Below are 115343 nucleotides of genomic sequence, written 5' to 3' on the forward strand. Positions count from 1 at the left end.
CCACGATTTAACTGTCGCGGGTGCATTCTCTTCAATCAGTTTTTGAGGCACTAACTCATACAAAAGGCCGATAGAGTCCTGGAACAAACAGTCAACTTTATCTTCTGCTGCTGGCTTAACATCCAGTTTGCCACGTTGCCACTGATACCAGATGTCGCCACCAAGATCAGATGTTGAAGTCAAAAGCGTGTTATCGATATCGATAACAATTAAAGGCTTTTCACCTTTCGCTGTTAGTTCACTGATTTTGCTCGCAACATCTGCAAACTTGTCGGTTTCTTTTACCACTACATCAGCAAGTGCATTGCCTGCAAAAGAGAGTGCGCAAAGTGCTGCTATCGCTTTTAACTTCATATCTTTTCCTTAAATTTTTTATTAGCGGATAACGGGTGAGTTACAGCAGTAACTTCGTATCCTTAATTTTTTGTATTGTTATGTTATAACATTTCTAACAACACAATATTTAATCACGAGATCTAATAAGTAAATATGATCTGTTTCACATATGAATGGTTTTTCTCTCTTTTGTCCTTCGATTAATCCAGAGAGTCAGCACGCAAACCATTAATCAACAATATTGGTTACTGCACTTAAAGAGCAGCAGCGCATTGAATTACAACAAATAATCTGAAGGTTTTATGTTTTGTGCCGTTGCCAGAAGATAGAGATGTTCAACGGGTACAGTTCATTTGGTAAAAAGATCATGATGATCCAAATGCTTAATGAGCTGTACGTATAAAGTGTTCATTGATGTGATATTTGGGCAATTGTCCCTATGTATGAGAACAAGAAAGCGCCCAATTTGGCCGTTCTCAATTAAGCAGAAACATCGTTAATAATATTGACCCATCGTTTAGCGTCTAGCGAATCACTCGCCAAGCTAAAGATGCCTCGCAGAGAGCCTTTATGTTGTTCGCTATCTCTTTCTATCTGAACAACAACGTCATCTATCTGCTCAGAGCTGCCGTTTTCTAAACTAAAATTCTTACTGAGTTTGCCGTTTGCTGTCTGTTTAACAAGGCTTTTTATTAGCTTAGTGAATGTCGTTTCGGCTTCTGCCAAGTATTTTTTGTCTACAATGGAGGTAGTGACCAACAGAGCCTTTGCTTGCGTATTTTGACAGTAGATGTAATAAGCGTACTGATTAGAGTTGTTGATGTTATTTGGGTCTACCTGACAGATGTTACTTAAATATACTTTTCCTTTTTGAGTACCAATTCTGCTAAGTGTCGGTTTTAATCCAAACTCTGAAAGGTACTGCGTTGTTCCTTCTATACTCCACGCCATAAACTGTCTTCTCTGTATGTATGATAAAAATGTGATCTCATCATATTCTACGAGTTGTTTATACGGTGAAATTTAAACAATGACATCTCAAATTTGAAAGCTCTCTTCTTTGTACGCCATTCACCACGCTTAAAGATTTTCTATGTGGATGTTCATTGTATGGCATCGCTGATTAACGCGTTGCTATTACTGCTTTGCCCGAAACTTTATTAGCTCATTTTTCAGCCACTGTTCACTGTTTATCGGCGAATCTCCATTGCAGTGTACTTGGTAGTGACGCCCACTCAACATACTTTTGGTGGCGGAATACGCGATGAAGTCTTCCGCAGATTCAATGTCGTCCGCGTAATAATCCGCTTTCTTTTTTATATGTTCAGCTGCTTCAACGCCATTATGCAAAGTGCCATTTCTTTCGTATTGACACTCTGTCGACTCAACAAAGGACAGCAGGTGGTCGATCTCTTCTTGAGGAGAGGAATATGCAATAGGCGCAAATAGTATCAAGCTTGTCATTAACCCATTCAATAACCGTGTTCGCTTCATAACGCCCTCCTCTTTATGACGTAAACTAATTTAATAAAATCCATTTATTAGCGTTTATAAATGGCCTTTTCCAACATAGAAAAAAGCTGGGTAAACTCTTGTTTAATGGTGTCGCTTTTCCACTCAGACGCGTGAAGTGGGTGGTGATAACGAACGGTAGCAAAAAAGAAGCAACGTGCGGTGATTGCACAATCTTCAATATCAAATACACCTTCTTGAACACCTTCACGCAAAATGGATTCTATTTGTTGTAATAAGTGATCGATATGCTTTGATTTTACGTGCTTAGGTGTTTGTTTTGCCAATTCGGAGTAGGACTCAAACAGTTCAGGCTCATCAATAAGGATATTTCGCTTAATTCCGGTCAATGTATCAAACCACTCACGAAGCTTGATTGTTGCGCTCTCTGATTCTTGTGTGACCGCGGTTAATGGGGCGGTTACTCGGTCTAACCACCTAAGAGTGATTGCTTCATGCAGTTCAGATTTTGTCGCAAAATGTCGATAAACCGTACCATGGCTCACATCAAGAGCGCGTGCTACGTCTACAACTGTCGTTTTTCTTGGGCCAAATTTACGTAAAACAATTTCCGCGGCATCCAATATTTTTTCTTTAGTAAGCATTTTTAACTACCAATTAATTTGTATTCAAAATCGTATTTAAGGTTTTGAAAATAAGAATGTTCGATAACGACAATATTAGCCCGATGCTATCGATTACCGCCTGCTCAGTCAAACAAGGTCTCTGTCTCATGCATCGATTCATTGACCTAGAATCAAATTTGTTCGTTGACAATATAACAAATGACATTTATTGTAAATTGTCATTTGTTATATTTGTGTTGTGAGGAGTATTGATATGTCGCTGAGTTTTGTTGCGAGCCGTCCACCTAAAGGCAAACATCGCCGTGTAATGTCCGCCATTATTGGGCAGAAGAAAAAACATCATGCTTGTCCTGAGCTACCAAGGCTAGATGGTAAAAGAGTTCTGGTAACAGGGGGAAATGCGGGTATAGGAGAATTTATTACTCGAAGCTTACTTGCTCAAGGCGCTCATGTAACGTCATTGGCGAGAGGGTTATCGGATGCAACGGATGACATCTTACATGTTGAGTCAGTTTATATGGATCTCGCGGATCCCAATAGTATTGTTACAGCGGTTGGTCAACTAGGAGAGCAACCCTTCGATATTGTTATTTGTAATGCAGGATTGGTGTCTAAAAAGGCGGAAATTACGCCATCAGGTTATGAAAAAACATTTTCAGTCAATGTGTTAGGTCATCACATTCTTTATCGACTTTTAATGCAGAACAACATGCTGGTTAATGATGCTCGGCTCGTTATCACTAGCGGTGATATTTACATTACGGAAAGTAAGTGTGCGGCGAATATACCCTTTGATGGTACCTCCAGCACTTACTCAAGAAGCAAATTAGGCAATTTATGGCAAGTGCGAGAATTAGCACAACGTTATCCTAATATTCACCCGATCGCGGTTCATCCCGGTGTGGTTGCTAGCGGTTTTGCCGGCAGCAAGAAAGGATTATTAGCATGGCTTCGCACTAAACAGCTTATTTCAGAAGAACAAGGGGCTCATTCATCTCTCATTGGTGCAACACAAGATCTTCCTCGCGGTAGCTATTGGCACAATGTATTTGGTTTAGTCGACTTTGCAAAAGATGACCCTGCGTGTGACGCATCAAAGTCAAAAAGACTTTGGCAGCAACTAGAGTCTATCGCATCACCTTACCTTGAAAGCAGCAACGCAGTGTCGCTTGAGGAGTTAATATGAAATTCTTTTGGATATTGAGTGCTGCCCTTTTAATCACAGCCTGCGCAGAGAGTGATATGGATAGAAGACAAACGTCAACAAACTTCAAAAACGGTCAGTTTGAAAATAACACCGACACTAAAACAATGACATTTTGGGAAATCGCTTGGGCTGGCTTAACCTCTGATACTGAACGAGCTGAATGGCCGGAAACGGTTGATGTTAAAGAAGATACAGCGCCAGCAAAACGCGTGGAAGGCGATCAGGTCCGTATTACCTTGGTGAATCACGCTACTTTTTTAATTCAAACGCAAGGGCTAAACATTCTGACAGATCCGGTGTTTTCAGAAAGAGCGAGTCCGCTCTCTTTCGTGGGTCCAAAGCGCGCCCATAAACCTGGAATTGCATTAGAAAACTTGCCTCAAATAGATGTCATTGTGATCAGCCACGATCATTACGACCATTTGGATCTCGATTCACTAACGTTTCTAATAACACGAGATAACCCGAAAATTTATGTGGGACTTGGTGTAGCAAAACGTCTTCCTTCTAGCCTTAACACCTTAGAACTGGACTGGGGAGAGAGTACTCAGATTAATGATGAGTTTACGCTATGGTTTTTAGAAGTTCAGCACAACTCCGGTCGAACGCCTTTTGACAGAAACTCTACCCTATGGGGTGGATTTATGATGCAGATTGGCCAGCAAAAAATTTACTTTGGTGGTGATAGCGGATACGCCAATCACTATAAACATGCTTATGAGCAGTTTGGAGCGGTCGATATCGCCTTCATACCTATTGGCGCTTATGCACCAAGAGAGATTTTTAAACCCGTACACCTTGACCCTTTTGAAGCGGTGCAAGCTCATCTCGATCTCAATGCCAAGCTGTCTATTGGCATGCACTATGGCACCTTTCAGTTAACAGCAGAATCTCGCTTAGAGCCAATTGAGTTACTTGAAGAGGCTAAACAGCAAGCTCAAGTTCCTGCTTCGCAGTTTATTACGTTAGAAGTGGGTCAAGCGACCGACTTTTAATTATCTAAGCTAACGCTTGATCTCTAAAGTCTATTTCAAAGCACTTAAACAGCTGTCTAAGTGCTTAATAGTATAAATATTTTGTAATGCAGGCTTGTTGCTTCAAGCCCGCAATTTGGTGGTTCAATGAAAAGTAAACAACCCATACTCGGTAATACCGGTACCCTACTGTTTTTGGTAATGATTAGCGCATTTCCTCCTCTATCGACAGATCTCTATTTACCCGCTTTGCCCAACATGGTCGCAGCATTACAGACAACACAATCATTGGTTAACTTCACGCTGAGTAGCTACTTTGTTGTTTATGCTTTTGGCTTATTATTTTGGGGGCCTCTCAGCGAAAAATCTGGCAGAAAACCCATTTTATTAATAGGCGCATCTATTTATGTTTCAGCCAGTTTCCTATGTGCAAATTCGGCCAACATAGAGCAGTTGATCGGATTTCGAATTCTGCAAGCATTTGGCGGCAGTGCCGTTACCGTGGTAGCTGTCGCTATCATCAAGGACCTTTATAGCGGAAGAGAACGAGAGAAAATAATGGCAACCATCATGTCATTAGTTGTCATCGCCCCTATGGTTGCTCCTGTAATTGGCGCGTTATTGCTTAAGATCGCAACATGGGAAATGATCTTTGTGGTACTCGGCGTTTTTGGCCTGTTATCGATAGCTCTTTCACTATGCTTAACGGAAACCTTAGAGTCTCGTTATGAGGGGTCAGTGGTGAAGTCTTGGGGACGCTTAGGAGTTGTCCTCAAAAATCCACGATTTATACTATTGCTAGCGGTCTTCTCATTAGTACCCATGTCTATGATGGCATTTTTGGCAGCAGGACCTTACATATATGTAGATCATTTTGGTTTTAGTGAACAGGAGTTTAGCTATATCTTCGCCCTAAACGCATTATTTGCTTCATTTGGGCCTAGGGCTTACATCAAAATTACTCAATACCTTCCTTCAGAACGCATTATTTCCTTTTGCTTTATGCTTCTGATTTTGTGTGGGCTGCTTACTTACAGCGTGGGTGAGATTTCCGCTTGGTTGTTCGCTCCACTAATTGGGCTTGCTACCTTGGCCACCATCACCACACGGGTTCCGGGCACTAATTTAATGCTTGAACAGCAAGATAAAGATACCGGTTCTGCTGTTGCCATTATTCAATTCTCTTCAATGATTTGTGGATCGATGGGCATGATGTTGGTCTCTGTTGAGTCAACGTCTCTGATTGAAAGTCTTGGTGTGATTCAATTAATAATAGGCGTTATCAGTGGGTTACTATGGTTGCTTTGGTCTCGTATATCCAGCAAAAATCCACAAGATGCAACCACACCCTCTGTTTCAAGTTGAACAGGAAAACACGATGTTTTGACTCTATCTTTGGCTATAAGAGACAGCCGTTGTAGTACTTTGATATGAATACTTTGGTGTGTGTCCCGTTATCACTCTTTTATCAGGGAATATTTTGGTGTGTGTCCCGTTATCAAAATAATGGCATCTTAAACTTTACGTCTTATTTATTAAGGCAGGTATAGAGTTAGCTTATCGTACCTAGAAGTGGTTCCAATCTTGCTCGGTCTAGCAGTAAAGATTGGAACCTACACGTCGCTTAAGCTTTAAACTGAGATATTGCAGACTTCAATTCCACTGATTGAGACTTCACCTGAGATGAAGATTCAGCATTACCAGAAGCGCTATGTACGTTTAACTCTGTTAAATCACGGATGGCATTGACGTTTCTGGCAATCTCCGCACAAACGGTATTTTGCTGTTCAACTGCAGAGGCAATTTGGGTACTACTGTCTAAGATCTGTTGCATCTCATCCATTACATACTGTACTTGTTGATAGGCTGAATTAGAGGTTTCAACGCTGTTTTGCCCTTTTTTACTGCACATATCCATAGTTGATACAACTGCCTGTGTCTGCTCTTGAACGGAGTTGATGATATTAGATATCTCCTCAGTGGAGTTTTGTGTCCGACTTGCTAGTGTCCGGACCTCATCCGCAACAACTGCAAAACCTCTACCTTGTTCACCAGCGCGTGCTGCCTCAATTGCAGCATTTAATGCCAGTAAGTTGGTCTGTTCGGCAATTTCTTGTATGACTCCAATAACAGAACTAATCTCTTCAGACAGCGCCGACAACTTAGTTACTTCTGTGCTTGCACCACTGAGATCCAACGAAAGCGCTTCGACTGTATAGCGCGTATTTTCTATCTCCGTCAGGCCTTGATTTGCAATATCAAAGCTTTTTTGCGTGTTACCAGCAGCCAACTCCGTGGTAGAAGCCACTTCCCTAATGGTTTCACCCATTTGAGTTATGGCTGTTGCAACGTTATCAGTTTCCAATTTCTGTTGCGACAAAGATTGCTCAGTTTCGATGCTATTCTCTTGCAACTGCTCTGACGCACTACCAAGTTCGCTGATGCTTCCTTGTACTTGCCCAACTAAAGTTTGAATGCTCGACAGTAGTAGATTGAGTTCACCAGCAATATCCGCAAGCTCATCTTTACCTCGCGTATCGGCTCTTAATGTTAAATCATGATTCGTTGAGATATTGGACATAACGGTATTGAGTTGAGAGATATTTCTTTGAATGTTTACCGTTATATAATAAGCAATGCCCGCAAGTACTAAGGCAACAACCACTAAAGAGATGAATATAAAACTATTGATGCTACTTTGAGCAGCTTCAATCTCAGCTTCCATCTGAGCTTCAACTTTATGAAAAATATTGAAAATATCTTCGAATAGACGATCCATTTCAGCTTTTAGCTCTTGATCCCTCACTTTGTTCTGCCCAAAGTTTTCAGCCAGATCAAGAAAATCACGATTGTATTGGTTTATCTCTTGGCTGAGTTTTGCTAACTCTTTCACCTTTATATCTAAAGAACTAAGATGGGTCTGAAAGAGTTCGAAAAGGCTTTCAAAATGCTTAAACTCTTTAGTAAAAGCAGAACGTTTTGACGAATCTTCTGTCACTAAATACTCTAACTCATGCCTATTCAATTCAAGCAGAGAGATCTCTAATTCTTTAACTTCAATAAGAGTTTTTTCAAGTTTTATGAGTTTAAGGTTACTCACTTCAGTAATAGTAACAATGGCAACAAGGGCAACAAGTGACAAAGCAGCAAGGCCGAATAGTTTATGTTTAATTTTCATATAGCTAACCCAATATAAAGGTGATTGGTTAAAAGCCTAATGATTGTTGTTATTTTTATTATTATTGCGCTCTTATTTTTAACGCTACAGTAAGTATATGTTACTTTTAGACTAAAATTAAACAATTGCTACAGGTCGTACCAGAGAGGCATCCAGATAGACAATGGCCGTTTTCTCGGAGTTATCTGAGCCCATCATTTGTCGTGCAGTAGCAACCTAATCAGGCAACCTGAAACGAAAAGATCATCCCGTTCTCAGTCGGGCTTTTTTTCTTGTAGTGAGTATAGGAACTAAAACGCTTATACAGTGAAAATCCATAACGAGAGTAGAAGCGGTAATTGCAATCTTCGTCTGTCCAGAGAAAAATACTCTTCAGATTATTACGCTTGCAGAACTCCATGTAGCGATCCATAAGCTCTGTTCCTAACCCTTTACCTCTCAGCTCCGGACTGACAATAAACAGGTTAATCTCCCCCCCCAAAAAGGCAAGCGTCTACTTCTCCTAGGGCGTCATTCATTGTAAATCGGCTAAGCTCTTTTTTGGCGACCTCTTTATCGCCAAAATGTCCTTGCTGAATTTTTTTGTTCTTCCATTTGTTCGTTTGAATATCTCTTCTTGCGAACTTAAGTTCATCAAGATAAGAGATCTCTTCTTTACTACCAAACAACAGGCCTTTCACCTGATCTTTGCTGTCTAGGATGAGATCAAAATGTTGATTCCAGTTTAAACAGGTTTTCAAGTAATACTCGTAGATGATTCTGTCACAAGGCACATTCACAAAATTTGAGTGAAAGTCCCAAGTGGACATAATTAGCTCTACACAGCTGTCAAAGTACTTTTCAGCGTAGGTGTCGTATCTTAGTTTTTTCGTTGGCATATACCCTCACAATATTTCGATAAATTAGTATGGAAATAATTACTCTTCTTCTGCTTGTTGTACCGCTTGATAGCCGGACTCAAATGCTGCATCAAAGGTGGGGTAAGCCATATAATCACCGGCGAGGTAGACACCGATTAAGCTTGATTTTAGTTTATGTAAACGGGTGAAATACCCTTTGTTAAACACAGGATAGGCATGGTAAAAACGCTTAATGTCATAACCTGTAACTCTGTTTTTTACATCAGGTACGATGCGGCTTACCTCATCAAAAACAATATTCATTATCTCTGCATCGCTGTTTTGAAGCAGTGTTTTATCAGATACGCCTTTAGGGGCTAGATATGCACTGGCAATGTACTCTTTTACGTTTTTAAGTTCTGGGGTGAAATGTCTTTCCACCCAGGTTGCATCGTACAAGTCTGTGACTTTATCACCATCTAAAATAGCCAGATCAAAAGAGTGATTAAAAATTGGCGTTTTGGAAAAAAGCGCGACCGTGGCGTACTGAGCATACTGCACTTGCTCTAGTATGTTTCGCTGATCTAGGGTTAATACTGCTTTGGCAATGTACGAAGCAACAGGTGCTGGAGTTGCGATAATAACTTTATCAGCCATTAGCGAGTGCTTTTTGCCATCAGAAACAAAATCTACTTGGTATCCATTGCCACTCTTGGTGACCTTGTTTACAGCAGAACCGTAGCGAACGCGCGGATCAAGATACGTTGCCACATTTGTTGCGATGCTCGCAATTCCTGTTGGTACCGCCCAAGACTCGGAATGTTCATCCGCCGTCATCAACTCTGATACTTTCTTAGCGTCACCATAGTCAAAATAGGCTTCAGGAATAAAACTTAACGCCGAGATATCCGTTAAGTTAGCACCAAAAAGGCCACGAGCCATTACTTCATATCGCTGCTGGATAAACGGGTGAACTTGATTCTCTTCTAACCACTGTTTCGCTGTGATGCCATCAAGCTTTTTCAGTTGCTTATAAGACATCCCCTCTGCGCTGTTTAATAGATCAATAAAGTTCTGAAACTCCTGCTCGCCTGATTGATCAACCGTTAAACTCGCCAACTTGCTTTCACCAACATACATTTTGCCCTGATAGAAGCTGGCATCCATGGGAGAAGGGATCTCCACAACAGGAATGTTTAACTGGTCAATCACACGCGCTAAGTACCCATCGGGCTCCCCTAGGTACTCTGTTCCCTTAGCATAGTGAAAACGGCCATGGACACCATTCTCGGCAATTCCACCAGCCCGTTCTTCCTTCTCTAGAACAATATAATCTTTATCTAACTCATCTAATCTGTAGGCCGCAGACAGGCCAGCTGCACCTGCGCCAATAACGACGTACTCATAATGGTTTTCTTCTGCAATGACGCTGCTGGTTAGTAATGTGGCGACCAAAGCTGCGGTGGTGACTATAGTGGGAGTTTTCATAAATACCTTATTACACAAATCACTTTGTTGTGACGCTAGATAAGCAATGAAGGTAATGGTATATGAGGCGCAGTTATCAATCGGTTACCGGGGCTTAAAGCACACACTAGCCACGACTTTTTTGCTTTGGTATTCGTTAGTGAACGTAAACCCTCTTGCTGTGCATATTTTTCTTACCAGATACAAGCCATAACCGTATGACTCTTCATCACTGGTCTGCTCATCGTTTTCAAACGGATTTTCCACGGTTACCATGCCATCTTGTAAACGAATGATTATCTCTCCATCAGCGCTGTATTGCAGAGCGTTGCGAATAAGATTCACCAGCACAAGATAGACTGCACCGTAATTATCAACAATTTCGTACTCAGGTTCGAGAATGCACCTAACCGATAGTGCGGTATCCCTCCCCACAACCAGATAGTCATTGTCTGTTACCACATTATGTATAAGGCGAGATAAGTCCATTTGAGTATTACTGAGAGGCTGGTTGTTCTTGCGTGACAACCACAGCAGTGTCTTCGCGAGGTAATCCATATTCTTGATGGCGTAGGATATTCTTTGATTGATTTTCTCAACCTTATTATTGACACCCAGCCTTTCCAGTAGCTCCACACTGGAGGAGATAATGGCGATAGGCGTTCTTAGCTCATGACTCATGGTACTAAGAAACAGTTCCTCCTTTTCCACTAGCTCTTTCTGCTTCTCCAGACTCTGTTTGTAGTTCTGCACGATGGCAACAAGTTCCCGGTACTTAATTCGTTGATAAGGGATATCTTGTGACGGATCAGATAGCCAGATAGACAGGGCGCGAATCGGGCTCAATAACATGTAATAGATCAGCAAGAAGAGAAAGAGAAAACTGATAATGAGTACTGAACCCGCAACCAACATGGTCATTGAACTCTCATACCAGAGGGACTGTTCATATTGCATCTTTTCTTCTACATCTTGTCGATATTCAGAAACAATATACAAATGGCCTTGAGCCTCTTTTAAGCGGTAAATCAACGCATAAACATAAACTTGTTCGTTTTCTAAATTGGTTAGCTCTTGTTCGTACAACGCCATAGTATCCATCGTATTCCATTGGAATCCTTGACGAATGTAGGACGGCAGTTGGTTTATATCTCGGTAGGCGGCTATCAATCCCCCATCAGCAATGGCAGCCAGATCTTTATTTACCGAATTCTCCTCAATAAATAACCCATGATAAATCATCATGTTTTTGGTATCTGTGTGTACGTTTGTTTTTAGAAGCAGAATACCTAGCAGACAAAGAAAGAACACAAGCCCAAGGAGAGCGATAACTAAGAAAAGAACGATTCTCCTACGAAGGCTAGGCATTTTGTTGCTCTCTCAGGACAAAGCCTACTTTGGGGATACTATGAATTAACGAAGAAGAAAACGGTTTGTCGATGGTTTGTCTTAACTTATGGATCTGAACTTTTAAGTTATTGTTGCTGATCTCTTCGCCCCAAACCTCTTGCTCTAACGTTTCTTTACTCACAATATTTGGGCTGTGCTTTGCAAGGGTTTGCAGCAACTTCCAGCTAAGAGGGGATAAGTTGAGTTCTATAGAACTGCGATGTGCCGTGTGCGACTCAATGTTTATTCTCAGGTCACCAACATCAATCACTTTGCAAGTTTTACTCATACCTCTACTTGCGAGTGCCTTTAACCTTGCACTTAATTCAGCCATCGCAAAAGGCTTGGTTACATAGTCATCTGTCCCCACTCGAAAGCCTTCAAGTTTGTCATCTAATGAGTCCTTGGCTGTCATCATTAACACAGGGGTATCAATCGCTTTTTCTCTCAATTTTTGACATACAGAAAACCCGTTTAACTTAGGGAGCTTTATATCCAGCACTATGATGTCATAGCTATTTTTTGTCGCTAGGTTAAAGCCTGTAAGTCCGTTATAGGCAAAATCGCACTCAATACCATCGAGCATAAGGTAATCACTCAAAGCAGATGCCAGAACTTTGTCATCCTCAATCAATAAAACAAGCATAGAGTCCCATCTCAAACTATCTAGGTTACAAACCTTAGTATATCAAACCGTCAGTTACTAAACGGTTAGTAAGCTGCTCTTGGTTTCTGGTTATACCTTTATATCAACCATTTGAGTATAGAAAACCGGATGGGTATGGCAAAACGATAAATTAGAACACGACTCGTTGATAATTTTCTCTGTGCAGTTTATTTAGACAAAAGATCATGATGATCCAAATGCTAAATGAGCTGTACATAAGAGATATTTTTTGGTGTGTGTCCTTAAAGGTTTAGGACGTTTAGAATTGAAATAATGCGGTGCAAACAAGCTAATGAGGTGAAGTATTAACTTGCTTAAACGACCATATTTCTTCCGCTGCTTTTCGCCTTATAAAGCGCGTCATCAACGCTATTTAAGTAAACACTGTAATCATCACCTAGCTGAGGAATTTGGCTAAATACACCAATAGAGGTGGTTAACTGGTGAGTTAAAGCTTTTTCAGTGTGAGATATAATGATCTTCTCAATACTTTCTCTGATTTGTTCAGCTAGCTTGAATACCTCTGGGGTGCTAGAGCCAGATACAACCACTAAAAACTCCTCTCCTCCGATTCGAAATACAAAATCACCCGCTCTCTTACAAAGACTTGAGACTGTGGCGCTAACTTTCATAATAGCTTCATCACCTTTCGAATGACCCAGCGAATCGTTTATAGATTTAAAGTGGTCTAAGTCTAGAGCAATAAAGCTAAGTAGCCGCTGATCCCGAATAGCTCGTTGCATCTCGGTATCAATCATCATATTAAAATATCGACGATTAAATAATCCTGACAACTCATCAGTAATCGCTATCTGCTCCAGTTTGTCATTTAAAGTCCGTAACTCTTCTTCTACTTTTACGCGCTTATGCCTTTCACGAATCAGTTCAATCGCATGAGAAGAGAGCTCATCATACATACTGAGGACTGTCTCTATTAGTATGCTGGTAGAGCCTTTCATCTGTTTTTCTGCGGAGTTTTTAGCTTCTGAAAAGCTTTGACCACTCATAACGCCTTGTACCACAAAGCTCATTTTTTTATCGTCATCTAATATGTGGAATGCCAACCATCGTATTAGAAACTGAATTATGCTTTCCGTTATATCCTGCCATATCCTATCTGAAGCATCTTCTTTGATCTTCATAACATTGGGTAGAAATGATGAATGGCTTAAACTGTGGGAGTTAATCCATGCGTCTTCTGGGAAGTATTCGTTCCAGATCTTCTCTTCTTCAGTAAAATGATAAGACGCATAGTCAGCTAGTTTTTTGAATACAGCAGAGACTTCCACCGGGTTATCGTAGACAAGAGTATTAGCGAGTTGATTTAGTATTGAAACAAGCTCTTTATGCTGATCGTCAATAGCTTCTATTCCGGTTTCAAAGTTGCGATTCCATGGAAAAACCACAATATCTTTATATGACATTATTGATCCAAATTCGTTGAGCGTTTCTTACAGAAGTTTTGCTTCCACACTATATGCTGGGAGTTTATCCGAACCATAAACTAAATCAAATACATATTAAGTCTATCCTATTGATAATCATATAGTTAAAGAGGCTATAAATTATCTATCGGAAACAACTTTTCCTCCTCCTCGCTCACCATTTAACAAGATCAAATCAAGAAACTTGAAAAAACTTAAAAGGAAACTTAAAAGGAAACTTAAAAGGACAGGCACTTTAAAATATATGTAAATCAAATTGTTATAGATAAAAATCTTCATTTCTTACATGCTGAGTTAGTAAGTTAACGGATAACGCTAATCGATTCCTCTTATCAGCTTTATAAGCCATTAGGTCGTGATCATCCAAGTATCTACTTAACTTTTCACCTTCGTATTCTCACCAAAAAATCCAACTTAAACCTGAAAAACACAGCTAACGTCCAGAATGTGGATTTTAAAGTGTTAAGCACAAACAGAGCTACCAACTCATTTAGATAGAACAAAAAAGTATTATGAAATCGAATTAATAAAGCTTATACTTTATTAGTAAATGCTTATTTAGAAAAATATCAATTAATTTACTATTTATGGAGCCCTGGCCATCCTCTTCTATGTATTGGATGGTTGATTCAAAAGGAACTTGAAAATGACGTTAACAAGAAGAACATTACTAAAATCTGCTGCTGGGATAGGTGTACTAGGAGCGATTGGTCTCTCTTACAATCAACTTAATAAAGTTGATACCAAAGCTAATATTGTCATCGTTGGCGGAGGAGCTGCAGGTATTGGTGTTGCCAATATGCTCTCTCGATACCTCGACGGTGCAAAAATCACCGTTATCGAGCCGAGATCATTTCATTGGTATCAACCGGGTCAAACTCTTTTACTGGCAGGTGCATATACCACTGAAAATGATGTAGTAAGCCCAATAGATAAATACATTGATAAAAATATCATTCTAAAACAGGATAAAGTATCTGAGTTACTTCCTGACTCAAATACGGTAAAAACCGAAAGCGGTGAGTCTATCCAATATGACTATTTGATCGTCTCAACTGGGTTGGAGTTACGCTACGATCTTATTGAAGGCCTAGATACCAATGAGATTGGACGAAATAACATAGCAAGTATTTACTATAGTCCAGAAGCAGGTATCGCAAGCTTTAAGCAAGCACAGCAATTTGTTGAAAACTCAGCAAACGGTAATGCACTATTTACACGGCCTCAAGGTGCGATGAAGTGTGCAGGGGCACCAATGAAAGCAACAAACTTAGTGGAGTTTTTTGCCCAAGAGTCCGGTAACAGATCCAACTTCAATTTCCAGTACTTTACTTCTGAAGCGCAACTATTCTCAGTTAAACCATTTGATCAAAAGCTAAAAGAAGTTTGGAAAAAACGTGATATTTCAGCCAACTATGAACATGTGTTAACCGCAGTTGATAGCAGTGCTAAAACAGCAACATTTAAGACAAAAGATGGCTTAAATAAAACACACGACTGGGATTTCATTCATGTGGTTCCACCGATGACACCACCAAAAGTGGTTCGTGACTCAGCATTAGCGGACTCTTCGTCATACAAAGGCTACATGGAAGTGGATAAGTACACTTTGCAACACAAGCGCTACAGTAATGTGTTTGGCATCGGAGATTGTGTTGGCACGCCTATAGGTAAAACAGCGGCCTCAGTAAAATCGCAAATCCCAGTGGTTACAGAAAATCTTTGTTCGATATTAGAGGGACGAGAGCCAAGTGCTAAATGGGGCGGCTATACATCATGCCCAATGATATTGGATGTAGGCCACGCTATGCTTTGGGAATTTGATTACACCATGCAACCAATGACGGCTCTACCATTCCATGTGGTTGATCCTCTTGCCGAAAGTGAATTGGCTTGGCGAATGGAAGAAACCTTACTACGTCCGGTATACGACGTCATGTTACATGGGTATACACCTATTTAAGACTGTGACCTTCACTCACGTCCATTACTTCCCTTAATTCAGGTAATGGACGTTTTATCTAATTATTAGACGGTTAGAGATGATTATCTCCTCTAACCGTCTAATAATTAACGTTGACAATTTAAAGAGGACATAAAGGACATAAAGAGGACACACACTTAAATATTTGTCCAACGAACAGGCAAGCTATCGACTTGTACATTTTTCCTAAATTAATTGTTAGTCTACAACTCTTAAAGAAGCCATAATTTTATTACCAATACTTACCCACGGATCAGACAGTTCGACTGTTGTATTAAATGAAACGATCAAAAATCGACCACTAACAGACGTGCCATATATAATATTATGAATTTTTGTGTCTATAGCTGGAGTAACCAACTCCAGAACCATGAAGCCATGGCCGTTTTGCTCGATAATTTCGTCCCTAATCCATGTAGCTGACGGATATATATTGTGGAAACTCTTTGATACTTCTTCATAAACTGCTTTCAAATCTGATGGCCGCATAGCAGAACCAGTATGATTAAACACAACAGATACACTACCTGTTTCGTCGCTTAGAGCTTCTGTCGGTCTTCTACTACTAGGGAATTTAAGGTTTAGCATCTCTGTTGACATCGGAGCAAACTTCTTAGGCACTTGAAGAACAACCTTGCCATTTAGTGCTTCAAACTCAACAAGCTCCACCGCAAATGAAGCTGCACTACTCATAAATAGAGCAAAAACAATTAGTACTTTTTTCATCATATTTCCTCTAAGCCATATTGTTCTAATATTTTATTCTGTAAGAAACGCTCCAATGGCGACCTCTCAAGATCTCATATCAATATAATAAAACCTACTGATATTCCAATTCAATGAAACGAATTAAAACCTAATATAACAAAGAGTTAACTAATACGACACTGATTTTTAGATCATACACCTTAGCAATCGTTCAAGAATCGTTCAAGAGAATCGTTCAAGGACACACACTTCAAAAAAACGTAAGGAAATCATTCGAGGACACACACTTCAAGAAACGTAAATGCATATGAAATGTGCTGGCATTGGTATCAATTATATTGCATAGGCTAAATCTATATCATTTGGTTATTGGCGGGTTGTTTTGTCAGGAAATTTGATATGGTGTAGCAGATAAATAGGAATTTCAGTGCACTCCAAAGCACTTTTATAGTAAAAGGAATGGAATGTGTTTTGAGGTTAAGGTGAATGTGAATATTCTCACTTATTCCGGTTGATAAACTTGCATCTTTTTCTTGTTCAAAGCGGTCTTCGCTTTTTCAATGCAGATATAATTCCCAATTGCAGAAGAACGTGTTTTTTCTAGTGCTGAGCATATCGTTATCCAGCGTGTTTGACTGAAGTTCAAACGTGTCAAAATCGGAGGAAAGCTTTTATCTAAATTGGCCTTCCCTTCTCGAATTATGCGAGCGCTCCAGTCAACTAGTTCAATGTAATCCATCAGCCTAAGTGGAATACCTTCTTCATCTTCTCTAGGTGAACTACCCACAAATGGATGCAAGCAAGGAGCAGTAAAAACGTTGTTATTAAGCGCATTAATTCTAGCTTTTATTGAGGTGAACTCTGAGGTTTCGGGTGTTTTAGCGACACCTGCGCGAATAGGATTTAGATCAACATACACCATCGCAGCCGCAAGCGCTTTTTCATCTAGTAACGCCTGACTTTTAAATCGACTTTCCCAAAAATGTCCAGTACAACTGTCTTCTCGGTTAGCTCTGCACGCAATATCGTAATTGAGCTCTTTCATAAACCAGCTCAAACTCCACAGTCTTTCTCTCCACACTTCAATAAGTTCAGCGCATTTAACTTCCTCTACTTGACTCGTTAACTGTTTGTTTAACCAACGCTGGATAATAGCAGGCAATTTATGCTCACGACTCCAATGTTCAACCACTTCATGCGGCGACAGAGTCACGGCTTTATCTTTGTTAATATGCAGAACTAAATGATAGTGACTGCTCATTATGGCGTAGGCACAAACATCAATACAGTAGACTTGGGTAAGAGCATAAATTTTTTGCTCAATCCAGCCTCTACGATGTTCATAACTGATGTTGGTTAACTCATCTTCACCACACAAAAAACTGCGTCTTACGCAACGAGAAACGCAATGGTAGTAAGAGGTAGCGTCAACGGAGATGAGTTGTCTTCTTGCAGTTGTCAAAGTGAAATCCGCTATAATCATTAATTGACGTTAACCTATCAATGATTGCTCAGTTGAACTGCCGCTCAATAGACAATTTCGACAAAATCAAACTTATTTCATACTTATGGTGTGTGTCCTTGATCCTTTCGTGTGTGTCCTTGCTTTTGATGGTGTGTGTCCTTGATCTTTTCACTTAAGATCTTCTTGATAAGCTTTTAAACTTTCATTAATGACACGCTCAATATCCCCTGAATTTTGCATATCTAGTATTATTTGATTGAATTTATTAACAAAATCATTTTTGTATGGATACATATCAAGGTTTTCATTCGTAAACCCTAAGTACCCTCTTTGGTGATTAACAATTGGTCCCATAAATATATTCTCTGCAAGCGTCTTGTATTCTAAAGAGGCTTTGAGATAGTTCAGTTCTACCTCAAGGGCACTAGCTTCATCTACATAACAATCAATACGGCCATTGCCAACCATCAACATCAAGTTGTGATTACTGTCTTGTAGCTCTATAACCTTAATCTTCTTTTGTTCAATAGCTTCCTGAAAACTTTCGCCGCCAATTAGATAACCTAAACTTCTACCAATTGAAGCGCCGTAAAAGTCTTCTGGCCAACGTTCTCTAGATTTGCCAAAAAAGTCTTTATGACAAACTAATCGAGTCTTTTCTTCCAAAATAGGAACGGAGTACGACATATAAGGTCTTGTTTTGGGATGATAATAAGGGGGAAATAGTGCAAATGCCTTACCATACTTAAGAATGTGTAATCCTCTTTTCCACGGGACAGGCACTATCTTTATGTCATAGCCATCCATTCTATCAAAGGCGTTTCTTAAAATGGTGGGATAAATACCAACAAATCTACCATCTTGTTGCCATGAAAAAGGAGGGTAATAACCGTCACCATAAACTGTAACGGAGATATCCTCCTTTGCTTGTAAGCTAAATGAGAGAAAAAGTACCAATACAGCCCGAGTTAACGTTATTTTTATGTTCGTCATCAGCTTCAATAGAAACGTAGTATTAACTCAAGTCTAGTCTCTAAATGGCTTTTCTACACGCTATTAACTAACCAATTTGTTAATTGGATTACTGAAGCTCTTCGCCTTTGCCCACTACACTATCCACTTCGTAAAAATTGCTCTTTCGAGCTGATCTCATTCGGTGTGTGTCCCCGTTAAATTCCGATCTATTCCATCCAATTTGGTGTGTGTCCCCGTTCACATTCCGGTGTGTGTCCCCGTTCAATTAACGGAAACATAAATCAGACCAGCGCGCTAAGCCTGCGGTAACGGATCCAAAGTAATCGCCACTGACGATTGGAATGTCGGGAAACACTGCTTTAATTGATTGTCTTAGCATTGGTGAGCGAGCAGAGCCGCCGGTTAAATAGACAACATCCGGTTTTGTGGCTGCTTGTCGCTGAATATCATTAATAAGCGCTCGTATTTTATTGAAAGGGGCTTCAACTGCTTCGGCCATCTGCTGCTGTGTCACACCAACATTAATCTGTTCTTTCAGTAGATCTAATGTTGCTTCATGGCTAATCTCACTTCCCAAGGCAATCTTTGTTTTTTCAGCTTGTTGAACAATACTATGGCCGAGCGTGCCTTGGTGAACATAAGCTAACCGAGCAAGCTTTTCTGCATTTACCGCGTTTTTCTGTAACTCTTTTATCTGCTTTAGATTATCAAGATTGTAAAAGTCTCTCTGCGCGACAACATCATTGATTGCGATACAGTTCCAAAACGGAGGAATGGGTACAGGTAAGCCTGATAATTGCAAAGTTCCTAATCCAAACTCCGGCATAAACCTCTTAAAAGCGATGGCGATATCCAAGTCGTTGCCACCGGTAGATCGTCCACGGTGAGCCAGTAATGAGTCTGCTCGTTCCGTTCTGTTCCGCCAGCTCGGCCCCATACGAATTAAAGAACAGTCCGACGTACCACCACCAATATCGATGACTAAAACCATTTTGTCTGATGTCAGCGTCGACTCATATTCAAAACCCGCCGCGACAGGCTCATATTGAAACTCAACATGCTTAAACCCTGCCCGCTTAGCCGCTCTCGTCATTATGTTAATTGCCTGCTGGTTAGATTTCTCTCCGCCTCGGCTATGGTAGTTTATTGGTCTGCCAATCATGACATCGGTGGCAGGTGCATCTAAGATATGTTCTGTTTTCTGCTTGATATTAGCCATCATGGCGCAAACAAGATCTTCAAAGAACGAGATTTGCATGTCTCGTAAGCCTAATGTGCCGAGAAACGACTTTGGTGACTTAACAAAGTAGACAAACTTGGGGTCTTCCAGATAGTTCTCAAGGGCTGATTGACCAAAGTGAACATCATCAGCGAGTATCTTTAGCCCCTCTTCACGGTTGGTTTTAATCGCTCTACGAAGAAGAGTTTCACCATTCTCATCTAAAGGGGATATTCCCAAGCTTCGAAATAGATACTCAGAGATCGCTTCTGCACTTGGAGCGCTGAGGGTAGAAGGGACATAGAAATCACTGCCAGACAGCGGAAGCAAGTGCATTTTATTGTCAAAATAACGCGCAACCGAACAGTTTGCAGTACCAAAATCAAAACCAATAGACATATGTAAACCTTATTGCGGTCAGCGACAAAACCGTGCAGTTTAAAGATTTTGTTAGTACTTTTGAAGTCACTCTTTCTTCTCTTGAATATATAGGTCATGTTAATCTGATAGAGCTAGATAGAAACAACCACTTTGCCCCTTGAATGACCGCTTTGAATGTGAGAATGCGCAGCTATTACTTGAGCTTTCTCATACACTTTTTCTATATGAGGGCATAGCTCACCACTGTCGACTAAACTTGCTAAATAACTCAGATCGCTAGATATAGAGCGTACAACCACAAGTCGCGATTTTTTATTTAGTTTCATCCGAGCAAGAAATTCATAAATAAGAGATTGATTGGAAGGAAGCGTGGTTATAAAGATACCATCTTTGCGCAATTGCTTTGCAAAATCTCCGGCCTTAAACCTACCTGCGGCATCAAATATAACATCATACTGCTGATCGATTTTAGAGGGGTGATTAATGGTATAGTCGTGTACGCTATCAGCCCCTAGTGACGACACAAAATCGATATTTCGAGTACTACACAGTCCATGCACTTCTGCTGCAAAATGTTTTGCCAGTTGAATAGCAAAGTGACCCACACCGCCGCTTGCTCCGGTAATGAGCACTTTTTTACCAGAGCTTATTTTAGCGACATCTCGAAGCGCTTGTAGAGCGGTTTGCCCTGCTAATGGAATAGACGAAGCCTCTACAAGTGGTATTGCTACCGGAGCATAGGCAGCTTCTGTTTCTTTAAGTTCGGTATAGCGACTTAACACGCCACCAGAAAAATGATTGGTCATGCCGTAGACAGAGTCGCCTATATTGAAGCGAGTGACATTCTCTCCCACTTGTACAACCGTGCCCGATAGATCCATACCCGTTATTCTAGGTAGCGGTTCACGCGCCAATGTTTTACTAAATTTTCCCTTACGTAATAAAGCATCTTTCGGATTGATGCTGCTGGCGGCAACTTTTATGATCAAAGAATTGGGACCGCAACTCGGTTCGGGCCAATCCTCAACCCACTCTAATACCTCTTCTTTGCCAAATTGTCTGTATATACACGCTTCCAATGACGGCTCCTTCAACGAATGGAAAATTACGAACACTGGTCGAGTATAGCAACAGATTCTGTCTGTCTTTCATTGGTTGCTGAATTTTAAAGATGTACAGCGTAGTTATAACAATGGTTTGCTATAAAGCAACACGATAACCATGAGAGGGAATGCCATTCATTCGATTGTCTTTCTTGAACTGAACCTGTTGATGCCGCTCTGGATCCTGCAGCCTGAGGTCACTTGAGTATATCTGTCCAAATTAGCAGCAGATAGACGTTTATTTCTCACCTTCAGAGCCGACTATGTTTATGCTGATACATAATCTTATCTGCCATATCTATGGCTTCTCTTAAATGACCGGTATGTTCAACGCTTCCCCAGCTCCAATTAAGATACGGGTATTTCTCACCAAACACTTCTGTGAACTTATCTTCCAGCAAGCCAATTCTATGCATAACACTGGTTTTCGACACAAGATCTTCACAGATCACCAAAAACTCGTCCCCTCCCACTCGTGCAATAAAATCACGTTTACGGAATGTGTCGACCAAGATACGAGAAAAACTCTTAAGAGCTCGATCTCCCTTTATGTGGCCATTCTCATCGTTAATTTGCTTAAAACGATCCAGATCAATAGCAATCACCACACCAGAAAACTCAGGGTTACCTTCTAACTTTTCAACCAATGCTCTTTGGTTTCGAAGCCCTGTTAAGCCACAGGTCAAACTCTTCTGTTTGTACAATTTGGCACTAACATGAAGCTTAGTGACATCAAATCCTGTGGTAAAAATAAATTCCCCGTCATCTACCTGTTGCTTAAACTTAATGATCTCAAAAAACTGATCACCTTTGTGACCAGCAAATTTAAGTATTTTAGGTAAACATTCACCCAAAGATAAGAAACGTAAACTTTCATCATGGCAAGAGTTCAACATCTCTGCGACATTATCTGGTACCTCTTTGGCAAATTCAGGGGCAGTTTTACCCAAAGGATTCGCATCCGTATACTCGGCTATCCACTCCATAAAGTTCTCATTAATAAAAACGAAACGATGCTGTTCATCGCGAATACTTAGAAAGCCAGGGAAGGACTCAAAAAAGTGTCTCTGAAGTTGTTCACTAATTTCCATTGAATACTCTGATTTACTCATCTTTTTGATCACTAAACCAATGCACTAATTAATGCATTCTCTACAAAACGGCGTATTAGACACGGGCATTTACAATGTTTCAATGATTATATTTACCAAGTTGTCTCACTTTTGTTATATTTTTCTGTTTATTTTCTTAAAAACCTCGTTCACATATAATATTTAAGTGATTTAAACACAAAAAATAACATTACCTTAAAGATTTACAAACAAAACAGAAGAAATACTAAGCAGCCAACCAACTGCCGCTCGAAAAAAGTCTAATAAAGTGAACACGAGAGCCTGTTAACTCAAAAGAGAAAATAAAAACCAATTGATATGAATAATTTATCTTAATAAACATAATTATAAAATCAAAGAATACAATTTAGCTTTATCCATATTATTAAAACTCTCTAAATAAAATAAAAAACAACTTATAAAACATAGAACTAAGTTACTACACAACTATAGTTATCTATTCTTTCTCATTATTGTATTTTTAATTATTAAATATGCTATTGAGATAGACACCAAGCTATATGAAAGTCTCCACCTATGGGGCGTTCATAAAATCATTTACCCCACCTATTAAATAAAACAATTAAATCAGTATTAGTTAATTAAATAACAATTTACTTAATACTAATTTATATTAATAGAGGAGTATTATACTTGTGTCTATAAAGATAAATAAAATATACCTATCACCACTGTGTTTAATATCGTCATTCTCACTCTACTCTCTCCCTTTATATGCCGCTCAAGACGCTGAAATTGGAGCTAAGCTGGGCTATCACATCTATGACAATCAACTTAGTTCTCCAGATTCGTGGGCCGCTGGAATATATACGCAAATAGGACTCACACCACGATGGGGAGCAGAGCTTAGTTTATATCAATTGGGCAAAACAAAAGAGAGAAATAAAGGTGGCCTAAGCGGTGGCTTTACCGTAGCAGATAGCTCTGTTCGATATAACTGGCTAACCAACAATCAAGATGAGTTTTTCGTGAAAGCAGGTCCCGCCTTTTGGCTCGGAAAAAACAATAATAGTTATGATACTGGCGTTGCCCCTCTGGTTGGTGTGGGGTACGAACATACATTAAATGATTACTGGAAATCTCGAATCGAATACCAGTTTATTGATGGTCTAGGTACAGAAAAAATCCACCACACTGATTCCCACCTTATTTCTCTAGGTCTTAGTTGGCGGGCAACCAATACAAAAGGAGATGCTGTTACCTTACGCCCGGCGACCAACATCATATCCGATCCGGTACCAGCAACCGCTTTATCTCCTTCAGAGCCAGATCCCAGTTCCGTTTCCGAATCAATAATGGCTCAAGAGAATAAAGAGACTCTCATTATTCAAACCACTCACTACTTCGATATCGCGTCTGATCAAGTCGCAACGGATTATCGTTTAGAAAGTTTATTTGAACGCTACCCAAACTGTTTGCCCACTAGTGCGAAATATCAAGGGTTTGCAGACAATACCGGCTCTCGTCAGTTCAATCTGGACTTATCTCATACCCGTGCTGAAAACAAAGCACAATCCATAAGAGAACGCTTTGCATCTGAATTTGCAGAAGAGATTCAGTGGTATGGCAATCAACATTTCGATGAAACAGATCCAATGATTCCAGACATTCAATATCGACGAGTCGATGTGGAGCTAACCATGCAGTGCGAATCAGATCATTCACAAAATGATGCAGCTAAGGACGAACGCTTATGAAAACTCAAATAAACCATTTACCTTTGTTGTTCTTTGTTACCGCCTTTCTCATTGGATGCAACGGAAAAAGTGGATTTTTAAGTGCTGAAAACACAGACTCTTTACCGGTTATAGACATCTCCAATGCCAGTTTAACCAAAGAGGGGGCTTTTTATGGTGTAAACGCCACCGGCTCGCTAAAAGCAAAAGCTCAGTGCGAGGGCTGTATTGATCAAAACTTTCAATATCGTTGGATTATTGATGTAAACGAAGACGGTGTTTATGACGAATCCAACAACCCAAGTAATCCCGATATTGTTCAACCTTCCGCCAATCTCAACTGGGACAAACGCTACTACGCTAAGAACCTTAAGCTGGTTGCACAGCATGCTCAAATTAATGGATCGTTGGTGAAGTATTACTTTCCCGATGTATTACTGAAGGATGCTTACCTTGAAAATGAGATGGTATCTGCGGTTCTCATGTCGAATGGGAAAGTAATCAGTTGGGGTGAAGCAAGTATCAGCCAACAACCCGAATTGACTCAAACCAAGCTAGCTTCAGGTGTAACTGACATTGTCTCAACAATACGCTCTTTTGCGGCTCTAAAAGATGATGGTAGTGTTGTCACTTGGGGAATTCAAACTTGGGGAGTAATTCAAACTGAAGAGCTGAAGGAAAAACTCGCTTCAGGTGTTGTCTCAATACATGGGGGAAATGAGGCTTTTGTCGCGATAAAAGAGGACGGTAGTGCGGTCACTTGGGGGAAGAATACATATAATAGCCAAGATGTAGCTGAAGAGCTAAAGTCCGGTGTGGTTAGTATAACGACAGCGACTTCTATTTACGATGGGGATTTTTTTGTTGCGTTAAAAGATGACGGGAAAGTGATTATTTGGGGAGAAGGAAGAACAGGCAACTCACGAGATGAAACGGGATGGGCTTCTGGCTTACAGTACAAAGCGTTTAATATTGATTTGGACAATGTAAAAGCCAAAAGTGTTCACACTTCTATGGGTAACGGTGACAACATTGATATTGCAGTAATAACAGAGAAGAACGAGCATTACGAAGAAAATGCCGTTGTCACTTGGTCAGGCAGAAGCGGATTAGGAGCCGGTGTGTCTAAAAATCTTCCTCGTCACCCCACAGCGGATGAAAAACTAAGATCGGGGGTAGTAGACATAGTTGGTGGATATAACGCATTTGCTGCTTTAACAAAAGAAGGGAAGGTTGTTACTTGGGGTTTTCCTACAACTGACTTAAGTTATACCATCCCCACCGATGAAGAGCTTTCCAATATAACCAAGGTTTATACAAATACCAGCTCCTTCGCTGCTTTACAAGAAGGAGGGAGCGTTATCACTTGGGGAAAACGTAGTCTTGGTGGAGATTCGAGTAGTGTCGATTTAAGCTCCGACGTAGTAGCCATTTATCCGGCCAGTAAGACTTTTGGTTACACCGCATTAAAAAGTGATGGTAGCGCAGTAACTTGGGGAATGTCTAGCAGCAGCAATGTCATCATGCCAGGAGAGGTGGATTTATCCGGTATTGAACATGTTTATCATAACGAAACAGCCTATGCGGCTATAAAAGAAGATGGCAGTGTGGTTACTTGGGGATATCGTGATAATGGAGGAGATTCAAATAGTGTAAGTCAGGAACTAAGTTCTAACGTTATGAAAATTTTCCCCGCTTATAGTGGGTTTATCGCGATAAAAAATAATGGCCTCATCGTTTATTGGGGAAAATTATCTCCTGTAGGTCCGAGTAGGCCATCATTCGAAGATGAAATGAGATACTACCTAAATAACCCTGTGAATGAGATGGAAGAGAGTGATACCCCTGAATTGATCTCTTCCATTGACACCCAGTAACTAAACTAGAAGCAATACGAAATATTCCATATCAATGAAGCACAAATAAGACATCTTGTTTTAAGATGTCTTATTTGATGTCAAGATTTCTTATATAAGATCAAAACACTCAAAAATGAATATTTTTAATCACTAACGCACAGCCCATTACCAACAAAAAGCAGTGCACAATACGGTGATAATCAATCTTATATTTCTGCATAAAGTGATACGCCACCATTCCACCCGCTAAACCTATGACAAAAGCAGGCATAGCAGACATAACCAGTGACACTACTTGCTCCGTTATTAACCCTTCATTCCAAAAACTGATGTTGGCGCCAATCATCTGCAACATAAAGAAAAATGCCAATGTTGATTTTACTTGGTCGGCACTCCACGGCTGCATCGAGGTGTAAGCAATCACCGGAGGACCCGACTCACCAACACTGGCTCCCAATATACCGGAAGTAAACCCAGCACCAACCGTGACGGGAATAGAGGTTTCGCGGAACAAAGGCTTAGAAGAACGTAGCGAATGTATGCTAGAAACGACCAACACCAATCCCATAGTGAGCAAGATATAATGAGGAGGTAGGCTGGCCAAAAGCTTAGCCCCTACAAAAGAGGCGGGAACAGAACCTGCAAACAGAATTAACCCTGTTTTATGTTGAATATGAGGACGCATTTTCCACACAATAGGTAACGTAACAAGCCAACCAAAAATACCCGCTATAGGTACCGCTGTTTGAGCGCCAACAAGAAGTGAGAGTAGCGGCACCGAAACTAATGCAGAGCCAAACCCCGTTAAGCCTTGGGTGAATCCCGCCAATGCAATAATCATCGACACTAATATAATGGAGGTGTCCATCTTTCGTCCTAAAAAAGGCGATATCTCGCTCTGTGGTTAAAATCACCCAATATGGATATGAAACAAATCCATTATTAAGCCTAAAAAATATAGCGACACTATAAACCTAATCAACAAAATTACCACCAATCATGTCACATTATGTTGATTTTTGTTTATTTGATTTCACTTTGTGACAGCAATCTCAGATGTAATTTAGCGAGTTCGTATAATGACAACATGAAGACTAAGCCCTATAAATTTAGGCTTACAACACCGATTTAAGTTATATAGAGCGCTTGGAAGATTTCCTGTTCTCACCAATACTCACAATGGCCGACTTTAAATTTAAATTTTCGCCGTCCAAGTCCGATATGTCGCTTTATGTACAAAAACACAACTAAGCAAATGGTGTCGAAAAAAGTACGTTAATCAACACTACTAACAAAATAACAATAAAACAGCAGACACCGCCGCTCCTCCCCCGCTTCTAAGGTCTCAGTGCCAGCATTCATTCCGGAGGATATGACAGAAGCGAAAGTCTCTCCTTAACCATTTGATTTAGCAAAGAATTCTATTTTAAAAATTAAGAGGTAAACCATGGATAATTTCCAGCTAGAAAACGAGAGTTTGTTTGAAACAACAGACTGTCATACGTTAGCTTGTGGGGTGGATAAGTTTGATAAAGTCTACGGCTTGGGTTATCAAGTCGGTCACGAAGATTGGTCCCCTTACCCTAGAGTCAACAAGCTACGCCAAGCTTTTCTAGATAGACCTTATAATATTGATGTGGAGAGATTACGCTTAGTCACTCAAGCCTATAAAGATCACGAAACCACACCTCGCATTCTTCAGTGCGCATACGCATTTGAGAACATTCTACTCAACACCACCCTGCACATTTATGATAACGACCTTATTTTGGGGGAGATCGCAGCCCCCGCTAAGGCTTCTCCTATTTATCCTGAATTTTCAGTGGATTGGATCATTGACGAAATTCTCAACTCGCCATTTGAAGAGCGATCTAATGATCAGTTCTACATTCGAAATGAAGAGGAACGAGCAGAGATTCTTCAACTTTGTGAATACTGGAAAGGCAAAAGCGCTAACGAGTTCATAACTGCACACCTAGATGACGACCAAAAGAAAGGCTCGCATATGGGTGAAAAAGTGTTCCAAACCAACAATTACCATTTTGCTGGTATTGGGCATTTTGCCATGGACTTTAACAAACTAATGACGCTTGGCTATGACGGTGTATTACAGCAAGCACAGCAGCATCTCGCAAAGTTATCGAAACAAGATCCCGATTTTGGTGAAAAACGAGACTACTACAACGCCACCATCATCACCTTGCAAGCCGCGAAAAGCTATATTGCCCGCTATGCACAACTCGCCAAAGAGATGGCAGAAAATGAAAAAGACGCCAATAGAAAGAACGAGCTGCTCACCATGTCGGCCAACTGTCAGCAAATTGCAGGTGGTGTACCTCAGAGCTTTTGGCAGGCATTGCAGTTGTTTAACTTTGCCATCACTCTTACTCAAATAGAGGGGAATGGTCACTCTATCTCTTATGGTCGAATGGATCAGTGGCTCTTTCCGTTTTATGACCAAGAGATAAAACAACACGCAACCCCAAAAACCTTTCTACTAGAACTTATTGAAGTTCTGTATGTAAAAATGAACAACCCAACAAAGCTGAAAGACAAAGGCACGGTCAAGGTTCGTAACGGCCGTGGTTTTGGTGGCGAAAGCCTCACTATTGGTGGAGTGGATGAACAAGGTAATGACGCCACCAATGACCTTACAATGCTGATGTTAGAAGCCTCTGTTCATACTCGAATGATGAACCCTTGGGTCTGTTTACGCTTGCATGAAAACAGCCCGTATGAGTTAAAAATTAAAACCATTGAGTGCATTCGCGCCGGTTATGGTCACCCTAAATTGTTTAATGACGGACCAGCTATTAAAGCAATGCAAGGAAAGGGAGTCACCCTAGAAGAAGCCAGAAATTATGCCGTCGTCGGTTGCGTTGAACCCTCCATACCGGGAAAAGAGCATGGCTGGCTTGATGCAGGTTACGTAAATACCGCAAAAATGATGGAAATGGTCATCAACGGCGGTCGGATCTTAGCCGGCCCCAATGCAGGCCAACAGTTAGGCCCGAACACGGGTAGTTTAGAAACCTATAACACTTTTGAAGAGGTGTTAGAAAGCGTTGATAAACAGTTTGCTTACTGGTGCGATCAATTGTGTAGCTGCTTAAATATTACCGATAAAATTCATCGCATGATCAAACCGACGCCCTACATCTCTGCATTTTTTGAAGGCTGTATAGAGTCAGGAAAAGACATGACGTATGGAGGGGCCAAGTACAACGGCACCGCTCCTCAAGCTGCGGGGATAGCAACGTGTGCTGACTCATTAGCTACCATCAAAAAGTTGATGTTTGATGACAAAAAATATAGCGGCAAAGCGCTGTTAGACGCCGTTAAAAACAACTGGGAAGACAACGATAAACTCTACGCACTGGTCAACAGTTCAAAAATCCCTCATTACGGTAACGACATTGATGAAGCAGACCAACTGTTTAGCTTCATGTTTGAGTGTTACTGCCGTCATATAAAGGGACGTAAAAACCCTAGAGGCGGTAAGTTCAGTCCCGGAGTGTATACCGTTAATGCCAATGTAGGCATGGGGCTATATACCAACGCTTCACTGGATGGCAGGAAAAACCAAGAACCCATTTCAGACAATATGGGACCGGTTCATACCGCTGGAGGCTCGCATGATATTTGTGGCCCAACCGCCATCATTAACTCTGTCACCAAAGTCGATCATAGCCTTGCCACTAACGGCACCTTATTAAACTTAAGATTCCCGGAAGATGCGGTTTCTGGTGTTGAAGGACGAGATATCTTAGTCAGCTTTATCGATGAATACATCGCTAAGCAAGGTATGCACGTTCAGTTCAATATTATGAGCTCAGAGAAAATGAAAGCTGCGCAAAAGAACCCTGACATGTACAAAGATATGCTGGTGCGCGTTGCGGGATACAGTGCTTACTTTGTTGAACTAGGTAAACCATTGCAAGATGACCTGATTCAACGAACGGAATTAAGGTTTTAACCGTACTGGTGGGCAGATTTCTGCCCACCGATTCTTCTCAACTCTTCAACATTACAACATTGAGGTTGAACGTGGCAGCCCAAGCAACGGTTCTAAATATTCAACGATTCACTTTACATGATGGGCCCGGCATTCGTACTGAGTTCTTCTTAAAAGGCTGTCCACTACGGTGTGATTGGTGCGGGAACCCTGAAAGCTTTAACAGGCAGATTGAGGTTGGTGTCTATCACAACAAATGCATCACCGCAGATAAATGTGGCTCATGCATCGATGTCTGTCCCGATAACACTATGCTTATTTTCTCAGATTCCAGTTTGCAAAAAATAGATCGAGATACGTGCACACATTGCCTCATCTGTTCCGATGAATGCCCTTCTGAAGCCATTAAACAGTGGGGGCAATCTATGTCAGTGGACGAATGTATGAAGATCATTTTGAAAGACAAAGGATTTTACCAACGATCGGGCGGAGGAGTAACCGTGTCCGGCGGCGAACCCTTGCTTCAAAGTGACTTTGTTTTAGCACTTTTTAAAGCGTGCAAACAAGAAGGTATTCACACTTGCCTAGAATCAAGCTTGTACTCCAACTGGCAACAAATCGATAAGCTACTCCCTTATACGGATCTATTTATTGCTGACATAAAGCTCATGAACAGTGAACAGCATAAACTACACACAGGGGTAGATAACCACAAAATATTGCAAAACCTAATACAGCTTTCTGCTACCGGCAAAGAGCTTATATTAAGAATTCCCGTTATCCCATCGATCAACGATAACTCAGCCAATATGGAAGCAACGGCAAACTTTATTCTCGATGAACTTGATGGAAAGGTGAAAACCTTACAACTGCTGAGCTTTATGCGTCTTGGTGAGGAAAAGTACCAATCGCTGGCTATGCCCTACCCGATGAAAGATCTCGACTTTGATAGAGTGGAGTTTCAACAGCGAGTTAATGGCATCGCAAACTATTTTAATGGCCGAGGTATACACTGTTTAGTGGGCACCAAAGAAAAAACAGCCCCCGAGATATAAGGCAATAAAATAAACAAGTCCAATCGGTTAGGGGCATCAAAACGCTCCTAACCTCTACTAAATATGAGTTAAATCACTCAGCGGCCAAACCCATGACCGCTCAGCGACCGCTTAGCTAGGCGAACATCTCATCAATTACCGCCAAAATAGCCAAGCATCCTCATAATAAAATGACAAACCGGTTTGCCCTGAATGGTAATCCACTCATAGGACTCTATTTCTAACCGGGTGTTTGGTGGAAAGTTGACTTCGAACGTATCAGGGTTCAACGAAAATGCCGTTATATCCGCCCCTCCCGGCCACACATCATATCCTTCAGGTGGTTTACAGGTTACCAGCACTCCTCGTTGCCACACCTTGGCGCCTTCCAGATCATTTGAGAAGCTCCATGGTGTTTTCAAGGTGATGATAGAGCCGGGTTGTAACATGTTCCCCAGCGCATCTTTAAATGGATAGATGAGAGGCTCACTTGTGGGCCCCGCATTCCCAGCAAACTCAACAAGTGAAGGTGCAAAATTATCTAATGTGTTACCCGATATTGCCATCCCGCCGCGATAAAGCTGTGGATACTCACTTGAAGAGACTTTTGGTAACCGAATCAAAGCATTTATCTGCAGAGTGGTTTCCGCCAATGCGTATTGTTGAACTTGGTCAGCAACAGTGCCAAGTTGCTGACGAACATCTTGCTCTGAGGTCGCAGGCTTCATCATAAACATGTTCATAAAATCGGCATCACGAGCAGTACAATCTGTATAACAACATTGCCAAATTGTTTTTGCCATAGAGTCCAGATCCAGAGGAAGGTCAGCAATGCCACTGTAAGCAAACTGATTAAAGGCATCCATACGAATAAAGCTCGGGCTGGTCCAGTCATATAAACACATAGCGTAGTTAAAACCGTTCGCATCACCTGGATAGTACTGCTCTGCCAACTGTTGTAACTGTTCAATCGATTTGGTCGTGCCTGAGGGTGGGTTTTGATAGGGAACGATTTTGTGCTCCATCATCTCATCAAACAATGCCAGCACCTCTGGCGTCACCGCTGGAATAGCATGCAGTTTTCCAGATACGTGATTATCTTGCCCGGTTGCGATAAAAGTACCATCTAGCTCAATCTCAAACTGAATATTTGCTTGCTCATGGTAACGATAACTAAGTCCATTCAACTTAAGAACTAACTCTCCCATCGCATCGGGTTGAGAACTGATATCTTCAATATCTATATAACCCAACCCATTTATCATTAATCGTTGGCCGCTCTCCTGCCCCTCTTGTTTCTCACCGCCTCTTACTTTTTCCAATGGAAAACCATCGCAAACGTAATAGGATACTGCTTGTTTCGAATTAACCTTTACTGACGAAATAGACCACATATTTAATTCCTTTGTTCACCTATACCAAACTAACATTTCATATAAACCATCATTTACTGAACCATCTTCCGCGTACTACTCACATTTTAAGAAATCTCGACGTTGGATCTGGTACTGCTTCATCTTGTTATTAAGGGTTCTGCGTGGAAGTTCAAGCTCTTCGGTTACCGTTTGAATATTGCCTTTATGGCGTTTCAGAGCTTGAACAATTAACTGACGTTCGAACCCTTGCACCCGCTCCGCTAGATTATTGCTTGCGGGTGTCACGTTCTGCTGCTCTTCATGGCCTAAAATGGCACGAATAGAGCTGGAACGACTCATTGCTAACACATAACGTTCAGCTACATTTTTCAATTGCCGCACGTTTCCCGGCCAATCGTGATCAATAAGCAGCGCTAGCTCTTGTTCATCCAGTTCCGAATAGTCCCGCTCAAACTGGATAGAAGCTTTACGTGCAAAGTAATCAAACAACATGGGGATGTCTTCTCGCCTATCTTTCATGTCAGGTAGATGCAACTCCATCACGTTAAATCGATAGTAGAGATCCTCTCTAAACCGCCCTTCAACTGATGCTTTGGCTAAGTCTTCTTTCGTCGCCGCCACCACCCATAAATCTAATGCAATCTCTTTGTTCGAGCCCACCCGCTCCAGTTTTCGCTCTTGCAGTACACGCAGCAGTTTTATCTGAAAATTGATCGGCATACTCTCTATCTCATCCAGAAATAGAGTGCCTTTGTGCGCATGTTCAATCTTGCCTATACGTTGACTTTCCGCTCCGGTAAACGCGCCTTTTTCATGACCAAACAACTCACTTTCAAAAAGATTTTCAGGGATCGCACCACAGTTCACGGCCACAAATGGATGCTCACTTCGCACACTAAAGTCATGAAGACAACGCGCAATAAGTTCTTTTCCTGTGCCTGTCGCGCCATTGATTACTGTATCGACGGGAGTTTGCCCTAACATGAGCACTTGTTGACGCAAAGCTGTCATCACGCCAGATTGACCAATCATCTTACTTTCCAATGATGGCTTTTGACTGAGCAGCCGCTGCAAGTTTCTATTTTCTAGCACCAAACGTCGTTTTTCACTCGCTCGCTGAATTCTGTCCACCAATAGATCTGGCTCGACCGGCTTTTCAATAAAGTCGTAAACTCCCGTGCGCATGGCGTCAACCGCCATACTTACATCACCATGGGCAGTCACGAGCAACACCGGAAGATCAGGATCTATGCGCTGGACTTCTGCCGCAAATGTCATGCCGTCCATCTCTGGCATACGAATATCAGACACCACTATTTGACGACCATTTGCGGTAATTGATGCAAGAGCAGCCTTAGCGTTCGGGTAATCTTCGACCTCTATCCCTGCCAAGTTTAACCACTGCTTAGTGGCTTTACGGATTGCGTCTTCATCATCCACTAAGACAACGTTAATCGGCTGAACATGATTGGTGCTGTTTATACTGTTGTTACTGTTTTTCATACGTTATATCCGCAGATGAGAGTGTAAGAGTAAATGTGGTGCCTTGATCCGAGTTTGGTGTCACTTCTAACCGTCCACCAAACTCTTTAACAATACCGTACGAAACCGATAAACCTAGCCCCATGCCCTCCCCCGGAGGCTTAGTGGTAAAAAATGGGTCAAATAGCCTTGGCAGATGATCCGGGCTTACGCCACAACCATTATCGCGAATAGTCATCTTAACTTGGTCTTCAAACACCACAGTGCCAATATCTATCTGACCTTGCTCTACCGACTCTAATGCCTGAATCGCATCAATTGCATTACGTATTAAATTCACAATGATCTGTTCTAGCTTAATGTCATCAGCATTCACTAAAATCGGTTGCCCTGCAGGAGACCAATTAACCTTTACGGCAGAGTGTTCTATTTTTGAATTGAGTATCAATAGCGCATTGTTTATCACGTGAGTAAGCTCGACTCGACCGAATACCCCGCGAGACTTACTGGCAAAATTTTTAAGGTGAGTCACGATACTGGATACGCGACGGATCAATTTATCCACCTCCCCTAAATTCTCTTTTGCTAGCTGGTACTCTTGGCGCTCGATCAATAGCTTTGTGCTGGCCAAAAAGGTCAATGTCGCTTGCAGTGGTTGGCTAATCTCATGGACCAGTTCTGCAGATAACTGACCTAATGCCCCTATTTTCTCTGCTTGCACTAACTCTTCATGAGTCTGCCTTTGTGCTTTCTCTGCCCGGATTCGCTCATCCACTTCTCTTTTGAGTTGGGCGTTGCTCCTGTTTAACTCTTTGGTACGTTGAGTTACTCGCCACTCCAATAACTGTTGGTGTCTAATCCGACTAAAACCAAACAAACCGATAACCGCGAACAACGCCGCCACCAGCACCGAGATCAACATGGCGTTATTTTTGCTCTCTTTTAATCCCTTTAAATCACTTAAGTAATACAAGCTCCAACCAAGGTTAGCAATTTCTCGATGGTGCAACATGTAAGTACGGCTATTGGGTTGAATACTTTTGGAATGAGCGCTATTAAATAGCTTTATGATTTTATTTCCTTGAGGTGATGGAGAGAGGAACTCAAGATCCAAGGCATCAATCGAATGATGACTGTATTTTTTTGCTGCTTTCAATCGCGCCATCACATCAGCAGGTAGGGTGGACAAACTTCGGTAGCGCCATGCAGGATCACTGGCTAAGAAGATCACCCCATCGCTATCACTGACCCATACCTGCTCACCACCCGCTTTCCAGTTTGCTTCTAGTACCGACATGTTTATTTTCACCACCGCAACTCCGACGACTTTTTCATGAAAATAAACAGGACGAGAGAGAAATAAGCCCGGTTGCCCCGTCGTTACCCCTATGGCGAAGAATCGACTGGTGCTGCCTTTAATGGCTTGTTTGAAGTATGGACGGAAGTGATAATCGTTGCCCATAAAGCTAGTTGATAGGTTCCAGTTACTGCTGGCAACAACGATCCCTTGAGCATTCATTAAATAAAGAGCATCGGCATTCGACTCTTGCTGCCAACTTACCAGTTTGTTATTCACCGCTTTTGTCGCATTGGGGTGACGTGGCTCTTGTAATAGCTGTAGCACCTGATGATCTTGAGCAACAATAAAAGGCAAGTAATCAAAGCGTTTATGTTCTGCTTCTGCCGTAGAGGCATACAGGTTTAACCTCTCCTCACCAACACGGTGTAGCTCTTGATAATGGGATTGTTCTGTCGTTTTTATTAACACAACAGCCAATATTCCCCCCAATAACAGAGCAAAAAGCACAATCCAACTGTAGGTTTTTTTAGTGCTGGTTTTGGACATCCTGTCTCTCCAGATTCAATGCAGCTTAACTCGGGTCTGTTAATCTAATATTAATATACACCAATAATACGATAAAACGGTGAGTGCGCTAGATGTCCTCGTGATGCCATCAAAACAATAAGCCAAAAATGGCTTATTGATCCATGCATCCATCACAGCAATCAGCCAACTTTGGCTTATCATGGGTTTGTTTCACCACTCCTGTAAGCTAGCTACAATCTCAAAAAAACAAATAGCACCTATTAATCAAAGGATTATAAATTTTATTTTGTAAACTGGCCTTGTTGGCAAAGCTTTTGCTCTGTAGTTGACGAATGATAAATGCTCTAGCCCTACATTTTAGAGCAAATAACGATAAACAAGGACGAAAGTATGAAAGCACTACCAACATCATTGATCACGACCATGATGCTCACTGGTTTTATGGTTGCAGAGGCAAACGCAGCCACTGAATGGAATGTTTCTCTATGGGGAAAGCGCCGCGCCTTTACTGAAAATGTGGAAAAGCTGGCTGAACTAGTAGAAGCAAAAACCAATGGTGAGTTTACCCTTAACATCTCGTATGGCGGTTTATCCAAATCTCGAGAAAACCTAGATGGTATCTCATTTGGCGCTTTTGAAATGGCTCAGTTTTGTGCCTTTTATCATCCTGATAAAAACCCAACAATCACGGTAACCGAACTGCCTTTCTCACAAGATGTGTCATTAGCACGAGTCAGTGAGATCTACTCACAGGTATTTAAACATCCTATCGTTAAGAAAGATTTAGCTCGCTGGAACGCCACACTGCTAATGCCTACGCCATTACCGCAATACAATATTGTCAGTAAGGGCGATACCTTAACGTCGTTAGATGACTTTAAAGGTCTTCGAGTACGTGGCCCTGGTGGCATTATGGGAGTACTTGGTAAATTAAACGCCGTGAAAACCGGGGTTCCTTTCTCTGAAGTACGTCAGTCCATGGATTCGGGCGTTATTGATGCCGCCTCATTTGCCCCCCATGCTCACCTCGCAACCAACTCATATAAAGTGGGGAACTGGGCAACAACCAACTTAAACCTTGGCTCAGCTAACTGTCCTGTCGTTGTTAACACTGAAGCACTAGAGATGCTAAAACCTAGCCATCGTGACGCTCTGCTTGGGTCTGTGGACGAAGCTCTGGATTATTACGTTAAGAGCTATGAGAAAAACACCACTGCTAAATACGATGCAGCAGTAAAAGAGCAAGGCTTAACCATGGTCACTTTCAACGCCGAACAAACAGATAAGCTCAACCAGTTATCAGAGTCGGTTCGCCAAGAGTGGGTTGATAAGCATAAAGGCAACTTCGACGCTCAAACGCTATTCGACTATACCGCGAACTTATTCGCGCAAAAATAGTTTCACTACAGATTAGTTGTGCGATTTGCCAAATGGTGAATCGCCTCTATTGCTGGCTATCATGGACTTGGGCTCCTTTAAGTCCAAGCTCGTGTTGCCAATAACCCCTTATATCTTATTCATCACTTAATAAGTAGGAGACTGATATGTCTGCAGCTGCTTCTGTTTTGGAAGATAGTTCGGTCTTAAGCAGAACAGATCGCATGTTCTTTCGCTTTGAATCTTTCCTTAATCTCGCTGGCGGTATGGCCATTTTTTTACTGGTGCTGCTTGCGACCGTAAATGTGCTAGGTCGCTGGCTTTTCTCTGCTCCAATTAGCGGCTATGTTGACTGGGTAGAACAAGCAATGGCCTTTATCGCTTTTCTTGGTATCGCCTACACACAGCGAATGGGCGGTCATATCCGCATGGATATTCTGGTCGGAAAGCTCCGTCGTCGCTGGCTATGGTTTACTGAGTTAATTACTACCTCATTAATGCTTATCGTCACTCTTATCCTTATCTACGGCTCATACCTGCACTTTTGGCGTGCATTTTCGATTGGTGACTCTTCACTGGATATCAATTTGCCTACTTGGCCTGCAAAGTTGGCCGTGCCTGTCGCGCTTACTGTTCTTGCCCTGCGTTTGCTACTGCAAATCTGGGGGTATCTACGTGCTTTCAAACAGGGCACAGAGTATCCGATTGCCGTACCGTTAATTGAGTCGGCTGCAGAAGTTGCCGCCAAAGAAGCTGAAACCGTAAGCAGTCACGACTAGGAGATTAATTTTGTCAGAATTAATACAAGCCATGGCAAGCATGGATAGGGTTGAAATTGGCCTATGGGTGTCCGGTGCTATGTTGCTGTTTGTCCTGTTAGGTGTAAGGGTTGCCTTTGCAGCCGCCATTGCAGGGTTTCTCGGCTTACTATGGATATTTAGTGCCAAACTCGGCTTTGAACGCGGCTTTTTAGTGGCACTCAAAATGGCCGGAACCATTCCCCATTCAAAAGTGTCATCTCTCGCCTTATCACTGATCCCAACATTTATTCTTATCGGTTTTTTGGCCTATCACGCCGGATTAACTCGTTCACTGTTTGAAGCTGCGAAGCGTTGGGTCGGTTGGTTACCGGGCGGAATGGGAGTTGCGACCGTGTTCTCTACCGCGGGGTTTGCTGCGGTATCAGGAGCGTCCGTCGCCACATCCGCCGTATTTGCCCGCATTGCTGTTCCGGAAATGCTTAAACTGGGTTACGACAAGCGCTTTGCGGCTGGCGTCGTCGCCGCAGGTGGCACCTTAGCCTCTCTTATTCCACCTTCAGCAATATTGGTTATTTATGCCATTATCGTTGAGCAAGACGTAGGTGCGCTATTAATGGCCGGTTTTATTCCCGGCTTTGTATCGGCATTAATTTATGGTGGTCTAGTCATATTTTTGGCCATGACCCGTAAGGATTTTGGTCCCCCAGTAAAAGGATATACTTGGAAACAACGTTTTGAATCACTCCCCGCCGCTCTCCCGATCTTTTTTGTGGTTGCCATTATTATGGTCTGTATCTACGGAGGCGTTGGCACACCGACTGAGGCTGGAGCACTCGGCGCTTCACTGATTCTTGTTGTGGCTCTCTACCACGGTAGCCGTTGGAAAGAGCTCAAGAGCTCACTTATGGAAACCGCCAAACTGTCAGCGATGATTTTTGCCATTATTTGGGGGGTATTAATCTATGTTCGTTTTCTTGGCTTTGCCGACTTACCGAGCGCTTTCTCTGACTGGATCGTCAGCTTAGAACAGAGCCCAATGCTAACACTGTTGCTGATCCTTTGTGCTTACGCAGTATTAGGCATGTTCATGGATGCGATTGGTATGCTATTGCTTACCTTACCAGTGGTATATCCCGCAATCATTGCACTTAATGGTGGCGTGGATGTCGCAGCGGTCGATTCTGCTTTTGGGGTTTCAGGGGTAGGCTGCGCTATCTGGTTTGGAATAATCGTGGTGAAAATGGCAGAGCTTTGTCTCATCACTCCACCAATTGGCCTAAACTGCTTTGTTGTGGCAGGAGTTCGTCCTGAATGTTCTGTTCAAGATGTGTTCCGTGGATGTACGCCATTTTTTGTTGCGGATGTTGTGACAATCGCCGTACTTATCTCATTTCCGGGAATTGTACTCTGGTTACCGACATTAATAGGTTACGCCTAACGGCATATCGCTGAGTGGCATCATTTCCATATGCCACCAGCCCACTCTCTAGCAGTATATTAGAACCTAGCAGAGTATAAGCACCAACTCTTATACTCTGCTTATAAAGCTAACATTAACCAAAATTACATTTTCTCTCTCGGCACCAGTTTCATTTGGCTTTATTACTTGATAACACCATATGCATCACGGCGCTCGGATTTATTTTCTACTATTTGCCAAAACCCGTAGTGAAATCAAAATATCTCTCTTCTTTTCACTTATGATTCACCCTGCATATGGATCATGACGGAATTAACTTCGTCTAATGACACTAGAAGAATAAATTTCACTCAAATGGAAAAACAAAAAACGGGTTTATTATCATACTTATCAGGCAGTCTTTGGTGGGTATGTATTCTTGGATCTGTTATAAGCTACGCTCTTTTTACTGGGCTATTACCGACACTTTTTACTCGTGTTTGCAGTCTCTGTAACACTCTCTATACAGATCAAATCGAGCTGGGACTACGCACATTTCTACCTGTTGTATTAATGACGTCTGTAACTATTTTCATTGTCTGGTTCATCGTTTCTGCCATCAGAGTCCAATTACAACAAAATAACGCCAAAGATAATTTAAAAAATCTCAATAAAAGAGAATTTGCATCTGTTCTCGTTAATTATTACCAAAAGCAAGGTTACCTAGTAAAAATGCTGGTTCACTCCAATGTTGAAAGCGAAAGTGAAATGGATATAGAAGTGACGAAATTTGGTCAAAGTCATTTGATCTATTGTCAGCATAGAAAAACACGGAGAGTTGAAACTAAAGTGGTTAAAGAGTATTACAATCGCTCGCTTTCACAGCAAGCAGATCGAATAACGATTGTCAGCTTAGGGGAGTTCACCCTTAATGCCCAACAGCTCGCACTTAGCAAAAATATCGACTTAATTAATGGCACTCAACTAGCAAAGATGCTGCAACCACTAGATACACTGTTACCAAAAAATAAAGAGAAGAAAAATAAAGAGAAGAAAAATCAAAAACAGACACTGGCTTCACCACAAAACTAACGTATCTACTCTGCCAATATTACTCTCTTTTACTGGCATACTTGCTACTCTCTGTATTAATCACATCCTCTCGAACTGTCTCAATACTCTGCCAAATTTTTTCGACTAACTTGGGATTATTAGCAACAAATTTACCACTAAAAGTTAAATAGTAATCCTTGGTTTTTATTGCAGGCTCTACTCTTTCAATATTAGCTACTCCGTTGTCATTTAAGTAAGACTGGGCGGTAGTATCTTGAATGGCAATGCTAGGCAAACGTTTGGTTTCTAGCATATGAAAAAGTTGTTCTGTGGTTTTTACTTCTTCTACATTAATGCTTTTGCGTCTGAGCTCTTTTACGATAGAGAATCCTAAATGGGCACCAACAACTTTCTTTTCTGTACCTTTTACGCTAATACCGTCCCACTCAAAAGGCTGATCTTTTAACTTATAAAAATAATAACCTATTGTTGCCACTCGTTTGCTGCGATCAGGTACACCATTCACCATAGGGTAATTAGCGTACTTCGCTCTTTGAGGGTTATAGGAAAAGATAAATCCGCCGTCGACTTTACTGCTTTTTATATATTGTAAAACGCGTTTACCCGGAAGACGTTGGTATTCGACATTTATATCTAACTCATTGGCGACTTTATTAATAATATCGAGCGATAAGCCGGGAGGAAATGGGGTTCTTCCACCATTTCCCATTTGAAATGGATAAGACTGTATATCTGAATAAGCAAGTTTAAGCGTCGTTGCAGCCGCAAAAGAGACGGGCAATAACACTAAAGAGAGCAGTATGTAGGAACGATATCGAAAAACAGCCACACAAGAACCTTGTTTTTTTGTTTAGCATACAAAGGAATAAACAACATTTCTTCAATAAACGTCGCGCTTTTGACGAAAATCCCATTTACCTTATAGTGGGATAAGATTTTTCTGTCATCTTGCTCAAGCTCAATATACTTCTTGATTAAACAAAATTTGTAACTAAAAGATCAACAGCCCCCAAATTAATTACCATTCGCTTAGATGCTTTTCTATGATCAACTCTATTTCACCACGTTTATGCATCTCTGTTAGCAGAGTATTAAACTGTTCTACAAAATGAGCTTTATATGGGTACAGTTCATTGTTTACATTACTAAACCCAAGAAAACTATCTTCATAAGAAATAATAGGGCCAAACTGAACATTATCTAAATAGGCTCGATAATGTTCATCTTTACTCAGTTCATTTAACTCGGTCTTAATGACCAACTCATCGTTGATATAACAATCAATGCGTCCTGTTGCCACCATGAGTAGATTTTGCCCCGCACGACGAGACTCGGAAAGAAACATCTCATTTCTCGCCACTGCCTCAAAAAAGGCTTCTCCTCCTAACAAATAGCCGCTGCTCTGTCCTATGCTCAATCCGTAATAATCATTTGGCCACTTATTTCGCTCTATATCAAAAACCTTTTTTTGACATATCAATACCGTTTTTTCTCTATATAAAGGTGTGGAATAAGGCGATATATATGGACGTCGGTTGGGGTAGTAATAGGGAGGAAAAAGAGAGAACGCGTCACCTGTTTTAAGCAGAAAGAGCCCTCTCTCCCAAGGGACCGCTTTTAAAGTCACCTGATAATCATCCATCTGCTCAAAAATCGTATTTAATACATCAATATAAATACCTTTGAACACCCCATCCTCTACCCAAGCATAAGGACGATAAGTGGATTCACCATAAATGGTGACATGCTGTTTTTGATTAGCAAAAGAGAAAAAGCTAATAGTGAACAGTAATAAAGAAAAACATACAAACTTGTACACTATTAACATCACACCTCTATATTTATCCGTTATCTCTCATAAATTATAGACGACTAAATTGATGGCTTAGCAGTCAGCACGGGATTATCCTTACTAATTACAGGCTTTTTCCGGTCATTTTCTGACTCTATTAAGGTTACTCTGCTAAGTACAGGGCAGTTACTCATAATTTGAAGCTATCCACACATCCATATTCATTAGAAGAATTTATCGGTTCGAACAAGTAGAATAATGACATTGCAGTGACACGGATAGTTAATGAAAATCTCTGACCAATTTGATGGCTACAAAACCATACTAGAAACCCTGCCAGATCGCGTCTTTATTATCTCTCAATCCGGGATAATATTAGACGTAATGGGTGGTGATGGTTCTAGCATTGTCTTAAATAAACACGCTCTTGTCCGCCAATCTTTAAATAAAGTCTTTGGTAACGACAAAACTGAGCAGTTTGATGCCGTGATTCAGCGCGCAATTAAAGAGAAGACGGTTCAAGTTTATCAATATTCTGTTGAGCCAGACGTTTTTGAGAAACTATCTAGCACCTCAAAAATCGACTCTACCCAGTGGTATGAAGGTCGAATTCAACTGTTGCCATTTAAAGTAAACGACGAAGCTGTTGTGGTATGGATCTCCAGAAATACCACCCAAAATCACCTTTTACAAGAGAAGCTAAAGCAACAAGCCGAGTTAGATTACTTAACCGGTGTTTTAAGCCACCGCTCATTTTTTGATCGAGCCGTTCACTGCTTCAAATGCAAAAAAAGATACTGCAAAGCAACAACTCTACTGCTGCTTGATATCGACCACTTTAAATCCGTCAATGACACTTATGGCCACTTAGCAGGTGATGCCGTATTAAAAAATACCGCGACCACTCTTCAACAAGCACTGCGTGATGTGGATTACCTTGGGCGAGTAGGAGGAGAAGAGTTTGCTGTATTGTTAACGGATACCGATGTGAATGGAGCTTACCCCGTAGCGGAACGTATTCGTGAAAAAATAGAGCAAATGTTAACTCACTATAAAACGACCCCTATCCAAATAACCATTAGTATTGGCATCAGTGACATATTAAGTGATGATTCCGATATTACGGTCGCTTACGAACGTGCAGACAAAGCGTTGTACCAATCTAAGTTGGCGGGACGAAACCGCACCACCGTCTATCGTCCACTATAGAGCTAACTAAAGCAGCATATTGTAAGATTTTACATGGCCAAAACATTAGCGAATGTTTTATTAGAAAATGATGTTTCTCTTTTTGAAACAATTAAATAGATCAATAACTCCAATTGTAATTATTGTAGACTATAATATGAACACGAGCTCAAAGGGAAAGTGGTTATGGTCGAACAGAATACAATTTCTGCTTCTAGTAAAGAAAAAAACAGAATTCGTCGCAAAGGCTTAGCATGGACTTGGCAACTGGCGACGAACGAGTTTCAGATCGACCAAAACGCTCTAAAAATTGCCTGTGAGATTGAAAAAGACATCAAAACGATAGAAGACTTTGTTTTGCTCTTCTCTCAACAAGATAAAGAGACGCTAGTTAACTTATTAAAATCAGCCCATGAAGGAAACTCCCCCTCTCCGGTAAAAGTTAGCTTAGGACACAATGAATTTGCAATGACAGCATGCATTGTCTCAGCCACCATGCTTAACAAAGATGTCGCCGCAGGCTACCTACAGTTTTTAAATGTATTGCCACCTCAAGAAGAGCTATCTTCCATCGCATCGCAATTTTTTGAAAATGCACACCACGGTTTACTCGTCACAGATCAAGACACCAAGATCATTACTTGCAACGCCTATTTTGAAAACTCGTCGGGCTATAAACTGTCGGAGCTAGTCGGGCAAAAGACCAACATTTTTAATGCAAAAAAACACTCTTCGGAATTCTTCGATCAGTTTTGGCATAAATTGAGTAACGAAAATTATTGGTCAGGCCTTATTCTGAGTAGAACGAAAAGCAACAAAATTGTTCCACAAGAGCTTTCAATTCAACGAATCGTTACAAGAAGTAAGAATGTTTATTATGTTGGAATGACAAAAAACCTCTCTAAAAAGCTTTATCGCTTAGCCGGCAAGGAGCACGGTGGTATTGAGCTATTAACGCAGTTGCCCAGTGATAGCGACTACAAAGAGAAAGTGAAACAGATGTTCGATAACCTGCCGCAAAATAACGGCTTAATGGTGCTCTGTTTCTCTCCCGAACTTGATGCAACTATAGAGCATGAAGTAAGAAAAAAAATAGCCAGTGCCCTATCGAGTTTGCCGGATAATTTCACCACGGCTGGTTACCTAGGGGGTAACGCATTCTCTATTTGCATTTACTATAAACGCAGTGCTAGCCGCCCCCACTCTCTATCGATATATGAAACCATCAAGGCGGTCTTTCATTTAATCCGAAGTGAAGTTGATAACGATATTTATGATGTGTTATCACGATCTACCATTGGCACATCCGTGGTAGGACTAGACTCAAATGGTTCTGCAACTCTTGTTTCTCACGCCCTACAAGCCATGTATGAAAAGCATTCTCATAATAATAACAATATCTGTTTTTATAATAGAGCACTGCACGACAAGGTTAAAAAAAGAGAAACACTGGAGCAGATAACTATTGAGTGTATTAAGAGCTCAAATGTAGAAGTGTTCTTTCAACCTATTATTTCCAGTGAAAACTGGCAAATCAAAAAGTTTGAAGCCTTATGCCGGTTTAGAGACACAGAGGGAAATATTCTCGACACTCAAAAAATCATAAAAATAGCAGAAGATCTCAATATGATTTCCGATCTTGATCTTGTGATGGCAGAGAAATCTATCTCATCAAGACAATTACTGGCAGAGATCTTTGGTAAAAGTGTAGAAATAACCATCAATATCTCTTTGGCAAGCAGCAAACCACTGAAGAAGCTGTTTGCTGATTTGTGTTTGATTTTGGACAAATATAGTGAAGAGATTCCCTTTATAACCATAGAGTTGACAGAGTCATCTTACTTTAACAGTGAAGACACCGATGCGGATCTGCTATTCGAGCTAAGAACAAAAGGGGTACAAATCGCTATTGATGACTTTGGTACCGGATACTCATCATTTGCTTATCTAAAAGATGGTAATTTTGATCTACTAAAAATTGACCGTGAATTTGTCAATGGGATTACGGTTGGCTCTCACAACTACTATATAGCCAAAATGATCACCAACTTAGCCCACACTTTAGGCGTTCAAGTCGTTGCCGAAGGTGTAGAGACACTGCAAGAGATCGTAATATTAAAAGAGTTAAAAGTAGACCTTTTACAAGGGTTCTATTTTAGTAAACCAAAACCACTTGAAGAGCTGACCCCATACTCAGGCTATGCTAAAAAACTCAGTGATCTACAAGGTTCATGTTCCAGCGATACCAGTGAACTGTTTATCTACCCACCAACCCTCAGTGCCGAAAATAACTTAGCTGAAGTCAAAGAGATTTTTGATAATACCAACTACATCGCTCTACCTGTTATTAATGATAAAACATGTGTCGGCTTTGTCAGTAAAGAGATATTCAATTTTCATTCATCACCATCAGTAGGCACCGATACCGAAACCGCACAGGACTACCGCCTATTAAGCAAACCTGTCAGCGCCATGATGCACAGTAGAATAACCCGTGTGCATCGCACTATTAATAGCGGTGAAATTCACGAAAAAATCAGAAATAACTATAGCTTTCCATGGATAGTAATTGACGATGATGGACACTATGTCGCCATCATTGATAATAACAGTATCATTAGTTATCTAAATGATCTGTAGTAACGGTTAAACGAGGTAATTTAAGTGAAACCCCACTAATTACTCTCACTTTGCGAAACTTCATGCTACTAATGTGGTTTCGCATCCTTCTACTTTCATATTGTGTCTATCACAAAAAATGCTCTTCATCGCAGATAAACAAAGGCTTCTTCTCTCTGTTCCTTGAAGTTACCCTGCTATGTGATAGCATCAGCCCTATATTTTTTTAAGTCATATGTTCAATTTATGGAACAAGAAGAACTAATTCAGAAACGAGAGTTCTTTCGTTTACGTTATCCTCGTAATGAAAGACCCAGAGCCAAACTATTAGGGCGCGATTTTTGGGTATGCGAAATTTCAGAGCAGGGAACAAGAATTCTATTTACTAACTCTCATCCGGTTACCCGTGGCATCTCTATCACCGGAAGCATCCGCTTTCATGATGGTGAAATGATAGAAATAAAAGGGCAAGTATTACGCTTAGATGATGGTGAACTTGTCGCTCAATTATCTAAAGGTCCCGATCTAAAGCGGATGACCAAAGAACAGATTTACATTAGAAAAAAATACCCCGGTTTTTTTAACAAACAGAAAAGCGTCAATTTTATTAAATAACTGCACAGGTCATTATTTAAACTCAAGAAAATGGGCGCTTAGCCCATTTAAGAGCATATATTCATTAGCAAATTCCCCCTCAACGGCTCTGATTTGTTAAATACCTCCAATTAATTTGTAATATAAATCCAACTTCCTCGGTCTATCTCCTCAAGTGTCTATAATAGAAAGTAATAAAAGTAGAATAGAACGTAATTCTATTTAGCTCGGTGTCATACAAAAGTCACCCTCTGTTCATCAATATCACATGTTTACACGCCAACCTGATGATCAAGCTTTGTAGAGTTCAACATATTTCATGTTTTTAGAGGTAATTTATGCAGCAAACAGCCAGCCCTTTTCGTTTACCAAGAAAAACACCGTTTGGTTTAGGTGAATCCTTTGCAGAATGGGCAACAGGGTTAAGCCAACTTGATAAGCTTTATGCTCAGCGACCTGCCGATTGTGATACCCAACAATTTCTACGTTTTACGTTAGAAGTACTTGGTATTGACTACCAAGTAATGCGAGGCTCACTAAATAATGTTCCAGCGGAAGGTGCCACGGTTATTGTTGCTAATCACCCTTTAGGTGGCGTAGAAGGGGTCATACTGGCAGAAATGTTGCTGACCATTCGCAGTGATATACAGATACTGGCAAACCACTATTTGAAAACCTTACCTGAACTGGATGAGTTATTTATTGGTGTCGATGTGTTTGAAGGTGCTGGTGCTGTAAGAGCAAATATGAAGGCACTTCGAACCGCCAATAAGCATTTGGCGCAAGGAGGGTTACTGTTAATGTTCCCTGCAGGAGAAGTGTCTCAGCTCGTAGACAGTAAACAGGGGCGGCTAGAAGACAAAGAGTGGAGTCGTTCTGTTGGTTCGCTTATCCGTAAAAACCGAGCGGTCACCGTTCCAATGTACATTAATGGTCAAAACTCGAAACGCTTCTATTTAGCAGAAAAAATACACCCTTTACTGCGCACATTAATGCTGGGGCGCGAACTGCTCAATAAAAAAGATGAGGCGATCTCAATTGCCATTGGCGATCAGATTAAATTCAAAGAAGTGAACAAGTTAGATGATAAAAAACTTGTTAACTACTTGAGATTAAACACCTACTTGCTCAACGGCTCTGCTGAACAAAATACCCTGTCATTAAATGATGACACTTATACCACTCCCGTTGCCGCAGCAATGCCTCTTGATACCATCTTACAAGAGATAGATAAGCTACCAGAGAGCGCACAACTACTCATTAGCGGCGAGTTTGAGGTCTACTGTACTGAGTCTGAAAATATTCCTTCAGTGATGCATGAAATTGGCCGTCTACGAGAGTTAAATTTTCGCCAAGTGGGAGAAGGGACTGGAGAAGCGCTCGATGTAGATGAGTTCGACAAATCCTACTTACAGTTATTTGTTTGGGATAGAAAACATCAGAGAATGGTGGGAGCCTACCGACTTGGTTTGGTTGACGTGGTAACCAAAAACCAAGGTATAGATGGGCTTTATTCAACCACTCTATTTCATTACGACCAACGTTTTATCGATAAGATGAACTGTGGTAAAGCGATTGAAATGGGGCGCTCTGTTATTGCAGAAGAGTATCAGCGCAGCATGAGCGCACTGCTGCTGCTGTGGAAAGGGATTGCGAGCTTTGTCTATCGTAATCCACACTACACTCACCTATTTGGCCCTGTAAGCATTAGCAACGAGTACAGCCATGAAGCAAGACAACTATTAGCTGAGACCATGACCCTGCATCATTATGATCTGGACACTGCCAATGTGGTTAAAGCGTCTAACCCTTTAGAAAAGAAAAACACCTCGTGGAATACCAGCCTGCTCACCGCTTTGGGGGATTTACAGCTTCTCTCTCGTGTCATCGCCAGAGTAGACAGTGGTAAAGGAGTTCCGGTACTGCTTCGACAGTATCTAGGGTTAAATGGAAAACTGGTCTGCTTTAATGTTGATCCCGCATTTAATGATGCATTGGATGGACTGATAGTGGTGAACCTTAAAAAAGTACCACAAAAAACACTCGGTCGTTATATGGGGTCAGAACAGGCCGCTGACTACTTACAACTTCACGGTGTGAGCAACGACTAGAATAAATCCGTCGAAAAAAGAGCAGAAATAAAAAGAGCAGTAGACAATGATATCTACTGCTCTTTTTTGTGTTGCTCTATTTCTTATGGGCGGATGTTATTTAACCCACTGTTTCATCAGTAACTGCACAAGATATTTTCTGGCATTAAAGCGTTATGCACAGCCAACTTTAGCAGTTGATTGGCTTTCTCAATATCAGGTGAGAAGTAGCGATCCTTATCGTAAAACGACACCTTCTCTCGCAATATGGCTTTCGCTTGCTCGATCAGTGGAGAGGATAAGTTAGGTTTACGAAAATCTAGCCCTTGGGCAGCGGATAGGTACTCTACAGCCAAAATGCCACGGGTATTTTCCGACATATCTTTAAGCCTGCGCCCTGCAAAAGTGGCCATAGAAACATGATCTTCCTGATTGGCAGAGGTTGGTAAACTGTCTACCGACGCAGGGTGCGCCAATGTTTTGTTCTCGCTGGCTAGCGCTGCGGCAGTGACTTGAGCAATCATAAAGCCAGAGTTAACCCCACCATTGTCCACCAAAAACGGCGGTAATTTACTTAGTGCGCTGTCAATAAGCAGAGCCATTCGCCTTTCCGACAGACTCCCCATCTCAGCGATGGCCAGCGCCAAGTTGTCCGCTGCCATTGCTACCGGTTCAGCGTGGAAGTTGCCTCCTGAAATGATGTCACCATCGTCAGCAAAGACCAACGGATTATCAGATACAGAGTTCGCTTCGACTTGCAATATGTCCGCAGCATTGCGAATTTGCTGTAAACAGGCTCCCATTACTTGCGGCTGACAGCGCAATGAGTACGGGTCCTGAACCTTTTCACAATCACTGTGAGACTGGCAAATGTCACTACTATGCTCCAGCAAATGACGATATGCCATTGCAGCATCGATTTGACCTCTGTGTCCCCGTACTCGATGAATTCTCGGATCAAACGGACGGCGACTACCCAGCGCCGCTTCCACCGACATGGCACCACAAACGGTTGCAGATGCATATAAGTCTTCCGCTTCAAACAGACCTTCTAACGCAAAAGCGGTGGAAGCTTGTGTGCCATTAAGTAACGCCAAACCTTCTTTCGGAGCCAATGTTATCGCTTCAAGACCGGCAATATGCAACGCTTCAAGGCCAGTAATTATCTTGCCATTATGTCTCGCCTCTCCTTCTCCCAACAGTACGGTACTCATATGAGCCAAAGGCGCTAGATCTCCAGATGCACCAACAGAGCCCTTCTTAGGTACACATGGATAAACTTGAGAATTTACCAAGGTGATTAGAGCTTCTATGACTTCAAGGCGGATACCAGAAAAACCACGAGATAAGCTGTTAATTTTGAGTACCATCATCAAACGAACCGTTTCGTCCGACATAAACTCGCCAATTCCTGCGGCGTGAGATAACACGATACTTTTTTGTAGTGTTTCAAGATCCTCTGCGGCAATTCGGGTATTGGCGAGTAAGCCAAATCCTGTATTGATGCCATAAACGGTTCTATCTTCGCTGATCACTTGTTCTACCACTTTGGTACTGGCTTCAATATCAGGTATTGCCGCAGGATCAAGAGATAAATTTACCGGTGCTCGACTGATGTTTCGAAGAGCAGACAGTGAAAGTTGTCCCGGTGTTAACTGCAAATTAATCATAGTGTTCATTTCCTAATACTGTCTTTACTTGTTGATCATCGGAAGGTCTAACTGCTGCTCGGCAGCACACTGCTTGGCGATATCATAACCTGCGTCAGCATGGCGCATCACTCCCGTAGCAGGGTCATTATGCAGTACTCGTCCAACTCGTTCTGCGGCATCATCGCTACCATCACAACACACCACCATTCCAGAGTGTTGAGAGAAGCCCATACCAACACCACCACCATGATGCAAGGAGACCCATGTTGCGCCACCAGATACATTCAGCATCGCATTTAACAGAGGCCAATCAGACACAGCATCAGAACCGTCCATCATGCCTTCTGTTTCCCTGTTAGGGCTAGCAACTGAACCGGAATCAAGATGATCTCGACCAATCACTATTGGTGCTTTTAACTCACCATTTTTGACCATTTCATTGAAGGCCAAACCAAGGCGAGCTCTATCTTTTAGTCCTACCCAACAGATACGTGCAGGGAGTCCTTGAAACTGAATACGTTCACGAGCCATATCCAACCAGTTATGCAGATGAGGGTTGTCCGGAATAAGCTCTTTTACTTTTGCATCTGTTTTATAAATATCTTCTGGATCGCCTGACAGAGCAGCCCAACGGAAAGGACCAATTCCCTCACAGAATAGTGGTCGGATGTAAGCCGGAACAAACCCTGGGAAATCAAAGGCATTCTTAACTCCCTCTTCCAACGCCATCTGTCGAATATTGTTCCCATAGTCTAAAGTTGCCGCTCCTCGCTCTTGCAGCGTTAACATCGCTTGAACCTGAACCGCCATAGATTGTTTCGCCGCTTTCACGACTTTTGACTCATTCTCTAAGCGCTCTTGCTTAGCCTTCTCCATCGTCCAGCCTTGAGGTAGGTAACCGTTTAGTGGATCATGTGCCGATGTCTGATCTGTCACCACATCTGGGGTAATTCCTCGTGCAACTAACTCTGCAAATACATCGGCAGCGTTCCCTAACAAGCCGACAGACACAGGTGTGTCTGATTGAGTGATCATATCCAGCGCTTCATCAAGAGAGGTGGCTTTTTTGTCTACATAGCCAGTACGAAGGCGATAATCAATACGAGACTCATCACACTCGACCGCCAACATCGAAAAGCCGGCCATCGTGCCAGCAAGAGGCTGAGCGCCTCCCATACCACCTAATCCACCCGTTAAGATCCAGCGACCTTTACTGATACCATCGAAGTGTTTTTTGGCAATAGAGACAAAGGTTTCATAAGTACCCTGCACTATCCCTTGCGAGCCAATATAGATCCACGATCCCGCCGTCATCTGACCGTACATCATCAGTCCCTGTTTATCTAACTCATTGAAGTGTTGCCAATTTGCCCAATGAGGTACCAAGTTCGAGTTAGCAATCAGAACTCTTGGAGCATTTTTATGGGTAGGGAAGACACCAACCGGTTTACCAGATTGCACCAATAGGGTTTGATCGTCTTCTAATCTTTCTAACACCTCAACAATTTTATCGAAACAGTGCCAATCTCGAGCAGCGCGACCAATACCACCATACACAACCAAAGCATGAGGATGCTCCGCAACTTCTGGATCTAAGTTGTTCATTAACATACGCAGTGGTGCTTCCGTTAACCAAGATTTCGCACGCAACTGGGTGCCTCTTGGAGCACGAATGGTACGAGAGGTATCATGACGAGGGTCTTGTGTTGGCATAATAGAGATTCCTTTGTATCTGTGAGCGCAACCTTTCTCAGCTAATTGTCAGAGATTGAGGCAGCTTCTGTTATTGGATTAACGATCTATGTTTTTAATTGCATCTGAGTTCGATAGGCTGTTGGCGATATCCCAACATAGTCGAGCGGCCAATCTTGCAGTCTGATTATCTAGATCGTAGTTTGGGTTGTATTCAGCAATGTCTGCCAAAATCAACTTATCTTGTTGTAATAAAATGGTCTGAATAAATGGCTCAATCGCGTGATAGCTAACTCCTCTCCCTGCCGGTGCGCTTACTCCCGGTGCGGTACCCGCCGGGAACACATCCAGATCAATGGTGAGATAGATAAAGTCACACTGAGTGATGAATTTCTTTAGTTGCTGTAGCTGTTTGGCGGCTTTATCTGCGAGAAATTGATGATCTTCGATGTACCACACATTCAACTCATCTGCCCTTTGAAATAGTGCTCGCGTGTTGCTGGCAGGACTAACGCCTAGGCAAGCATAGTGAAATGGCCAGCCCTTATTATGGCAGTAGTCGGCAATTTGATAAAAAGGCGTTCCAGAGCTAGGCATGACTGTATCGTGTTCATCACTGGAAAACGCTCTTAAATCAAAATGAGCATCAAAGTTAATGATGCCAATAACAGGGGGCTGTTCTTGTTGACTTAACCGTTGCGCTAATCCCTGAAAAGACGCCCAAGCCACTTCATGTCCTCCCCCCAATGTAATGACTGGGGCGTGATGCAGCGCTGTCGCTATCACAGTTGCACATTCAAACTGACTCTGTTCCAACTCATCTCTGTGACACGGCACATTACCTAAATCAACCAGTGTTCTATCTTGATGCCACGCCATACTCGCGAGTGCCGTACGGATAGAATCTGGCGCACTTTTTGCGCCAATTCGGCCTTTATTACGCTTTACACCCGCATCACACTCAAACCCGAGTAGACAAACATCCGCGTTGTTATTGGCTAAATTCTCAACTTCACAGTTGGTGATAACGTGATGAACTCGCTCGCCTAACTCACCATCCTCTTTATCCTCTCTTCCTGTCCAATTGAAACCATGTCGACACGGTTTGCCACTACTGTTTTTTTCGTTACCAATAGAACAATCATGGTTAGTCATAGCAAACTTCCCCATTCACCACGCGGCAAACTAATCTATCTATTCCAACTTGGTAACTCAGGTCGGCAGGATGTTCGATATTCCACAGAGCAAAGTCTGCATCAAAACCAGTCTTAATCTGGCCTCGGCTCTGTGAAAAACCCAGAGCTTGTGCAGCATGGCATGTCACTCCGCGAAGAGACTCTTCTGGGGTTAAGCCAAACAGTGTACAAGCCATATTCATCATTAAAGTCACATCAGAGAATGGCGATGTTCCGGGGTTATGATCCGTGGCAATGGCCATCGGCACTTTATATTGACGAAGTAGATCGACAGGCGGTTTTTGTTGTTCCCTTAAAAAATAGAACGCACCGGGTAGCAAAGTAGCGACCGTTTCTGACTCCGCAATGGCTTTCACTCCGGACTCTGTAAGGTATTCAACATGATCAACGGACAACGCACCATATTTAGCCGCTAACGCACTGCCACCTAAAGGACTCAACTGCTCTGTGTGCCCTTTTATTGATAAGCCATGCTCGATGGCACATTGAAAAACACGCTCTGTTTGCTGAAGGTTAAAACCAATCCCTTCACAAAACACATCAACGCTGTCAATTAACCCTTCCCCTGCCGCCAAAGGGATCATCTTCTCGCACACATAATCGATATAGTCATCTGCCCTACCCTGATATTCAGGAGGAATAGCATGAGCACCGAGTAAAGTAGTCGAGATTTTTATATTGTTATTCTGTTGCAGCCGTTTTGCCGCTCTAAGCATTTTAAGTTCATCTACCACCGTTAAGCCGTAGCCAGATTTAATTTCAATACTGGTTACGCCACTAGCCATTAGCGCATCCAGGCGGGGTTGAGCTAAGTCTACAAGCTGTTCAATAGTCGCCTCTCTAGTGGCATTAACCGTAGATAGAATACCGCCACCTTGCTGGGCTATTTGCTCATAAGAGCTTCCATTCAGTCTCTGCTCAAACTCACCAGAGCGATTACCCGCGTAGATAAGGTGCGTATGGCAATCAATTAAACCAGGCGTAACAAGGGTGTCACTGCAATCAAGGTGAACATAAGGCTCATCAGCAAAAAAAGTGTAAAGGCTAGGTTTATCTTGTGATGACTGACGATCAATAGAGTCTATTTTCCCTTCAGAAATCAGCAGTTGCATTGGCTCAGTTACCACATAGCCTCGCGATCCCGACTGCATCGTAACAAGACGGGCATTTTCCAATACTAGATTCATCATGCTCTCCTACTTTTCACACCAACAAGTCACTCATCAATTCAATCTTTATTGTATATACAATTAAATCAAGTATAGCCCAGAGACAATAGTAATGTTATGAAAATGTGATCAAAAGTTGAGAAATAGAGAAAGATTAGCGATTATAAAACCCATTCAATAGCTGAAGAGTGGCAAACTAGCGGTACTAAAATACGGGCTATTTTGACTTTATTATCTTGAGTAGGGGTTACTTAAGCATAATTTTAGAACTGAGTTGATATTTACTGCCCGGATGATAAAGCAGTGCAGTACTCACCAGTTTATCGTCACTCCAAGTACGACGATTTAACAGCAAACAGGGCTCACTGTCAGTCATGGTTAACGCTTCACGAACCATAACCTCTGGTACTATTGCTTCGACAGTATGTTCTATGGCACTTAATGGACAATTTTCTGATAGATAGGAGTTTGGGGTTGAGTGGGAAAAGTCTTGTTCTAGATAGTCTGGAGCATAGATTGGGTTTACCCAGCGTACCTCCAATTGAACGGGCAGAGAATCAGAATAGTGGATAATTTCACTATAGAAAACCTCGGTATTCACCATAACTCCTAGCCTTGTTGCTATCACTTCGTCAGCCACCACTTTTAGCTGTTTGATCACTTTGTTGTGGTAATGCTTACCGCGAGAAACAACCTCTTCGGCAATATTCCGAATATCCAATAATGGTGACTCAGCCTTCTCTTCCTTAGCACAAACAAAGGTTCCTGCTCTCGGTTTTCTTACTAACATTCCTTCAGAGACTAAGTCTCGAATGGCTTTGTTCACCGTCATTCGACTAACATTAAACTGACTAGTCAGTTCCAACTCCGTATTGATACGATGCCCGACAGGCCACTTACCGGAAGCAATATTTTTCGATATATACTGTTTTATCTGAATGTATAGAGGCGAGTCTGACATAAGTTAGGCTCAATTTAATTGAATATACAAATAGATTAATTTATTTGGCTAATATTTCAATAGCCATAACCCATTTATTATTAATTCGTGAAAGTGAGTCATTAAAAAAGCCCAAAGTATTTGTATACTATGGGCGATTTAAAATAACGGACATTTGTCGAGTAACGTTATGGCATAACTAAGCGGTAAGTTTTAACAAGGTATGGCCTAAACCGATATTATCCGTTCTTTCTACCATCTTTAGCCCTGACTCAGCGACTATCTCTAAAAAGTCATCGCTGCGATAAAAACGGCTATTGCCATTTGCTAAGCAGGTAAAATAGAGTGAAGTAGCGTTTAAACTGTAAGAAGCGGCTTCATACTTCTGTGCATCCCAAAACAGTTCTAAAACATAAACCACCGAGCCCGGTGCTAACTGCTGTTTCACTCGTTTTAAGATGTTAAGAATTTCCATCGGTGAAAAACAATCCAGGAACTGGCTCATCCACCAGATATCCGCATGCTCAGGTAAGGTTTGAGCCTTATCCAGCATATTGGCAGGGTACCCTTGGATTCGGTCAGCAAAGCCATTCTCTTTAGCGTTCGCCATTGCCATTTCAAGCTGTTGCGGTAGATCGACAATAGTCACGTTCACATCACTATTGTAATTACAACACTGCATTGCCCATTTACCGGTGTTACCACCTATATCCACGATATGTTTAGGGTTAGACTGAAACACTTTCTCTAGCAATACCGGAAATGATCGGTCTGAATAGAAATGGTCAAAAGCAAACCAGCTCTGTTTTGCTTGCTCTGGAAGTCGAGACAAACCTTGGTAGATCGTTTCCCAATCTCCCAGTTCTTTTAGCCCTGCCGGTTTTCCTTGCTGAATAGACTCCGTCAAATGCATCATAGCGGCATAACAAACGTCCGCAGTAAAATCCATGTTCGCCTTAGTCATACCGTCATGCAGTAAGAAAAAGCCAAGGTTAGCAAGGGAGTAGTTAGGTTTTTCCCACAACACAATATTTGCGCTAATGGCCATATCTAGCAACACCTTAACGCCATACTCTGAAACGTCAGTGGATTGCGAGATCTGCTCTACACTTAGTCCTTCCGTACCCGCTTTATCGAGCGCGGTTAAAATACCAAGATCTCTTAATGTGCGGGCAGTATGAAAAGCAATAGGCGCAAAAGAGAGCTTTTGTGCTTCTGTTTTTGCTTCTAGAGCATTAAATGGATCAATATTTTGATTTATCACTGAAAAACCTAACTTAAACAAATGTTGAATAGGAACTCAAAGGTCTACTTTGAAGCTGCCATTATGGATAATTGTTTTTGAATATCAACATTCAAATTGTTTACCCAACGATTGTAATTACGATGAATATTTCCATCTCTCTCTTTCAGGTTTTCTGAACGAACATAATTGATAGAGTAAAATTTATTGCTGTAAGTGATGCTCACTTCCGCAAAGTGACTACGCACATACAGTTTTGCGTCAAGTTCACCCTCTTTCACTTCTTTTACCAACCAGTCACGAGCAGAGGCAGCTTTGATAATGGCCGCTTTAACATCTTGACTTTGAAGTTCATAAGCAACTGGAGTATCCTCGAAATTCATTATTGGTTGCACACGATTACAACCAACAACGATTAGAGTCAAAAATAGCGCGGCGGCTAGCTTAAAGAATTTCATAGTATTTCCCTAAATATATGTTAAGAAGCTTGCTAGTATTTCGTTACTACAAATTAAAATCAATATGTTATGTCAATTTATTCTCAAGTAATATCACTAAATATAGACCACTGGTCAGCGAACTCGAAAGGACTCGATCAGCCTGAAAAATGGCAACAATGGGCGATAAATAATCAGTGGCCTGATGAAGGGACTATTGCAGTAGACGCTATTCCTGCCATGACGAGAAGAAGAATGAGTGCGTTAAGTAAGCTTGCTGTGCAAACCGCAATACCGCTACTTAACCAGAATAATATTGATTATCTGGTTTTTTCTAGCCGACATGGTGAGCTGCACCGAAGCGCACAATTGATCCAAGATATTGTACAAGGTGAAGAAGCGTCACCCATGGCTTTTTCTCAGTCGGTACACAATACCGCAGCAGGACTTTCCACCATAATAACCAAAAAGCCGATTCCCCTAACCTCTATTTCAGCCGCAGAAAATACTTTTCAGAGCGCAATATTGGAAGCCTGGAGTTACCTTGAACAACACCCCAGTCATAAAGTGCTATTGGTGGACTTTGATGAGCCTTTACCTGCTGTGTATCAACAGTACGAGACCGATAACTTTCAAGGTTTTTCGTTAGGATTGGTATTGTCTAAGGGCGATGATTTCTCCCTAACTGCATTAGAAAACAGAGAAACAGATCTAACCAACACTAGCCAGTTACCACAAGGCTTAGCTTTTCTTAGCCATTTTCTGTCAGAGAAAAAAGAGTGGTCAATCAACGCGGATCGTCAGTATTGGAGATGGAAGCGTTGTTAACCATTAATCAATATTGGCGTGTTTTTGCTACCGGTTTTTGTTTCGTCATATTTGGTATTGGTAGCTTAGTCCTTAGCTTTGTCATTATTCCATTGCTGTTTCTATTCATTTCACAGCCTGATAGTCGACAATATCGGGTACAGCATATCATTCAACTAACCTTCAATACGTTCTGCCGTCTAATGAAATTGTCGGGTGCAATAGACTACAAAATTGAAGGTGCCGAGCAACTTGCACAAGATAGAAACTGCATTATTGTGGCAAATCACCCTAGCTTTATTGACTATGTGATTATCGCCTCACAACTAAAACAGTGTGATTGCTTAGTAAAAAGCGCTATCTGGTCTAACCCTTTTTTGAAACATATTGTTAAGGCTGCAGGTTATATACCGAATCAAGCTTCAGATGATCTATTGCACAGTTGTCAGCAGCGATTCGATAATGGCAATGTGCTGCTAATATTCCCCGAAGGCACCCGGACCACTCCCGGTGTAGAGTCCACTTTGCAACGAGGAGCGGCTCAAATTGCGGTTCGTACTGAGACGGATCTACGAGTTATACATATTTCGGTTTCGCCAAGTTTTCTTACAAAAGAAAAAAAGTGGTATCAAGTTCCGAAGACAAAGCCCTTTTTCCATATTCAAATAAAGGGTAAAATCGATATTCAATCATTTATTGAGCAAACTAATAATCCAACTTTAGCCGCAAGAAAGCTTAATAAATATTTAGCGAAAGCTATTTTTCCAGACAATAAAAACAAAGAGTGACAAGCAGTGGAATTACTACACAACGATATAAAGCAGTTAATTATTGATGCCTTAAATCTTGAAGATATTACCATTCAAGATATTGACACTGACGCACCTCTTTTTGGTGATGGTTTGGGGTTAGATTCAATTGACGCGTTAGAACTTGGTCTTGCTATAAAGAAAAAGTTTAACATTGTTATTGATGCTGACGACTCTAATACTCGACAACATTTTGCATCAGTGGCCAACTTAGCCAGCTATATTTCATCACAAACCAGCCAATAACAGCCAGACCTCATTATGACAGACGTAAATAAAGAACAAATTTTTAACCAAATCAAAGATGCTTTGGTCGAGCTATTTGAGATCGATGAAGCGGATATCACCCTTGATGCCCACCTATATCAAGATTTAGATTTAGACAGTATTGATGCGGTTGACCTTGTGGTTCATCTGCAAAAAGTGACTGGCAAAAAGATCAAACCTGAAGAGTTTAAAGCAGTGCGTACAGTGAGTGATATTGTCGAATCTGTAGACGCTCTTCTCAAGGATAATTAATGCGACAATTGCTGACACTACTGTCTGCAATTGTTCTTATCGGTTACCCATTTGCTATCTACTTTGGGATCGATAAGTTTGGCCTAGAAATTGTCGGTGGATTTTTAATTGCAGCATTTGTTATTAGAATTATCACCGGCAGCAAAGCACAACTTAAAGAATTAAAACAGCTAGCATGGGTAAGTGGTAGCGTTGGCATCATGTTGGCGTTACTTGGCGCTTGGTTTAAACAAAACAGCTGGTTAACCTTTTATCCTGTTGCCGTTAACCTCTGCATGCTTTGTGTTTTTGCCTACAGCTTAAATCAGCCAAAAACAATCATTGAACGTTTGGCAAGGCTACAAGAACCAGACCTACCTCAAAGTGGCATTGATTACACAAGAAAAGTCACCATCGTTTGGTGTCTATTTTTTGTTATTAATGGCTCAATAGCGCTCTATACCTGCTTTCAATCGATGGAGATCTGGACGCTATATAACGGTTTAGTCAGCTACTTATTTGCAGGGTCACTGTTTGCTATTGAGTGGTTGGTTAGGCAAAAGGTTCGAAAACAGTTTTAGCCTAGCAAAAACGGTGTTTTCAGATACGCTCGCTATTTACGTTAAGAACACAATCGAAAAATAAGAACAGATAACAAATAGGCTCTATTGATGACAAGTAATCAGCAAGTGGCATTTCACTCACTCAGTACACTGCTCTGTTCACCTAAACCGCTCTCCTATTTAGTTGCATTTGATGCATCACACTCTTGGTGCTGGCAGTCCCTATTAAGTGATATTGATTACAACAGTAAAAAATTACAGCAAAGCCAAGCGAAAAAAGTGGCCCTTTGCTGTAGCAATAGCTATCAATTCGCGGTGGGATTTTTTGCCATCGCCTGTGCAAGAAAGAGCATTGTTCTGCCGGGTAACCATCAGCCTGAAGCCTTAATAGAATTATCACAACAGTTTGATCTTTTATTCTGCGATGGAGAGTCAGACGTTAGCGAGCATGTAAGGTCGATGAATATTGACATTGCAACTCCGTCCAATTCAATGTTCAGTTATTCACCGCTAGCGCTGGATGAGATTTCGCTGATTCTTTTCACATCAGGCTCCAGCGGAAAACCTAAAGCCATTAATAAAACATTGCACCAACTGGATACCGAAATAGCCATTTTGGAGCAGCTGTGGGGAGAGCAACTGCAACACAGTCGCATTGAGAGTACTGTCTCTCACCAGCACATATATGGTTTGCTGTTTCGAGTTCTCTGGCCTTTATGTGCGGGTAGAGCGTTTGCCTGTCGTAACCTAGAGTACCCAGAGCAGATCGCCTCTCATGCCAGCTCAAATACCACACTAATTAGCAGTCCAGCGCTACTAAAACGTTTATCTTTAGAAGATACACCGTCGACACTTACCGCTATTTTTTCTTCCGGTGGACCTCTATCATTTTCAGCAGCACAACATGCGCTACAGCTCTATTCACAATCTCCTATTGAGGTGTTTGGTAGCACGGAAACAGGAGGAATTGCCTTTCGACAACAGCATACATCAGAACAGCTGTGGCAACTTTTCCCGTCCGTCAAAGCACAGTTAGATGATCACCAGTGCCTGCAACTCTGTTCCCCTCATATCAACGGTACAGATTGGTATCAAACATCTGATCGATGCTATTTTCATGATGCCGTACACTTCCGGTTACTTGGCAGAGCAGATCGAATAATCAAAGTAGAAGAAAAACGCGTATCACTTGTTGAAGTAGAAAATCGATTGGATCACACTAGCTGGGTCAATGAAAGTACCGTTATTCCTCTTGAGGAAAATGGCCGACTCATATTGGTAGCCGCAATCGTGTTAACCGAAGAAGGTACAGATAAACTCCAGCAACTTGGTAAAGGTAAGTTTTGGATACAGCTTAGAAATGAACTTCGTGCCTGGTTAGAGCCTATCGCGATACCGAGAAAATATCGGGTGTTGAATGATATCCCTGTTAACAGCCAAGGGAAAAAACAGTTTTCACAAATAGAAGCCCTATTTAAAGATAAGTGTAGTTAGTAATGATGGTAAAAAGAAAACCGACAATTTTAGCGAAACAGATTTCAGCATCGCAGGCCTTATTAGAGCTCAAAGCAGATGCCGACATTTTAGACTTTACTGGGCACTTTAGTCATTTCCCTCTTTTACCCGGAGTCAGCCAAATAGATTGGGCTATTTATTACGCAAGTAAGTACTTACAAACGCCAACTAGCTTTAAAGGGTTGGAGGTACTTAAGTTTAAAGAGCCAATCCTTCCTGATGGCAAAGTGACATTACAACTTACATGGCATAGTGATAAACATAAACTCTCTTTTCAATATTACTCTGAACAGGATGAAGTCGTGACCATTCACTCTTCAGGAAAGATCAAGTTAGGTGAGAGTGATGAGTGACTTTAGCCCCTGTTTTTTGATCCCCTGTTATAACCATGGTGATACCGTTGCCAAGGTTACTCAGTCATTAAAAGCGTTTTCTTATCCAATAATTTTAGTTAATGATGGCAGCGATCAGTACACCTCATCGGCATTAAATGAACTGGCAAAGCAAGATGACATTCATCTGGTTACCCTAAGAAAAAACCAAGGAAAAGGTGGTGCCGTTATCGCGGGTATTCACCATGCAAATTCCCTTAATTTTACCCACGCTATTCAGATAGATGCTGACGGCCAACACGATGTCAATGCCTTGCCTGAACTGATTTCCGCTGCAAAGTCATCACCTGATTCTCTTGTTTCCGGCCAGCCTATATATGATGAGAGCATTCCTAAGTCCCGCCTTTACGGGCGCTACATTACTCATTTTTGGGTTTGGGTCGAGACTTTATCTTTCTCAATTAAAGATACCATGTGCGGCTTTAGGGCTTACCCTGTTTCTCAAACCGTAAAAGTATTAGATCAATACCGTATTGGTCTACGCATGGATTTTGACACTGAAATAATGGTTCGCATGTACTGGGAGGGCTGTGAGATTGAATTTGTTGATACTCAAGTCGTCTATCCTGAAGGAGGCATCTCCCATTTTGATGCCCTGTGGGACAATATTTATATCAGTAAAATGCATACGAAGCTGTTTTTTGGCATGCTACTCCGAAGCCCAAAATTATTAATGCGCACCATTCGGAGCAATAAAAACTCTTCGTCCGATAGTGCTCATTGGTCTAAACGCAAAGAGCAGGGAACGGTGTTGGGCATTAAAACCTTGCTTGCGGTTTATAGCCTGCTAGGTAGGCGAGTATTTAATCTTTTTCTTTACCCTGTAATTGGTTACTACTTTTTAGTTGGCCGCCAAGCGAAACAAGCCTCGAATCACTATTTGCAGCAACTTGCGCAGCACGCAAGTCAAAACAACATCCAATTGCCCAATAAACTCACCCGTTTTCAGCACCTATTCTCTTTTGGTCAAACCATGCTGGATAAACTGGCCGCTTGGAAAGGTGATTACTCTTTCGATAACTTATCCATTTACGGACAAGATGATGCTCAATCATTAATAGACAACAAGCAAGGGGCGCTATTAATTGGCTCTCATTTAGGCAATATTGAGCTATGTCGAGCATTAAGCCGTCACTACACGGATTTAAAAATTAATGCTTTGGTGTTTACCGAGCATGCGCAGCAGTTCAACTCTGTACTCAACGCCATCAATCCGGACTCGAACTTAAACCTTATCCAAGTAAGTTCTATCGGCCCAGACACCGCGATATTGTTGCAGCAGAAGTTGGAACAGGGAGAGTGGATCGTCATTGTTGGCGACAGAACCTCCACCAGCAAAGAGAGCCGTTCTATCTGGGCAGAGTTTCTTAGCAAACCGGCACCATTCCCCCAAGGGCCTTTTATGCTGGCTTCAGTATTAAAAGCCCCGGTGTATCTTCTGTTTGGATTGCGTGATGAGCAGAGTAAATCGGACCATTTTGAGGTTTACTTTGAGCACTTTTCCGATAGATTGGAGTTTCCGCGACACGAGCGCCAAGAAGCATTAACACAGACAGTACAAAAATACGCAACAAGACTTGAACACTACACATTAAAAGCACCACTACAGTGGTACAATTTTTTCAACTTTTGGACGTTAAGCCAAACGCAACAAGATAATAAAGATGACTAATATAACTTTTGGCGCAGAGCGCTTAACCATTGAAAACGTCGTAGCTATCTCACAAGGAGCAACGGCAAGCTTAAACGATACCGTAGAGTATCGACAGAAAATTGATCGTGGCGTGGCTTTTCTTGAACGTTTATTAAAAGAAGATGGCGTTATTTATGGTGTTACTACAGGATATGGCGACTCCTGTACTGTTGCGATTCCTCCTGAACTTGTCGACGAATTACCACTGCATTTAACCCGCTTTCATGGCTGTGGTTTGGGAGAGATACTAACCAAAGAGCAATCTCGCGCCGTACTGGCGACGCGTTTGTGCTCACTCTCTCAAGGGGTTTCTGGTGTTTCTCATGAGCTGTTAGAACAGATTGTTACTCTTATAAACAGAGACATTGCCCCACGCATTCCACAAGAAGGTTCCGTCGGCGCCAGTGGTGATCTGACGCCATTATCTTACCTTGCCGCAGTACTTATTGGAGAGCGTGACGTTATCTATAACGACACCATTTGCTCAACAGAAGAGGTGTTTAAGCAACTTGATATTGCCCCGATCAAACTCAAGCCTAAAGAAGGTTTAGCCTTGATGAATGGCACATCAGTAATGACGGCTTTAGCTTGTCTTGCTTATAAACGTGCAGAATACCTTTGTCAGTTATGTACAAAAATCACCGCGATGGTCTCTTTAGGCATTCAAGGCAACGACTTCCATTTCGACCAAGGCCTTTTTGCTGTGAAACCTCATCCAGGGCAACAGAAGATTGCACAATGGTTACGAGAAGATCTTCGCTCAGAACGCCCACCAAGTAACAGCGACAGATTACAAGATCGTTACTCTCTTCGCTGTGCTCCTCATGTGATTGGTGTGGTGCAAGACTCACTGCCTTGGTTACGTCAGCTAATAGAAAATGAACTAAATAGCGCCAATGATAATCCTATTATTGATGGCGATAATGAACGAGTTTTACATGGTGGTCACTTCTATGGTGGACATATCGCAATGGCGATGGATACCCTTAAAACCGGTGTCGCGAACCTTGCCGACTTACTTGACCGTCAAATGGCCCAATTAATGGACTACAAGTTTAATAATGGCCTTCCTTTTAATTTGACTGGGGCAACTGGGGAAAGAAAACCCATTAATCATGGTTTTAAAGCGGTTCAAATTGGTATTTCAGCGTGGACAGCTGAGGCATTAAAACAGACCATGCCTGCTAGCGTATTTTCTCGCTCTACCGAATGTCACAATCAAGACAAAGTCAGTATGGGCACTATCGCGGCGCGAGATTGTCTACGAGTATTGGAACTGACAGAGCAGGTCACCGCTGCATCGTTGCTTGCCGCAACTCAAGCGCTAGAGATTAGAAAAGCTCAGCAACAGCTCGATGACGCTCATCTAAGTGACAATATCAAAGCGATTCGTGAGCAAGTGTTGTCTGAATTCTCTTTATTGGTAGAAGACCGTCCATTGGAAGGCGACTTGCGTCACTTTGTTCAACGCATTCAACAGCGCCATTGGTCCCTTTATTCCGACGCCCTATAATTCGTTTAAATGAGTAAGCCAATATGAGTGAAGCAGTATTGTTCCCATTAACATCAGAAGTCAGCATTATTACTTCGTTTCAAGATGCTGATCCAATGGGCGTTATCTATCATGGTAACTATTTTCGTTACTTTGAAGAAGCTCGCCGAGTACTGTTGGATAAAATAGATTACGGTTACATTGCTATGAATGACTCTGGTTACATGTGGCCAATTATCGATACTCGAGTTAAGTATGTAAAAGCGCTTCCTTTTAATCATCAAATTACCGTCACCGCAACATTAACCGAGTGGGAAAATCGCCTACGAATAGATTACGTTATCTATGACGGTCAAAGTGGTCAACGTATGTGTAAAGCCCATACCACTCAAGTTGCCGTTGAAATGGATAACCAAGAGATGTGCTTTGCCTCACCCAAGCTATTTATTGATAAAATAACTCATTGGCATAAACATGGAGAGTGTTTGTAATGCATCGCATATGGCTGTTTATTGTCTTGTTTATTTTGTCACCTTTGGCCTTAGCTAAAGTGACCGACCTCGCCTCTTTGCAACAACAATTAGCATCACAAAGTTTAGTTAGAGGTGACTTTTCGCAGCAGCGCCATATTGCTATGTTTGAGCAGCCATTAGCTTCTTCAGGCCAATTTCTACTGGCAAAAGAGCATGGGCTGTTATGGCATCAAACTTCACCGTTTCCGGTTAGCTTGGTTTTAACTGAAGATAAATTACGTCAAACGTTTGCTAACCAACCGGCGCAAATCGTGACCAAGCAACAGAACCCGATGGCATTTTATTTTAGCCACATTTTCCTTTCGGTTTTTCATGGTGATACAGAGCAGCTAAAACAGCAATTTGAACTGGATTTTTCTTTGCAAGGTGAGCAGTGGCAATTGACACTGGTGCCTTTGTCTGCACCTTTAAACTCAGTATTTAAGCAGATCATGTTGTCGGGGCAGCAAGATATTAACCGCTTAGTTTTAGAAGAACTTCGAGGTGATAAAACGGAGATTATCTTTAGTAACCAACGTCATCAGCCTGAGACATTAACGAATGAAGAGCAACAACAGTTTGCTTTCTAATCTACTGTTTTCACGAGGAAAACATCTCGCCATCATCTGGCTTGGTTTTATCCTTGTTTGCTCTGTTTATCTAGCCAAACTGTGGTTCTTCTCTGCTGGCTCTCCTATCGAGACCAATATAATAAAACTGCTACCTGTGGATCAGCAAAACCCACTGGCTGAACAGGCATTTGAAAAAGTCACCAGTAACATGAGCAACAAGGTTATCTTTGTTGTCACAGGAAAAGAAGAGAGTTCGATATATAGTGCGGCAAAGGCATTAGAGGAAGGGCTAGCAGCAACCCCGTACTTCAGTAAGGTAATCGGAGAGATCCACTCATCTCAACAGCAAGAGTGGAGCAAGTACTATTTTCAGAATAGGTTTCAGCAACTCACCGAAGCACAGCGAATACAGTTAACCACTTCCCCTGATGATCGAATTCAGCAAGTCATTCAATCACTTTACAATCCATTTTCCGGAGTCACCGCACAAGAGTTAGAAGCGGACCCTTTTCTACTTTTTCGAGATTACTTAGCAGAGATAAGTCAACAATCATCCACCTTTACTTTAGACAAGCGTTTTCTTGCTACTCACTATCAAGGAAAGAAATATCTTCTCATTAGTGCCGAGCTAAAAGAGTCGCCATACAGCTTATCTGCCCAGCAAGCAGTCCCTATAATTAACCAACTACAAAATACCCTAGCTCAACAATATAACGTAGAGATACTCCATACAGGGGTTCTGTTTTATGCTGACTTTGGCACCCAAAGCGCTAAATCAGAGATCAGCACTATTGGGCTATTCTCGTTACTGGGTATTGTTGTTTTAATCGCTACCGTGTTTCGGAGTGTCACTCCGCTGCTGCTCTCTTTACTCTCAATCTCTGTCGGTCTGATCGTCGCTCTGAGTGTCACTAGTATGATTTTTGGCAAGGTTCATCTGTTTAGCTTGGTATTTGGTGCAAGTTTAATAGGGGTCTCTATAGACTATGCTTTTCACTACCTTACTGACCGCTTAGCCTCTGGAGATAAATGGCAAAGTATCCAAGGACTGAAGCATATTTTGGCGGCAATCACCTTAGGGCTGATCACCAGTTTAATCGGTTATCTAGGCTTATTGGTTGCACCATTTCCCGGATTACAACAGCTAGCGCTATTTTCAGCTGTTGGTCTTATCTCAGCGTATATAACTGTAGTCGTTTGCTACCCCATCTTAGCCGCTAAACCAAGTCCAACTAGGCCTCTTCCTTGGGGCGCTATTTGGTCTTCTCTACTGCTAACATGGCAGAAGCCTATGTTTAAATTAGGCTTACCGGTAGCAATTTTAATGATCAGTTTGTTGGCGTTAACAGGCGTCGATTACAATGATGATATTAAACAGTTGCAAGCTATGCCAGCCAGTCTTAAGCAGCAAGAAGAGACAATATCTCAGTTAAGCGGCATACACTCCTCGCAAAAAATGTTGCTGCTAACCGCCAGCAACAATGAAGCACTGATGCAGTCTCTAGAACAACTTCAACCTCAGCTTCAACAATGGATCCATGATGGCGTAATTAAGGGGTATCAAGCACTCAATCAATATCTTGCCTCTACACAACTGCAGCAGCAAGATTTTGAGGTAATCTCAAACTATTACCAACAGTATGGCCCCCTATTAGCTAGCCAGTTAAAACTAACCGACGTTCCTAATTTTACGGCTCAGTTCTCCCCAGTATCATTGGATGATTATTTAAGCCAAGCCAGTTCCGAGCCGGTACGTTTTCTTTACTTAGGTCAGGTTGGCGATAGTGTTGCTACTGTCATCTTGTTAAAACAGCCGAGTAATTTAGACACTATCCACAGCTATCTTCAACAACAGTCTGATCTGCTCTATTTGGATAAAGCGGAACAACTCTCCTCACTGTTTGGAGATTACCGAATAAAAGTGATGCAGTTATTGGCTGCTGCTATTGTCGCCATCACACTGGTGCTCAGCGTCCGCTATAACATGATACAGGCGATTAAAATCATATTGCCATCGGTTATCGCATGCGTGGCTGGCTTAGCCATCACAACGCTCACAGGCTCAGCGCTAAACTTATTTAATTTACTGGCACTGATATTAGTGATCGGTATAGGTATTGATTACACGCTATTTTTTGCGGAAAACAGTCGCAATAAGAGCACGTTACTTGCCATTACATTATCTGCCACTACGACTCTGTTATCATTTGGTTTACTGGCGTTAAGTCAAACTCATGCAATACACAGCTTTGGCATCACTGTTTTAAGTGGTATTTTTGTTGCTTGGTTATTATCACCCATGGCTATTCGGTCCCGTGAACATTAGCTTTTTATGCTTAACATCTCCACTAGCCAGAACGAGAAACAACCCGAGTTTAATGATAAGGCAAAATGTAGGATATCTCCCCTCAATGATTAGATATAGATACAGAGCAAAATCGATTATTAACCTTGTAGTTATGCTGTTTATAGTCGCATTTATCTCCTCATGCAGCCTTACTACAAAGCCTTCTTCAGCCAAGGTTGAGATTACAAAAGATCGATTTGTGCAACTGCCACAACCTAGCCAATTGGGTTATCAGGTTACCGCCAGCCAACTTATTTCGGCTCAATGGACAACAGCGCAAGGTGCCCAAACACAACAGTTACCAGTACAACTTGAAGTCTCCAATAGTAAAATAGTGTTAGCAGGATTTTCATCTTGGGGAACTCGACTTTTATCTCTCAGCTATCAAGATAGTCAGATTAAAACCAAAGTAATGAATGGGCTAAACGGTGTATTGCCAGATCCTGAACAGATACTGTTCAATTTAATGATCACCCTATGGCCTAAAAGCGCATGGCATGCTCCATTAGATGATTTAGGTTGGAGTATTATAGAATCCGATAATCAACGCATTATTACGGATGAAACCGGCAAAACGATCATAGAGATAAACTATCAACATAAACAGCCGCTGAAAGGTACTATCCGATTTACTCATAAATCATTAGACTATTTGATTGAAATTCAAACCCTCAATTACCAGATTCAACAGAAACAGCAGTAGAGCATTAATATGGAAAATAGATCAGCAAACCCAGTCTATATACAATGCTGTGGTTTCCACTCCGCCATGGGCAATGAGCATGAGCAGATTCATCACGTTCTCAGTGGTGACAAAGATGCCACTATGATCGCCAATGATGAGATATTGAATACGGGAGACCCTACTGTTATTGGCCGGGTTAAAGAAACACTTCCCACTCTACCTGAGCATATGCAGCGCTACTCTACTCGCAATAACCAGCTGGCCTTATCTGCATTATTGCAAATTGCGCCGACCATTCAGCAAGCGATAGAACAGTACGGTGCCTCGCGAGTGGCTGTGGTCGTTGGGACCAGCACATCGGGTATATCAGATGGTGAAGAGGCATATAAAAGCTTATTAGCCAAAGGGGACTTTCCTGAGCATTATCACTACCAACAACAAGAAATTGCCAACAGTAGCCAGTTTATTGCCGACTATTTTCAGCTCACAGGCCCTTGCTATGCCATCTCTACCGCTTGCTCCTCAAGCGGACGAGTATTTATCACCGCCCAACGAATATTACGATCAGGCTTGGTAGATGCGGTCATTGTTGGTGGTTGCGATACGGTTTGTCGGCTAACTCTGAATGGCTTTCGTGGCTTAGAGGCTTTATCTAAACAGCTGTGCAGACCATTTAGTGAACAACGAGATGGTATTAATATTGGCGAGGCCGCGGCATTCATGCTACTTAGTAATGAGCAGAGTGATATTGCCCTGTTAGGTGCTGGAGAGAGCTCTGATGCTCACCATATCTCTGCCCCACATCCAGAAGGACATGGCGCAGAGGTGGCAATGCGCAACGCTCTTGAGCAGGCCGGTTTATCCATTGATGATATTGGCTATATCAATGCGCATGGTACCGCGACAGAACTTAATGACCGTATGGAGAGCAAAGCCATACAGAGAATTTTTGGTAGAACTACACCAGTAAGCTCTACCAAAATGATGACGGGACATACGCTGGGAGCAGCCAGCGCGACAGAAGCTGCCATTGCTTGGCACATACTTAAGTACCGCTTATCTCTGCCGATACAAAACTGCTCTGACAAAGCAGAGGATATAAACATAAACCTGATTGAACAGCCTACAAAACTCAACGGAAAAGCGATACTCAGTAACTCTTTTGCCTTTGGCGGCAACAACATCAGCCTTATATTTGGTTACAGTAATGAATGATCTTCCCTCTATAGAAAAACTTGTTCCTCATGACAACCCAATGATCTTGGTTGACCGCGCCATTACCATTGAAGAAAAATCGATCCACTGTCAGGTTGATATAGGTGAACATAACCCCTTTTTTGATGTTGAAAAAGAGACAGTTCCAGCTTATGTCGGCATAGAATTTATGGCGCAATCTGTCGCCGCTTGGTCTGGTTACCACGCCCTGTTAGAAAATAACAGCCCGCCGATTGGGTTCTTACTTGGTAGCCGACGTTATACTGCAATGTGTGATAAATTTACTAAAAATCAAACATTAGATATCTATGCAGAACAAGTATTAGCAGATGACAACATGGCAGTATTTATGGCACGGCTAGAAGATAGAGGTGAAGTACTCGCCTCTTGCCAATTAAATGTTTACGTGCCGACTGAACAACAATTGCAACAGATGAAAACTGGAAACTTATCATGACTCGACAAGTACTCGTCACCGGAGCAAGCAAAGGAATAGGCAAAGAGATTGCCATTCAACTCGCTAAAGACGGATTTAGCATTATTGTCCACTATATGGGCGATCAAAAAGGTGCCCAGCAAACAGCAGAAACCATTGAGCAACTTGGTGGTTCTGCTCGTCTGATTCAGTTTGACATTAGTCAGAGAGATGAGTGCCGAGAGAAGCTCGAAGCAGACATTGAACAGCATGGCGCATACTATGGCGTGGTCAATAACGCAGGAATTACCCGGGACACAGCGTTTCCGGCTATGACAGAACAAGAGTGGGATGGCGTTATCCATACCAATTTAGACAGCTTTTATAACGTGCTTCACCCTTGTGTCATGCCTATGGTTCAAAATCGCAAAGGGGGGCGAATTATCACCCTTGCATCAGTATCGGGTTTAATGGGTAACCGGGGGCAAACTAACTACAGCGCCGCAAAAGCAGGGGTTATAGGGGCAACCAAATCTTTAGCGCTCGAACTGGCTAAACGAAAGATAACGGTAAACTGTGTCGCACCAGGACTTATTGATACGGGTATGGTCGATGAGCACGTTAAAGAACACGCACTGCCTCAAGTGCCACTTCGTCGTATGGGTGAACCAGAGGAAGTGGCCGGTTTAGTGAGTTATCTTATGTCAGATATTGCGGCGTATGTTACTCGCCAAGTTATCTCAATCAACGGAGGTTTAATATGAGTCGTCGTGTTGTAATAACAGGAATGTCAGGTGTGACGGCCTTTGGTAACGACTGGCAAGCAATCCAACCTAAATTGAAAGCGTGTGAAAATGCCACCCAATACATGCCATCTTATGAACAATACGATGGTTTAAATACCAAGTTAGCAGCGCCAATTGACCATTTTGAGTTGCCAAAACACTACAAGCGTAAACAAGTACGTAGTATGGGCAGAGTATCGAAGATGGCAACAGTTGCCACTGAAAATGCCTTACTTCAATCGGGGTTAATCGGCCATGATATTCTCACCAATGGTCAAACAGGTGTTGCTTACGGCTCCTCAACAGGCAGTACTGATGCGGTTGGTGCATTTGGCATAATGCTTAGTGAGAAAACCACCCGAGCGATTACTGCTACTACCTATGTACAGATGATGCCTCACACCGCAGCGGTTAATGTCGGTCTGTTTTTTGGTGCTAAAGGTCGAATCATTCCAACCAGCAGTGCTTGTACTTCTGGAAGTCAGGCAATTGGCTACGCTTATGAAGCGATTAAACATGGTTACCAAACGGCAATGATAGCCGGAGGTGGCGAAGAGCTATGCCCAACGGAATCAGCGGTATTTGATACCCTATTTGCTACCAGTCTTAAAAATGACGACCCAAAAAGTACCCCTCGTCCTTACGATTCAAACCGTGATGGCTTGGTGATAGGTGAAGGTGCAGGCACTTTGATCCTTGAAGAGTATGAACACGCAAAATCGCGTGGCGCGACTATTCTCGCTGAAATTATTGGTTTTGCCAGCAATTGCGATGCCGCTCATGTTACTCAACCACAAATGGAAACCATGCAATCTTGCATGGAGATGGCCATACGTGACGCCAATATACTCCCTTCTCAGATCGATTATGTCTCGGCTCATGGCACTGCAACGGATCGTGGTGACATAGCAGAAACAAATGCAACCGAGAAAGCGTTAGGAAACGTCCCTATCAGCTCACTTAAAAGCTATTTTGGCCATACCTTAGGCGCTTGCGGAGCGATTGAAGCTTGGTTAAGCATTGAGATGATGCACTCAGGCTGGTTCCACCCTACACTGAACCTAACGGATTTAGACTCAGACTGTGGCGATTTAGATTACATTACTGGTGAAGGTAGAGAGATAAACGCGCAGTATATTATGAGTAACAACTTTGCCTTTGGTGGCATTAATACTTCCCTTATCTTTAAGAAAGAGATTGATTAAATAACCATTCCAGATTGATAGCTCGATCGAGCTGATGTGAAGGGCAAGGATGCCCTAACTTACAATGTTAACATTGAGTATCGTGCAGGTTAGATTGCCATTTTAGAGGCTTTTGTTCTGTTTCAGCCGACGAGGAATGCATAGCCAAAAAGTCTATACCGTTAATACTAAAATGATTTTCCGTCGCATCAGCATCACAACTAATGGCCACCGCGCTATAATGTTCCGCATATTCGATATCATTAACCCCTAGATTTAATACGGCGAGTAGACACGAAGAGAGGGTCATACCTGTTATAATTTTTATCAGCATTCTTATAAATCGTCAAAAGCGAATATGTACGAAATATAAATGTAATCTATATTTCGCACAAGAATTCATATAGCAAAGTTTATCGCTTATCTCACTTTGCTAAACTTACTTCCACCAATTGACACCAGTAGCTAGCACCAATTTCCAATGCATCATCATTGAAATCATATTTAGGGTTATGCAACATCATTCCATGGCTACCTTCAACACCATTACCAATGAATACATAACACGCCGGAACCTCTTTCGCTAGAAAAGCAAAATCTTCAGAAAAACTCTTCGGTACACAGCCAGTAGTGACATTCTGCTCACCCACAACAGCTTTTGCTGCGCGTTCTGCAATAGCCGTTTGCGCTTCAGCATTATAGGATACAGGGAATTCAGTGACGGTTGAGACCTCTCCTTCCATACCAAATGCGGCACAGCTTCCTTCGACAATCTCTCTCATTCGTTTTTCAACCAGTGCAATATTTTCATTACTAAAGGTTCTTGAATCGCCTTTAATATTGATATTGCTAGGTATCACGTTTCTCGCGCCGTCAGTAATAACTTCGGTAATAGACACAACGGTTGCTTCTAATGGATCAACTGCTCTCGCCACAATAGCCTGAACACTCGACATTACTTGAGCCGCGACTACGATTGGATCATTAATACGGTGCGGTGAGGATGCATGACCACCTTGTCCTTTGATTTTGATATCAAATAGCGTTTCGCTCGCCATCGTACCACCAACACGCATCTCGATTTTGCCCAACTCTAATCCAGGCAAATTATGCATTCCGTAAACTTCATCCGCAGGGAATCGCTCAAAAAGGCCATCCTCTAGCATAGACTTAGCGCCCATGCCATACTCTTCATCCGGCTGAAAGATAAAGTAGACAGTACCTTCGAAGTCACCGAATTTCGCTAAGTGATGCGCCGCACCAAGTAGCATGGCCGTATGGCCATCATGTCCACATGCGTGCATTTTATTTGCATTGAGTGACTTATAGTCAAACTCATTTTCTTCTTCTATGGCAATGGCATCTAAGTCCGCACGAAGCGCAATAGATTTACGTTGAGGGTTGTCTCCACAACGAAGTACGCCCACAACACCAACTTTGCCAATGCCTTCATGAACTTCTATTCCTGCACTCTTTAACGACTCAGAGACAAACGCCGCGGTCTCAACAACATCAAATGCAATTTCCGGACGCTGGTGAATATGATGCCTCCAAGAGACCATATTGCTAATCAACTCGGCTGATAACTGTTTCATGATTACTATTTCCTGATTACTGCTTCATGAGAATGAAGTCGATGAAAATAGCCTCTTGGGGGTTAAAAGAGGCATATTTTATTATTCTACTGACATGCCATAGCCTGTAATGGTTATGGCCGACTATAAGGCTTACTTGATGACTATCAATTCTGGTTCAGCACGCTCGCTTAACCACTCCGCACCGTCTTCTGTGATGACGATGTTTTCTTCATGAACCATAGACTTACCAGGTGCGTACACCATGCCTGGTTCCAGTGTCATTACCATGCCAGGTTTCAGCACAGTGTTGTCTGTTGCGGTGTTAGAAGGACGCTCTGTCAGTTCCATACCTAAACCGTGACCAAGACGACCTACGTCGTTACCTAGTGCACCGTTGGCTTCCAGTACTTTCCACATTGCGTTGTAGATATCTGTTGTTGTTGCACCCGGACGTGCGGCTTCAAAGCCTTTCGTCGTCGCTTCATACGTTGCACGGTAAGCGGCTTTGGTCTGCTCGCTTGCGTCACCAAATGCCCAGTTACGGTCAAAGTCAGAGAAGTAACCATCACGTACTGCGCCCGTATCAATGATAAGCACATCGCCGTGTTCAATAACGCGATCAGTTGGACCCATTATGATGCTGTCATAACCATCTGGGCCTGAGCCTGCAATGATATACGGACATTCATCTGCGCCTTCTAAAAGCATATCAATACGGAACTGCTTACAGATTTCACGCTCAGACATACCCGCTTTGGCGTATTCTGGAATTTTTGCAAAACCCACGTTAGTGATGCGGCAGATTTCGCGTGTTTTTTCGATTTCAGCTTGAGATTTAATTTGACGAAGCTCGTGAACGGCAAGAGAAACATCAACAAACTCTTTTTTCACCATAGTGGTTAACGCAAGGTAGTTGTTCACTGGCATACGTAGGTGAGATTCGATACCAAGTGTGGCACCAACACGACCGTGCTTACATGGTAGTGAGTTCAATACACTTGCAACTAGGCTGATACCGTCATCTTCTGGACGTGGTGATGGCCAAGTGATGATGTTATCAATCCAAGTTCCCGCCATGCCGCTTGCGCCGATTTCAGGAATAATAGCGGTAGGTTTACCTTCAGCTGGAACCACAACAAACCAAGGACGAGTAGGGCTATGCCAGAATTGCGTATGAAAGCCGGTAAAGTAACGAACGTTCGGCTCAGTGGTAAAAATCATCGCATCTAGCTTCTGCTCGTGCATGATTTTTTGAGCTCTTTGTGTTCTGTTTTCAAATTCGGCTTGTTCAAAGCCTCTGTTTAGAAAGTCCATCGTATCCCCTTTTGCATCAATCTTATTTGGATTACTAAATTACAACCAGAGTTAAATTAAGTTAACTATGGTTAATAATATTAATGATAAATCCTATAAAATATTGTGACGGAGCGCTTAAAGTTAACAATTGTGACTCGAAAATAGATATGAAACTCCATTTAACTAATTCACGCTGAGAACCATCTTTGTTATCTAAGCCTTACCACCAAACAACAATGGCCATCTAGGTTATCATTATTCATAGTGACTCAGCTATTGACTTAAAAAGAACACTATTCAATCAATACCAATAAGCCTCAGCTAAATAAAAGCCCAGAAAACGGTTACCATTAGTTAACTAAAGCAGGCGAAACAATAGTTAACTAATATGAACTATTGTTTCATAGGTACATACACAGCGCTCAACGTTTAAAACGCAAAAAAGGGTCATTATAAAATGACCCTTTTTCACTTATTGCTAATCAACTTTTGAGCGATTAAGTTTTGTTTAGTCGCCGTTCGAAATTAACCTTATTACTCTACCGTTACTGCTTTTGCTAGGTTACGAGGCTGGTCAACATCGGTGCCTTTAATTAGGGCAACGTGATAAGAGAGCAACTGCATTGGTACGGTATAGAAAATAGGTGCTGTGATCTCATTAACGTGAGGCATTTTAATTATCTTCATGTTTTCGTCGCCATCAAATCCGGCATCGGCATCGGCAAATACATAAAGTAAACCACCTCTGGCGCGTACTTCTTCAACATTTGATTTGAGTTTCTCAAGAAGATCATTACTTGGGGCGATAACCACAACAGGCATATCCGCATCAATCAAGGCTAGAGGCCCATGCTTTAACTCACCAGCAGCATACGCTTCAGCATGGATATAAGAGATCTCTTTTAGTTTAAGGGATGCTTCCATAGCAATTGGGTAAAACTCACCACGCCCTAAGAATAGCGTGTGCTGTTTGTCAGCAAAATCTTCTGCCAGCGCTTCGATCTCTTTATCAAAAGCTAGAGCACTTTCAATTTGTACTGGTAACTCATGAATCGCTTGAACTATTTCTTTCTCTTTCGCTGCATCTATATTGTTGTTCTGCTTACCTATCGCGGTAACCAGCATTAGCATAGCGGCAAGTTGCGTAGTGAAGGCTTTTGTTGAAGCAACGCCTATTTCTGTTCCTGCTCTGGTCATAAAGGCAAAGTCAGACTCACGAACAAGTGACGAACCTGAAACATTACAGATGGTCATTGCAGCCATGTAACCCTTCTCTTTTGCTAAACGAAGCGCAGCCAATGTATCAGCGGTTTCACCAGACTGAGAAAGCGTAATCAATAAGCTATTTGGTCGAGTAACAAATTTGCGGTAACGGAACTCAGAGGCTATTTCAACATCACAGCTCACTCCGGCTAGCCCTTCGAACCAATATCTTGCGGCCATACCTGAGTTATAAGAGGTCCCACAAGCGATAATCTGTACATGCTCAACCTTGGTCAGAATGTCCAGCGCATTGACACCAATACTCTCAATAATAACGGATTCCTGTGTAATACGACCTTCCATCGTATTGATAAGCGCGGTTGGCTGCTCGAAAATCTCTTTCTGCATAAAGTGACGATATTGACCTTTATCACCGGCATCATGCTCAGCATTAGACTCAATAATCTCACGCTCAACGTCATTACCATTGATATCCATAACGGTCACAGTTCTACGCGTTATTTCTGCCACATCACCTTCTTCTAAGTAACTAAAGCGACGAGTCACGCTTAGCAAAGCAAGCTGATCGGATGCCAAAAAGTTTTCACCCACACCGTAACCGATAACGATCGGGCTACCAGAGCGAGCAACCACCAATTTTTCAGGATCTCTACGATCAAGAATAACCGTACCATAAGCACCATCTAACTGTGCTGCCGCTTTATGAAGCGCTTCTACTAAAGTTGCAGATGTACGACGTTCCCATTCAACTAAGTGAGCAATAACTTCTGTGTCTGTTTGAGATTCAAACTGGTAACCACGTTGCTTCAAAAGTGCGCGTAACTCTTCATGGTTCTCAATTATGCCGTTATGAACAACGGTAATATCGCCAGAGATATGAGGGTGAGCATTAACTTCGGATGGTTCTCCATGTGTTGCCCAACGTGTATGAGCGATCCCAGTACCACCAAGAACCTCTTGCTGATTCACGGCGTCAGCTAACTCTTGCACTTTTCCTAAGCGTCTTACACGAGTAAGGTTGTTGTCACCATCGACAACGGCGACACCCGCAGAGTCATATCCACGATATTCTAAACGGCGTAATCCCTCTACCAGAATTTCTGCTACATCACGTTGTGCTACTGCACCTACTATTCCACACATGTTTACACTCCAATTTCTAATTTTATTTACTCGATGCTAAATACATTATCTAGCATCGAGTGATTTGTTCTTTATAGGGTTCGAATAACTCGTACACCTTTGGATTCAATATTCAGTTTTTGCTGATCGGTTAGTTGAGCGTCACTGACTAATACATCTATGTGTTGCCATGAGAGTTCCAAATTGGGAATTTTTCGACCAATCTTCTCTGACTCAATCATAACAATCACTTCTCGTGACACTTCTGCCATCACTTTACTGAGTCCAAGCATTTCATTAAATGTAGTCGTCCCTCGCGTCAAATCAACACCGTCAGCCCCAATGAAGAGTTGGTCAAAGTCATAAGCACGTAATACTGACTCAGCAACTTGTCCCTGAAACGACTCTGAGCGAATGTCCCAGGTTCCTCCTGTCATTAACAGGGTCGGTTCATTTTCCAACTCACTTAACGCGTTAGCCACATGAAGCGAATTGGTCATAACGATCAACCCTTGTTTTTGATCCAGTTGTTGAATCAACGCACCCGTCGTACTGCCACTATCAATCACAATTCTGTTGTGATCTCGGATGAGCTGAGCAGCAGCAATCGCAATATTTATCTTTTGCTTTGAAACTTTCTCTGAAACTTCATCACTTACTACCTCTTTAGGCAACGCGATTGCCCCGCCATAGCGACGTAGCAGTAAACCATTGCTCTCTAATGAGGCTAAGTCTTTACGAATAGTGACTTCTGAAGTATCAAATTGGACAGATAGCTCTTCAACACTGACTTCACCTAGTTCATTAACCAGTTTATTAATCGTGTGGCGCCTAAGTTGAGTATTTCTTTTTGACATTAACTGAAACTTATAAATTACGAAACGAAACTATTATATTTTAATTGAAACTTTATTGTCTATTTATTTCGATGCAAAAATTAAAAATTTTAAGATGAAAATTTGTTCTAGAACAATTATCAACAGTGATCTTGATCAGATTATTTGTTAGAATTCGCGCCCTAAAGAAATTTTATTACACAAATTACCGTTATTTTTTTGCAACTTTTAGTCTATAGACTGACCAAGAATACAAAAAAATAGCAGTAGCAGTCGCTGCAACGAATCGTTTTGTAGCTTAACTGTTTAATAGATTTCAAGCTGGCTCTGGGCTCAAAGGCATAAGCTGTAAGAAAATAATCAAACAACACAAAATGTTGTCATTTTCTTTCTTATGTTGCTCAATGAACAGCAACACAAACTTAAAATGTAAATATACTTACCGGAGAGTATCTTCCATGAAAAAGACCAAAATCGTATGTACGATTGGCCCGAAAACTGAATCTGTAGAGAAGTTAACTGAACTAGTAGAAGCAGGCATGAACGTTATGCGCCTAAACTTCTCTCACGGCGATTTTGAAGAGCACGGCACTCGTATTGCTAACTTCCGTCAAGTAATGGAAGCAAAAGGCAAACAACTTGCGATTCTGCTTGATACTAAAGGCCCTGAAATTCGTACTATCAAACTAGAGAATGGCGATGACGTTGATCTAGTAGCAGGCCAAGACTTCACTTTCACTACTGACACATCTGTTGTTGGCAACAAGAACGTTGTTGCGGTAACTTACGCTGGCTTCGCTAAAGACCTAACTGTTGGTAACACCATTCTTGTTGATGACGGTCTAATCGAAATGGAAGTAACGGGTCTAACGGATACTGACGTTCAGTGTAAAGTACTTAACAACGGTGCTCTAGGCGAAAACAAAGGCGTTAACCTTCCAGGTGTTTCTGTTCAACTTCCTGCTCTTTCTGAGAAAGATAAAGCTGACCTTAAATTTGGTTGTGAGCAAGGTGTAGACTTTGTTGCTGCTTCATTTATCCGTAAAGCAGAAGATGTGAAAGAGATTCGCTCTCTACTTAATGCAAATGGCGGCGAAAGCATCCACATCATCTCTAAAATTGAAAACCAAGAAGGCGTTGATAACTTTGACGAAATCCTTGAGCTTTCTGACGGTATCATGGTTGCTCGTGGTGACCTAGGTGTTGAAATCCCAGCTGAAGAAGTAATCTTCGCTCAAAAAATGATGATTGAGAAATGTAACCGTGCTCGTAAGATGGTTATCACTGCAACTCAAATGCTTGATTCAATGATCAAAAACCCTCGCCCAACACGTGCAGAAGCGGGTGACGTTGCGAACGCAGTAATGGACGGAACAGATGCAGTAATGCTTTCTGGTGAAACAGCTAAAGGTAAATACCCTGTTGAAGCAGTAACTATTATGGCTCAAATCTGTAACCGTACAGATAAAGCACTTAAAGCTGAACTAGGTGATCGTCTAGATAGCCCACGTCTACGCATTACAGAAGCTGTATGTAAAGGCGCAGTAGACACTGCTGAAAAACTAGCTGCTCCACTTATCGTTGTAGCAACTGAAGGTGGTAAGTCTGCACGTTCAGTACGTAAATACTTCCCAACAGCAAACATTCTTGCTCTAACAACAAACAAAAAAACTGCGGCACAACTTGTACTAACGAAAGGTGTTCGTCCAGTGGTTGTTGATTCAGTAGACAGCACAGATGCTTTCTACGTAAATGGTAAAGAGCTTGCGCTAAACACAGGTCTTGGTAAGAAAGGCGACATCGTTATTATGGTATCTGGTGCACTTGTTGCTTCTGGTACAACTAACACAGCATCTGTACACGTATTATAATTTCTTAAATTATTCTCGCAGAATGTAAAAAGAGGGTTTTAAACCCTCTTTTTTTATGCCTATCGTTTAGTTCTCTACTCACTCGACTCAGTTTGTACTGAACAGAGTTTACCGCATAAGCATCTACTCTCTTTCTCTCCAGCCCCAAAATACTAGACTAAAGTCTTAACTCTAAAATAGACCTTTTTAGCTGATTTTAAATAGAAAAAATCGGGGAAAACCCCGATTTTTTTACCATCCAAAAAACTCTTTATGATGGGTATTTAATAGTAGCACCATTGGTAAAAAATAGATTGCACTAAGCTTGATACCAAGTACCACCAAGCCACCAATGGTAAGCCTCACTAGAGATTGCGTAAACATACTATGCCTCATAAACCCAGACTGTATGATTTCCTTAATAATGCACGGATAGCCGCGTTTCTTCCTAAATGAGTAAACTGGGATTGTTCATAAAACGTACAGTTTACCCATTTATAAGTTTAGCTCAAGTTTTTTATTAAATTATACTTTAGTCGAATATATACTCAGCTAATCTAAAGATGCTCACTTAGCGAAGTTTTGTTGGTGGCTAGCTTCAAAAATACTAACTCTCGTCACTATGACCAATGGAGGTTTGATTTCGTCCTAATGACTTAGAACGGTATAACGCAACATCCGCGGTTTTATAACACTGAGTCGCATTGGAGGTTAACAGGGTAATTCCGATACTAATGGTAGCGCTGTTGCGGCCGTCAGTTGCAACGGAAGTACGGATGCGGTTAAGTACCACCTCTGCTTCAGGCAACTCGGTGTGAGGCATGATGATGGCAAACTCTTCGCCGCCAATACGAGCGATAAAGTCCGTTTGACGGGTATTTTGCTGTAATTGCATAGAGATTTGCCGAATCACTCGGTCACCTTCATCATGACCAAGTTCATCATTAATTTTTTTGAAGTGATCAATATCTAACAGCGCTAAGCAACCAATATGATTTTGTGGATAACGGAGCACCAGCTGTGCTTCATTCTGTAACTCTGCCTCAAACTTACGACGGTTCCATAGTTGAGATAGCTCATCTTTCTCACTTAAATAACGCAAGCGCTCTTCCAGCTCTTTACGCTCAGAAATATCGACCAGAGATATGATGTAGTTAGTTACATTTTGTCTAGAATCTAGTACCGCCTGAATTCGAGTAATGGTAATTAATTCAGCACCAGATCGCCCAAGTATTTTTAGCTCCCCTTCCCAACTATGATCAGCTTTCACACTATCCCAAATGGCTGACCAGCCAAAAGGAAAACGCATATCAAATAACATCTTTCGCAAATTACCATAACGAATCTGGCTGTCTCGATAGCCTGTGATTTTTTCAAATTCTCTATTTATTTTTAAAATTCGATACTGAGCATCGCAAACCATAACCGCAGACATTCCATTTAACGCAGCCATAGCGAGTTTGCTTTCAAGATTTCGTTTTTGCGACAGGTAAACAATATAAGCAGCCGGAATACCCGCGAACATGATAACCAGCATAACCAAGCTGGCCATTTGAATGATGGCATAATACTCTTCTCTGACTTGCTCAAATAACTGCTGCTGAGTGAACTCAATAATGATATAGAAGCTATTACCAGAGTGAATATTAACTTGCTCATATATATAAATAGCCCCATCGTTTTCAAATACGCCGATTGGGGTGTTCTTCATTTCATGCCATAGTTTGGGATGACTCAAACCGAGGTTGTATTGCTTTCGCTCTGGTATGGCAAAGCCAAATAATCGTTCAGGATCTGGATGTACAACGTAGTCACCTTGCAGTGTCACCACCCTAGGTCGAAAACTGGCTTGAGGCGAAAAGTCCAATAAGGATGCAGATAACCAAAAATCAATACTTAAAATTAAATAGCCTTGTCGCACGCCATCATGTTTATACGGTGTGATAATATGCTGAATAGGTACATAAGGATCGTCAGAATCTCCCAGCGCTTTTTCTAAACCAACCCCAAGCGTACCAACTTCACCATCTGCCAAGGTTTTAGCAAATTCAAAATAACGTTTAGTCTCAATATTTTTATAGTCAGAACGTGCGATTGCACCTTGCTCTAAATAGGAGTACTCAACTTTAATCTGTTCCTGCCCACGAGTATCAACATAACGAATCTGTTTAAAAAAGCTTTGATAGCCCGTTAATGTTGACCAAATCTCTTCTACTTGTTGTTTTTTAGCTGAATTTTCATTTGCAACAAACTGCATTAATGCCCGGTTTTGATTGAGTAACTCAATTGTAGAGGTGATTTGGGAATCAAATTGATAAAACTCTCGCGCAGTAAAAAGCAGTTGAAACTTGCTGGTTTCAATAACATTCTCTTTATTCTTGTTATATAGAGAGTGATATTTTAGCGAGTAGCCGTACCCAACCGCTCCACTTAACAGCAGGCAGATAACAATGATTAGAAAAAACCAGCGCTTCTTTAACATTGTAACCTTATAAAATGTGAGGTTGGTTCAAAAAGAGCACGCATTGTACCAATAAATAGATCTATAAATAAACAAAAGCCCTCCACAGATTAGGAGGGCTTCATCAAAGTTTAAAAAAATAACTAATCACTATACTTTTAGCGCTCTCTCTCCTCGAGCAATGCCAACTACACCACTTCTCGCCACTTCAATCACTTCAGTCACATCTGAAACCGCAGTAATAAACGCGTCTAATTTGTCACTGGTTCCTGCCAATTGAATAGTATACTGGGATGGCGTTACATCAACGATTTGCCCGCGGAAAATATCTGATGTTCGTTTTACTTCTGCTCTAGCAAAGCCACTGGCTTTTACTTTAACCATCATCAGTTCACGCTCGACATGGTCATGCTCAGTAACTTCTTGAACTTTAAGCACATCAATCAGCTTATGAAGTTGCTTCTCTATCTGCTCTAACACCATGACATCACTATCTGTAGTGATGTTTAAACGAGACAAGGTTTCATCATCGGTAGGCGAAACAGTGAGTGACTCAATGTTGTAACCACGTTGAGAAAATAGGCCAACAACACGAGAAAGAGAACCGGGCTGGTTTTCTAATAGTAAAGAAATGATATGTCTCATTATGTTCTCTCCGTTTTGCTAAGCCACATTTTATCCATCCCCTCACCTTTAATTTGCATAGGGTACACATGCTCTGTCTCATCAATACTGATATCAATAAATACCAGTTTGTCTTTCATATCCAATGCTCTCTTTAGCTCAGATTCAAGTTTGTCTGGAGAAGAGATTCGAATACCAACGTGACCATAAGCTTCTGCGATCGCAGCAAAATCAGGCACTGAGTCCATATAAGAATGAGAATGTCGGCCTTGATATATCATATCCTGCCACTGCTTAACCATACCTAGGAAACGGTTATTGAGGTTTATAATTTTCACTGGAATATCGTATTGCAGTGCTGTCGATAGCTCCTGAATATTCATCTGAATACTGCCATCACCGGTAACAATAACGACTTCCTCTTCCGGCATGGCAAATTTTATTCCCATACCCGCAGGCAAACCAAAGCCCATAGTTCCTAAGCCACCGGAGTTTATCCAGCGACGAGGTTTATCGAACGGGTAATAGAGTGCAGCAAACATCTGGTGCTGGCCAACATCAGAAGCAACATAAGCCTCTCCATCAGTTAACTTGTAAAGCGTTTCTATAACTTGCTGCGGTTTTATGCGATCACTGCTGGTATCGTATTTCAAACATTGACGATCTCGCCATTGTGAAATCTCATCCCACCAGCTATTTAATGCCGCCTCATCATTGCGGCTCTCTTGTTCATTTAGAATCTTTAACATTGCATCCAGCACAACATCAGCAGAACCGACAATCGGCAGATCCGCTCGAATGGTTTTTGATATCGATGACGGATCAATATCAATATGCATTATCTTGGCGTTTGGACAGTATTTCTCAACATTATTGGTGGTACGGTCATCAAAACGAACTCCGACACCAAAGATTAAATCGGCGTTATGCATCGCCATATTCGCTTCGTAGGAGCCATGCATACCCAGCATACCGAGAGAGTTTTTATGAGTTCCCGGAAACGCGCCTAACCCCATTAATGTGCTGATAACTGGCAAATTTAATGTTTCTGCCAATTGTAAAATTTGTTTATCACTTTCAGAAATAATCGCGCCACCACCAATGTAGAGAACGGGTTTTTTCGCTTCTAATAGGGTTTTTAGGCCTTTCTTGATCTGCCCTTTATGTCCACTAGTTGTTGGATTATAAGAACGCATCTTGATAGATTCAGGGTACTGATATGGGAACTTCAGCAGTGGATTCAGCATATCTTTTGGTAGATCAACGACCACAGGACCAGGACGCCCTGTCGAAGCAAGATAAAATGCTTTCTTAACAATTTCTGGGATAGTTTTTGGATCGGTAACGAGAAAGCTGTGTTTTACTACCGGGCGGGAAATACCCACCATATCGCACTCTTGAAAAGCATCATTTCCAATTAATGTACCCGGAACCTGACCTGACAACACCACCATAGGTGCTGAGTCCATATAGGCAGTCGCAATGCCCGTAATCGCATTAGTTGCACCGGGGCCAGAGGTAACTAAAACAACCCCTGTTTTTCCGGTTGCACGAGCATAACCATCAGCCATATGCACCGCTGCTTGTTCATGGCGAACCAGCACGTGTTCAATATCGCTTTTTTGGTGTAGTGCATCGTAAATATCGAGAACTGAGCCACCTGGGTAGCCAAAGATGTGATCAACGCCTTCGTCGATCAATGAGCGAACAACCATATCCGCACCGGACAACATTTCCATCGTTTTTTCTCCTTAATACGACATATTAAGAACGGCGGAACCTCAGTAGCCTGTATCTGAGTTTCTCCCAATTGTCGTATCACATAGCTAGGGCTTATTCGTAGCCTAAAATAGTAAAAGAGACATCTTTCATGTGTAACACAGAAACAGGAGATGAACACTTTTGCTATATCCATGAGTTATACAAGGCATACCCTTGTATATAAGCTCTAATTTCAAGCTTATTCGCCATTAAATCAAGGGCAAAACGAAAAAAACAACCATGTGCTATAGGTTAAATATGAAACAGTAATAAACTCTGAAACAAGCAACAATTTTAGAACATATCATCAACAAATCAGAATCTAACTACAAAAAAGCCCATCTGATCTCTATGACCAAATGGGCTTTTGTCACTATTTTACTGTCGATTACTTTTCGCTAGGCTTATTGTCAGAGTACATCTCTTCAATTTGATCTTCATAACGTTCATCGATGACTTTGCGACGAAGCTTCTGAGTTGGCGTTAACTCACCTTTGTCCATAGAAAAGGCTTTCGGTAGAATGGTGATCTTTTTCACCTGCTCAAATTTTGCCAAATCTTTTTGCAATTCAGCTACGCGCTTTTCCAACATTTCAATCACATGGCTATGTTTTATCAACTCTAACCTGTCATGATATTTAATGTTTAGCTCCTTAGCGTACTCTTCTAATGATTCAAAACTCGGCACTATCAATGCTGATACAAATTTTCGAGTATCGGCAATCACCGCGATCTGCTCAATAAAGTGGTCTTTACCGATGGTGCCTTCAATATGTTGAGGAGCAATATATTTGCCTCCCGACGTTTTCATTAGCTCTTTAATTCTATCGGTAATATAGAGATTGCCTTCATCATCAAAATGTCCAGCATCTCCGGTCTTAAGAAAGCCAAGCTCATCAAAAGTCTTTTCGGTCTCTTCTGGCATTTTGTAATAACCACGCATCACCATAGGGCCACGCACGAGTATTTCGTTGTTCTCACCAATTTTCACTTCCGCATTGGGCATTAAGGAGCCAATGGAATCCGGTGAAAATCGATTGTCTTCCCAACAAGATACCGTCGCGGTGGTTTCTGTCATACCGTAACCAAGTTTTACATTGATACCGATAGCATGGAAAAAACGACCAATGGTTGGATCAAGTTTGGCACCACCACAAGGCATAAAGTTGATGCGTCCACCCAATAGCTCTCTCAACTTCGCCAGTACGAGTTTATCGGCAAGTTTATAGCATTTGGTTAGTAACAAAGAAGGCTCTCGCCCTTCTTGTTTACAAGCGGCTATTCGAGCCCCCATATTCACGGACCAAGTAAATACCAGTTTGCGATGAATTGGTGCTCGCGCTACTTTCTCATGTATTGCAGAAAATATTTTTTCATAAAAACGCGGAACAGCACTCATGACTGTTGGTTTGATTTCACCCAATGCATCACGAACCTGCATTGTGTCTTGCAGATAACAGTTTGTTGCCCCTTTATAGAAAACATAAAAAGACCATGCTCGTTCAAACACATGTGATAAAGGTAGAAAACAGAGAGAGACATCATTTTCTGTTAACGCTAGATTACTGTCATGTCCTTTGCATTGAGCAGCCATATTACTGTAATCAAGCATGACACCTTTAGGCTGACCTGTGGTTCCTGAAGTATAAATGAGCGTAAATAAGTCATCGAAATTGGCTTGATTTAATCGTTCTTCAAGTTCTGTATTGCCCTCAGGCTGAGCTTTGGCAATAAAATCACCCCAAGAAATCCCAGCGGGTTGATCTTGCAGATCGATGTCATCAGACATTGCCACGATTACTTCAAGCGTGTCGCACTGTTCAAAAATAGTGAGTGCAGCGTCGTACTGCTCTTGCTCACCCACAAACAGCACTTTTACATCCGCATTTTGCAACACATATGCGGACTGGCTTGCCGTATTCGTTGCGTAAATAGGGACAGTAATTGCCCTAATTTGCAATGCTCCGAAATCAGCGATTGACCACTTTGGCATATTGTTGGCAAATATGCCTATTTTGTCTTGAGCTTTTAATCCTTGAGCCAGCAGTGCTAATGAGAGCGCATCAATTTCTTGACCAAACTGCTTCCAGCTAATGTCTTTCCATACACCAGCGACTTTATGACGAAGAGCAACTCGATCACCATGTTTAGCGACCTGCTCTTTAATACGTTTTACGATATGAAAATCTAAATTAGCCATCTCTTTACCTTAAGCTTACATATGTAAGCTGATTTGTGCGGACAATATACATTTCAAGGCAAAAAAGGCAACTTCGATAGCTGAAGTTATTTAGTTGATCACGGAATAATTCTCCACATTTTTGCTTTGCTGAAAAAACCAAAGCACTGAATGGAAATACCATTCAGTGCTTTATTTAGTTCAGTTTGTACTGTTAGATTTTATCTGCGCAGCTGTCGTTCTCTAGAAACAAGCTAAAAACTAGTCGTTTGCTATGACATCGCCACAGATCATCATTAACTGATCTCTCATCCAGATATGGCCACGATCTTTTTCACTTGATGCATGCCAACTAAGATAACCATTAATCTTATTGTTATTAATAGGAAGATCCAGCACCTTTAGTTGGTCACGATCGGTCAAGTTTTCCACTAACCACCGTGGTGCAACCGTAATGAGTTCTGATTGACTAACGACATAGAGGATATTGCTTAAGCTGGTCCCTTTGTACGCGGCTTGGCAATCTAGATCTCGATATGCTTGTTCAGAGTAACTACGCATACCATTCATCTTCGACAATTTTGCATGCTTTTCCGTTACCAACTCTTGTTCTGAGATGCTATCACCAATTCTTGGGTGAGTTTTGGCAGCGACGACCACAAGTTCATCAGTAAAGATCTCTGTGCTAGAAAAACCTGCTTCATCGAAGCATGTATAGTCAATGGCAAAATCCACTTCCTGAAAGCGCATTTTTTCTGACAATTGACTATCAAAATCCGCATCCATTTGTAACTGAATATTTGGCGCATTTTCTGCAACGCCCGTTAATATCTTAGGTGCGAATCGAACATCACAAGGACTACAAACAGCAAGTTTAAAAGACCTTATTGACGTTTCTGGGGTAAATATAGAGTCTGGTAATTCATTACGAACCAATTGCAACGCCTGACGTATTGGACCAAATAATAGGCGAGCTCTTTGCGTTGGTTGAATACCTCGGCCATAACGCATAAACAGGTCATCATTAAACATGACTTTAAGTCTAGCAACCGCATTACTTACAGCAGGTTGAGACATGCCAAGATTTTGCGCTGCTCTTGTTATATTCTGTTCCTGCATTACTGCGTCAAAAACTGTCAGTAAATTTAGATCTACTCCACGTAATGTCGACTCCATTCGATAACCTGTAGCAGCAGAACCAACTTCATTTTTATTCAACATTGATGTGCCTCATATCATTTTCGATAATTAGTTGTATTTAAGATTGAAAGTAACGTCATTGCGTTACCGAATAGAAACCAAGAAATCGGTGATTTTTAATAATTAAAATATACTTTTAGCATCCGAATGCCATTCACTATCCATCAATGAATGAGCACAAATCAATAACCTTTATAAATAATTAGTAAATTTTAGGTACTAACATAAAAAATAACTAGTAAACAAAAGGTTAAGAAAAATCTAAAAAGATATAAATTCAGATTATTTATAATGAACAATGAAAAATTCACCATCACTATATGTGACCTGCAAATCTGGCCTATAACAATACGAGGAAGTATTTATATTAAAAATATCATAGAAACATAAAGTTACAATTAACTAAAATAGCAACAAATCAATGGTGAGATCACTAGCAGAGTGATTGGCGTTTACGAATTCATGAGATGAATAAAGGGCGCTTTTAAATACTTAAAATCAATATTTGTCAGCGCTACTTATTTAATGCATCAATAAGGTACTGCTTAAACTGAGCACACCGTTCTGGCATAGGATGTCTTGGTCGAAAGTACATATAGATATCAAAGTTTGCACATTGATAATCCGACATGACATTAATCAACTGCTTTTGCTGTAAATGATGATGTATAACGGAATGAGGTAGATAAGCAATCCCAGCCCCTTGCAGTGCCAAATCACATAGCATTTCACTATTGTCACACTCGAGAGCATCTTTAATTTCAACCACTGTGGCTATATTGTTGAGGCTAAATCCCCAGCGATTACCACCCAACAACGTTCTAGCGTATAAGCAGCGATGTTGCATAAGCTCTTCTGGATGCTGAGGAGGAGGCATTTTTTCCAGATAACGGGGAGAGGCACATAAATAGAGCGGCTCACTCAATAGCTTTCTACGTACTAACAACGAGTCTTGCGGCGTTTCTCCTATGTATGTTGCTTCTGCACGAAATGCAAAATCAATGGTTAGTGGGTCAAAATCACCCGCTTCAATAAACACCTTAAAGTCGACTTTAGGATGTAACAACATGTATTCGGAAATTATTTTGCTGAGATACTGTCTTGCAAACAAAGGGGTTGAAGAGATTCGAATTTCACCTTGCTGAAGTTCAGCCAAATTCTGAACTTCTTCTATCGTGGCATTAATTTCAGGAAGAATATGAGAGAGGCGTTGATAAAGCAGTTGCCCTGCTTGCGTAGGGGTAAGTTGTCGTGTGCTTCTTTTTATTAACTCTATATTCAGCACCTCTTCCAACTCTTTCACCCAGCGACTGCCTGCCGCAGGAGAGATCCCTTGCTTACTCGCGGCTTCACGAAAAGAGCCTGCATCTAACACTGCACAGAAAAACACCATCTTATCAATAATTGGCTGTCTACTGCTTAAGTAATGAAGACTCATCCTCTCTCAACCAGTCCTTTCTCTAACGCGATCATCACTAGCCCTGCTGTCGATGTAGCTCCTAACTTCTTTTTAATTCTTAGTCGATGAGTTTCCACGGTTCGAACACTAATGCACAAGGTTTCTGCTATCTCTTTGTTGCCCGCACCACTCACTATCGCTTGCAGTACATCTAGCTCTCTTTTTGACAAGGTATTGTCTTTGGGCTCTGGCTTTTCATTAAATTGTTCTAATAGTTTATCTGAGGCTTGAGGGCTTAAATATGAGTGCCCTTGAGCCACCTGATTGATTGCGGTAACAAGATCATCAGAACCGACATCTTTTAAGACATAGCCTTTTGCTCCCGCTTTAATCGATCTCACGACATACTCTTTGGTGTCATGCATAGAGAGCATGATGACAGCGACTGTAGATTGTTCTTTCTGTAGCTGCTCCAGTACCTCAATCCCATTAAGGTCTGGCATATTAATATCCAACAACAATACGTCAGGAACCAAATCACGAGTCGCTGTTAACGCCTCACTCCCAGTGCCAACACAACGAATGATGGTGAGGTTATCTTCTCTCTCTAATCGAGACTTTAACCCATCTTGCATCAATCGATGGTCGTCGGCCAATACCAGCTTAATCATATAAACTCCATTCGTAAGCTAACTCTTACTTCCGTTCCCTGAGCGGCATCACTGGTCACTTTAAAGTCACCACCAATGGCTTGAATTCGTTCTTTCATATTCTCTAGCCCCATATGTTCTAGCATAGGGTTATTGCTTTTCTTTTGTAACAGTTTTCCACGAGAAAAGCCTTTACCATCATCACTGATGGTAAGAAGAAGGTATTTACCCTCTTTCTGTAACACAATATCTACACCTTGCGCCTCGGCATGTTTTTCTACATTATGCAGCGACTCTTGCACCACGCGGTAGAGAGTCGTCTCTACATCAGGAAGCAAAGAGAGATCATCAATATCATGTTCAAAAATCAGTTCTAGTTCGGTTCTATCACGCAACTCATTTACATAGGTTTCAATTCCGGCAACCAGACCTAAATCATCAAGCTGTGGAGGGCGAAGATCTCTTGATATCCTGCGCAACTCTATAATCGCATGATCCATGGCCTGCTTACTCGCTTCCAGCTCCCCCTCTTTTTTAGCAGGGTTCTTCTCACGATTAACATTCTCTAATCGATATTTGGCGGCAACCAATAACTGATTTACCCCATCATGCAACTCTCTAGAGACTCGCTTTCGTTCATTTTCTTGAGAATCAATAATTTGCTGATTCAATAAAGTTAGCTGCTCATTAGCGAGTTTTCTCACGTTTAGATTCAAGGATGCACCCAGTGCAGCAATAAGCGATACCGCGATAAAAACCACTAAAAAGAGTACCGCAGCACTTTTTCCAATATTTTTATCAAAGCCATTTTGCATATGAGCCACTTGGTTTTCTACATCATCGAGGTAGACACCGGTTCCTATCATCCATTGCCATTTATCCAGAGAGACGGCATAACTCAGCTTAGGGAGTGGTTCTTGTCTTGAGGGTTTATGCCACAAATAGTCCACAAACCCCCCACCCTGCTTCGCAACGGAGATCAGCTCTTGTAGCAGTTTTTTACCTTGAACATCTTCCACCAACCACCAGTTCTTACCGATTCGATCCTGTTGATATGGAAGCACCAAAGCTTCTCCTTGCCAAGTATAAGCAAAGAAATAACCATCACTGCCGTATGTTAATCTACTGAGTATCTGCGCCACTTTTTCCTTAGCGTCCAGCTCTGATAACTGAGAGTCTAAATAGTAAGGTTCAATACTTTTCACCGCTAACTCAACATACTGTTTTAACTCTTGTTTTTTCGCCACCACAATGTTGTTTCTGGTGAGCTTAACTTCATCTTCCACTAAGGTTTTTGCTTGGCCAAAAAGCAAAGTAGCAACAATCGTCACCACCAGAACCAGAGGGACAATTGAAAGTAAAATAATATTGATGGATAGCTTTCTATAGTTAATAAACCCCATTTACATCACCACTTAAAGAGTTCATTGAAAAATATAGACTAGCGTTAAAAAGTCTACGTAGTATTACTGAATCACTGAAAAAAATAGCGCATTTTTACCGATAAAATTTGCGCAATTCTCCCAATAGTTCCAGATGAGATTCCATTCTAAACTAACCACAAATGTAACACGACGTTAACATTATTAACAAATAAGACAACTCAGCGTTTACATTTACAACCATGAGATAAGGATCTCTTCCCTACAAGGAGAATACAATGAATTTTAAAAAAGTTATCTTAGCAACCGCGATTGCAAGTGCAATGGTCGGATTTACCAACAGTGCAAATGCCGCCAGCAAAATCTTGTTAAAAACCCCTGTTGCTTTCGGTACACACCTTCCTGCACTTGGTACTCCGATAAAATGGTACTCCGAGCATATTACGGCAATGTCCGGTGGCACCATCAAAATGAAGATATACGAACCAGGAAAACTGGTTAATCCAACCGAGATCCTTGATGCCGTATCCACAGGCAAAGTCAATTCAGGCTACTCCACTGCGGGCTACTGGCAAGGCAAACTTCCTGCTTCAGCACTCTTTTCTGCTGTCCCTTTTGGCCCTGAAGCTGGTGAGTATATGGCATGGCTCTACTTCGGAAATGGCTTAAAGCTCTATCAAGAAATGTATGATCAAGGTGGGTATAACGTCAAAGTTCTACCTTGTGCGATTATCTCACCAGAAACTTCGGGTTGGTTCAAGAAGCCGATTGAAAAACCAGAAGATCTAAAAGGGTTAAACATGCGCTTCTTCGGTCTTGGTGCATCTGTTATGGAGAAACTTGGGGTCGGTACTGTTCAGTTACCGGGAGGTGAGATATTTGGTGCTCTTGAAAAAGGCGCCATCGATGCATCTGAGTTCTCACAACCTGCCATTGATCAGCGCTTAGGCTTCCATAAGATTGTGAAATATAACTACTTCCCAGGCTGGCACCAGCAGTCCACTGTGTTTGAATTATTAATTAATAAGGACACATGGAAGAAGATGGATAAAACACAAAAATCGGCGATTGAAACCACTTGTATGGCGACCATGACCTACTCTATCGCGGAAGGTGAAGCGATGCAGTTCAGCGCCATGCAAAAAGCCAAAGATAACGGTGTTGAAATACGCTACTGGAACGATGAAATGTTATCGCTATTCGAAAGCACATGGTTAGAAGTTGTCGATGAAAAACAGAAAGCAGACCCATTCTTCAACAAAGTGTGGCAAGACCTAAGTGAATTCCGCAAAGGTTATGCCCTTTGGGAAGCCAACGCCTTCCTGCCACGTTCTAGCAACAAATAATCTACCCTGCCTAGCCAGTCAATTATGGCTGGCTGATTTATTTAGGAGGTCACATGAGCCAGGTTAAATACCCCTCCTCAGTGCCAATATATATCCACTTAGAAAACGGCATCACTGCCATCAGCAAATATATCGCGTGGACAAACTTGCTGTTAATTGCCGTTATTATTATTCAAGTTGTTCTGCGTAAAGTGTTCTCTAATGGGCAAATCGCTTTAGAAGAGTTGCAATGGCACTTATACGCCACTGCCGTTATGTTCGGAACAGCTTATGCTCAAGTAACGAATCTTCATGTTCGCGTTGACATTTTTTATCATAATTTTAGCGAACGCAAAAAAGCCTTTTTTGATCTCATTGGCATGCTGTTTTTTGCGATGCCATTTGTGATTGTCGTTATTCTGCACTCCTACGATTTTGCCTATGAGTCGTGGCGAGTAAATGAAAGTTCATCATCCCCATCAGGACTCCCCTTTCGCTGGATGATCAAAAGCGTCATCCCATTAAGCTTTGCTCTACTGTTTTTATCGTTAATAGCCAGAGTATTACGAACCATAAATATATTACATAAAGGAGAGCGACATGGAAGCTAATGAGTGGATTGTTGTCGCCATGTTTGGCTCATTTATTTTACTGTTATTTACTGGTATTCCCGTAGCCTACATATTAGGAGGTATTGGTGTTATTTTTGCGGGAGTTGGCTATTTCGCCGATATTTATCTCGATACCTTTACGGGTTTGGATTACACCAGCCTAGGATTAGTTGTAAACCGTATTTACAAAATCATGGATAACTGGATTTTGGTTGCTCTGCCTATGTTCATCTTTATGGGGAATATGCTCGATAAATCCGGCATAGCAGAAAAACTCATGGTCTCTATGCAGAAACTGTTTGGCAAAGTACATGGCGGGCTAGCGATCACTGTTATGGCTATCGGTATTATACTTGCCGCATCCACAGGAATTATTGGAGCATCGGTAGTGTTGCTCACCGTTATGTCGCTACCCAGTATGATGAGACAGGGTTACCACCTGCCTCTGGCTCTTGGGACCGTGGCATCCGCAGGTACGCTAGGCATTCTACTTCCTCCTTCGATCATGCTGGTTATTATGGCCGATCAACTTGGCCTCTCTGTTGGGGACCTCTTTATGGGGGCCATCATTCCGGGGTTATTACTAGGTTCTCTCTATATTAGTTACATTTTGATTGTTGGTAAGTTAAATCCAAATAAAGCGCCAATCCCTGAAAATGTTCAACCTGTCGACTGGTCGATTATCTTGCAAGTATTTAAAGATATTACGCCTACCGTTGTCTTAATTATCGTGGTACTTGGTTCCATATTCGCTGGCATCGCAACTCCAACGGAAGCATCGGGAATAGGGGCGTTTGGAGCGACGATGCTTGCCGCTTACAATCGAAAATTAAACCTAAAAGTAATTAAAGAGGTTCTGCTCTCCTCATATGGCACTACCGCCTATATTTTTATGATTTTCTTAGGAGCATCTTGTTTTGCGCTTGTACTCCGAGAATTAGGCGGAGATGAGTTAATTGAATCGTTTTTAAGCGGGTTACCATTTGGTCCCTACGGTATTATCGCTTTCATCCTATTTATCGTTTTCTTACTCGGTTTCTTTTTGGACTGGATAGAGATTACCTTAATCGCATTGCCTCTGTTAGCACCGGTTATCTCAAGCCTCGGTATTGAACTGGATGGACATGGTGTCGTCGATAACCCGAGTTTAGTATGGTTCGTTATGCTAGTAGCAATGGCTTTGCAAACCAGTTTTCTAACTCCTCCGGTAGGTTTTGCTCTGTTTTACTTAAAAGGCGTTTGTCCAGACGGAGTAACGCTCAAGGATATCTATAAAGGGGTCATTCCATTTATTATTATCCAGCTTGTGGCTTTAACTTGCTTAGTCACTTGGCCTCAATTGGTACTTTGGTTCCCAAGTGTGGCATACGGGTAGCCCGTAAATCAGGCAAAGTAGCTATATCTAAGGTTGCCAGACTGGGTCTGGTAACCTTTTTGCAAGCTCAACACGCCGCTTGTTCAATCGATAATTTATAATACCAAGCCACCATCAATCTTTAATGTTTGTCCGGTTATAAAACGGCTCTTATCTGACGCTAAAAACGCCACGCCATCAGCAATCTCTTCTGCTTTACCCATTCTTCCTAATGGTGTTTTCTCTTCCATCATGGCCACCACCTTTTTCGGTAACATTTCTGTCATTTCCGTTTCAATAAACCCGGGAGCAACACAGTTCACTCTAATTTGAGCCCCTTTACGAGCAAACTCTTTTGCCCAGCCTTTACTCATAGCAATCACTCCACCTTTGCTAGCGGCATAATTGCTCTGACCAATATTGCCGTCTGTAGCAACAATCGATGCAATATTAATGATGCTGCCCTGTTGCTGATCTAACATTATTGGCAGTACCTGTTGAGTTAACAAAAATACCGCTTTTAAATTGATATCCAACACACTATCCCATTGCTGCTCTTGCATATCCGCCAGCAATGCATCTCGAGTAATACCAGCGTTATTGACCAGTACATCCAACCGACCTTGCAAAGAAACGATCTTACTGATCACATCAGCAACGTGCTCTTTATTGGTCAAATCAATCTGATAATGAGAAAAGCAACTCTGTTGACGATCTATCGGTTCTATATCGACGCCGATAACATAGAACCCATCATCCAGCAGTTGATCACAAATTGAGGCTCCAATTCCTCTTGCCGCTCCTGTGACTAACGCCACTTTATTCTCTATCATTTTTTTGTCCTTAATAAAAATGTCTGCTCAAATATAGAACTATCCATTATTTTCATAGGGTTACGCTGACTAGGAACAAACTCCATATGAGCAACGATATCTCTCTCTATATCAACACCGGGTGCAATCTCTTCCAGCATAAGCCCTTCAGGTTGCAACGAAAAAATGGCTCTCTCCGTAATATAAAGTACCGGTTTCTGCTCACGTTTCGCCTGCTTAGCACTAAATGTGATCTGTTGAACCTGTGAAAGGAACTTTCTCTTTCTGCCTTCTTGTTCGATAACCAGCTCATTATTAGTAACTTTTATTTTCAATCCTTGTGCGGTAAAAGTGCCACAAAAAAACAGCTGTTTGGCATTTTGTGTAATATTGATAAAACCACCACACCCAGCAATTTTATTGCCAAAGCGAGAAACATTAATGTCTCCATTTCCATCGCATTGTGCCAAACCAAGGAAGGCTTGATCGATGCCACCACCATCATAAAAATCGAACATTTGGTCTTGGCTGATAATGGCATCAGGATAAGATGACGCACCAAAATCTAAACCACTGGCAGGAAAACCACCCACCGCTCCAGGCTCAACCGTAAGCGTAAACTGATCGATTACCCCCGCCTGTTTTGCTACTTGAGCAATATATTCAGGCACACCAATACCAAGGTTAAGAATCGCTCCTTGTTGCAGCTCCATCGCAGCACGACGAGCGATGATCGTTTTCGCATCCAGTGGCGTATTTTCTGTATCACATGGCAAGGGAGGGAGATCGCTAAGGCGACCAACAAAAGCCGGATTCATTTGGCTAGCGAATGTTTGCATATGCTCTTTTTCATTACCGCATACGACAACAGCGTCGACAAATATAGCGGGAATTTTAACAGCATGAGGATCCAATCTATGGCCTTTGACCATTTGCTTAACTTGAACAATGACTCGACCACCACTATTTTTGGCGGCTTGAGCGGCGGCTAAGCTTTCGACGATAAGGCACTCATCTTCCATGGTGATATTGCCAAACTCATCTGCGGTGGTGCCCCTCAAGATGGCGACATCTACGGGTAACTTTTTATAAAATAGGTGAGGTTCTCCAAACAACTCTATCCGTTGAACCCACTCTTCAGTGGTAACAGCATTTATTCTTCCCCCCTCCAGTGTTGGGTCAACAAATGTATCTAATCCTACCTTACTAAAAGTGCCGATTTTTCCCGCGGCAGTATCTCGTAATAGATGGGAGATAATTCCTTGAGGTAAGTTGTAACCTTGGATCTGTTCCTCGATCGCCATTTGCTGAAGTTTTGGGACAAGCCCCCAATGACCGCCTATTACACGGCTCACTAAGCCTCGCTTTGCTATATGGTTAAGAGCTCTATCCTTTCCGTCACCTTGTCCTGCAGCAAAGACCAAGGTTAATCCTTTAGGGGAGGCACTGTTGTCATAGCGTTCACCAATCGCCCTTTCTATCGCTTCTGGTACAACACTGCCAATAAATCCACCAAACATAACGGCATCATTATCACTAATCCATTCTGCTGCTTGTTCTGCTGTTAGTTTCTCAACCATGTTAACGCTGCTCGTTTTCCCTTTAATTAAAAACAGAATAGCCATTGTTAATAAAAAGTTAAATTGCAGATTTAGAGATAGACTATTTCATTAATGGAACAATAAAGAAAAACTGAATACCCCAGCTTAAAATTCATCACAGGCAAAGAAGTCATACTTATACTCAAGAAAAAGGCCACCAAAATGGTGACCTCGAGTTAAAAAGAGTGAACTTGCCTCAGAGGCGATTAATTACAACTCTTCATGTTTATGAATAACTCCCCAGTCAGCCAGTATTGAATAGGCGGCAGGAATCATAAATAAAACCAATAGTGTTGAGGCAAAAATACCAAAAACAATTGAAATCACTAATGGCTGAATAACTTGGGCTTGTAAGCTGGTTTCCGTCAACAGCGGCAGCAGACCAGCCGCCGTGGTCATAGAGGTCAAAAATACCGCTCTAAATCTCTCTCTACTGGCTTTTACTACCGAGTCATGGACACTATCTCCTTCATCAACATGATGACGAATATACTGAACCAGCAGTATTGAATCGTTCACCACCACCCCCGCTAACGAGACAAATCCCATCATACTCGGCATACTCAATGAGTGACCCAAAATAAAGTGCCCCCAAACAACACCAATAAACGCCAGAGGAATTGCCAACATCACCACAAATGGTTCTAGGTAACTACGGAACTGATAACTAAGAATAACAAACACACCAAATAGGCCCAGCATAAAGCCTTTGCCCATTGATGATCCCGTTTTAGCGGAATCCTCAGCCTGACCTTCAAAATCAAAGCGCAGTCCCGGGTATTTGCGTTTTAACTCCGCAGCTTTTTGACTCTGAAACTGACTAACAATAGCGGCAGAACTGACTCTACTATTATCAGTATCCGCATAGACACTAATGGTTCGCAATCCATCAATACGTTGAATACGCACGTAATTTCTCTGGAAATCCAACGTTGCTATGGTTGCTAGTGGTAATTGACTACCGTCCGCCATAATAATTGGAAAGTTTGCCAGTTGTTGTAGATCTCCCGCTTGGGCTTTATCTAATCGAACTTCGATAGAAATATTTTCTACACCTATCTGAATTTCATCAGCCGTCTGTCCAAAGAAAGCCGCCCTTAGCTGATTAGCAATAATTTGCCCATTGACACCATATGTCTCTGCTCCCGGGCGCAGCTTAATAAGTATCTCCTCTTTGCCCATTCGCATATCATCCAGTACGCCATACACGCCGTTAAACTTATTTAAGTAGTCTTGGATATCAATAGAGGCCGCTTTTAACTCTCTTAAATCATCATGTTTAACTCGTATTTCTATGTCACGTCCACCCGGCCCCATAGTGGGCTGTTTAAACACGAGTGAGATAGGCTCAGCCAGTTCACCAATATCTGCTCGCCACTGGTCAATAAAGTCATCAATAACGGTATTGCGACTTTCAGCGCCTAACAGATCGAGCCGAACAGTCGCCAGATGAGGTCCAGATTCATTAGCATCTTGGTTAGCATTGAACTGACTGGTGATATGCTCAACCAAAGGAACCCCATTCTCAAACTCTTCAGACCATTCTTTATTAAGTCGTTCGGCAGAACTGACGATACGATCCACTATTTTTTCGGTCTGACTTAATGACGATCCAGGGGGTAGAATAATCCTTGCTTCGGCGATATCACCATCTAGTTCAGGGAATGGAACGAAGTTCACTGCACCGCCGACAACGAGGGCAACAGAAGAGAGCAACAGCGCAAAAACACCGCCTAAAAAGGCGTATCGATAAGCCACCACTTTGGCCACCGCATTAACTAAGGTGGTGTTTCTAAAGTTCTCGAAGCGCTGCAAAATTACCTGTTTAAAGCGTAACGGCTTACCTTCGTTTCTGGTTTTATGTAGAGAATGAGAAAGGTGATTTGGTAAAATCAAAAACGCTTCTATCAAGCTTAATGACAACACCAAAATCAAGACTTGAGGAACCGCTTTTAGTACTGCCCCCATTTCCCCTTCTAAGAAGAGTAAACTTCCAAATATACAGACTGTAGTTAAAAATGATGACATGACGCCAGGCAGCACTTTTTTGACGCCGTTTACCACGGCATCATCAATTTTTTGCCCTCGGTCCAAGTGGGCAGCAATGGATTCGGCAATAACAATGGCGTCATCCATCATGATACCAATCGCCATCAGCAATCCCACCAGAGACATGATGTTGATTGATAGTCCCAAGTTGGCCATTAAAAACAGACCGCCTAAGAAGGCAACAGGAAGACCGGCAGCTACCCAAAATGAGTAACGGAAACTGAAGAATAACCACATGGTGGCAAACACCAACACGATCCCTTGCCAGCCATTTCGAACCATCATGGTTAAGCGGTCCCAAAGCACCGAAGAGAGATCATTTGTGAGCTGCAGTTCAACCCCTTGAGGAGCAATACGCTGCTGATCTTCGACAAAACGGACGACATTTTCTTTAATGCGCAGAGCATCATCTTCTTTATTTTTACTTATTTTGAGTAGCGCTGATGGCTTACCATCAAAAAGAACTTTTTGTTCATCCAACTCAAATCTATCAGTAATAGTGGCAATATCTCGTAAGCGTACAATCGAGCCATTGGGGCCGGAACCGACAACAATAGACTCTAACTCCTCTGGAGTAACTCGACGTTCATCAAAACGAATTAGAAAGTTTTTATCCGGTGTCTCTATGCTACCGCTGGGTAACTTAATATTTTGTCTGCCTATCTGACTGGCAATATCTCCGACACTTAATCCCAGTTGTCGTATGGCTAAGGTATTGAGTTCAATTCGGTACTGGTGATCAGAGAAGCCACTGACATCGACAAGAGAAACGCCATAATCCAGTTTCAAAGTGCGTTTTAGTTCTTCTGCATACGCTTTTAGCTCTGGCCATGTTGTCTCTGCCGTAATCGCGACATCCACTACCGGTTCATTCCAATCTAACTCTTGAACAACCGGAGACTCGATTTCTGATGGGAAGTCATTAATCGAATTAATTTGAGTTTGAACATCCACCAGCATTCTGCCGATATCTGCTTTCTCATTCAGTTTTAAGATTAATCGCGCAGAGCCTTCAATCGCTTCACATTTTGTCTCTTCAATGTTCGCTAAGCCATCGACAGCGTCTTCCATCCGAATACAAATGCTCTCCTCAACTTCCTGAGGAGACGCTCCGGGATAGACCACGCCCGCCATAATGTAAGGTGGATCAAATGCAGGAAAAGTCTCTCGCTTTATGGTTGATAATGAACTGATACCTAGAATGAGTAACGTCAGCATCAACAAATTGGAAGCCGTCGGATGTTTGGAGAAAAAATGGATCATGCTTTCTCCCCCTCTCCCACGCTAGTATTAGATAGCTGTTCCTCTTTTAGCAACATGCCGTCAATTGCAGGCAATAAATCATTCAAGATCAATCGCTCACCTTGTTCAAGCTCACCATCAACTATCACCTGATTATCACGACGATATAACACAGTAACAGGACGAATGTTCAGTTGGTTTTTGGCATCTTTTATATACACTTTATTACCGTGAAGTGCTCTTTCAGGAATTACCCAACTTGGATTGGCTTGTCCTTCAATTTCTGCACTAACAAACATCCCATTCACTAGTGGCGGAATATTTTCCGGACGTAATGTTTTAAAATCTTGTTCTATTTCTAAAATAACCCCAGCAGTTGCCTGAGCTGCATCAACGGTTTCACTGACGCGAGCAACTTTTGCAGGCCAGTGGGCAAGCAAACTACCACTGGATAACTGAATTGATGCACGAATGTTACTCATTTCGGGAAGAGGAATACCTTCTTCATCTCTTGCAAAGTCAGCGAGACTACTAATAATAAGCTGCATATCATGAATAGAGAGCTGTGCTTCGACTTCCATGACTTCGGTCGCATGAGCCGTAATCATCGTTTGCTGAAGGGTAGCCACCTGATTCGCTTCCACATCGACTTCAGCAATACGCAAAGTTTGCGGCAAAATAATGGACGTTTTTTGTAGCGAACGTTGAGCTTCAGAGACTTTCGACTCATTGACTTTCACTAATGCCTGAGACACTTTTCGCTCATCAGGATAGAGCAACAACTGATTTTCCATGTCTTGAACCAGTTTTTGCTGAGAAAGATAGGCCTGATTCTGTTGATCAACATCCGATTGAGAGGTTAGCCCTTTTTTCTTCAAATTAAGTTTACGATCCAACTCTTTCTTACTGATGGTTAACCGGTTTTTTTCAATTTTCAAAGTGCTACGCAGGTTTTTCTCTTCCTGATCCAGTTTTGCCAGTTTGGTTTGACTGGAACTCAGATCAGCTTGTGCTTGCGCCAATTTTAACTGGTAATCTAATGGATCAATTCTTAGCACTTCTGTACCTGCCGCTAAGATTCGTCCTTTTTCTAGCTCTGGGTGTCGGTATACAATTTTGCCCGTCACCTCTGCGATGGCTTTCCACTCAAATTTAGGTTTCACCTTACCAAATCCAATGGCAACAGGCGCCATTGCTCGTAACTCTAAAGGCACCGTTTTTACCAGTTGCGCTCGGTCTCCAGCAGGTTTTACTGGTAAATCAGGCTTCAATTTTATTGCCATGACCAACACGACGACACCAACAGCGAGAGCTGGAAAAAAAAGTAGTTTACGATTAATTTTCATTTTTAAGCTCCAAAGATGTTGGCTGTTCAGGCTCTAGAAAGCCCTGTTTTAATACGTTTATATTATGTTCTAAAAGTCGATTTAAAAACGTCTCATCTATCTCAACCCCATGAAAATTCAACATAGCGTTAGGCGCAATAAAGGGAAAAACCATTAAGCTAACAAAGGTAAATCGACATAAAACTGGTTCCATGCCACTACGGATCTCTCCATTCTCTAACATGCGGTCAAAAATAAGATCGAGGGCTGGTTTTGCTGATTCCATAAAGATTTTTTCAAGTAAAACTCTTCGTTCATCCATGGGTCCCATGCTCATCACTTGAAGCATCAACTTGGGAAAACGAGGAGATTGCGCCATCGTTCGATAATAGGCGCGCATAACTTCAATCAACCCTTGTTGACTACTCTCATCTAACAACTGTCGTATTTTTTCTTGAACAGGTTGCATGGTATCTCTCACCATGGCCTCAAATAGACCTTCTTTATTGGCAAAGTAGTAACGGATCATCGCCACGTTAACCCCTGCTTTTTCTGCCAACAAACGGGTTGATACTTTATCGTATGGCATAGCAGTAAAAAGCTCACCCGCTTGGAAAAGTAATCGCTCTCTGATATCGGTGTTCTTTATCGGTCGTCCGACTTTTCGCCTCACAGCTTCCCCCAAGATAAATAGATATAGCCAAGTATCGTCAAGGTGCAGGATTCAGAGCTGGCCTCTAACGTTATTTGTCTATTATTAATCAATTGATTAATTATTTACAAAGTATACACCCTAATAACAACCCCGTTGTTAAACAAATAATTAATCAATAATTCAACAACTGATTAATTATGATGCTAAACGCTTACTTCGCAGCTCAATCAATCGGGTTATTTATTATTTGGCTAAAAAGTCAACATTATGCTTGACGCTTGATAGAGAAATGCGGTACTAATTAAAGCCTAAATTTTGTGGACAGATAGTGTAAATAAATGACAACACGTTTTTCAATTCTTCTCAGCCTCCTCCTTATCGTGAAAATATCGCGCGGGTAGCTAGTGGACGAAAAACACCACAAAGAATTCTAAAAACCCGCATAGCATGCGGGTTTTTTTATACACATAACAAAATTGAATAGTAAAAAGCATGAGACGTTATCGCGAATCAGATAAGTAACAAAATAGAGCGATAGCAAGTACAGGATAGGTAATGCAGCAGCCAACTAGACAGGAAAAGGACAGCACTATGAACGATCAAGTCATTATATTCGACACGACATTACGCGATGGCGAACAGGCGCTATCAGCCAGTTTAACAGTGAAAGAAAAACTACAGATCGCTTATGCGCTAGAACGTCTTGGAGTGGACGTTATTGAGGCTGGCTTCCCTGTTTCTTCTCCGGGTGATTTTGAATCGGTTCAGACCATTGCCAAACATATTAAAGATAGCCGAATTTGTGCCCTTTCCCGAGCTGTCGCAAAAGATATTGACGTCGCCGCTGAATCATTAAAAGTGGCCGAAGCATTTAGGATTCACACTTTTATCTCCACCTCAACAATCCACGTACAAGACAAGCTACGCCGAAGCTATGATGATGTTGTAGAGATGGCGGTACAAGCGGTAAAACGTGCACGTAACTACACTGATGACGTAGAGTTTTCTTGCGAAGATGCGGGAAGAACACCAATTGACAACTTATGTCGCATGGTAGAAGCCGCAATCAATGCTGGTGCAACCACAGTGAATATTCCCGATACCGTGGGTTATACCGTTCCAAGTGAGTTCGGCAGCATAATTGAAACACTATTCAATCGCGTTCCAAACATAGATAAAGCGGTTATTTCAGTTCACTGCCATGACGATTTGGGCATGTCCGTTGCCAACTCTATTGCTGCGGTTCAAGCAGGAGCTCGACAAATTGAAGGCACCATCAATGGGATTGGTGAACGAGCGGGTAACTGTTCTTTAGAAGAGATCGCAATGATCATTAAAACTCGTTCAGAGTTGTTAGGGGTAAATACTGGACTAAAACATGATGAAATTCATCGTACCAGTAAGCTAGTTAGCCAACTATGCAACATGCCTATTCAAGATAACAAAGCCATTGTAGGTGCTAATGCATTTAGTCACTCATCGGGAATTCATCAAGATGGTATGTTGAAAAACAAAAACACCTACGAGATTATGACTCCAGAGTCTATTGGTCTTAAAAACCAAGCATTAAACCTAACCAGTCGAAGTGGTCGTGCAGCGGTTAAGAGCCATATGGATACCATGGGCTATAAAGAAGAAGAGTATAATCTAGACACTTTATATGAAGATTTCTTGAAACTAGCGGATAGAAAAGGACAAGTATTCGACTATGACTTAGAAGCTCTGATGCACTTTGCTAACCTAAGAGATGAAGAAGATTATTACAAACTAAACTACTTAAGTGTGCAATCTGGTAGCGTGATGGCAACCACCAGTATCAAACTTCAATGCGGTGAAACTGAAAAATGTGAAGCGGCTGTAGGTAATGGCCCTGTTGATGCTCTATACCAGTGTATTTATCGTCTAACGGGTTACGAAATTGTGTTAGATAAGTTTGATCTAACCGCTAAAGGTGAAGGGGAAGATGGCCTAGGTCAAGCGGATATCATCGCTAACTATAAAGGCTGTAAGTACCACGGAACTGGGCTTGCGACAGATATTGTTGAAGCATCAGGCCAAGCACTACTGCATGTGATTAACAGCATACATCGAGCAGATCAAATTGCAGAAATCAAACAATTGAAGCAAGTGCAAACCGTATAACAAACACAAAATAAACATCATATTATTAACTAAGGAAAAAGATGACCATGGCAGGCAAACATTACAATATCGCTGTTTTACCCGGAGACGGAATTGGCCCAGAAGTAATGCAACAAGCGCATAAAGTACTTGATGCAATAGAAAAGAAACACGCTATCTCATTTACCCGAGCGGAATATGATGTTGGAGGTATTGCCATCGATAACCATGGTTGCCCATTACCTGAAGCGACGGTTGCTGGCTGTGAAGCTGCTGATGCGGTTTTGTTTGGCTCTGTTGGCGGCCCTAAATGGGAGCATTTACCACCGAATGATCAACCAGAACGAGGGGCGCTATTACCTCTTCGTAAACACTTTCAACTATTCTGCAACTTGAGGCCAGCACAGATCCACACTGGTTTGGAGTCATTCTCTCCTCTTCGTGCCGATATCTCACAAAAAGGATTTGATATTGTCGTTGTACGTGAACTAACGGGCGGCATCTATTTTGGTCAGCCGAAAGGACGAGAAGGTGAAGGAGCAAACGAAAAAGCCTTTGATACTGAAGTTTACTATCGTTATGAAATCGAACGTATCGCCAAAATTGCTTTTGAATCTGCACGTTTGAGACAAAAAAAGGTCTGTTCAGTCGATAAAGCTAACGTATTACAAAGCTCTATTCTATGGCGAGAAGTGGTTGAAGAAGTTGCCAAATCTTATCCTGATGTTGAGTTGTCTCACATCTATATTGATAACGCCACAATGCAGTTGATCAAAGATCCTGCTCAATTTGACGTCATGCTCTGCTCAAATATATTTGGAGACATTATCTCTGATGAGTGCGCCATGATCACAGGTTCCATGGGGATGCTTCCTTCTGCGAGTCTAAACGAAAGTCAGTTTGGTCTTTACGAACCAGCAGGCGGCAGCGCACCCGACATTGCAGGAAAAAACATTGCAAACCCTGTTGCACAAATACTTTCTGCGGCACTAATGCTTCGCTACAGTTTAGCGGAAGAACAAGCGGCTCAAGATATTGAGAATGCCGTTTCAAAAGCACTCTCTGCGGGCGAACTCACGGCAGATCTTGCAGGGGATAATCCAGCACTGTCTACCTCTGAAATGGGCGACAAAATCGCACAGTATATTCTAAATTCATAATGATATTCGCAGCAGTTATTGCTGTAGTTAGTGACCACATTTACAACAACACACTAACTCGCTGCGACACTGACAATCACGGAAGAAGCAATGGCTAATAATACAAAAACTCTTTATGAGAAAATCTACGACGCTCATGTGGCCGTCGAGGCGAAAGGTGAAAACCCAATCCTTTATATTGATCGCCACTTAGTTCATGAAGTTACCTCCCCTCAAGCATTTGATGGTTTAAGAGAAAAAGGACGAAAGGTTCGTCAGTTAGGCAAAACGTTCGCCACTATGGATCACAATGTCTCGACAACCACAAAAGATATCAATGCCTCGGGTGAAATGGCACGTATCCAGATGGAAACGCTAGCAAAAAACTGTCAAGAGTTCGGCGTCACCCTGTATGACATTAATCATAAATATCAGGGTATTGTCCATGTCATGGGCCCTGAACTAGGCATCACATTACCAGGAATGACCATTGTTTGTGGCGACTCTCATACCGCCACTCATGGTGCATTTGGTTCTATAGCGTTTGGTATTGGTACTTCTGAAGTTGAGCACGTTCTCGCTACCCAAACTCTTAAGCAAGCTCGCGCTAAAACCATGAAGATAGAGGTTCAAGGTAAGGTTGCTGATGGTATTACTGCCAAAGATATTGTTTTAGCTATTATAGGTAAAACCACCGCTGCTGGCGGAACAGGATACGTAGTAGAGTTCTGTGGTGAAGCGATTACTGATCTCTCTATGGAAGGAAGAATGACCGTATGTAATATGGCCATTGAGTTAGGAGCAAAAGCGGGATTGATCGCTCCAGATCAAACCACATTTGACTATATAAAAGATCGTAAGTTTGCACCAAAAGGTGCCTCTTGGGATGCTGCGGTCGAATACTGGTCATCACTGAAAAGTGATCCTGACGCAGAGTTTGATCACGTAGTGACACTTAACGCTGCCGACATAAAACCTCAAGTCACATGGGGCACCAATCCAGGCCAAGTTATCGCGGTTGATACTCCGATTCCATCTCCTGATCAGTTTAGCGATCAAGTTGAAAAAGCATCTGCCGAGAAAGCATTGGCTTACATGGGTCTAGAAGCCGGTAAAATGCTGTCTGACTATAAAGTAGATAAAGTATTTGTGGGTTCGTGCACCAACTCTCGTATAGAAGATATGCGTGCTGCGGCGGCAATAGCGAAAGGCCAGAAAGTAGCCGAACATGTTCAAGCTCTAATTGTTCCGGGTTCAGAGCAAGTGAAGGCCCAAGCTGAACAAGAGGGGTTAGATAAAATCTTCATTGCCGCGGGTTTCGAATGGCGATTACCCGGTTGTTCTATGTGTTTAGCCATGAACAACGACCGACTTGGGCCTCATGAACGTTGCGCTTCAACCAGTAACCGTAACTTTGAAGGACGCCAAGGAAGAGACGGACGTACCCACCTTGTTAGCCCCGCAATGGCCGCAGCCGCAGCAATTGCTGGACATTTTGTTGATATCAGAACGTTGCAAGCATAAGGAGCAAATCAATGTCAGGATTTAAAAACCACACCGGCTTAGTTGTTCCTTTGGATTTGGCGAATATTGATACCGACGCCATTATTCCAAAACAGTTTTTGCAAAAAGTAACGCGTCTTGGATTTGGTCAGCATCTTTTTCATGATTGGCGCTTTCTAGATGATGCAGGAAAACAGCCTAACCCTGAATTTGTTATGAACCAACCTCGCTATGATGGCGCATCTATTCTGTTAGCAAGAGAAAACTTTGGCTGTGGTTCTTCGCGTGAGCATGCGCCTTGGGCATTAGCGGATTATGGAATAAAGGTGATGATAGCTCCGAGCTTCGCGGATATTTTTTATGGCAACTCAATCAACAACCAGATGATCCCTGTACGTCTTACAGAGCAACAGGTTGATGAGATTTTCACCTTTGTTGAAAATCACGATGCCGCCGAAATCACCGTTGATCTAGAGTCTATGAAAGTTGAAGCTAATGGCAAAACTTACTCATTTGAAATTGACGATTTTCGTCGTCACTGCTTACTAAATGGTTTGGATAATATTGGCTTAACACTGCAACACGAAGAAAAAATAGCTCAATACGAAAACGCTATTGCTGACTTTATGCAGTAATAGCCTCTAACCGTTTACTGTCGGCTCTTTTATTCGTGAGAGCTGACAGTCATTCCACTGATTTTCCCTCTCAAACCCTATCATTATAATAATATGAAAGAAATATAGCTTATCCTCTGTCTATATGTTCACAATATGTGCAACAACTTATGGCTCAAATATGGCTCGCTTACTGATATTATTTTTTACTCTGCTTCCTAGTGTGGTTTTTTCCGCGCCAAAGTCTGATTTATGGGACTATTGGAATAGTCACGATCCACTCAGCTCTATCGTGGTAGACCATCAAGCATGGCAAAACTTCTTAGATCGCTATCTAGTGAATGAAGGGGAATATAGTTTAGTTCGCTATCAAAACGTAACTAAAGATGATAAGCAACAGCTTAAAGGTTATATCGCAGACCTTGCTGCGATTCCCCCTAAAACGTTAAATAGAGCACAACAATATCCATATTGGGTCAACCTTTATAATGCGATAACGGTTGATGTCATTCTTGCCAATTACCCACTGAAGTCCATTACTAAACTTGGCGGAATATTTAGCTTTGGCCCTTGGGGTGACGAGGTCGTAGAAATAGATGGAAAAGCGTTAACACTCAATGATATTGAACACCGAATTTTACGTCCTATCTGGAATGATCCTAGAACACATTACGCCGTCAATTGCGCCAGTTTAGGCTGTCCAAACCTACAAGAGAAAGCCTTTACCGCGACCAACAGCGATGCACTATTAACAAAAGCGGCAAATGAATTTATTAATAGTGACAAAGGTGTCTTAATTACAGATAAGAAAAGTCAGCTCTCTTCAATTTATGAATGGTTTGCTAGTGATTTTGGCGGAGAAGAGAATGTACTTGAGCATTTAAAACAGTACCGCTCCGATCTGCCTAGTACACTCAATAATATCGAGTACCACTATGACTGGTCGCTCAACGAAATAAAGAATTAATAAAAAACTAAGCCGGTAGAATACTCTTGACTCTTCTACCGGCTACATCATTCACTATTGATCGCTTGCTCTGTTACTTAATCCCTTTCTCTTTTTTGATTACATCGTAGGCAGACTGAATTTCTTGCGCTTTTTGCTTAGCAACTTCCATCATTTCTGGCGGCAAGCCTTTGGCCACTAACTTATCAGGGTGATGCTCGTTCATTAATTTACGATAAGCTCGCTTAATCTCTTTCGACTCTGCATTATTACTAATACCGAGAACTTTATAAGCATCATTAAGCTGATCAGCGGTCGTCGCCTGCTGCCATGCTCCACCTTGTTGTCCTTGCCAATCGCCACCACCTTCTCGTCTAAAGCGGTAGGCGGCTTCTTGCATCTGTAATCGCTGATCCAATTGCTGAGGAGAAAATCCTAACCCTTTCGCGATGGCATGCAGAACATTTCGCTCTGTCGGATGCAACTCGCCATCCGCGAAAGCAGAGGAGATCTGTAACTCCAAGAAAAATTGCAATAAATCAAATCGGCCTGCCGCTGAAATTCGCACTTTTTCCAACGTTTCGTTCAACGGAAAATCTGAGGATTTACCATCACGAAAGGCATTTTGAGCGGCTTTTCGTTGCTCACCATGTAGATTCATCTTATCCATCATGATGCTGGCTAACTGAATTTCTTCTTTGGTCACTTGGCCTTTTGCTTTCGCTACGTGCCCCATAACCGCAAATGCAGCCTTAAAAAACTCAGCCTGACGTTCTGCTTGATTGGGTCCACCAGAGAAAGCACTAGAGGCGCGAAACCCGGCCTGACTCAACCTTCTTGCTTTATCAAATTGATGTCCAAGAAAAACACCAAACAGAGCACCAAATGGTCCTCCAAACAGATAACCGAAAAATAAACCTAAAATCTTGCCAAAAATGTGCATTATTGTGCTCTCAACTATGAATTTTTTGCCGTCTATCGATGTCAGATAGTGTCTGTCGCCGCAAATTCCTTTATTATAAGGAACGTTTTTTTCCAGATTGGGTCTATTTGACCTCTGACTGAATCAAGTTACACAGGATAGTTAAACTCGATGCTACTTTTTCCTCGCACTCTTCTCGCTACATCAATAAGTGCTGCTATGTTAGTGCCAGTTACTCATGCAGAAACTCCTGAACCTAATAGTGTGCAGGAAATGCCCATGTCAGATCAATGCTTGATTCCTGACTCATCACCAAAAAATAACAATGATATCCCCATTGTGGTCGAAGCGAATGCCCTTGAAGGTATAAATGGCGACAAAGCGACCTATGAGGGTGATGTGGTCGTTGTACAAGGAAATAAACGCATTACCGCTGATAAAGTCACCCTTCATCAGAAAGATGATACCGTGGTTGCTGAAGGTAATGTGAGTTTTTCCGACGGTCAGGTTAAAACAATATCTGATAAAGCGACAACCAATTTGACAACCAGTGAAGCCACTTTAGAAAAAGCTAAGTACCAGTTTCTATGTGATGCTGGTCGCGGTGAAGCGGAAGTTATCTATCGTTCAGGCAAGAAATTTTATGAACTTGAAGATGGATCTCTTACCTCTTGTCCCGAAGGGGACAACTCTTGGCGGTTAACTGCATCATCCATAGAAATAGACCAAGAAGAAGAGGAAGCGACCTTTTTCAACCCGAGAGTTGAGATTGCTCAGATCCCCGTTTTCTATCTACCCTATTTAACGGTTCCGATTGGTGATACCAGAAAAACTGGATTTCTCTACCCCGGTTTCTCGCTAGATACACGAGACGGTTTTAGTTTCACTGCACCAATATATTGGAATATTGCACCAAACTACGATCTTACCACGACGTTTAACTATATGGAGAAACGTGGTACTCAATTAGAATCCGAGTTTCGTTATCTTACAGTTTTAGGTGAAGGCACACTGGATTCTGAATACCTAGCAGATGATAGAGCGCATCCTGATGAAGGGGCTCGATGGGGCTATAACTGGCGTCACACAGGCATCTTCTCTGAAGCATGGAAAGTGGATATTAACTACTCAAAAGTCAGCGATATAAGCTACTTTACTGACTTAAGCTCCAGCATAGGTAGCCGAGAAGATGGTCAATTATTGCAATCAGGCGAAGTCTCTTATCGTTCCAACAACTGGGACAGCACATTAAGAGTACGTGACTTCCAAGTATTATCAGCAGATAGTACCCCTTACCGTTTGATGCCACAATTTGCTTTTAACTATTACGCACCGCACTTCTACTCTAATCTGGATTTTAATTTTAAAAGTCATGTTAGTCGATTTGAAACCGACAACACTGAAAACCCGTCAGCCACTCGAACCCATTTAGAGCCAACGTTAGCTTTACCGCTGACAACAACATGGGGTTCAATCACCACTGAAGCCAAACTGTATCAAACCTACTACCAACAAGATTTAGATGGTGTGCCTCTCACTGGTGTGAACAAAAACTTGAAAGAGAAAGCTTCACGAACAGTGCCTCAGTTGAGAGTCCACACGGGTATTGTTCTTGAAAATGAGAATGGCCTGTTCCAAGGGTACACCCAGACGCTTGAGCCTCAAGCTCAATACCTTTATGTAAAAGATGTTGAACAATCAGATATCTATGCCGGTTATGACACCACTGAACTGCAAACGGATTACCATGGTTTATTCCGTAGCCAAAAATTCAGTGGCGTGGATAGAATATCCCCTGCAAACCAGATAAGTTATGGCGCATCATCTCGTTTTTACGATAGCAACTATCGTGAAAGAATGAACATCTCATTTGGTCAAATAATCTATATCGACGACTCTTACAACAACACCATTTCAAGTGAAAAGACCTCGTCATACTCTGCCTGGGCACTAGAGACTGAATTTAACTATGATGATCGTTACTTCTACCAAGGTGGATTCCAGTACGATACTGCCTCATCAGATGTCCAATTAGCGGACAGCACACTGGAATATAAGTATGCCAAAGGCTTTAGCCAGTTAAGCTATCGCTACGTATCTCTGGACTATATTAGTAAAAATGTTCAGTTTTCTAATAACGATGATATTAACAAGTACACCCGAAAAGGCATCAATCAGGCAGGCTTTATCACCGGATATACCTTTAATCCTAAATGGCGTTTTAATGGTCAATACTTTTACGATTTAAACGAAAGTGTCGATCTGGAATGGCTAAGTGGCTTAACTTATCACAGCGATTGTTGGTACATTGGTATGTCATACAGTAACCAACTTTATAGCTGGCCTGAGATCGGGGTCGGGGATCCTCAGTATCAGAAAAAATTCAGTGTGAATTTTGGTATTACTGGATTTGGCTCTAATCTATCGTCTAATCAGTTGGGGCTTGATAGCTCTAGTGCTTCACTGGGTTATGGCCGCCCATTCTATTTAAATAATTAATGATTTTGGATACATCAATGAAAATGTGGAAACACGCTCTATTCGCTTTATCTTGTTTAATGCCTGCTATCGGGTATACCGCACCAGTAGAGTTGGACGGTGTTGCCGTTATTGTTAATGATGGCGTTATTTTAAAAAGCGATATCAACGGTGCACTTAAAACCTTTAAGAGCAATGCCGAAAACCAAGGACAAGAACTACCTGACGCCTCTATATTACGAGAGCAGGTAATTGATAAATTAATTTTAGATACCATTCAGTTTCAAGAAGCAGAACGTTTAGGTATTCGAATTGATGACAACCAACTTGATCGTGCACTACAGAATATTGCTAAAGAAAACAATAAGTCACTTGAGCAGTTACGTGCTTCGCTAAAAGAAGATGATATTGCCTATGCTGATTTTCGTGAGCAGATACGCAAAGAGATCGCTATCTCTGAAGCAAGAAATGCGCTTGTTCGCAGAAGAATCAATATCTTACCAGCAGAAGTAGACACCTTATCAGGACAGCTTTCACAGCAAAACAATGCCACTGTTGAGTATAATATCCAGCACATCCAACTCAAGTTTGATGATGGAGTAGATAAGCAGGCGATTGAAACCCAAGCAAATAACATTGCTGAGCAGTTAAAGCAAGGTGATGACTTTTCTAAGATGGCAATCACTTACTCCAATGGCCCAAAAGCGCTAGAAGGGGGAAACTGGGGTTGGATGAGAAAAGAAGAGATGCCAACTATTTTTGCTGATCAAATCACCACCCAAGGAGCAGGCTCAATCATTGGTCCTTTTAGAAGTGGCGTTGGCTTACATATCCTGAAAATAGAGGGAGTTAAAGGTCTGGAGACCGTTGCGGTCACAGAAGTAAATGCTCGACATATTTTGATTAAAACGTCGGTAATTCTCAGTGATGAAGGCGCTAAGCGAAAACTAAATAACTACATTGAGAAGATCAATTCTGGTGAAAGCGATTTTGCACAATTGGCCACTCAATACAGCCAAGATCCTGGTTCTGCCGCACAAAATGGTGAGTTGGGCTATCAAACACCAGAGCTATATGTTCCAGAATTCAAACATCAAATTGAAACACTACCGATTGGTGAAATCAGTGAACCTTTTAAAACCGTTCATGGCTGGCACATTGTAGAAGTACTCGATCGCCGTGAGGTTGATAAAACCGATTCTGCACAGAAAAACAAAGCTTATAGAATTCTCTTTAATCGTAAATTTAATGAAGAAGCATCCACTTGGATTCAAGAGATGAGAGCAAGTGCCTTCGTTGAATATCTCAACGATGACAATAGTGCAGAATAACAGTGATCGACACAACTATGATAAATAACAGTAAAAAAATCATCGTAACGGCGGGCGAACCCGCCGGTATAGGCCCCGATCTCGTTCTCGCTCTATCTCAACATAATTGGCATCACCAAATTGTTGTCTGTGCCGACAAACAATTACTGGCTCAACGAGCAAAAGAATTAGCTATTGATGTTGAGCTCATAGACTACCAGAGAGATATGCCAACAATACCGCAGCAAGCAGGCACGCTAATTGTTGATCATATTGCGACAGCGCAACCCGTTGTTGCCGGACAATTAAATGAGAACAATGGCCACTATGTTCTTAAAACGTTAGAAAGAGCAACATATGGCTGCATGGACGGCGAGTTTGACGCAGTAGTTACCGGTCCGGTTCATAAAGGCATAATTAATCGGGCAGGTGTTGCGTTTAGTGGTCATACTGAATTTTTTGCCGAGAAGTCAAACACTCCTCTAGTTGTCATGATGCTGGCTACAGAAGGATTAAGAGTGGCATTGGTGACAACCCATCTGCCTCTTAATTATATTTCAAAAGCCGTTACAGCAGAGCGTCTAGAGAGTATAATCCGCATCCTTCATAGCGATTTAGTCACTAAGTTCGCTATTAAACAGCCTAAAATATTTGTTTGTGGACTCAATCCACATGCGGGTGAAGATGGTTGTTTGGGAGATGAAGAGATAAAAACCATTACACCAACTCTGAACAAACTCAGAGATGAAAGTGGTTTTGATATTGTAGGTCCACTTCCCGCAGACACAATTTTTAACGAAAAGTATCTGCAACAAGCTGACACTGTATTAGGTATGTATCACGACCAAGTGCTGCCAGTTTTAAAATACAAAGGCTTTGGACGTTCAGTTAATATTACTCTTGGTCTACCCTTTATAAGAACATCTGTTGATCATGGTACTGCACTAGATCTAGCAGCAACAGGGCAAGCGGATACAGGAAGTTTCCAAACAGCTCTACAATACGCAATTGAATTAGTTGAGAAGAAAAAATGAGAAATGATGTCCACTTAGGACACAAAGCGCGTAAACGTTTTGGTCAAAACTTCCTAAATGATCCATATATTATTGATGGCATCGTTTCTGCTATCAATCCAAGACCCGGACAAAACTTGGTCGAGATTGGTCCCGGCTTAGGAGCCATTACAGAGCCAGTAGGAAAAGAAGTCGATAAGTTCACGGTTATTGAATTAGACCGAGACCTTGCTGAGCGCTTACGTAATCACCCTGATTTAGCTTCAAAACTCACCA

The 115343-nt window shown here is 41.8% G+C and carries 96 protein-coding genes (2 of these 96 running past the window's edge); 46 read left to right on the forward strand and 50 right to left on the reverse strand.

All coding sequences use genetic code 11. The features are described 5' to 3' along the window. The 4 genes from CHJ_RS12655 to CHJ_RS12670 form a co-directional block, all read right to left on the reverse strand. Window positions 1–354: the 5' portion of a DUF2608 domain-containing protein gene (locus CHJ_RS12655; RefSeq protein WP_171754879.1), read on the reverse strand. The gene continues 504 nt to the left of window position 1, outside the view; 354 of the gene's 858 nt are visible here — the first part of the coding sequence; the start codon lies at window positions 352–354; the stop codon falls past the left edge of the window. A 462-nt stretch (window positions 355–816) separates the two neighbouring features. Then, the gene (locus CHJ_RS12660) at window positions 817–1287 is read right to left on the reverse strand and encodes a hypothetical protein (protein ID WP_317917827.1); all 471 of its coding nucleotides are present in this window, start codon (window positions 1285–1287) and stop codon (window positions 817–819) included. Between the two features lie 186 nt (window positions 1288–1473). Further along, window positions 1474–1830, reverse strand: coding sequence for a DUF5329 family protein (locus CHJ_RS12665; protein WP_317917828.1), 357 nt, complete (start codon window positions 1828–1830; stop codon window positions 1474–1476). 47 nt (window positions 1831–1877) lie between these two features. Beyond that, window positions 1878–2453 (reverse strand): TetR family transcriptional regulator, encoded by a 576-nt coding sequence (locus CHJ_RS12670; RefSeq protein WP_317917829.1) that lies wholly within the window; start codon window positions 2451–2453, stop codon window positions 1878–1880. Between the two features lie 235 nt (window positions 2454–2688). Here CHJ_RS12670 and CHJ_RS12675 point away from each other — a divergent pair, with 235 nt between their 5' ends. From CHJ_RS12675 to CHJ_RS12685, 3 genes are all read left to right on the forward strand, one after another. Next, complete coding sequence (locus tag CHJ_RS12675) at window positions 2689–3621, forward strand: SDR family NAD(P)-dependent oxidoreductase (protein ID WP_317917830.1); 933 nt, start codon at window positions 2689–2691, stop codon at window positions 3619–3621. Next, on the forward strand, window positions 3618–4637 hold the full coding sequence (locus tag CHJ_RS12680; protein ID WP_317917831.1) for an MBL fold metallo-hydrolase: 1020 nt from the start codon (window positions 3618–3620) through the stop codon (window positions 4635–4637). The genes CHJ_RS12675 and CHJ_RS12680 overlap by 4 nt, the downstream gene beginning before the upstream one ends. 126 nt (window positions 4638–4763) lie before the next feature. Next, window positions 4764–5981 (forward strand): multidrug effflux MFS transporter, encoded by a 1218-nt coding sequence (locus tag CHJ_RS12685; RefSeq protein WP_317917832.1) that lies wholly within the window; start codon window positions 4764–4766, stop codon window positions 5979–5981. A 259-nt stretch (window positions 5982–6240) separates the two neighbouring features. Here the strand turns inward: CHJ_RS12685 and CHJ_RS12690 are convergent, their stop codons facing one another. The 7 genes from CHJ_RS12690 to CHJ_RS12715 all read right to left on the reverse strand — a co-directional run bounded on the left by CHJ_RS12690 (window position 6241) and on the right by CHJ_RS12715 (window position 13580). Continuing rightward, entirely contained in the window at window positions 6241–7794 is a 1554-nt protein-coding gene (locus CHJ_RS12690; protein WP_317917833.1) for a methyl-accepting chemotaxis protein, read from the reverse strand. A 220-nt stretch (window positions 7795–8014) separates the two neighbouring features. Beyond that, the gene (locus CHJ_RS24140) at window positions 8015–8275 is read right to left on the reverse strand and encodes a GNAT family N-acetyltransferase (RefSeq protein ID WP_411861548.1); all 261 of its coding nucleotides are present in this window, start codon (window positions 8273–8275) and stop codon (window positions 8015–8017) included. Continuing rightward, window positions 8259–8672, reverse strand: a complete 414-nt coding sequence (locus CHJ_RS12695; protein ID WP_317917834.1) for a hypothetical protein — start codon at window positions 8670–8672, stop codon at window positions 8259–8261. The genes CHJ_RS24140 and CHJ_RS12695 overlap by 17 nt, the downstream gene beginning before the upstream one ends. A gap of 39 nt (window positions 8673–8711) precedes the next feature. Next, entirely contained in the window at window positions 8712–10121 is a 1410-nt protein-coding gene (locus tag CHJ_RS12700) for a flavin monoamine oxidase family protein (RefSeq protein ID WP_317917835.1), read from the reverse strand. Window positions 10122–10205: 84 nt separating this feature from the next. Continuing rightward, entirely contained in the window at window positions 10206–11468 is a 1263-nt protein-coding gene (locus tag CHJ_RS12705) for a sensor histidine kinase (RefSeq protein WP_317917836.1), read from the reverse strand. Next, the gene (locus tag CHJ_RS12710; protein WP_317917837.1) at window positions 11461–12135 is read right to left on the reverse strand and encodes a response regulator transcription factor; all 675 of its coding nucleotides are present in this window, start codon (window positions 12133–12135) and stop codon (window positions 11461–11463) included. The genes CHJ_RS12705 and CHJ_RS12710 overlap by 8 nt, the downstream gene beginning before the upstream one ends. 335 nt (window positions 12136–12470) lie before the next feature. Next, window positions 12471–13580 (reverse strand): GGDEF domain-containing protein, encoded by a 1110-nt coding sequence (locus CHJ_RS12715; RefSeq protein ID WP_317917838.1) that lies wholly within the window; start codon window positions 13578–13580, stop codon window positions 12471–12473. Between the two features lie 667 nt (window positions 13581–14247). Here CHJ_RS12715 and CHJ_RS12720 point away from each other — a divergent pair. Continuing rightward, window positions 14248–15564, forward strand: coding sequence for an NAD(P)/FAD-dependent oxidoreductase (locus CHJ_RS12720; protein ID WP_317917839.1), 1317 nt, complete (start codon window positions 14248–14250; stop codon window positions 15562–15564). Window positions 15565–15783: 219 nt separating this feature from the next. Here the strand turns inward: CHJ_RS12720 and CHJ_RS12725 are convergent, their stop codons facing one another. From CHJ_RS12725 to CHJ_RS12750, 6 genes are all read right to left on the reverse strand, one after another. Further along, window positions 15784–16314, reverse strand: coding sequence for a hypothetical protein (locus tag CHJ_RS12725; protein WP_317917840.1), 531 nt, complete (start codon window positions 16312–16314; stop codon window positions 15784–15786). A gap of 481 nt (window positions 16315–16795) precedes the next feature. Further along, window positions 16796–17755, reverse strand: a complete 960-nt coding sequence (locus CHJ_RS12730; protein ID WP_317917841.1) for a transposase — start codon at window positions 17753–17755, stop codon at window positions 16796–16798. Between the two features lie 171 nt (window positions 17756–17926). Further along, window positions 17927–18751 (reverse strand): substrate-binding periplasmic protein, encoded by an 825-nt coding sequence (locus CHJ_RS12735; RefSeq protein ID WP_317917842.1) that lies wholly within the window; start codon window positions 18749–18751, stop codon window positions 17927–17929. A gap of 247 nt (window positions 18752–18998) precedes the next feature. After that, window positions 18999–20351: a molecular chaperone gene (yegD, locus tag CHJ_RS12740; RefSeq protein WP_317917843.1), complete on the reverse strand. Its 1353-nt coding sequence runs from the start codon at window positions 20349–20351 to the stop codon at window positions 18999–19001. Between the two features lie 113 nt (window positions 20352–20464). Then, a complete protein-coding gene (locus CHJ_RS12745; protein WP_317917844.1) occupies window positions 20465–21412 on the reverse strand; it encodes an NAD(P)-dependent alcohol dehydrogenase in 948 nt (315 codons plus the stop codon). A gap of 275 nt (window positions 21413–21687) precedes the next feature. Further along, window positions 21688–22527 carry a GGDEF domain-containing protein gene (locus CHJ_RS12750; RefSeq protein ID WP_317917845.1) on the reverse strand — a complete coding sequence of 280 codons (840 nt, stop codon included), beginning with the start codon at window positions 22525–22527 and terminating at the stop codon, window positions 21688–21690. A gap of 677 nt (window positions 22528–23204) precedes the next feature. Between CHJ_RS12750 and CHJ_RS12755 the strand changes: the two genes are divergently transcribed. Further along, entirely contained in the window at window positions 23205–24266 is a 1062-nt protein-coding gene (locus CHJ_RS12755; RefSeq protein WP_317917846.1) for an outer membrane beta-barrel protein, read from the forward strand. After that, window positions 24263–26122, forward strand: coding sequence for a hypothetical protein (locus CHJ_RS12760; protein WP_317917847.1), 1860 nt, complete (start codon window positions 24263–24265; stop codon window positions 26120–26122). Before CHJ_RS12755 ends, CHJ_RS12760 begins: the two co-directional genes overlap by 4 nt. 109 nt (window positions 26123–26231) lie before the next feature. Here CHJ_RS12760 and CHJ_RS12765 read toward each other — a convergent pair whose 3' ends face one another. Then, window positions 26232–26972 carry a sulfite exporter TauE/SafE family protein gene (locus tag CHJ_RS12765; protein ID WP_171754896.1) on the reverse strand — a complete coding sequence of 247 codons (741 nt, stop codon included), beginning with the start codon at window positions 26970–26972 and terminating at the stop codon, window positions 26232–26234. A gap of 579 nt (window positions 26973–27551) precedes the next feature. On the opposite strand from CHJ_RS12765, the gene CHJ_RS12770 reads away from it, so the two are divergent. Continuing rightward, window positions 27552–30080 carry a glycyl radical protein gene (locus tag CHJ_RS12770; RefSeq protein ID WP_171754897.1) on the forward strand — a complete coding sequence of 843 codons (2529 nt, stop codon included), beginning with the start codon at window positions 27552–27554 and terminating at the stop codon, window positions 30078–30080. Between the two features lie 71 nt (window positions 30081–30151). Beyond that, window positions 30152–31114 carry a glycyl-radical enzyme activating protein gene (locus CHJ_RS12775; RefSeq protein ID WP_317917848.1) on the forward strand — a complete coding sequence of 321 codons (963 nt, stop codon included), beginning with the start codon at window positions 30152–30154 and terminating at the stop codon, window positions 31112–31114. 131 nt (window positions 31115–31245) lie between these two features. Here the strand turns inward: CHJ_RS12775 and CHJ_RS12780 are convergent, their stop codons facing one another. From CHJ_RS12780 to CHJ_RS12790, 3 genes are all read right to left on the reverse strand, one after another. Next, on the reverse strand, window positions 31246–32487 hold the full coding sequence (locus tag CHJ_RS12780) for a hypothetical protein (RefSeq protein WP_317917849.1): 1242 nt from the start codon (window positions 32485–32487) through the stop codon (window positions 31246–31248). A gap of 75 nt (window positions 32488–32562) precedes the next feature. After that, window positions 32563–33972, reverse strand: a complete 1410-nt coding sequence (locus CHJ_RS12785; RefSeq protein WP_317917850.1) for a sigma-54-dependent transcriptional regulator — start codon at window positions 33970–33972, stop codon at window positions 32563–32565. Continuing rightward, entirely contained in the window at window positions 33959–35797 is a 1839-nt protein-coding gene (locus CHJ_RS12790) for an ATP-binding protein (RefSeq protein WP_317917851.1), read from the reverse strand. The genes CHJ_RS12785 and CHJ_RS12790 overlap by 14 nt, the downstream gene beginning before the upstream one ends. Window positions 35798–36169: 372 nt before the next feature. On the opposite strand from CHJ_RS12790, the gene dctP reads away from it, so the two are divergent. The 4 genes from dctP (at window position 36170) to CHJ_RS12810 (ending at window position 40408) form a co-directional block, all read left to right on the forward strand. Then, window positions 36170–37177, forward strand: coding sequence for a TRAP transporter substrate-binding protein DctP (gene dctP, locus CHJ_RS12795; protein ID WP_317917852.1), 1008 nt, complete (start codon window positions 36170–36172; stop codon window positions 37175–37177). Window positions 37178–37323: 146 nt separating this feature from the next. Continuing rightward, window positions 37324–37935, forward strand: coding sequence for a TRAP transporter small permease subunit (locus tag CHJ_RS12800; protein ID WP_317917853.1), 612 nt, complete (start codon window positions 37324–37326; stop codon window positions 37933–37935). A 10-nt stretch (window positions 37936–37945) separates the two neighbouring features. Further along, on the forward strand, window positions 37946–39355 hold the full coding sequence (locus CHJ_RS12805) for a TRAP transporter large permease (RefSeq protein WP_216613485.1): 1410 nt from the start codon (window positions 37946–37948) through the stop codon (window positions 39353–39355). Window positions 39356–39691: 336 nt separating this feature from the next. Beyond that, entirely contained in the window at window positions 39692–40408 is a 717-nt protein-coding gene (locus CHJ_RS12810) for a restriction endonuclease (protein WP_317917854.1), read from the forward strand. Between the two features lie 19 nt (window positions 40409–40427). On the opposite strand, the gene CHJ_RS12815 is transcribed toward CHJ_RS12810, so the two are convergent. Together CHJ_RS12815 and CHJ_RS12820 are read right to left on the reverse strand one after the other, a co-directional pair. After that, window positions 40428–41219 carry a substrate-binding periplasmic protein gene (locus tag CHJ_RS12815; protein WP_317917855.1) on the reverse strand — a complete coding sequence of 264 codons (792 nt, stop codon included), beginning with the start codon at window positions 41217–41219 and terminating at the stop codon, window positions 40428–40430. Window positions 41220–41408: 189 nt separating this feature from the next. Continuing rightward, window positions 41409–42218, reverse strand: coding sequence for a substrate-binding periplasmic protein (locus CHJ_RS12820; RefSeq protein WP_317917856.1), 810 nt, complete (start codon window positions 42216–42218; stop codon window positions 41409–41411). Window positions 42219–42467: 249 nt separating this feature from the next. On the opposite strand from CHJ_RS12820, the gene CHJ_RS12825 reads away from it, so the two are divergent. From CHJ_RS12825 to CHJ_RS12840, 4 genes are all read left to right on the forward strand, one after another. Next, a complete protein-coding gene (locus CHJ_RS12825; protein WP_317917857.1) occupies window positions 42468–43391 on the forward strand; it encodes a GGDEF domain-containing protein in 924 nt (307 codons plus the stop codon). A gap of 165 nt (window positions 43392–43556) precedes the next feature. Then, on the forward strand, window positions 43557–46010 hold the full coding sequence (locus tag CHJ_RS12830) for an EAL domain-containing protein (RefSeq protein WP_317917858.1): 2454 nt from the start codon (window positions 43557–43559) through the stop codon (window positions 46008–46010). A gap of 225 nt (window positions 46011–46235) precedes the next feature. Continuing rightward, entirely contained in the window at window positions 46236–46604 is a 369-nt protein-coding gene (locus tag CHJ_RS12835) for a PilZ domain-containing protein (protein ID WP_171754777.1), read from the forward strand. Window positions 46605–46921: 317 nt separating this feature from the next. After that, window positions 46922–48694, forward strand: a complete 1773-nt coding sequence (locus CHJ_RS12840) for a lysophospholipid acyltransferase family protein (protein ID WP_317917859.1) — start codon at window positions 46922–46924, stop codon at window positions 48692–48694. A 116-nt stretch (window positions 48695–48810) separates the two neighbouring features. Here the strand turns inward: CHJ_RS12840 and hutH (CHJ_RS12845) are convergent, their stop codons facing one another. The 7 genes from hutH (CHJ_RS12845) to CHJ_RS12875 all read right to left on the reverse strand — a co-directional run bounded on the left by hutH (CHJ_RS12845) (window position 48811) and on the right by CHJ_RS12875 (window position 57023). Then, entirely contained in the window at window positions 48811–50343 is a 1533-nt protein-coding gene (hutH, locus tag CHJ_RS12845; RefSeq protein ID WP_171754779.1) for a histidine ammonia-lyase, read from the reverse strand. A gap of 24 nt (window positions 50344–50367) precedes the next feature. Beyond that, window positions 50368–52038, reverse strand: coding sequence for a urocanate hydratase (gene hutU, locus CHJ_RS12850; RefSeq protein ID WP_317917860.1), 1671 nt, complete (start codon window positions 52036–52038; stop codon window positions 50368–50370). 78 nt (window positions 52039–52116) lie between these two features. After that, window positions 52117–53172 carry a formimidoylglutamase gene (gene hutG / locus CHJ_RS12855; RefSeq protein ID WP_317917861.1) on the reverse strand — a complete coding sequence of 352 codons (1056 nt, stop codon included), beginning with the start codon at window positions 53170–53172 and terminating at the stop codon, window positions 52117–52119. Beyond that, the gene (gene hutI / locus CHJ_RS12860; protein WP_171754782.1) at window positions 53165–54400 is read right to left on the reverse strand and encodes an imidazolonepropionase; all 1236 of its coding nucleotides are present in this window, start codon (window positions 54398–54400) and stop codon (window positions 53165–53167) included. The genes hutG and hutI overlap by 8 nt, the downstream gene beginning before the upstream one ends. A 229-nt stretch (window positions 54401–54629) precedes the next feature. Next, on the reverse strand, window positions 54630–55343 hold the full coding sequence (gene hutC / locus CHJ_RS12865; RefSeq protein ID WP_171754783.1) for a histidine utilization repressor: 714 nt from the start codon (window positions 55341–55343) through the stop codon (window positions 54630–54632). 178 nt (window positions 55344–55521) lie between these two features. Continuing rightward, window positions 55522–56586 (reverse strand): class I SAM-dependent methyltransferase, encoded by a 1065-nt coding sequence (locus CHJ_RS12870; protein WP_317917862.1) that lies wholly within the window; start codon window positions 56584–56586, stop codon window positions 55522–55524. 44 nt (window positions 56587–56630) lie between these two features. After that, a complete protein-coding gene (locus CHJ_RS12875; protein ID WP_317917863.1) occupies window positions 56631–57023 on the reverse strand; it encodes a hypothetical protein in 393 nt (130 codons plus the stop codon). Window positions 57024–57092: 69 nt separating this feature from the next. Here CHJ_RS12875 and CHJ_RS12880 point away from each other — a divergent pair, with 69 nt between their 5' ends. From CHJ_RS12880 to CHJ_RS12960, 17 genes are all read left to right on the forward strand, one after another. Then, window positions 57093–57830 carry a beta-ketoacyl synthase chain length factor gene (locus CHJ_RS12880; RefSeq protein WP_171754786.1) on the forward strand — a complete coding sequence of 246 codons (738 nt, stop codon included), beginning with the start codon at window positions 57093–57095 and terminating at the stop codon, window positions 57828–57830. Next, window positions 57824–58597 carry a lysophospholipid acyltransferase family protein gene (locus CHJ_RS12885; protein WP_317918120.1) on the forward strand — a complete coding sequence of 258 codons (774 nt, stop codon included), beginning with the start codon at window positions 57824–57826 and terminating at the stop codon, window positions 58595–58597. The genes CHJ_RS12880 and CHJ_RS12885 overlap by 7 nt, the downstream gene beginning before the upstream one ends. 6 nt (window positions 58598–58603) lie before the next feature. After that, window positions 58604–58864 (forward strand): phosphopantetheine-binding protein, encoded by a 261-nt coding sequence (locus CHJ_RS12890; protein ID WP_171754787.1) that lies wholly within the window; start codon window positions 58604–58606, stop codon window positions 58862–58864. Window positions 58865–58879: 15 nt separating this feature from the next. Beyond that, the gene (locus tag CHJ_RS12895; RefSeq protein ID WP_171754788.1) at window positions 58880–59137 is read left to right on the forward strand and encodes an acyl carrier protein; all 258 of its coding nucleotides are present in this window, start codon (window positions 58880–58882) and stop codon (window positions 59135–59137) included. Next, window positions 59137–59697, forward strand: a complete 561-nt coding sequence (locus CHJ_RS12900) for a septation protein IspZ (RefSeq protein WP_171754789.1) — start codon at window positions 59137–59139, stop codon at window positions 59695–59697. Before CHJ_RS12895 ends, CHJ_RS12900 begins: the two co-directional genes overlap by 1 nt. Before the next feature lie 90 nt (window positions 59698–59787). Beyond that, complete coding sequence (locus CHJ_RS12905) at window positions 59788–61173, forward strand: AMP-binding protein (RefSeq protein ID WP_317917864.1); 1386 nt, start codon at window positions 59788–59790, stop codon at window positions 61171–61173. 2 nt (window positions 61174–61175) lie between these two features. Continuing rightward, window positions 61176–61547 (forward strand): 3-hydroxyacyl-ACP dehydratase, encoded by a 372-nt coding sequence (locus CHJ_RS12910; RefSeq protein WP_317917865.1) that lies wholly within the window; start codon window positions 61176–61178, stop codon window positions 61545–61547. Next, window positions 61540–63258, forward strand: a complete 1719-nt coding sequence (locus tag CHJ_RS12915) for a glycosyltransferase family 2 protein (RefSeq protein ID WP_317917866.1) — start codon at window positions 61540–61542, stop codon at window positions 63256–63258. The genes CHJ_RS12910 and CHJ_RS12915 overlap by 8 nt, the downstream gene beginning before the upstream one ends. Continuing rightward, the gene (gene hutH / locus CHJ_RS12920) at window positions 63251–64792 is read left to right on the forward strand and encodes a histidine ammonia-lyase (protein ID WP_171754793.1); all 1542 of its coding nucleotides are present in this window, start codon (window positions 63251–63253) and stop codon (window positions 64790–64792) included. The genes CHJ_RS12915 and hutH (CHJ_RS12920) overlap by 8 nt, the downstream gene beginning before the upstream one ends. A gap of 23 nt (window positions 64793–64815) precedes the next feature. Next, on the forward strand, window positions 64816–65262 hold the full coding sequence (locus CHJ_RS12925; RefSeq protein WP_317917867.1) for an acyl-CoA thioesterase: 447 nt from the start codon (window positions 64816–64818) through the stop codon (window positions 65260–65262). Next, window positions 65262–65873, forward strand: coding sequence for an outer membrane lipoprotein carrier protein LolA (locus CHJ_RS12930; RefSeq protein WP_317917868.1), 612 nt, complete (start codon window positions 65262–65264; stop codon window positions 65871–65873). The genes CHJ_RS12925 and CHJ_RS12930 overlap by 1 nt, the downstream gene beginning before the upstream one ends. Continuing rightward, window positions 65845–68181 (forward strand): MMPL family transporter, encoded by a 2337-nt coding sequence (locus tag CHJ_RS12935; protein ID WP_317917869.1) that lies wholly within the window; start codon window positions 65845–65847, stop codon window positions 68179–68181. The genes CHJ_RS12930 and CHJ_RS12935 overlap by 29 nt, the downstream gene beginning before the upstream one ends. Window positions 68182–68314: 133 nt before the next feature. Continuing rightward, window positions 68315–68905 (forward strand): DUF3261 domain-containing protein, encoded by a 591-nt coding sequence (locus CHJ_RS12940; RefSeq protein WP_317918121.1) that lies wholly within the window; start codon window positions 68315–68317, stop codon window positions 68903–68905. A gap of 9 nt (window positions 68906–68914) precedes the next feature. Beyond that, window positions 68915–70102: a beta-ketoacyl-[acyl-carrier-protein] synthase family protein gene (locus CHJ_RS12945; RefSeq protein WP_317917870.1), complete on the forward strand. Its 1188-nt coding sequence runs from the start codon at window positions 68915–68917 to the stop codon at window positions 70100–70102. Further along, entirely contained in the window at window positions 70095–70559 is a 465-nt protein-coding gene (locus CHJ_RS12950; RefSeq protein WP_171754799.1) for a hotdog family protein, read from the forward strand. The genes CHJ_RS12945 and CHJ_RS12950 overlap by 8 nt, the downstream gene beginning before the upstream one ends. Next, window positions 70556–71281, forward strand: coding sequence for a 3-oxoacyl-ACP reductase FabG (fabG, locus tag CHJ_RS12955; protein ID WP_171754800.1), 726 nt, complete (start codon window positions 70556–70558; stop codon window positions 71279–71281). The genes CHJ_RS12950 and fabG (CHJ_RS12955) overlap by 4 nt, the downstream gene beginning before the upstream one ends. Further along, window positions 71278–72507 carry a beta-ketoacyl-ACP synthase gene (locus CHJ_RS12960; protein WP_317917871.1) on the forward strand — a complete coding sequence of 410 codons (1230 nt, stop codon included), beginning with the start codon at window positions 71278–71280 and terminating at the stop codon, window positions 72505–72507. Before fabG (CHJ_RS12955) ends, CHJ_RS12960 begins: the two co-directional genes overlap by 4 nt. Window positions 72508–72574: 67 nt before the next feature. On the opposite strand, the gene CHJ_RS12965 is transcribed toward CHJ_RS12960, so the two are convergent. The 5 genes from CHJ_RS12965 to CHJ_RS12985 all read right to left on the reverse strand — a co-directional run bounded on the left by CHJ_RS12965 (window position 72575) and on the right by CHJ_RS12985 (window position 78562). Beyond that, window positions 72575–72820 (reverse strand): hypothetical protein, encoded by a 246-nt coding sequence (locus CHJ_RS12965; protein ID WP_317917872.1) that lies wholly within the window; start codon window positions 72818–72820, stop codon window positions 72575–72577. Window positions 72821–72911: 91 nt separating this feature from the next. Beyond that, a complete protein-coding gene (locus tag CHJ_RS12970) occupies window positions 72912–74081 on the reverse strand; it encodes an amidohydrolase (protein WP_171754803.1) in 1170 nt (389 codons plus the stop codon). 132 nt (window positions 74082–74213) lie between these two features. After that, window positions 74214–75377, reverse strand: a complete 1164-nt coding sequence (locus CHJ_RS12975; RefSeq protein WP_317917873.1) for a M24 family metallopeptidase — start codon at window positions 75375–75377, stop codon at window positions 74214–74216. A gap of 516 nt (window positions 75378–75893) precedes the next feature. Further along, entirely contained in the window at window positions 75894–77726 is a 1833-nt protein-coding gene (glmS, locus tag CHJ_RS12980; RefSeq protein WP_171754834.1) for a glutamine--fructose-6-phosphate transaminase (isomerizing), read from the reverse strand. Between the two features lie 71 nt (window positions 77727–77797). After that, window positions 77798–78562 (reverse strand): DeoR/GlpR family DNA-binding transcription regulator, encoded by a 765-nt coding sequence (locus tag CHJ_RS12985; RefSeq protein ID WP_171754833.1) that lies wholly within the window; start codon window positions 78560–78562, stop codon window positions 77798–77800. A gap of 437 nt (window positions 78563–78999) precedes the next feature. Between CHJ_RS12985 and pykF the strand changes: the two genes are divergently transcribed. Continuing rightward, window positions 79000–80412, forward strand: a complete 1413-nt coding sequence (gene pykF, locus CHJ_RS12990; RefSeq protein WP_171754832.1) for a pyruvate kinase PykF — start codon at window positions 79000–79002, stop codon at window positions 80410–80412. Window positions 80413–80643: 231 nt separating this feature from the next. Here the strand turns inward: pykF and CHJ_RS12995 are convergent, their stop codons facing one another. The 9 genes from CHJ_RS12995 to CHJ_RS13035 all read right to left on the reverse strand — a co-directional run bounded on the left by CHJ_RS12995 (window position 80644) and on the right by CHJ_RS13035 (window position 92068). After that, window positions 80644–80775: a hypothetical protein gene (locus CHJ_RS12995; RefSeq protein ID WP_301338381.1), complete on the reverse strand. Its 132-nt coding sequence runs from the start codon at window positions 80773–80775 to the stop codon at window positions 80644–80646. 223 nt (window positions 80776–80998) lie between these two features. Then, the gene (locus tag CHJ_RS13000; RefSeq protein WP_317917874.1) at window positions 80999–82873 is read right to left on the reverse strand and encodes a sensor domain-containing diguanylate cyclase; all 1875 of its coding nucleotides are present in this window, start codon (window positions 82871–82873) and stop codon (window positions 80999–81001) included. A 129-nt stretch (window positions 82874–83002) separates the two neighbouring features. Continuing rightward, window positions 83003–83497 carry an acetolactate synthase small subunit gene (gene ilvN, locus CHJ_RS13005; protein ID WP_171754830.1) on the reverse strand — a complete coding sequence of 165 codons (495 nt, stop codon included), beginning with the start codon at window positions 83495–83497 and terminating at the stop codon, window positions 83003–83005. Next, entirely contained in the window at window positions 83497–85215 is a 1719-nt protein-coding gene (locus tag CHJ_RS13010) for an acetolactate synthase 3 large subunit (protein ID WP_171754829.1), read from the reverse strand. The genes ilvN and CHJ_RS13010 overlap by 1 nt, the downstream gene beginning before the upstream one ends. Before the next feature lie 410 nt (window positions 85216–85625). After that, a complete protein-coding gene (locus tag CHJ_RS13015) occupies window positions 85626–87437 on the reverse strand; it encodes an AMP-dependent synthetase/ligase (RefSeq protein WP_171754828.1) in 1812 nt (603 codons plus the stop codon). Between the two features lie 240 nt (window positions 87438–87677). Beyond that, window positions 87678–88637: a transcriptional regulator LeuO gene (leuO, locus tag CHJ_RS13020; RefSeq protein ID WP_317917875.1), complete on the reverse strand. Its 960-nt coding sequence runs from the start codon at window positions 88635–88637 to the stop codon at window positions 87678–87680. Between the two features lie 493 nt (window positions 88638–89130). Beyond that, a complete protein-coding gene (locus tag CHJ_RS13025) occupies window positions 89131–90054 on the reverse strand; it encodes a LysR family transcriptional regulator (RefSeq protein WP_171754826.1) in 924 nt (307 codons plus the stop codon). Further along, on the reverse strand, window positions 90051–90686 hold the full coding sequence (locus tag CHJ_RS13030; RefSeq protein WP_317917876.1) for a response regulator transcription factor: 636 nt from the start codon (window positions 90684–90686) through the stop codon (window positions 90051–90053). Before CHJ_RS13030 ends, CHJ_RS13025 begins: the two co-directional genes overlap by 4 nt. Beyond that, a complete protein-coding gene (locus CHJ_RS13035; protein ID WP_317917877.1) occupies window positions 90683–92068 on the reverse strand; it encodes a cache domain-containing protein in 1386 nt (461 codons plus the stop codon). Before CHJ_RS13035 ends, CHJ_RS13030 begins: the two co-directional genes overlap by 4 nt. A gap of 257 nt (window positions 92069–92325) precedes the next feature. On the opposite strand from CHJ_RS13035, the gene CHJ_RS13040 reads away from it, so the two are divergent. From CHJ_RS13040 to CHJ_RS13050, 3 genes are read left to right on the forward strand one after another with little or no spacing between them, the layout of a single operon-like run. Next, window positions 92326–93393, forward strand: coding sequence for a TRAP transporter substrate-binding protein (locus tag CHJ_RS13040; RefSeq protein WP_317917878.1), 1068 nt, complete (start codon window positions 92326–92328; stop codon window positions 93391–93393). A gap of 53 nt (window positions 93394–93446) precedes the next feature. Further along, on the forward strand, window positions 93447–93983 hold the full coding sequence (locus tag CHJ_RS13045) for a TRAP transporter small permease subunit (protein WP_171754822.1): 537 nt from the start codon (window positions 93447–93449) through the stop codon (window positions 93981–93983). Next, window positions 93973–95358 (forward strand): TRAP transporter large permease subunit, encoded by a 1386-nt coding sequence (locus CHJ_RS13050; RefSeq protein WP_317917879.1) that lies wholly within the window; start codon window positions 93973–93975, stop codon window positions 95356–95358. The genes CHJ_RS13045 and CHJ_RS13050 overlap by 11 nt, the downstream gene beginning before the upstream one ends. A gap of 95 nt (window positions 95359–95453) precedes the next feature. On the opposite strand, the gene fabG (CHJ_RS13055) is transcribed toward CHJ_RS13050, so the two are convergent. The 5 genes from fabG (CHJ_RS13055) to CHJ_RS13075 all read right to left on the reverse strand — a co-directional run bounded on the left by fabG (CHJ_RS13055) (window position 95454) and on the right by CHJ_RS13075 (window position 103039). Beyond that, a complete protein-coding gene (fabG, locus tag CHJ_RS13055; RefSeq protein ID WP_171754820.1) occupies window positions 95454–96170 on the reverse strand; it encodes a 3-oxoacyl-ACP reductase FabG in 717 nt (238 codons plus the stop codon). After that, window positions 96167–97729 carry an acyl CoA:acetate/3-ketoacid CoA transferase gene (locus tag CHJ_RS13060; protein WP_317917880.1) on the reverse strand — a complete coding sequence of 521 codons (1563 nt, stop codon included), beginning with the start codon at window positions 97727–97729 and terminating at the stop codon, window positions 96167–96169. Before CHJ_RS13060 ends, fabG (CHJ_RS13055) begins: the two co-directional genes overlap by 4 nt. 231 nt (window positions 97730–97960) lie before the next feature. Next, the gene (locus CHJ_RS13065) at window positions 97961–101062 is read right to left on the reverse strand and encodes an efflux RND transporter permease subunit (protein WP_317917881.1); all 3102 of its coding nucleotides are present in this window, start codon (window positions 101060–101062) and stop codon (window positions 97961–97963) included. After that, window positions 101059–102387: an efflux RND transporter periplasmic adaptor subunit gene (locus CHJ_RS13070; RefSeq protein ID WP_317917882.1), complete on the reverse strand. Its 1329-nt coding sequence runs from the start codon at window positions 102385–102387 to the stop codon at window positions 101059–101061. The genes CHJ_RS13065 and CHJ_RS13070 overlap by 4 nt, the downstream gene beginning before the upstream one ends. Next, window positions 102377–103039, reverse strand: a complete 663-nt coding sequence (locus CHJ_RS13075; protein WP_317917883.1) for a TetR/AcrR family transcriptional regulator — start codon at window positions 103037–103039, stop codon at window positions 102377–102379. The genes CHJ_RS13070 and CHJ_RS13075 overlap by 11 nt, the downstream gene beginning before the upstream one ends. Before the next feature lie 573 nt (window positions 103040–103612). Between CHJ_RS13075 and leuA the strand changes: the two genes are divergently transcribed. From leuA to CHJ_RS13100, 5 genes are all read left to right on the forward strand, one after another. Further along, on the forward strand, window positions 103613–105163 hold the full coding sequence (gene leuA, locus CHJ_RS13080) for a 2-isopropylmalate synthase (protein ID WP_317918122.1): 1551 nt from the start codon (window positions 103613–103615) through the stop codon (window positions 105161–105163). A gap of 47 nt (window positions 105164–105210) precedes the next feature. After that, window positions 105211–106302, forward strand: a complete 1092-nt coding sequence (gene leuB, locus CHJ_RS13085; protein WP_171754814.1) for a 3-isopropylmalate dehydrogenase — start codon at window positions 105211–105213, stop codon at window positions 106300–106302. Window positions 106303–106392: 90 nt separating this feature from the next. Next, window positions 106393–107805: a 3-isopropylmalate dehydratase large subunit gene (leuC, locus tag CHJ_RS13090; RefSeq protein WP_317917884.1), complete on the forward strand. Its 1413-nt coding sequence runs from the start codon at window positions 106393–106395 to the stop codon at window positions 107803–107805. A gap of 11 nt (window positions 107806–107816) precedes the next feature. After that, window positions 107817–108419 carry a 3-isopropylmalate dehydratase small subunit gene (gene leuD, locus CHJ_RS13095; RefSeq protein ID WP_317917885.1) on the forward strand — a complete coding sequence of 201 codons (603 nt, stop codon included), beginning with the start codon at window positions 107817–107819 and terminating at the stop codon, window positions 108417–108419. 160 nt (window positions 108420–108579) lie between these two features. Continuing rightward, window positions 108580–109365: a DUF547 domain-containing protein gene (locus CHJ_RS13100; RefSeq protein ID WP_317917886.1), complete on the forward strand. Its 786-nt coding sequence runs from the start codon at window positions 108580–108582 to the stop codon at window positions 109363–109365. Between the two features lie 73 nt (window positions 109366–109438). On the opposite strand, the gene djlA is transcribed toward CHJ_RS13100, so the two are convergent. Then, window positions 109439–110287 (reverse strand): co-chaperone DjlA, encoded by an 849-nt coding sequence (gene djlA / locus CHJ_RS13105; RefSeq protein WP_171754810.1) that lies wholly within the window; start codon window positions 110285–110287, stop codon window positions 109439–109441. Between the two features lie 150 nt (window positions 110288–110437). Between djlA and lptD the strand changes: the two genes are divergently transcribed. The 4 genes in view from lptD to rsmA are tightly spaced (at most 17 nt apart) and all read left to right on the forward strand, a layout consistent with a single transcriptional unit that may run on beyond the window. Next, window positions 110438–112765, forward strand: a complete 2328-nt coding sequence (gene lptD / locus CHJ_RS13110) for an LPS assembly protein LptD (RefSeq protein WP_317917887.1) — start codon at window positions 110438–110440, stop codon at window positions 112763–112765. A 17-nt stretch (window positions 112766–112782) separates the two neighbouring features. After that, window positions 112783–114075 carry a peptidylprolyl isomerase SurA gene (surA, locus tag CHJ_RS13115; RefSeq protein ID WP_317917888.1) on the forward strand — a complete coding sequence of 431 codons (1293 nt, stop codon included), beginning with the start codon at window positions 112783–112785 and terminating at the stop codon, window positions 114073–114075. Window positions 114076–114092: 17 nt separating this feature from the next. Then, on the forward strand, window positions 114093–115088 hold the full coding sequence (pdxA, locus tag CHJ_RS13120) for a 4-hydroxythreonine-4-phosphate dehydrogenase PdxA (protein ID WP_317917889.1): 996 nt from the start codon (window positions 114093–114095) through the stop codon (window positions 115086–115088). Next, window positions 115085–115343 carry the 5' portion of a 16S rRNA (adenine(1518)-N(6)/adenine(1519)-N(6))-dimethyltransferase RsmA gene (gene rsmA, locus CHJ_RS13125; protein ID WP_171754234.1) on the forward strand. The gene runs 545 nt beyond the window's last position, so only the first 259 of its 804 coding nucleotides appear in the window; it begins with the start codon at window positions 115085–115087; its stop codon lies off the right edge, out of view. Before pdxA ends, rsmA begins: the two co-directional genes overlap by 4 nt.

It is taken from the genome of Vibrio sp. MACH09, assembly GCF_033238805.1.
Taxonomy (GTDB): Bacteria; Pseudomonadota; Gammaproteobacteria; order Enterobacterales; family Vibrionaceae; genus Vibrio.

Excerpts from the sequence above, each read along its gene's own strand:
- CHJ_RS12660 (WP_317917827.1), bottom strand. The coding sequence starts at position 1,287 with ATGGCGTGGAGTATAGAAGGAACAACGCAGTACCTTTCAGAGTTTGGA.
- CHJ_RS12665 (WP_317917828.1), bottom strand. The coding sequence starts at position 1,830 with ATGAAGCGAACACGGTTATTGAATGGGTTAATGACAAGCTTGATACTA.
- CHJ_RS12670 (WP_317917829.1), bottom strand. The coding sequence starts at position 2,453 with ATGCTTACTAAAGAAAAAATATTGGATGCCGCGGAAATTGTTTTACGT.
- CHJ_RS12675 (WP_317917830.1), top strand. The coding sequence starts at position 2,689 with ATGTCGCTGAGTTTTGTTGCGAGCCGTCCACCTAAAGGCAAACATCGC.
- CHJ_RS12680 (WP_317917831.1), top strand. The coding sequence starts at position 3,618 with ATGAAATTCTTTTGGATATTGAGTGCTGCCCTTTTAATCACAGCCTGC.
- CHJ_RS12685 (WP_317917832.1), top strand. The coding sequence starts at position 4,764 with ATGAAAAGTAAACAACCCATACTCGGTAATACCGGTACCCTACTGTTT.
- CHJ_RS12690 (WP_317917833.1), bottom strand. The coding sequence starts at position 7,794 with ATGAAAATTAAACATAAACTATTCGGCCTTGCTGCTTTGTCACTTGTT.
- CHJ_RS12695 (WP_317917834.1), bottom strand. The coding sequence starts at position 8,672 with ATGCCAACGAAAAAACTAAGATACGACACCTACGCTGAAAAGTACTTT.
- CHJ_RS12700 (WP_317917835.1), bottom strand. The coding sequence starts at position 10,121 with ATGAAAACTCCCACTATAGTCACCACCGCAGCTTTGGTCGCCACATTA.
- CHJ_RS12705 (WP_317917836.1), bottom strand. The coding sequence starts at position 11,468 with ATGCCTAGCCTTCGTAGGAGAATCGTTCTTTTCTTAGTTATCGCTCTC.
- CHJ_RS12710 (WP_317917837.1), bottom strand. The coding sequence starts at position 12,135 with ATGCTTGTTTTATTGATTGAGGATGACAAAGTTCTGGCATCTGCTTTG.
- CHJ_RS12715 (WP_317917838.1), bottom strand. The coding sequence starts at position 13,580 with ATGTCATATAAAGATATTGTGGTTTTTCCATGGAATCGCAACTTTGAA.
- CHJ_RS12720 (WP_317917839.1), top strand. The coding sequence starts at position 14,248 with ATGACGTTAACAAGAAGAACATTACTAAAATCTGCTGCTGGGATAGGT.
- CHJ_RS12725 (WP_317917840.1), bottom strand. The coding sequence starts at position 16,314 with ATGATGAAAAAAGTACTAATTGTTTTTGCTCTATTTATGAGTAGTGCA.
- CHJ_RS12735 (WP_317917842.1), bottom strand. The coding sequence starts at position 18,751 with ATGACGAACATAAAAATAACGTTAACTCGGGCTGTATTGGTACTTTTT.
- yegD (WP_317917843.1), bottom strand. The coding sequence starts at position 20,351 with ATGTCTATTGGTTTTGATTTTGGTACTGCAAACTGTTCGGTTGCGCGT.
- CHJ_RS12750 (WP_317917845.1), bottom strand. The coding sequence starts at position 22,527 with ATGGAAATTAGTGAACAACTTCAGAGACACTTTTTTGAGTCCTTCCCT.
- CHJ_RS12760 (WP_317917847.1), top strand. The coding sequence starts at position 24,263 with ATGAAAACTCAAATAAACCATTTACCTTTGTTGTTCTTTGTTACCGCC.
- CHJ_RS12765 (WP_171754896.1), bottom strand. The coding sequence starts at position 26,972 with ATGGACACCTCCATTATATTAGTGTCGATGATTATTGCATTGGCGGGA.
- CHJ_RS12770 (WP_171754897.1), top strand. The coding sequence starts at position 27,552 with ATGGATAATTTCCAGCTAGAAAACGAGAGTTTGTTTGAAACAACAGAC.
- CHJ_RS12780 (WP_317917849.1), bottom strand. The coding sequence starts at position 32,487 with ATGTGGTCTATTTCGTCAGTAAAGGTTAATTCGAAACAAGCAGTATCC.
- CHJ_RS12785 (WP_317917850.1), bottom strand. The coding sequence starts at position 33,972 with ATGAAAAACAGTAACAACAGTATAAACAGCACCAATCATGTTCAGCCG.
- CHJ_RS12790 (WP_317917851.1), bottom strand. The coding sequence starts at position 35,797 with ATGTCCAAAACCAGCACTAAAAAAACCTACAGTTGGATTGTGCTTTTT.
- dctP (WP_317917852.1), top strand. The coding sequence starts at position 36,170 with ATGAAAGCACTACCAACATCATTGATCACGACCATGATGCTCACTGGT.
- CHJ_RS12800 (WP_317917853.1), top strand. The coding sequence starts at position 37,324 with ATGTCTGCAGCTGCTTCTGTTTTGGAAGATAGTTCGGTCTTAAGCAGA.
- CHJ_RS12810 (WP_317917854.1), top strand. The coding sequence starts at position 39,692 with ATGGAAAAACAAAAAACGGGTTTATTATCATACTTATCAGGCAGTCTT.
- CHJ_RS12820 (WP_317917856.1), bottom strand. The coding sequence starts at position 42,218 with ATGTTAATAGTGTACAAGTTTGTATGTTTTTCTTTATTACTGTTCACT.
- CHJ_RS12825 (WP_317917857.1), top strand. The coding sequence starts at position 42,468 with ATGAAAATCTCTGACCAATTTGATGGCTACAAAACCATACTAGAAACC.
- CHJ_RS12830 (WP_317917858.1), top strand. The coding sequence starts at position 43,557 with ATGGTCGAACAGAATACAATTTCTGCTTCTAGTAAAGAAAAAAACAGA.
- CHJ_RS12835 (WP_171754777.1), top strand. The coding sequence starts at position 46,236 with ATGGAACAAGAAGAACTAATTCAGAAACGAGAGTTCTTTCGTTTACGT.
- CHJ_RS12840 (WP_317917859.1), top strand. The coding sequence starts at position 46,922 with ATGCAGCAAACAGCCAGCCCTTTTCGTTTACCAAGAAAAACACCGTTT.
- hutH (WP_171754779.1), bottom strand. The coding sequence starts at position 50,343 with ATGATTAATTTGCAGTTAACACCGGGACAACTTTCACTGTCTGCTCTT.
- hutU (WP_317917860.1), bottom strand. The coding sequence starts at position 52,038 with ATGCCAACACAAGACCCTCGTCATGATACCTCTCGTACCATTCGTGCT.
- hutG (WP_317917861.1), bottom strand. The coding sequence starts at position 53,172 with ATGACTAACCATGATTGTTCTATTGGTAACGAAAAAAACAGTAGTGGC.
- hutI (WP_171754782.1), bottom strand. The coding sequence starts at position 54,400 with ATGAATCTAGTATTGGAAAATGCCCGTCTTGTTACGATGCAGTCGGGA.
- hutC (WP_171754783.1), bottom strand. The coding sequence starts at position 55,343 with ATGTCAGACTCGCCTCTATACATTCAGATAAAACAGTATATATCGAAA.
- CHJ_RS12875 (WP_317917863.1), bottom strand. The coding sequence starts at position 57,023 with ATGAAATTCTTTAAGCTAGCCGCCGCGCTATTTTTGACTCTAATCGTT.
- CHJ_RS12880 (WP_171754786.1), top strand. The coding sequence starts at position 57,093 with ATGTCAATTTATTCTCAAGTAATATCACTAAATATAGACCACTGGTCA.
- CHJ_RS12895 (WP_171754788.1), top strand. The coding sequence starts at position 58,880 with ATGACAGACGTAAATAAAGAACAAATTTTTAACCAAATCAAAGATGCT.
- CHJ_RS12900 (WP_171754789.1), top strand. The coding sequence starts at position 59,137 with ATGCGACAATTGCTGACACTACTGTCTGCAATTGTTCTTATCGGTTAC.
- CHJ_RS12905 (WP_317917864.1), top strand. The coding sequence starts at position 59,788 with ATGACAAGTAATCAGCAAGTGGCATTTCACTCACTCAGTACACTGCTC.
- CHJ_RS12910 (WP_317917865.1), top strand. The coding sequence starts at position 61,176 with ATGATGGTAAAAAGAAAACCGACAATTTTAGCGAAACAGATTTCAGCA.
- CHJ_RS12915 (WP_317917866.1), top strand. The coding sequence starts at position 61,540 with ATGAGTGACTTTAGCCCCTGTTTTTTGATCCCCTGTTATAACCATGGT.
- hutH (WP_171754793.1), top strand. The coding sequence starts at position 63,251 with ATGACTAATATAACTTTTGGCGCAGAGCGCTTAACCATTGAAAACGTC.
- CHJ_RS12925 (WP_317917867.1), top strand. The coding sequence starts at position 64,816 with ATGAGTGAAGCAGTATTGTTCCCATTAACATCAGAAGTCAGCATTATT.
- CHJ_RS12930 (WP_317917868.1), top strand. The coding sequence starts at position 65,262 with ATGCATCGCATATGGCTGTTTATTGTCTTGTTTATTTTGTCACCTTTG.
- CHJ_RS12935 (WP_317917869.1), top strand. The coding sequence starts at position 65,845 with ATGAAGAGCAACAACAGTTTGCTTTCTAATCTACTGTTTTCACGAGGA.
- CHJ_RS12940 (WP_317918121.1), top strand. The coding sequence starts at position 68,315 with ATGCTGTTTATAGTCGCATTTATCTCCTCATGCAGCCTTACTACAAAG.
- CHJ_RS12945 (WP_317917870.1), top strand. The coding sequence starts at position 68,915 with ATGGAAAATAGATCAGCAAACCCAGTCTATATACAATGCTGTGGTTTC.
- CHJ_RS12950 (WP_171754799.1), top strand. The coding sequence starts at position 70,095 with ATGAATGATCTTCCCTCTATAGAAAAACTTGTTCCTCATGACAACCCA.
- fabG (WP_171754800.1), top strand. The coding sequence starts at position 70,556 with ATGACTCGACAAGTACTCGTCACCGGAGCAAGCAAAGGAATAGGCAAA.
- CHJ_RS12960 (WP_317917871.1), top strand. The coding sequence starts at position 71,278 with ATGAGTCGTCGTGTTGTAATAACAGGAATGTCAGGTGTGACGGCCTTT.
- CHJ_RS12965 (WP_317917872.1), bottom strand. The coding sequence starts at position 72,820 with ATGCTGATAAAAATTATAACAGGTATGACCCTCTCTTCGTGTCTACTC.
- CHJ_RS12970 (WP_171754803.1), bottom strand. The coding sequence starts at position 74,081 with ATGAAACAGTTATCAGCCGAGTTGATTAGCAATATGGTCTCTTGGAGG.
- CHJ_RS12975 (WP_317917873.1), bottom strand. The coding sequence starts at position 75,377 with ATGGACTTTCTAAACAGAGGCTTTGAACAAGCCGAATTTGAAAACAGA.
- glmS (WP_171754834.1), bottom strand. The coding sequence starts at position 77,726 with ATGTGTGGAATAGTAGGTGCAGTAGCACAACGTGATGTAGCAGAAATT.
- CHJ_RS12985 (WP_171754833.1), bottom strand. The coding sequence starts at position 78,562 with ATGTCAAAAAGAAATACTCAACTTAGGCGCCACACGATTAATAAACTG.
- pykF (WP_171754832.1), top strand. The coding sequence starts at position 79,000 with ATGAAAAAGACCAAAATCGTATGTACGATTGGCCCGAAAACTGAATCT.
- CHJ_RS12995 (WP_301338381.1), bottom strand. The coding sequence starts at position 80,775 with ATGTTTACGCAATCTCTAGTGAGGCTTACCATTGGTGGCTTGGTGGTA.
- CHJ_RS13000 (WP_317917874.1), bottom strand. The coding sequence starts at position 82,873 with ATGTTAAAGAAGCGCTGGTTTTTTCTAATCATTGTTATCTGCCTGCTG.
- ilvN (WP_171754830.1), bottom strand. The coding sequence starts at position 83,497 with ATGAGACATATCATTTCTTTACTATTAGAAAACCAGCCCGGTTCTCTT.
- CHJ_RS13010 (WP_171754829.1), bottom strand. The coding sequence starts at position 85,215 with ATGGAAATGTTGTCCGGTGCGGATATGGTTGTTCGCTCATTGATCGAC.
- CHJ_RS13015 (WP_171754828.1), bottom strand. The coding sequence starts at position 87,437 with ATGGCTAATTTAGATTTTCATATCGTAAAACGTATTAAAGAGCAGGTC.
- leuO (WP_317917875.1), bottom strand. The coding sequence starts at position 88,637 with ATGTTGAATAAAAATGAAGTTGGTTCTGCTGCTACAGGTTATCGAATG.
- CHJ_RS13025 (WP_171754826.1), bottom strand. The coding sequence starts at position 90,054 with ATGAGTCTTCATTACTTAAGCAGTAGACAGCCAATTATTGATAAGATG.
- CHJ_RS13030 (WP_317917876.1), bottom strand. The coding sequence starts at position 90,686 with ATGATTAAGCTGGTATTGGCCGACGACCATCGATTGATGCAAGATGGG.
- CHJ_RS13035 (WP_317917877.1), bottom strand. The coding sequence starts at position 92,068 with ATGGGGTTTATTAACTATAGAAAGCTATCCATCAATATTATTTTACTT.
- CHJ_RS13040 (WP_317917878.1), top strand. The coding sequence starts at position 92,326 with ATGAATTTTAAAAAAGTTATCTTAGCAACCGCGATTGCAAGTGCAATG.
- CHJ_RS13045 (WP_171754822.1), top strand. The coding sequence starts at position 93,447 with ATGAGCCAGGTTAAATACCCCTCCTCAGTGCCAATATATATCCACTTA.
- CHJ_RS13050 (WP_317917879.1), top strand. The coding sequence starts at position 93,973 with ATGGAAGCTAATGAGTGGATTGTTGTCGCCATGTTTGGCTCATTTATT.
- fabG (WP_171754820.1), bottom strand. The coding sequence starts at position 96,170 with ATGATAGAGAATAAAGTGGCGTTAGTCACAGGAGCGGCAAGAGGAATT.
- CHJ_RS13060 (WP_317917880.1), bottom strand. The coding sequence starts at position 97,729 with ATGGTTGAGAAACTAACAGCAGAACAAGCAGCAGAATGGATTAGTGAT.
- CHJ_RS13065 (WP_317917881.1), bottom strand. The coding sequence starts at position 101,062 with ATGATCCATTTTTTCTCCAAACATCCGACGGCTTCCAATTTGTTGATG.
- CHJ_RS13070 (WP_317917882.1), bottom strand. The coding sequence starts at position 102,387 with ATGAAAATTAATCGTAAACTACTTTTTTTTCCAGCTCTCGCTGTTGGT.
- leuA (WP_317918122.1), top strand. The coding sequence starts at position 103,613 with ATGAACGATCAAGTCATTATATTCGACACGACATTACGCGATGGCGAA.
- leuB (WP_171754814.1), top strand. The coding sequence starts at position 105,211 with ATGGCAGGCAAACATTACAATATCGCTGTTTTACCCGGAGACGGAATT.
- leuC (WP_317917884.1), top strand. The coding sequence starts at position 106,393 with ATGGCTAATAATACAAAAACTCTTTATGAGAAAATCTACGACGCTCAT.
- leuD (WP_317917885.1), top strand. The coding sequence starts at position 107,817 with ATGTCAGGATTTAAAAACCACACCGGCTTAGTTGTTCCTTTGGATTTG.
- CHJ_RS13100 (WP_317917886.1), top strand. The coding sequence starts at position 108,580 with ATGGCTCGCTTACTGATATTATTTTTTACTCTGCTTCCTAGTGTGGTT.
- djlA (WP_171754810.1), bottom strand. The coding sequence starts at position 110,287 with ATGCACATTTTTGGCAAGATTTTAGGTTTATTTTTCGGTTATCTGTTT.
- lptD (WP_317917887.1), top strand. The coding sequence starts at position 110,438 with ATGCTACTTTTTCCTCGCACTCTTCTCGCTACATCAATAAGTGCTGCT.
- surA (WP_317917888.1), top strand. The coding sequence starts at position 112,783 with ATGAAAATGTGGAAACACGCTCTATTCGCTTTATCTTGTTTAATGCCT.
- pdxA (WP_317917889.1), top strand. The coding sequence starts at position 114,093 with ATGATAAATAACAGTAAAAAAATCATCGTAACGGCGGGCGAACCCGCC.